Source organism: Calothrix sp. NIES-2098 (assembly GCF_963875125.1).
GTDB lineage: Bacteria > Cyanobacteriota > Cyanobacteriia > Cyanobacteriales > Nostocaceae > Aulosira.
In genome coordinates this window covers 6,942,544-7,057,886 of the sequence record NZ_CAWNKJ010000001.1, presented here as the reverse complement: position 1 = coordinate 7,057,886, position 115,343 = coordinate 6,942,544, and the positions used below count along the sequence as shown (strand labels likewise).

Here is a 115,343-nt window from a genome sequence, read left to right as displayed (position 1 = left end):
CGATGAGTAATCCTGTCGTGATAACTAATGTTTTATTAAATAAAGGTTTAAAAATGCGATGATTCCCATCAACTTTATGCTGACAAGGTTGGATGGAACGTAAATCTGGATAAAGTAAGCATAGCAATCCTATCTGAATTACTAAACCAATCAAGGCTACTGGGGCGAGTGCGTGCAGAAAATCTAGGTAGGGAATGTTTGAAAATGAGCCGATTAAAATATTTTGGGGATTACCGCTGAGAGTGCAAACAGAACCAATATTAGTTGCACCTGCGATCGCTAGTAAATAAGGTATGGGATTTAAACCTAATGCTTGAGTTAGGTTCAATGTAAACGGTGTAAAAATTAGCGCTATGGTGTCGTTGAGAAATACGGCAGAAAGGATACCGCTACTAAAGGTTAAAGCAATCACCAAACCTAGAGGGCTGCGAGTGATGCTCAACAGCATTGAGAGCGATCGCCCAAAAAACCCTGCATAGGCTAGGTTAGCGTTAACTACCATCATGCTCAGTAAAAATATGATGGTGTTGGCATCAATTGCTTGCCATGCTTCCGGTAAATTTACAGCACCTAAAGCAATTAAAAAGGCAGATCCCACTAAGGCAATAGTGGCACGGTTCATGCGTAAACCTGGAATGTAGCCTATTGCCAACCCCAGGTAAGTCAGCGCTAACACGCCATAGATTGCAAATTGAAGGACAGTCACTCGCGTTATACCAATTCACGAAAAATTTGATTCAAATAAAGCATCAAGAATAAAGTCCCAACCTGTAATAGAAGCAATGGTTGATGTGTTTAATTTCTCCAAACGCTTCCAGATAAATTGTCTTAATTCATCCAACGCTCCAAAACTTTCCCACGCCAAATATCTTTTAACTTCCTCCCACAATCGCTCAATTGGATTAACTTGCGGTGTATGTGGGGGTTGAAATAACAAAATTATATTTTCTGGTATCTGAAGATGTTGACTAAAATGAAAAGCACCATTGTCTAACTGAATAATATGTATATCTTGGGCATAATTAGCCGAGAATTTTTCTAGAAAAATCTGAAAACAAGCTGCATTTAAATGAGAGAATTCCCAAATAAAATTCTCACCAGTTAATGGTTCTACCAATCCATATAAATAAAAATTTTCTCGCTTCCATTGCATGATGCCAATAGGCTTAGTACCTTTTGTAGTAATTAATCTTCCTGCTTCTGTTTTCAGTCCTACGCGGCTTTCATCCTCACACCAATACCTAATTTTTCTTTGTCTATCTATTGGTGATATGACATATTTCTGAATTACGTCTAGGTATTGTGGGAGTTTTTTTTAAACTCTTCTTCCGCTTCTGGTTGGTGTTTAATGCCTACTGCACGCGGCACCTTTAGCTTCGCTTTCATTTGATAACGCACTGTATCATGTACTACTTTGTATGAAGCTTCTACACCCTCTACCGCTTTTAACCATGTTCGGATTTCTTCATAACTTTTAAATCCCTGGGGGTCTTCCAGTTCCTTTGAAAGCTGCTCTCGAACATCTGTGTTAATAATTGGTGGTCGTCCTGAACCTTTTTTTCTTGATACGAGACTAGTGATTCCTGACTCTGCATAAACTTTTAACCACCTTTGTACCGTCGCGCTTCCTCTGCCCAATACCACTGCTAAATCTTGTATTGTCTTTACCTGCTTTATCTTCAGTAAATACAACGCTTGAATCCGTTCTTTACCTAATGCTGTTTTTTGTTTTCTTAGCAGCTCATGTAATTCCTCGGCTGACTCCTTTATTTTTACTTTGGTGACTCCTGCCATAAACTTCTGCTCATATTTCTTCCTTAATTATCTTTATCATTTTTTTAGTGAAATGGTATTACCTAGTGATTGAGCGCTAATTCCTCATACCCATTATTGACATTACAGCTACAAGTCAAGGGTAACTAGGGAACAAATTCTTTCAACTGACTTGTCAGGCAAGAAGGAATAATTGAAGAAACTTCTTACTTTTTTATTGACATTAGCCAATATACATGGTAAAAACCTGCTGTCTATCTAATACAGGTATCTAAAATCTTGCTGTACATTATTTTGCGCATCTGCGAGTCCCTTCAATTGTTGGGATTTGAAACTGAAAGGATATCAGGCATCAGCCGCCCTATCTGTATAGAATTTAGCAGTTAGTATTTCTACCCAGTGTTATATTTTATAATTAAGTTTTGTAACAATTATCAAAAAACCCACCCAAAGGTAGATGTCTTCACTAAAATCTTAACTATGTCAAGTTATGAACAAGATCGGAAGACTATACTTCCGATTCCAGGGAAATTGCGTTTAACTTGACGTAGTTAGAAATGAGTTCTGACTAAAGCGGCTACGGATAACATCAGATTGCATCGAGTCAGGACAAGATTTTTCCGGGAATGGTCGTAGCCACTATGTATATGTTCATCGTTAAGGTGAATACCCTCAAGAAAATAGAGGAGTAACAATGAAGGTATTCGATAATACCACAAAAAGAATTTTTCTGACAAGCTGGGTATCGATAAATCAAGCAGAGGCGAATAATACCCATGTAACCCAGCTACAAAATTCTGCTGCTAAGTCTTACTGTGATATTCTCCAGCCCCTACGACAAAAAGTAGACAGAATTCAAGTCCGCGATCGCGAATTAGCTCACCGCTTGTGTAAACTAATTCCTTCTCAGTGTCCTTTTGAGCGCGATGTCAAATTATTTGGCAAAACCTTATTCCACATTCCGCCAATGTGTAAGCTTAATCCTTTATATGAAGAAGTAGTGGGCTTACGTTTCCGGGCGTTATGCTATCTAGCTGATGAATGTGGAGAGGATGTTTCCCAGTACTGTTAATACAGAGTGCTGAGTTGCAAGTTCTGAGTTATCATTTCTCAATTTTGAGTCATTAAATAAAGAGTCCAGAATTTACAGCAAACTGCCATTGATTCTGGACTCTGGAATTTGGACTAATTTTTAATTCGTCTTACCTGCCATTTTTGGATGGCTTCTTGCGCATCTTCATAAGCAGATGTCATCTCAGGTACTAAAGCCGCAGTTTCAACTGCTGTATTGAGTTCCCCTTGAACAGCGCGATTTTTCGCCAGATCCAGAATTTTTTCACTCCATTTATTAATTGATTTTTGTGCTGTATCGAAGCCTGGTTGACCGGGTGGGACTTTCTTGGCAACTTCGATCGCACGATTATATGTAGATGCCTGTCCTGGCTTAATTAAAGCATTAGCCGCATCTAAAACAGTTTTGTTACTGACATACTGCTTGGCCTCTAGCCGCCATTGATTAATCAGAGCCTGTGCTTTGGGATAAAGTGATTCGTCTTTGGTAATTAATTGTGCCGCTGCAACCGCACTACCATACTGTCTTTGCTGGGCACGACCTTCCGCCAAATCCAAAATCATCCGACTCCAGATTTTAATATCTTCTTGCGCTTGTTCGTACAACGGCTCACCTGGTTGAATTTTGCGAGCCGTGGCGATCGCCAAACTTAAATCGCTAGCCTGAGTTTCCCTCAGCGACATTTTCGCCAGATCCAACACTGCTTGATTCCGCTTTTGTGATGGGGAATTGACAGGTGCTGGCGAGTTTGATGGTTTGGTGGGTTGAGTTGGTGTAGTGGAATTAGAGACAGCGCGAGCATTTGGTAAATTCTTGAGGTCTCTTGCCTCATTAGTAGCAGTATTTGGTGATGCTTGAACTACTTCAGCCGTTCTCAACCGTGTCTGATTGCGGAGAAAAACTACTGCGACTAAACCTACTACTAATAAGCTGCCTCCCACCCACCATAAAAACTGTTTCCAAAATGGAGTTTTTGTGTGAGTTACAGGTGCTTGGGAAATAAAAGGTGGTGAAGAATTAGGAATCGACCGTTCCTCAACATTTACCTCTTGAGCAGATGGGAGCATCTGGGGTTGCTGTTTGAGATGCCGATCTGGGGTAAGAACTGCTGCGCTTTGGGCTGGTTGACGCTCGACTTTCTCACTCACTGCTGTTTGCCCAGTTCTAGGGCTAACAGTAGTTTCCACTCCTTGAAGTTCTCTGCGTGAAGCCGTTTTTGGCAAATTCTGTGAAGTTTTAGCGGAACTTGCGGCGAGGGAAGGTGCTGCACGTGCAACCGCAAAGGATTCTTCAGGAAAAATAACCGATTCTACTTCACTTTTAATAGGTGTGATATTACCTCTCAACTGCGGCAAGATATTTTGCTGCTGAGATGGGATAACTGCGATCGGGTTTTGTGTCGGTCGCCAATGATGTTGACATAATTCTGGTGTAACAATGCTTAGGTAGCGTTCCAAATCCCTCAAATTACTACCACGACCGGAACGTAAAGCTTCTAGCAAAGCTGCTGTGAAGAAACCATGACCTAGTTCGCGGCTTTCATGGGAGAATTGCTCTGGTTGGCAAGAAAGAATTGTTGCTAGTTGTAGTTCTTGAGCGAGTTCTAGCGTTTCTTGCCCAACTGGGGCATCTGCTTGAGTACCGAAAGCGCGGTTAATATCCAGCAGTAGCAATACATTTAGCCCAGTAAGTTGCAGACTTTGCATGAGCGATCGCAGTTCTATGCCAGTCTCCTGAACCAGATCGGGGTTCGCCTCCACTGGCATTAAGTAATCTTGTCCTTTGTAGTTGATGCCATAACCGCTAAAGAACAACCAGACATAATCTTGCGGTTGCCAATACGATGCTGCCAAATCCTCTAATAAAAGGAGGATATTTTCCCTTGTGGGATAGGTCGATTTATCTTGAATCGGCGGCGAAGTGTCTGTCATCAGCAGACAGTGTTGCGGTATAAAACCTGCCTCTGTAGCCAAAAAGTTTTTCAGCGCCTCGGCATCAGCTTGGGCGCAACTTAACGGTTGAAATAAATGATATTGATTGATGCCAATAGTAATTGCCCAGTAATTTGCCATCCCCTCTTTGTCGCTTATTTTTTACTTGCCTAAAATTGTGGTTGGCTTTGCTGAAAAAACAAAGTTAACCTATGTCTTATAGTCTAGGAGATTCCTATCGGAATGAAGATAGTATGTAAGTTTTATTACATCATTTAGCCGGAAAATACTTTCACTCAATTTAAATTAGAGATTGTTCAGTAAGGAGCTACAAGGTCATGAGTAGAAGAGTTGCTCATCAACCATCATCGATCATTCCCTTTTCAGTTATTAGCCAATTTGCCAGAAAAATCCGGATAGTTCCGATCGCATTTTTGTTGTTCTCTGCTTTTCCTGTCTGGTTTGCGTGGGAAGCGATCGCCCCGCAGATTGTAAGAGCTTACACAGCGAGAGTTGACCTGGCAATCGATCGCCTACCAGAGGAAAATTACGAAACCTTACTCAGAAGGGCAGAAGCGGCAGCTAGAGCAGCTGCTCAACGGAGCTTCGATCAAGATATTTTGGTGACAGATGTTTCAGTAATTGTATCCGTACAAAGCCTAGGAGCGATCGCACCAGTTTTGGCTTTAGACGTTACTCGTCCGCAATGGCGTACTCGTCCCGATCCTCAGCGTTGGGCGACTTATTTTAAAACAGCGCGAGCGTTACTGTTTTTTGAAAAAAATCCTGTAACCCCCAATTCAGCACAAAGTCCAGTACCTCCCAATCCAGCACAAAATCCTCCACCCCCCCCAGGACAACCAGCCCCTAGCAAGTAACCATTGAATGAAGATGCAGGAAAACGGGGACGTAGAAATGAAACCGTTGTTTGCATCTTCTTGGTTCACAATTTCTTGTTATCTCCTTATCGCAATTCCTAACTGAGTTCTTGTCGCCAGTGTCAATGGATGGCTTAGAATAAAAAGGTTGTCAAGAATTGCGATATCCGCTATCATGGCTGTTCCTAAGAAGAAAACATCTAAGTCTAAACGAGATAAACGCCGAGCTACCTGGAGACATAAAGCTGCTGTTGAAGCTCAAAAAGCTCTTTCCCTAGGCAAGTCGATTTTGACTGGACGCTCTACATTTGTCTACCCATCTGCTGAAGAAGAGGAAGAAGAATAATCATAATTCCCTAGTCAGGAAAAGCACGAACAGCGCTGTTATGTAAGCGCTTTCTCGTTGCTTTTCTGATGGCATTATGGTCGATCGGTAGTCAATAAAAGCTCTTTCTGTTGGTAAAAAATTGGTAATAGGTAATTGAGAAAACTCAAATAACTATTACCCGTGACCGATGCCCTCATAACTAATAAACAGTAAAGTAACCGTAGTTATTCTTTGCTATTGATTATTCGGCAAATTATTGTTTGTTTCCTCTTGAGAGTAGCGCTGATGCTCAAATTCTCAGACAATCTTCTCAAGAGAACCAATTAACTTGAAAAAAGTAATTTTTCTACGAGTTATGTTAGGAAAATTTTTTCAGAAACCAGAGAAGTCAGAAAGCGATCGCGTTCCTCCCGGACAACACCTAGCAAAAGGCTTCCCAGTGTTGACTTATGGTGCAACTCCGCAAATTAGCACAGAAGAATGGGAATTTCGGGTTTGGGGTTTAGCAAAACCTGCCACTTTTACGTGGTCAGATTTTATGGCATTACCTCAGTCTGAATTCACAGCGGATTTTCACTGTGTAACGCGCTGGTCTAAGCTTGATGTTAAGTGGACTGGCATTAAAGTGACAGACTTTATGAGTTCGATTGAGGTAGAGCCAGCAGCAGTTCATATTATGGAACACTGCTATGGTGGCTACACTACCAATATCTCAATGGAAGACTTTCTGCGTGAAGAAAATTTCTTTGCTTTTCAACTATTTGGTGAACCTTTACCAGCAGAACATGGCGGGCCGATGCGGTTAGTAGTTCCCCATCTCTACGCTTGGAAAAGTGCCAAATGGATTAATGGTTTAGAGTTTCTCACTCGTGAAGAACTTGGTTTTTGGGAGCGTAATGGCTACCATCGCCGTGGTGAACCTTGGGCAGAGGAACGTTATAGCTACTAAGAATTAATTACTAATTCGTAATTAAGGTTATTGCCCTAGGCTAGAAGCCCAAGGCCAAGTATACAAAGCTGACGAAAATTATTAACCAAGAAGTCGCTTGAGAAAAGCTAGTTTGCCCTCATAGGGAGCATAACGCCATTTTAAGTCTAATAAAAAGGAGTTTTGCAAGACACTTTTGCTATGGGAAAAGGTGTCAAAACTAGCTTTTCCGTGATAACTGCCAATACCACTATCACCAACACCACCAAATGGCAAAGATGGCAAACCACAATGCATCACTGTGTCGTTGATACAAACTCCACCAGATGAAGTTTCCTGCAAAACTCGCGTTTGCAGGTTTTTATTTTGAGTGAATAAGTATAAAGCTAGAGGTTTTGGTCGAGAGTTAATGAAGGCGATCGCTTCTGTAATGTCAGAATATTCAATGATGGGCAAAATGGGGCCAAAAATCTCCTCCTGCATAATCGGAGCATCTAAGGAAACGTTATCAATTAATGTTGGTGCAATGTAACGCTCTTCAGGGATAGTTTCGCCACCAATAATAACTTCACCATATTTGAGTAGATTCGCTAATCTATCAAAGTGTTTTTGCGAGATAATTCTGGCATAATCAGGACTAGTAGCAGGGTTATTGCCATAAAATTCTTTAATAGTTTTTTTGAGACCATCTACTAGATTTATTTTGATTTTTTTATCGACTAAAATATAGTCAGGAGCAATACAAGTTTGTCCAGCATTGAGAAATTTGCCCCAAATAATTCGCTTTAATGTATGTTCTAAATTAATTTCAGTATCGACAATACAAGGGCTTTTACCGCCCAATTCCAAAGTTACTGGAGTGAGGTGTTTTGCTGCCGCTTCCATGACAATTTTCCCGACACTTGTACCACCAGTAAAAAAGATATAGTCAAACTTTTCTGCTAGTAGCTGTTGGCTGATTTCTACACCACCTTCTACTAGGGCAATATATGCTGGATCAAAATATTTAGCAATGACTTCAGCCAGCAAACTAGAGGTGTGAGGTGCAAGTTCTGAAGGTTTAATAATTGTACAGTTGCCTGCGGCGATCGCACCGATTAATGGTGAAATAACTAAGTTAAATGGATAATTCCAAGCCCCAATAATTAAAGCAACTCCTAGGGGTTCAGGATAAATTTTTGCTGAGTATTGAAAAAAGTCAATTGTAACGGGAGCTTTTTTTGGCTTAGTCCAAGTTTTGATATTTTTGATGGCGTAATCAATTTCCTTGATGACGAAAATCTCTGTAGCGTAAGTTTCAAATTCTGGTTTATTTAAATCGGCTTTTAATGCTTGAACAATTGCTTGTTCATTATCTAGAATTGCTTGTTTAAGTTTTTTTAGTTGTGCAATCCGAAAATTAACATCTTTAGTCTTACCAGTTTGAAAAAAGTCACGCTGTTTACGAATAATATCAGCAGCAGAAATTGGTAATTCAGTAATCATATTTTTGTAAACAATCTTATTTTATAGCAAAGATTTATTGATGATATTCTTACTAAAACTTTTTGACTTGAGACAAACTTTAATTTAAATCATTTTAAGATTGCCATCAATTTCAGCAGCGTGGCTCATCATTTTGTTAGGATTTTACAGGTAGCATAACAATGAAAACGCTACCTTTACCAAACTCAGATTTTACTTGAATAGTACCTTCATGAGCTTCAACAATTCGACGAGAAAGATACAACCCTAAGCCACTACCAGAACTCTTGTGGCTTCCTTGGCGAAATCGCTCAAACAAAGTGGCTTGTTCTTCAGGGGGAATACCCGGACCTGTGTCTTCTACCTCAATGATAATGTAGTCGCTGGCGGTGGAATTTTCTGAAGTATGAGATTCATCACTTTTGCCACTTGCAAACGCAGAAGAAAGACGGACATTTACTGAGCCAGAGTCAGTAAATTTGATCGCATTACCTATAAGGTTAGTGAATAAACGATGTAATTCTAAGCGATCGCCCATGATTTCGCTAATAGTTGTATTCTCTGCGATAACTAAATTCATCGACAGTGATTTTGCTTCAACTAAAGGTGTTAATTCTCCTACTACTTCCTCTAATAATTGAGGGAGATTCACTGGTTGAAACGCCAAGGTTTTGCGACCGGCTTCAAAGCGGTACACTTCCAATAAGGTATTAACCATCGAAAGCAAATTGGTATTGCTACGCGCCATGATGGTAATTACTTCCTGCATTTGCGGAGATAAGGCTCCCAAAGCACCTTGCTGAAACAGCATCAGTACGCGATCGGCTGCTACGAGAGGGGTGCGTAAGTCGTGGGTGAGGCGAGAGACAAAATCTTCGCGCTGGCGTGCAATTTCATCACGTTCATCGATACTATGTTTTAGGCGTAAGAGCGATCGCACTCTTGCTAACAATTCATCCACTGTTACAGGCTTGCGGATAAAGTCATCAGCACCTAAATCTAATCCCTTAGCGACATTCGGCGCATCGTGAGCAGTAATCAGCAGTATGGGGATATATTGCTGCATAGCAGCATTTCCTCGAATCCGCCGAGTAACTTCGTAACCATCCATTCCTGGCATCATCAGATCCAACAATACCAAGTCACAGGGAGATGCTTCTAGTTGTGCTAAAGCCGAAGCACCATTTTCTGCTGTGCTAACGGTGTAGCCTTCTTCCTCCAAAATTGTTTTGATTAAAAACACATTATCTGGAGAATCATCTACAACCAAGATTTTGTCAGAGCGAGAATTCTGTGAGTTCATGTAGCGACCAGGTATAGGTAAATTTAATTTTTGTAATCTTATTTATATTTATATGAATTATATTTAAACTCCTCTTGAATAAATATTATTTACCTAAAAGCTTAAATCGATTTTTTAATTTTATATAACTTTAAATTATCTAATTTTTTATCAGCAAAGAATTACTCACTAATTGAATCATGTTTGGTTAAGTTTTAAAACTAAATTAGTAGCAAGTTGATATATTGTAAGCAACTGGCATTAATTTTATTAAGCAAATACACCAAGGCTGTAGCCCTCCTAGCCTAGAGAGTAGACCATAGACACAGATTTAACGTATCCACTAAAGTTAAGACTTTATCCTGTGTCATGTCCTCTCTATTTGATACTAACTACTAATTTCTCAATTATTTTCTGGTGCGGACTCAGGTAGATATTTTATAGGCGTTTTGAGCAAAACCCAATCAAGATAGAGTGTGAGAATCTGGATTTTCAAAAATTGGTTCAGGCGTTGGTAGTTATTATCCTTCAAAACCCAAGCCCAGAATTTTTCCAGTAGTAGCCCCAGAATAATTTCTACAGACTTGTTGATAACTAGGGGAATTAGTGTTTCGAGCATTGCGATGACTTCAGTTAATTGACTGAGTTCAATGTCACAATTTTATTTTGTAGTTATTTATTTGACTTACAGTGACTTAGATTGACTTACCTTGACATATCATGATTTGCCATAAATCGTTGGAAATGCAAGCTAAACTGAAATTTAAAGCGATTTAATCTTAGGTATATGTCGTTACCAAAAAGCTTTCTGACACAACTAGAGCAATACAGCGAATTGTCAAATAGAGAAAAGACAGTTTTTGTGGAAATATTTGGTAATGGCAAGAGTCGAGTGCAAGTTACGCAAGCGCTCAATATCTCCGATAGCAATCTCAGTAGTTGCTTGACGGGTATTTACAAGAAGTTCAGCATCAATGGTAGCGGGCCTGTGAAGGAAACCCGTTTGCGGGAGTATCTCGAAAAGCGATATTCGCATCAGAAACTTTCTGGTAGCTCAACTGCTGAAGTTGCAGAGGACGATATTGATGCTTTAGTTCAAGAAATCCGCGAACAGGTGAAACCCAGCATTAAAGAAAAGTGTGGAACCATGCGGGTGCTAGATATGCCCCAGCCAATAGAGTTAACGGGTGAACGGGGTATCTATACCAACGTCAACATTCTGGAGAAAATCACCGGACGTAGGCGATTAGATATTTCTGAACTGTTGCATAACTCTGACCCAGATGACTTTGAACGGTTCGGTCTTAACAGGATCAAAGAGGAACGAGTGTCCGGACTAGAAGCAGTGCAACGCCATCACAAACTGATGGTGTTAGGGAAACCAGGCGCAGGGAAGAGTACATTTTTGAAGTATTTGGCGATGCAATATATTGAGGGGGAGTATTTGACAAATCGAGTTCCCTTATTTATCGCGCTTAAGGATTTTGCAGAAGCGCCCAAACAGCCAGATTTATTGGAGTATATTGCCCAAAAATTGACGGTTTGTGGAGTACAGAATGCCAGCGTTAAAGCAGACAAGCTTTTGAGACAGGGTAAGCTATTGGTTTTATTGGATGGCTTGGATGAAGTCCGTGAAGAAGATACTAAGCATGTCTTACTGCAAATAAGAGATATTTCCGATCAGTTTCATACTAATCAGTTTGTCATCACCTGTCGTATAGCTGCCAAAGAATATACCTTTGAAAAGTTCACCGAAGTGGAAGTAGCAGATTTTAACAAAGACCAAATCGCAATCTTTGCCCAAAATTGGTTTAGGTTAACAGATCCAGTTAAAGGTGAAAGCTTCATTCAAAAACTAAATGAGAATATACCGATTCAAGAACTAGCAACTAACCCATTGTTGTTGACACTACTTTGCTTAGTATTTGGGGAAAATGGAAGTTTTCCAGCAAATCGTTCCGAACTCTACAAAGAAGGTTTAGATGTATTGCTTAAAAAATGGGATGCCAAACGTAATATTGAGCGCGATCAAGTGTATAAAAGTCTTTCATTGTACCGCAAAGAAGATTTACTGAGTCAAATTGCATTAACTACTTTTGAGCAGAAGGATTATTTCTTTAAGCAAAAAACAGTTGAGGCATATATTGCGGACTTCATTCGGAATTTACGTGATGCTCGTACTGATCCAAAAGAATTAGAACTAGACAGTGAAGTAGTTTTGAAATCGATTGAAGCACAGCATGGCCTACTGGTAGAACGTGCAAAGGGTATATATTCTTTTTCACATCTGACGTTTCACGAGTATTTTGCAGCTAGAGAGATTGTTGCTAATTCTATCTGGGAAAAATTGCTCGAATATATTACGGATAAACGCTGGCGTGAAGTATTTTTGCTCACAGTAGGCATGATGCGAAAAGCTGATGAATTGGTACTCTCAATGAAAAGAAAAATTGACGATATCGTAGCTAATGATAAAAAAATACAAGAATTTTTAGTTTATATTAATGAGAAAGCTACATTGGCTAATTCTTTAGCTAATACAACAATAATTCGTAATTTTTACTTTGATGTTTTAATCCGTTTAAACTTATATGGTATAACCATAGATTATCCTTCTTGTATTGAAACTTTTTTTACTGTTAAAAACCTAAGTAGCTTCCAGCTAAAAAAACTTTTAGGAGATATAGGAAATAATTGTTTATTAGACTTTTACTTAATTCGCATTTTTAATTTAAGTAATATAACAATTAGTAGTAATGAATCTATTGATAAATTACTGCTTCAAAAAAAACTTAAACGATTTAATCCTTATTTTGTAAAATTATTTGACGGATTAATAAATTTTACATCGGATAATGACCTAATTTTTGAAATCAATAAATTACATAATGAATTACCTTACCCAGGCGAAGAAATAAAATTTCAGTTATGGGCTAATTCTAACATTAATGATTGGAGAGAAACTTTAATATCAACTATGGTTAAATATCGAAATATAAAATGTAATTGGGAATTTAGTACCATACAAAGCTACTTATTAATTATTTATAATGATGCTAATGAGTTACTTGTAGACTGTATGCGTAATGCTTATGTAAGCCTAGAAGTCAGAGAGCAAATAGAGAAGAGCTTGCTTTTGCCAGTAACAAAAATTTAGATAGATAGAGAAAAATATCAAATTTTATGCATATAAATTTTAATTAATAAATACAAATTGCCACCTTTTACTAAATAATTGATAATAGCTAAAAAATAATTATTATCTGAGATAATAGTAGTTGAAATTATGCTGTGGAATAAATTGTGATCGCACTCTCACCACAAAACAGGCGATCGCTCATTCTCCAGTAGTAAGATTATCTAAGAGTTGCTGAAATTCGGATATCGAAGGAATTGCGATCGCTCTCTTCAAAAGCATCTTTAATACCGATGGTTCTTCTATAGCATTGATAGCTTCCACAATAGCACTTGGCACTTCTCCAAAGCGAGTTTCTAGGACATCAATGACGCTTTCTCTAGCAGTCTCAATAATCCCTTCTTCTTTTGCTAACCTTTCAATACTAGTTACGTACCGCATTCTATTTGTCTCCTCGTAATTTCTCACTACTGTTTTGAAACTACTTGCCAATTCTTTTGGCAAAACCATCACCCAGTCGATAAACCGAAATAATTCCTGTATATCTTCTCGGCTATATCCCCTTTCAAAAAGACTTCTGACTAGGCTTAGTTTCCACTGTAGCCGACTTTCGGGGTTTCGTTGCGTCGCTTTGGTTTTGAGATGCGCCATCACAATTATCCCAAAGGGATTGGTGGTTTGCTCTAGGGTTTCCCAAGTTTCTTCATAGTCCAATAACTTCGCTATGGGAAACTCTAAGCTGACACGACATCCCGCCAGCCGTAGCTGGAGGGTCGCCAATTTGCTTGTTCATCGGCTAATACCGCCAAGCTGATGACTCGCTTTTTATGGCGGTCAAACAAGCGGTAATTGTAGGTGTACATCCGTTCGGCAAATTGGCTGTCATATTGTCCTTGGACTTCTACATGAACCAATACCCAAGCTTCCTCACCATCCAGTAGCCAAACTTTGGCGACTTTATCAACGAAACGCCGCCCAATTTCCGCATCGGGTTCTAGCTGTTGCAGTTCGGTGTCTAAAAATTCATAAGGTCGTGTCCAGTCGATCGCGTCGTAAGCTAGGGTAAAAAAGAATTCCAGAAACCGGGGAAAATATAGCTCTATGATTTCTTTCCAAGGACTATCGTAATCGGTAGATTGCTCGGTCATGGATTAAAACAAAAAGTATCTTTGCGCCATTGGTAAAATTGTCGCAGGTTCACAAATCAACAATTCGCCATTGGCCCTGACTTCATAGGTTTCGGGATCTACTTCTATATGGGGTAGCGCATCATTTAGCTTTAAATCCCGCTTAGTTATTTGGCGTGTCCCGGAAACTGCTACGGCTGATTTTCTTAAACTCAACTGACTAGGAATCTCCCTTTCTAACGCCGCTTGCGAAACAAAAGTTAATGATGTGGCGTGACGCGCCCCTGCAAAGCTACCAAACATCGGCCGCATGTGTACTGGTTGCGGTGTGGGAATGCTGGCGTTAGCGTCGCCCATTTGCGACCATGCGATTATCCCGCCTTTAATCACTATCTCTGGCTTCACGCCAAAAAACGCGGGTCGCCACAAACATAAATCTGCAAGTTTCCCTTCTTCTACTGACCCGACATACTGGGCGATTCCGTGGGTAATGGCTGGGTTGATGGTGTACTTGGCGACATATCTTTTCGCTCGAAAATTGTCTGCCCTTTGCTCATCTCCTTGCAGGTTAAGGATTCCTCTTTGCACCTTCATTTTATGAGATGTCTGCCAGGTGCGAATTATTACTTCTCCTACCCGCCCCATCGCTTGGGAGTCGGAGGAAATCATGCTAAACGCGCCTAAGTCATGCAAAATATCTTCGGCGGCGATGGTTTCTCGACGGATACGAGATTCAGCAAAGGCGACATCTTCCGCGATCGCAGGATCGAGATGGTGACATACCATCAACATATCCAGGTGTTCGTCTAAAGTGTTGAGGGTGTAAGGGCGTGTGGGGTTGGTGGAAGATGGGAGAACATTCGCCTCGCCACAAACTTTGATAATATCTGGTGCATGTCCTCCCCCTGCGCCTTCAGTGTGGTAAGTGTGGATGGCACGATTTTTAAAAGCTGCGATCGTATCTTCGACAAATCCGGCTTCGTTGAGGGTGTCAGTGTGAATTGCCACCTGTACATCATACTCATCGGCGACGCTGAGGCAAGTGTCAATAGTTGCGGGTGTGGTTCCCCAGTCTTCATGCAGCTTTAACCCGATTGCACCAGCTTGTACTTGTTCTACAAGTCCTTGGGGTTGGCTGGCGTTACCTTTACCCAAAAATCCTAAGTTGACAGGAAATGCATCAGCGGCTTGCAACATCCGGTACATATTCCAAGGGCCTGGGGTGCAGGTAGTGGCGTTCGTACCTGTAGCCGGGCCAGTACCTCCACCAATCATCGTAGTAACTCCAGAGGCGATCGCAACTTCTATCTGCTGCGGACAAATAAAATGAATATGGCTATCAATACCGCCAGCCGTGAGAATCATCCCTTCCCCAGCTAAGGCTTCAGTTCCCGGGCCAATAATAATATCGACATTATTTTGAATATAAGGATTTCCCGCTTTCCCAATTTTAAATATCTTCCCGTCTTTAATCCCAATATCGGCTTTAACTACGCCCCACCAATCAAGAATTAAAGCATTTGTAATTACTAAATCTACAGCACCATCGGCGTTAGAAATGGGGGATTGTCCCATCCCATCGCGGATAACTTTACCGCCACCAAATTTCACTTCATCGCCGTAGGTGGTAAAGTCTTGTTCTACTTCAATAAATAATTCTGTATCAGCAAGTCGGACGCGATCGCCTACTGTGGGGCCATAGGTTTCTGCATACGCACGGCGATCCATACGATAACTCATAATTACTCCTCACAAACTATAAATTGGGAATTGTGGCAGCTTCAATCAACTGAATATTGGTTCAATTCCTAATTCATTTCTCCATTGATCTAATGGTTTATCCCAATGTTCTTCCCATTTTTGGGCAAATAATGGTTTTACTTTTGAACCCATCCTATATCCCAAAATTATCTGCTCTAATAAATTAGGAAGACCTTCTGGTGCTTTTACAAGTGTTAATAATAATGCAACTCCTACCAGTGCAACTGCTAAATTTCGCCGTGTCTGCGCTATTTCAAAAGCCTTCAGTCCTATTTCCCCTGGCCCATCAGTATTAAACCCTGTAATTACATGCCAAATATCATGAGTTTGCCGCGTGCGTAAAATCACATAACTAATATCATCCTCAACTTTTATTTGGCGATAAAAACCTGGATCAAAACCTGATTTTTTGATGTATGAAGCATAGGCATATCCTAAAGTCTCTTCTGGATATTGCAGCAATTTTTCTATATCAGGAATTGGTGCTATATAACGTTCTTCAATTAGCTGGGCTAGCTCAGGCTGAGTTTTTAACCAATCTAATACTAATGAATTCGCCTTAGTTTTGAGTAACCCATCTTCAAGATCGTAAACAGAGTCAAGATTAGCAGGTTCTCTAAACAGACAAACCAGTGATTTCAATATAGCTTGTAAATCATGGCTAATTCGTCGCTGTTTTGCTAGCAACATAGTCAATCCTGGATGAAGGTTTTAATCTATTTTATGCCTGAGGCAGTTGTCCGTTAATTTTGGCGTTGAAACCGTAAACTTGGCGACTACCAACTAAAGGAACTAAAGTTACTTCTTTTTCATCGCCTGGTTCAAAGCGGACTGCGGTTCCGGCGGGAATATTGAGGCGCATTCCTCGCGTTTGTTCTCGGTCAAAATTTAAGGCAGAGTTAACTTCAAAGAAGTGAAAATGCGAACCAACTTGTATCGGGCGATCGCCTGTATTTGCTACTAGTAATTTAATAGTTTTACGACCAGCATTAAGCTCAATTTCTCCCTCTGGCGTAATAATTTCCCCAGGAATCATACTTTCCTCTTTTAAAAATTAACGAATGGGATTATGCACAGTTACCAACTTTGTCCCATCAGGAAAAGTTGCTTCTACTTGGACTTCATGCACCATTTCTGATACACCTTCCATCACATCATCTCGCGTTAATAAAGTTGTGCCATAACTCATTAATTCCGCAACAGTTTGCCCATCTCTTGCACCTTCTAAAATTGCCGCAGAAATATAAGCAACTGCTTCTGGATAATTTAATTTCAAACCTCTATTCTTACGTCTTTCTGCCAATAAAGCAGCAGTAAAAATTAACAACTTATCTTTTTCCTGCGGCGTAAGTTGCATTACTTCCTCCTCTGTGCTTCGTTCAAACCTGCCAAACTCTGGGTATACAGCTACCACGACTCAAAAAAGTAACCCTTAGCATCTGCCAAACAGACGTAAACCAGTTTCGCACCTCAGATGAAGAAGCACCGCGATATCTACATAAAAGTCCATGTTGTAGTCGCGACACTCCCACTTCTCCTGTACTGTGCCATAAATTACGTGCTTTTTCGACTATTTCTGAGTCAACTGGATTACCAACCCAAACTAGACTACCGACAATTGGTTGTCCAGCCAAGCCGTGGGGACTGTGGAAAACTTCCTCGCTACCAGGTAAATATTGCCGATCGATCCACAAGGGTACACCTTGCTGCCAAATTTCGGTATGCGATCGCCATTCTCCTTGCAAGAACTTCTCTCCTCTAGCACTGCGTCCTAATCGCGTAATTTCCCAGCCTACCCAAGTGGCTTCGGTTGCTAATTCTACCCGTAAATCTTGCCGATAAATCGCACCGTTAAACAATATTGTTTCTTGTGGCAACCACTCTAAAGAAGCGCCAGCATCTACTTTGATGTCGATGGTTTGTCTCGCTTGCTGTCCGTTGCTGCGATAGATTTTACTAGCGGCAGCTGTAGTGATTAATGCTTGGGTGCGGGGTTGAAGGTGGAAATTGAGCGAAAGGCGATCGCCTCCCACAACTCCCCCAGCCGTATGTAAAATGACGCTATGGCAAACCTTTTCACCTTCTGGATAAAACGGACGCTGTACCTTCAGTGGTGCTTGCTGGTGGTTGTAAATTAGCTGGGTGGTATTTAGGCGATCGGCGTAGACTAAATCAAGTTTGCCATGCCAGATATTGAGAGAGTCTTTTTCTAGCTGAAGGCTCATCCTTACTTAACGGTAAAATTTCCACTGGATTGCAACTGTTTAAGTAGTCTAGAATTTCCCGAACCAAAAATATATAGATATCTTGGGCGCGAGTCAAGGCTAGATACGGACATAGTAGTTTCACTTGCTACTCGTTGTGAAGAGCTTCCCTCACTTACACCTAATATTTGCAAAGGTGAGATGCTCCCCGCAACTATCGCAGCTTATTGGCGATCGCACTATTGTTTAGCTCTACTCTAGATTTCAAAAATTTAATAATTTGTTGCATATAAAAATCAATTTATCGAAAACAGCAAATAGGTATTATTGGCAGTTAGTGAAAAAATGGCACTTTAGCTGCTATCGATCGTTTTTTTGGTATTTGTACCGTAGGGCTGGGAATCTCTAGCTTCACCTCTGACGTAGAGGTTTATGGCCTCTCATCTGCTGCTATTAGCATTATCTAAGTTAATCAAAAGCATTGAAAAAACTGGGCTTAAGACTTTTTGTTTTTTGTAACTAATTTTATAAAAATAATTTTTAAAAAATTAAATTTAACATATTTTAAATTTATAAAAGCTTTTGAATTGATTTTTGCTATCAAAATAAATTTATAAGCCTAAATAAGCTGTATATAGCCTTTTTTCATATTTAAGACCCCTTTATTTTCCTTGTGATTTGGACAATAATGACACCACAAGACCTCACGCATTGCCATATCAGGCTAGGTGAAGGCAAATGTTTCAGCCATAAGTTTGACAAGAAACTATAAGAGGCAAACAACAGTGAAACTAGCAGTGTATGGAAAAGGTGGAATCGGCAAATCCACAACTAGCTGTAACATCTCAGTCGCCCTAGCAAAACGCGGCAAGAAAGTGCTGCAAATTGGCTGCGACCCCAAGCATGACAGTACCTTTACCCTCACAGGATTTTTAATTCCCACAATTATCGATACCCTGCAAGAAAAGGACTACCACTACGAAGACGTTTGGCCGGAAGATGTAATTTACAAAGGCTACGGTGGTGTCGATTGCGTTGAGGCAGGTGGCCCGCCAGCAGGTGCTGGATGTGGCGGTTACGTTGTTGGCGAAACCGTGAAATTACTGAAAGAACTCAACGCCTTTGATGAGTACGACGTAATTCTGTTTGACGTACTAGGGGACGTTGTTTGTGGTGGTTTTGCAGCACCACTCAACTATGCAGATTATTGCATGATTGTCACCGACAACGGCTTTGATGCTTTATTTGCTGCCAATCGGATTGCAGCTTCAGTAAGAGAAAAAGCACGCACTCACCCATTACGTCTAGCAGGTTTAATTGGTAATCGCACCTCAAAACGCGATTTAATCGAGAAATATGTAGAAGCAGTACCAATGCCAGTATTGGAAGTACTGCCATTAATTGAAGATATCCGCGTTTCTCGTGTCAAGGGTAAGACTTTATTTGAAATGGCGGAATCCGATCCATCTTTGAACTACGTTTGCGACTACTATCTCAACATTGCCGATCAAATTCTGGCACGTCCAGAAGGTGTTGTCCCGAACGATGCTCAAGACAGAGAATTGTTCTCTTTGTTATCTGATTTTTATTTAAATCCGAGTAAACCACAGGTACGTAATCCGGAAGAGGAATTAGACTTGATGATTGTATAAATCAACTAAATTCTCAGGATGGGGAATTACTATGGCTTTCTTTCATAGCTTTACAGATTCAATAAAGCAAAAGTGGTTAATGTTCTTCCAGACAAATCGTGACTGGATTACTCTCCACATGGAGGTGGAATCAGTGTACACCCCTGATGGCGGGAAGCGACCACCTTCTTACCTCATCCTGGGAGTTGTCAACGCGCTGGAACCAAAACTAGCGCAGTTAATGCTACCTTTTTCCAGACTGAATCCTGACGCCGATACCCTAATTGAAGTACTGGATTTGCATTTCGACCCAGACATTGCGCTTGGTAATCGCTATATTCCCAAAGGTGATTCAGACAATTACCGAAATGATGTAGTAGCTAATATCGATGAAAATATCCAAGATGAGACATCAAGAAATGCTCATCTCAACAGCTTTGCGGATGCAGCGGTTGCACAAGAATTTACCATTGTAGATTCTGTCCAAACCGCAAATGGAATCAACGGACACAACTCTAATCATGAGTCTCCCAATGCATCCAGTGGCGATTTAGATGAGTTTGGTGAGATTTCCTTCGATACAACCACTACATCAGAAATCAAGCTGGATGACCAGGTACTTGAAGATTTGAACTCAACAGACGAGAACGCTTTTAGCGATGTGTTATCGGATGTCTGGGGTGATGAAACAGCACTGCAAAAGGGTGATGGCAATAATGAATTTTTAGGGGAAGAACTGCCAGCTGGCGTTTTTGATGAATCGGAAATTGCCCGTCTCTTCCCCAACGCTTAAATTATTAGCGTTCCTGATGAATTTAGGGATTGCTGGCTGGTGCTATGTGCCACATCACAGGAATTTGGGGAGAGAATGATTCTTTCCCCACCTACCTGCCCTATATTCACCTGCCTTGTTCGCTTTAAAAATCAAGGGGAGAAACAACCAAAATGACTGTCGCTCAACAACCAGAAGCTTTAAACTTTGAGTGTGAAACTGGGAATTACCACACCTTTTGCCCAATTAGCTGCGTGGCGTGGTTATATCAAAAAATTGAAGATAGTTTCTTTTTGGTGATTGGAACCAAGACTTGTGGGTACTTCCTACAAAACGCGATGGGGGTGATGATTTTTGCTGAACCCCGTTATGCAATGGCAGAGTTGGAAGAGGGAGATATTTCGGCACAGCTGAACGATTATGAAGAGTTAAAGCGATTGTGCTTGCAAATAAAACGCGATCGCAACCCTAGTGTAATTGTCTGGATTGGCACTTGCACCACTGAAATTATCAAAATGGACTTGGAAGGCTTGGCTCCCAAGCTGGAAGGAGAAATTGGGATTCCCATCGTCGTTGCGCGTGCCAATGGTCTAGATTACGCCTTTACTCAAGGAGAAGACACTGTATTAGCTGCTATGGCTAATCGTTGCCCCGATAAAGCTCCTGTGGCGGAAACAGACAAAAACGAACGCAATGCTATTGCCAAACTACTCAACTTTGGCAAGAAGAAAGAAGAAGTAGTCCAAGAAGAATCGGAATATGTAGATCATCCCCCCTTGGTTCTCTTCGGTTCCCTTCCTGACCCCGTTGTCACTCAGTTAACTTTAGAATTGAAGAAGCAAGGCATCAAAGTCTCCGGCTGGCTACCTGCAAAGCGCTTCACGGAATTGCCAGTGCTGGAAGAAGGCTATTACGTTGCTGGCGTCAACCCCTTCCTCAGTCGGACTGCTACCACTTTAATGAGGCGTCGTAAATGCAAACTCATCGGCGCACCCTTCCCCATCGGCCCTGACGGTACTCGTGCTTGGGTTGAGAAAATTTGCTCAGTTTTCGGCATTACACCCAAAGGTTTAGACGAAAGAGAAGCACAAATTTGGGCAAGCTTGGAAGAATACGTCAAACTAATTCGCGGCAAATCTGTATTCTTCATGGGCGACAACTTATTGGAAGTCTCCTTAGCGCGGTTCCTGGTGCGCTGTGGAATGTCAGTTTCCGAGATTGGTATTCCTTACATGGATAAGCGCTATCAAGCTGCTGAATTGGCGCTACTAGAGCAAACTTGTAAAGAAATGGGTGTACCCCTGCCGAAGATTGTTGAGAAGCCAGATAATTACAACCAAGTTCAGCGTATTTATGAATTGAAGCCAGACTTAGTAATTACTGGTATGGCTCACGCTAACCCACTCGAAGCCAGAGGTATTAACACCAAGTGGTCTGTAGAGTTCACCTTTGCGCAAATTCATGGCTTTGGCAACGCCCGCGACATTCTAGAATTGGTGACTCGTCCCCTACGTCGAAATAACAGCTTAAAAGATTTGGGTTGGGATAAGTTAGTTAAAGAAGAAGCAAAAATTTAGAATTTGGATTGATCTGGCAACACCATAACACCATAAGAGTTGAGGCGAACAAAACGTTCGCCTTTTTTTGACTTTCAAGAATAATGCTTAACCTTAAAGTAATCAAAAGTAGTATCTGCCATTGCGACCGGGATTGCCTATTAACTTGTGGGAACGCTTGAGAGCAAACGCACACAACAAGCTCCGTGTTGGAAAGCAATCTGATTAATCCCAAACTACTACAACAGATAGCAATTTAGTATTAGTCATCTTGACATGATTTGAGAAGGAAGAGATGAGGGAATTATTTAACAGATGTATTTATGTCTTACACCAATTCTCTTACTTGCTCCCTTACTTCCTTCTCCAGGTAACGCTTCTTTCTAGCGCTACAAAGTCGCCAATTACATGAGTCAAACTAATGCTATCAAGAGCGCTTTCTCACCTTGTCGTTACGTACCAAATACCTATGAATATTGAACCAATAGAAATTGCAAAAATGGAAATTTTATATTACAACTTCATCGCGTTGATAATCAACAATAATCTCGAAAGTAGTGTTAGGTATCACCTGGCGTAAGTGTCGCAAATATCCGTCTGCATCAGAACGAGTGCGGAAACGAGCCACAATCACTGGTTCCATATTGGGAACAATACGAGTGATGGCCCAAGCATTCAAGCGTTTTCTGTAAGCCTTAGCTTGATTTTCTGTTGTGGAAGCTTCGTAATCGGTATTTTGTGGCATGATCTAGATATCCATAGGATTAAGTCAAGGGCGTTAGCAAGTCTCTTGGCGGGGATGTACTAACGCCTCTTTGATATTGATGCACCCTTAGTAATACATTATTTTAAGCTTGTCAACACTGAGTGTTAAATGTTAGTTGAAGGTAATATTTAGAGCCTAGTATTTATTAGGATATTAATGGCAAATAGAGGGTAATACCCCTCACGTCATCAATGGTAAAAAAAATGACTTTACCTTCTGTGAAGGGAAGAAGCTAGAAGCTACACCACTATCGAAAATTATTATTACATTTTTAATAAAATAATGGGTCTCACCCCCTAAGAGCTAGATATATGGTTTTTAGAGCATTGAAAAGGTCTAAATTACTGTGCTAAATCACCTAATGAAGAGTTTTGCGACCAATTGCAGGATTGACAATTGAGTACATAGCACTTGAATATATATTGTGCCTATTGTTCACTTCGCAATTAAAATAATCACAGCTTAATATCAAAAGCAGAAGGGGAAATATCACCAGAATTATACCTGTGTGATTTTTTCAATGCTCAAATATATAGCTAATGTTAGGTTTAAAACTAGACTTTATAAAAATGAAAATACCATTTATAATATCAATACTGCAAAAATTAGTCGATCAAATAGAAGCAGTATTATTAGTAGATCCAGAATGTAAATTTGTCGGACACATTACTTTCAAAAACGGTAAAAGAACTGTTTTTCGCTCTAATCAATTTAATATTAATGGTTTTGGTGCAGCAGAAATAGCTAAAGATAAAGGTTGTTCTAATTTTTTACTGAGACATTTTGGATATAAGGTTCCGGAAGGGAAAACATTTTTTAATGATTACTTGTGTAAAAAGATAAGTAATTTAAGAAATATAGATGAGGGTTTTGATTATGCTAAGTCTTTAGGATTTCCGGTAATTGTCAAGCCTCTTAATCTTAGCCAAGGTATATTAGTCACCAAGGTGCATAATAAACAAGAATACTATCAAGTAGCCAAAAAAATATTACAAATAACTTCAGGTTTTATCGTTGAGCGATTTCATCTAGGTAATGATTACAGAGTTGTGGTACTAGATGAAGAAGTAATTATTACTTATCAAAGAATTCCCTTATTTGTAGTGGGAGATGGTAAATCTACTGTTTGGGAGCTTTTGCAGAAAAAACAGGTAATACTAAATAAAACTGGTAGAAGAAATATTGATTTTGAGGATTTTAGAATCAAAAAAAAGTTACAAAGACAAAAGTTAACTTTTGATAGTGCGCTCCCAAAGGGAAATATTGTCTATCTTTTGGATAATGCAAATTTATCAAGTGGAGGTGAAGCAGTTGATTTAACTGAAACTATCCACCCGGACTTTCAAAAATTGGCGATTAATATTACAAAAGATATGGGGTTAAGATTAGCTGGTGTAGATATTATTACCAGTGATATAACTCAGCCAATGGTGGATTATATTATTATTGAAGTTAATGGCTCTCCTGGCTTACTGAACTATGCCTCGTTTGGCGAACTTCAAACTCAGAGGGTAGAAAATTTATATCTCAAAGTTCTTCAAGCAATGGAGAACTAGTTGTTTTACACCATAAATTATATTGTCAGGTAACTAACCACTAGCTTATAGAAAGCAATAGAGCGATCGCAACAATTTCAGCATAGTTAATTTCTAATTAATGCTTTAAAACTAAACTTGCTAAAAATCAGTTTGCTCGGTCAGCTAAAATTAAATTTTATAGTGGTATAGAACTTACTTAAGCGCAAGTTGTTCTAGAAATCTGCTTTCTTCAAAAAAGTCGGAAGATAAATCCTGGTTACTGAATTATTGGCAAAAAATTTAATATTAAATATTCCTCAAGCAAGAAGTTTTTATAAAAACTGAGAATCAATATATAACCTAAGACATCTGTCTATTTATTGAAAATTTCAAACTCTCTCTAGAGAAAGAATTCTTTAAGCATTTTATTTTCTAAATTAAGGTTAGTAAATGCAAAGTTTAAATCTCCACAATAGCTATGACTAACGAACCTAAAGAGCAAATTAATCAACCAGTAAGCGAAGATTGGCATTCTCAAGACGAGCCAAACGTAAAAGAAAGAAACTTAACTGCCAATCCTGGAGATAGAATTGCTGACGAACCCCAGTCAGTAGAAGAGAAAGCTCAACAAGTGGCTGTAGATTCGCCAGACATTACAGGAGACCATATTACAGTTCCCACTTACTTCGTTGTTGATGAACCGAATGGTGAAAAGAAAGCACTCCACCATGTGAAAGACGCCGAAGAGATTTCTGATGTAATTAGACAAGCACGAGTTGACGAAAACGGCAATCGCATTTGGTGGTAATTTAACTTCGTAGGGTGGGCAATGCCAGCCCTTTCAACACGAACAAATGAACTACTCAATCAAAGGCTGAAACCCGCTCCCAGACTGGGGCAACAAATGATGCTTCTAAGCTATCGAACTTGATTATGCGATCGCACATCCAAAAACGGTCAATTTATTGCCTCTTGAATCGAGCATTTTTGTGCAGAATTGAGCGTGAGTTTGATTGTGTAAGGGTTGAGGGGGCGTGTATTGTTTGCAGAAAATCTAGTACAAATGAACGCGTTGAAAGGGCTGGGTGGGCAATGCCCACCTTTTAAATTATTAATTTTTTACCAATTGTTTGAAATCGTAAAATACTTGTAATAATCCAGAGTCATAGGTTCTGACATCTTTTAATTGAAGTGATATTTCCAAGCTGGGATCTTTCCAAATAAGGGGAATACCATCTCCCAGAATAATCGGGTGGATCGAGAGAATTAGTTCATCAATCAGGCTGTGAATTAGAAAATAATAAATTATCTGTCCTCCCCCAACTAACCAAATATTACCGCCGCTAGCTTGACGCAACGTGTTGATAAAGCTTTTGACATCACCCCTAAAAAATTCCACGTTGTTGTCTGTCTTACCTTGGAGAGTATTGGAAAATACAAATCCTTTCTTACCTTTGTATGGGTATTCTCCAAATCCCAGTAATTGTTGATATGTCTTATTACCCATAATTACTGTGTCAATTTGGTCAAAAAACTCAGTGTAACCGTAATCTTGGTCTGTAAATAACCAATCTACTTCTCCTGATGTTCTCGCAATATATCCGTCCAAGCTAGAAGCGATGAACAATTGTATTTTGCGCATAATCTCCTCTGCGTATTTGTGATTGATTTTTCAGTTAATAGTGCGTGAGTTCTCAATCATATCTATTGTGTTTTTAGCGATCGCCTTTACCGAGGTCGTTTATATTACTCAACCGAGTAATAACGTAGCTAACAAGAAATTATCCAACTCTCCATGCGATCGCAGAATTGAAAATTTAACCAGAGTTGCCTATACATAGCAAAACCGCCCTAAACTAACTAGAGGGCGGCTTTGAGAGATTAGTTTTATAGGGGGCTTGATAATATTATTGCCCCGGTTTAGTATAAGTGGTTCTGTATGTAATGGTATACAAGATGCTTTTCAGCCATTCCGGAAGAAACTGAAAACTTATGTAAATCTGCTGGACATTGGCAAATTGCTGGGTACTAAGGCAGATTTTGGCAGTCAAAGACTTGCCGCTGAATAAGGTAAAGTAACGATTGGCGACTGGAATAAGTCACGAATCAGAGAGGATGGCTATCAATGGTTTCTACATTACAGACAAATCACAAAAAAATTGGCGTGGCGGTGATTGGTACTGGTTTTGGTCAGAAAGTCCACATTCCGGGATTGCAAGCACATCCGCACACTGAGGTAGTAGCTGTTTATCATCGAGATATCAATAAAGCCAAAGCGATCGCAGCTTCTCACCAGATTCCCCATGCTGGCGATACAATTGCAGACATTGTCAATTTACCAGCAGTGCAAGCAGTCACCATCGCTACACCACCATTTTTGCACTACGAAATGGCAAAAACCGTACTGCAAGCAGGGAAACACTTATTACTGGAAAAACCCACAGCCTTAAACGCAGCTGAAGCTAAAGAACTTTATCAATTAGCTCAAAAACAAAATCTAATTGCTACTCTAGATTTTGAATTTCGCTTTGTGCCTGGATGGCAAAGGTTTTCACAACTATTATCAGCAGGCTATGTAGGTAACAAGCGTCTGATTAGAATTGATTGGTTAGGTTCTTCGCGTGCAGATGCTTCCCGCCCGTGGAACTGGTATTCTTCCCAAGATAAGGGAGGTGGTGCATTGGGGTCTTTAGGTTCCCACGCCTTCGATTATATTTACTGGCTATTTGGCCCGGTACGCAAATTAAGTGCCTATTTGAGTACCGCTATTCCCACACGCATTGACCCTGCTAGCGGCGAAACCAAACCAGTGAATACAGATGATACCTGCGTACTGGCTTTGGAATTAGCCGATGGGACACCTTGCCAACTTACCATCAGTGCGGTTGTTCACGCACCAAGAACGCATTGGATAGAAGTGTATGGCGATCGCGGTACTTTAGTATTAGGCAGTGAAAATCAAAAAGATTACATCCACGGTTTTCGGGTTTGGGGTTCGCAAGCTGGTAAAGCCTTAACTGAAATCGAAATTCCCTCAGAGTTGATGTTTAGCGAAAATCACGCCGATGGACGTATTTCTGCATTTATCCGCGTTGTAGACCAATGGATACAAGGAATTCACAGCCAACAACAAATAGTTCCATCCTTGCGAGAAGGAGTTTACTCTCAGTTATTGATGGATTTATCCCATCAATCCCATAAAACAGCAAGCTGGGTGGATGTGCCCAGCTTGGAAAGTTATCTTGGTAATTAAAAATATGAGTATTTGTGTTACGAAAACGCTTTTCTATAAAAATTTAATAACGCCAACTAAATCTCAAGCAACTAGCAATTTATCTCCAGGTGGAACGCTAGCTGTAACCGTGAGTTTGTTAGCCTCTTGATAAGCTGTCACAGCCTTTTTAGTGCCAGGGCCAAAGATTCCATCTGGTACTCCCGGATCGAAACCAAGTTTTTTGAGATTTTGTTGTAACTTCTTCACCTTCGGGCCGATACGGCCTTCCACCAACGCAACTGCTTTAACAGTTTCGGCTTGCAGGCGATCTAAAGTACCGTTGAATCGGTTGCGGTCTACATCACCTGGGATACCCGGAAAACCAGTTTGATCGCCTATGTATTGATGGAAAGTATGAATCTCCCAGCCGCCGGGAATACTGGGAGTATTGGTTTCATAATGTGCAATCCACAGATCGTAGTCAGCAAAGCGTTTGGTGTTTCCCATCGTATCCCGCCAAAAACTCGGCCCGGTGTAGATGATTGGTTTGTAGCCTGTAGCCAGTTCTACAGCTTTTAAAACCTCAGCTACACGATCGAGTCTTTGGGTTAGGCTCAAATCATACCAACTGTTAGCCGTTTCAATATCTACAACTGGGGGAAGATCGCCTGCTTCCATGTCTAGATTTTGAGCGAAAATTTTTACCTGGGTGTCAATATCCTGGGTGGGACGAAAAAAGAAATATGCGCCCCGAATAATACCTGCTTTCTTCATCGCAGGCCAATAAGTAGGAAACAGAGTATCAGTACGGATAGTACCATCGTTGACTCTAGCAAACGCAAAGCGAATGCCTTGGCTTCTTACTTTCTCCCAATTGATATTTCCACTGAATTCTGCAATATCAATACCTTCGACTGCCATAGGTAGTTGTCCTTGAATTTAATCAGACTGCACTAACTACCAATAAATAGCAGACGCTTACGGAAATTGTTTTAGCAGGTGAGTAAAATATTTACAAACAGTAATTTTACTTAGCGCTGACGAAATTCTACTTCTTTTTCGAGAATCTTAATATCGTAGTTATCAAAAAAATCGTGACCCAATAGACCGATCGATGCTTTGGGTGCGATCGCAACTTCAAGATTATTAGCTACAGCGGAACCAACACTCATGTATTGTATCTGACTCGTCAAAAATTGCACTTCTGTACCGTCTGCAATTTGGGCGTTGATCTTACCTGTAGGCTGTAGTTTGAGAGTATTTGCCATTTTGAGAGTGATCAGGGTGCTGCTAGCACCAGTATCTAAAATCATCTCAAAAGTTTGTTGTTGATTGAAAGTAACATCTATAACAGGAGTTTTGCCCATACGACGTTTAATGGGAACCCGAAAAACTTTGCTGTCTATAGGAGTTACACCGCAAAGTTTACCTAAACTGACGGTTCTTCCTGAGGAAGTGACCATAAAACAGCTTCCAGGATCGTCAGCTGTGGCTCGATGCAAGAATGCTAAAAATGTTAGCGTTGGCATTGTTGCCATTACAGCTAAGTTAATAGTCAGCATCCAACGCTTGTTAGCATCTTTCATGTGCTTTTGCGCTCCATATTTGGTATTGCCCCTTATTATTTAGATTACCCAGGTTAGGGCAAAAGTTTTAACTCGTTCAGCACTTTTCAATTAACTTTTGATTTTTGATTTTAGATTGGATAATTTAGCCTAAAATATCTATTTATTCACTTAGTATATAGTGCTGCGATCGCCTTTTGATTTCTGCTATTAAGGGTTTGATTAATATCAAGCATTAAAATGGTCTTTGGTTCGCATTTATGATGAACAATAGCAATGCGACTAACCAAAGTTGGCAGCCCAATATTATGGAAAGATTGTGGTACGGTTTGCATACTTGTTTCACCTATGAAAACTATACTATGAGGTGCATCTACCTGAATACTATATAATTATCTGTAATGCACTTTCGCTATTATTGGCAACCACAACACCAAACCCAGCTCGTTGTAAAATTGCTAGTAAAGCAGTTGCATTATTAGGATTATCATCAACTATTCAAATCCGCGTTTATTGTGTTTCTATCATTTATTAATTTTTTTACCCAATTTTAAAATCTCAGTAAAATAGAATATTAATTAAATTGAAAAAACAATAGTAATTATTTTTGTAGTTTTTATCTAAAAAGACATCCATTAATACTAATGCTATATCGTTAAGTGTTGTATTCAATTACATCTTAACTAAATTATATAGGCTCTACTACAGAATAATTACAGAATATATTTATATTTTGGGCAGAAAAGTATCAGTATAATTTCTAATTGAGAATATACTTACTATAATTAAATATCGAATATTCCTAGTGAATTTATTTATATAAATAAAAAACCAATATTTTTGTTGCTTAAGAGATATGTAATTATATAATAAAAAATCCTTTTAAATAATCATTTCCCCGCTTTTACTTAATCATATGGACACCGATTTTCCCGATCAAAAAAGCTTTACCTATGTTGGTAAAGCCTTCAAAAAACTCTAGTGAAATCTCCTCATTTCTGCAAAAATCCGATCTAAACTACACTCAACAGCTCGTTGTTAATTTAAAATCCAGACTAGATTTTCCTTAATTTAAGGATAGACACCAGGCTTACTCAAAATTTGTTTCTGAGATGCAGTCAAATCAGGGTAATCATTGATATTATATGAATTTCTTGACCATGCCGAGGGATGAGGAGAATACTTATAAAAAAGTGTACGACGTTCATTTTTTCCCCGCCAAGGAAGAGTACCGTGAGTTAAAGCCTCAGTAAAAATAATGGCGCTACCAGCCTTAAGAGTAATAGCTTGTATGCAAGCACTAGGAGATTGCAGATTTCGCCATTCCTCTGGTAAAGGTAGATTACTTTTATGACTTCCAGGGATGCAAGCAAATCCACCTTCGCCAGGATGCACATCATTCAACTCGTAAACAACAGCAGTCAACCCGTTGTAGATTCTACCATTATTGAAAAGATAGTACTGGCAGGGATCGTAGGGAGTTCCACCTCCATGTAAGTGACAACCGATCGGGCCAAGACCTTGACGAATGATATGAACATAGTCGTGATCCAAGCGAAACTGCTTTCCTAACAACTCAGATAGATACGGAGCGATCGCCGGATTATCGATTAGTTCGCGGAAAGGCTGACCCCAAGGTAACAAACCATCAAAGCGTAGAAATGGTGCTTCTGGGTTATCTTGGCTGGCAATTTGGCGATCTAACAATGCTTGAACGGCTGCAATCTGCTCGCTGTTGAGCGCATTCTCAATAATCAAGAACCCTTGTAAGTCAAAAAGATAGCGTTCCAAGTCGGTCATAGAAATGGTTACTGGCTAAGAAGTTACACATTAAAACATTTTATTGATTAAACTTCAAAGCAGAGACTAGATTGACAGATAGTATAGTAGCCTTTATTACATCTATCTAATCTTTCAACAATTCAATTATTTCTAGTAGTTGTTTGGCGTAAATTGTGTAAAGATGTACTGACTTTTGATTAGACATCGCCCGCTTCTAAATCTTTGTTTTTCTAACGAAATCAATAATAATTTTTCTTAACATTTTATACTTATCTCCAACGATAGAAGGCAATCTTGCCGATAATAAATACAATAATTGTTAAGTTTTTAACAGAATATTATGAATCTTCTTGCGTGGATAGTTTTAGGCATTATTGCTGGAGCTATAGCTAAAGCTATTTACCCTGGTCGTCAGGGTGGCGGAATTATTGCCACAATGGTTTTAGGTATAATTGGTGCTTTAATCGGAGGCAGTTTAGTTTCTCTTTTAGGTAGAAGTGGAGCAACATTTGCTGCTGGAACACTCAGTATTCCTAGCTTAATTATTGCTGTAATTGGTGCTATCATTGCTATTTTCTTATGGGGCTTACTGACTGGGCGTAGCAACTATTAATTGAATAAAATTAAAATCATGGTTAGCTTTTAATCTAACCTGTTATTAATAAATAAAAATAACTCCACTTCTTAGCAGAGGTGGAGTTATGAATTTGATAAATATTACTCAAATATTTTATTTACAGAACTAGGTAAGTAGGTGAGAAAAAACCAAACTATGCAAAAAAAGTAAAATCTCTGTATTTGGTTCGTAGTCGCGCTTTAGCGCTATAGACGCAAAGCGGTGAAGCAGTGCGTTGGGCGGGTTTCCCGACTTGAAGCAACTGCTGAACCCGTTCGACGTTCGCCGGAGGCGTTCTCGCAGAGTAGCGCGACTACAAAAATGTGATGATTATTTGCACCGACTTACTTAATCTAAAGCTTTTTTGAGTTCATCTTTAATGTTTTCGGTAGTGTGGATAACTTGGGCTTCAACTTGTTTGGCTTTACCTTCGGCTTTATCTGCTGGATTGCCAGTTATTTCACCTAGAACTTGTTGAACTTTACCTTCAATATTTTTTGCAGTGGCTTCTACTCTTTTTTCAATACTCATAATCTTTCCATCTCACTTTTAATTAGTTAGAGTTTTTATTGTAAAAAACAATCTACTCGATTATTGAATATTTGTTATCTATCATTAGATAGCTTATTGGCTTTATATTTATCTCCTTAAGATAGATGTTAAATTGAGTTTGAAATAATAGATAATATGGAAATTCTGTAGAGCCAAAAAATTAGAAATTAACTAGTTATTTTAACATCACAGTAATAGTCAATGTTAAGTGTAAGGAAATATGGGAGCGATCGCAAAACGCCAAAAAAATCAATGGGAAAGTGAAATTAATGACATCATTCGAGGTGCGTGTGGAGGATTTTTGTTTGGGATTCCGTTGTTATACACAATGGAGGTATGGTGGATTGGGTCGCTGGCAAAACCACAACTCATAATGTTAGCGATCGCCTTAATGTTTGTGGGCGTATTTTTACTCAATAAAACAGAAGGCTTTCGCAAACGCAGACGTAAAAAGCGACCTTATGAAGCTGCAATAGATACTGTAGAGGCGATCGCAATTGGGCTAGCTTGCTCTAGCTTTGTGCTGTTCTTATTACAAGAACTAACACTTGACACTGCTCTCAAAGAAGCCTTAGGCAAAATCATCTTTGAAAGTGTACCCTTCACACTCGGTGTAGCATTAGCCAATCAATTTCTCGGAGATGCTGACAGCAACAATCAACAAGCAAATAAGAACCGACGCACTGAGTTAGACGCCACCTTTGCCGATTTAGGTGCAACTGTTATTGGTGCGACTGTAATAGCATTTAATATTGCCCCTACAGATGAAATCCCGATGCTAGCAGCCACGGTATCACCTGCTTGGCAATTAGGAATTATTGGCACATCCTTAATAATTTCCTATGGGATAGTATTTCAAGCAGGCTTTTCAGATCAGCAAAAGCGCAGACAGCAAAAAGGGATTTTTCAACGACCATCAAGCGAAACCATTATGTCCTATTTAGTGTCACTGCTAGCAGCTGCGATGATGCTGTGGTTCTTCCAAAAGTTGACTTTGAGCGACCCTTGGACTATGTGGTTGGATCATACCTTGATGCTGGGATTACCTGCAACCATTGGCGGTGCGGCTGGTAGGTTAGCGATATGAATCATACAGAAAACCAAAATCAAGAGCGATCGCTTGCTGAGTGGGTGACATTCAGCGCAGCTTCTTTCATCCTTGCAGCGATCGTTGGCTTAGTCGGATACACTTGGCTAACCGACAAAAATCAACCTCCTATCGTATCTGTCACCAACAAACAAACTATTCACGAAATTAACGGACAATTTTATGTTCCTTTTGAAGTTGTTAATACTGGTGGGGAAACAGCTGAATCAGTTCAAATAATGGCTGAATTGGAGATTGACGGTAAAGTTGCGCAAACAGGAGAACAACAAATTGACTTTTTATCGCGTGGTGAAAAGGAAGAAGGCGCATTTGTATTTAGCCAGAATCCCCAGCAAGGTCAGTTGACGATTCGTGTTGCTAGTTATAAAGTGCCCTAGTGCGCAATCGCATTAATTCTGAAAAGGAAATACAGCAGTTTGTATATCTGGTAAATTCGTAGTCATACTAATTTTAAAAAAGAACGCGACAGATGGTAGGGGTATGGCATTGCCATGCCCTCTAGAATATATTGATACATCGCAATCACTATTTAAATTGGTATCAGTACTTGAGGCTGGAATGCTAAACCATTTTAGTACTTACTACGAACTTTGAAAATTTTTGTGATAGCTCGCTAGTTTAGGCTATTAACAACTCAAAAAGCCCTGTCACGAGTTATTATCATCAAATAGTTTTTAGCACTATCTGATGACTCAAAAAATTACTTTCAGTTTGTTATTATTATTTCTTGGTAGCCACATTAGTCTTACCCAGCAAACAGCTAAAGCACAAGTATCAACACCAGTAGCACCAACCACTACCACAAAAGCCATTTGTCCAGCCCAACTGGGAACATCTATAGATACTATTATTAATCGTCCTTCATTTAGTCGAGTGCGCTGGGGAATATTAGTACAACCCCTATCATCTGGCTCAACTCTTTACAGTCGAGATGCTAATAAATATTTTACTCCAGCTTCTAATACAAAACTGTTAACCACAGCTGCTGCATTGCAGCAATTAGGAGAAAATTTTCGCATTCGCACTTCCATTTATCAAAACCCCAATGGAGTGTTGCGTGTTGTTGGTAGAGGAGATCCCAGCTTAAGCGATCGTCAATTACAAGCATTAGCACAACAATTGCAACAAAAAGGCATTACTCAAATTAAACAATTGATTGCTGATGATAGTTACATTCAAGGCGATATCGTCAACTCTACTTGGGAATGGGAAGATGTGCAGTCAGATTATGGCGCACCCGTTAGCAGTTTTATTTTGAATCAAAATGTTTTTGATTTCCAGCTACTACCACAAACTATAGGTAAACAGTTACAAATTTCCTGGAATGATGCCAATGAGTCCAGAAGGTGGCGGATAATTAATCAAACAACAACAGTTAGCAAAAATCAACCAAGCTACATTAATATTACTCGTGATTTAACAGGAACAGTTTTGCAAATTCAAGGGCAATTAGCAGAGAAATCTGAACCTTATTTAGCAACATTACCTGTAGTTGACCCTAGTTATTACTTTTTGCGTCACTTCCGTACTGTTTTAGTCAATCAGAAAATCACTTTAGGGCAAACATTGGTAGTACATGGTGGGACTAATCAACAAGAAATAGCTGCTATAGATTCGCCTCCTTTATCTGAATTATTAGCAGAAACTAATACTAATAGTAATAATTTATATGCTGAAGCATTGCTGAGAGCATTAGCGATTAAACAACCGAAAGTACAAAATAAAAATACTGCTGATATTGGTTTAGAAGTTTTGAAGACGAGTTTAACTAAATTAGGAGTCGATCCCACAACTTACTTTTTAGTAGATGGTTCTGGGTTATCACGTCGTAATTTAGTATCTCCAGAAGGGTTAGTACAAACTTTGCGCTTAATGGCAAAAACACCAGCCGCAGCTATTTATCGCGCATCTTTACCAATCGCGGGTAAAAGCGGTTCTTTGAAAAATCGTTTTCGCAACACTTCAGCTGAGGGTATTGTGCAAGCAAAAACAGGTACATTAACTGGTGCAGTTTCCCTCACTGGATATGTAAACGGAACTAACTATGAACCTTTGGTTTTTAGTATTATGGTGAATCAAAGCGAACAGTCTGCAAGTAATTTACGGCAAGCAATTGATGAGATTGTAGTGTTATTAACACAATTGCAGCGTTGTTAAACGATCAATACACAAACATAGTGAGTTAAAAAATCAGTAGGGCGATAAAACCCCGCCTTACTGATTTGTCAATTATTCAAATTTTTGCCATCAGCCCATCAAAGTTAATCACCTCTTGGTTTAATATTCAAGCTATCTGCATAAACGATTTGCTTGGAGATAAAACCTGTTTTTCCTCCTGGTACAAAGGAATTTCAATCCAAAACTCTGTACCTTTTCCTAATTCTGACTCACACCTGAGAACTCCACAATGTTTCTCTACAACAATTTGATAGCTAATCGATAAACCCAATCCCGTCCCTTTACCTACAGGCTTAGTCGTAAAAAATGGATCGAATAGCTTCTGTTTTGTTTCTGATGTTAAGCCCGGGCCATTATCGGCAATTCTAACTATTACGCGATTCTGATTGGCAAGTTCGGTACTAATCCTAATCTGGCTAGGAATTCTGAAATTATCTTTTTGGGAAGGTTGATTATCATAATTATCAAGAGCATCAATGGCATTATTAATAATATTCATAAACACCTGATTTATCTGCCCTGGATAACATTCTACTAACGGTAAATTACCATACTCTTTGATAATTTCAATTCCTGTATACTCTGGCTTCGCTTTGAATCGATTCTGTAGAATTAGGAGTGTACTGTCAATACCTTCATGAATATCGACTGCTTTCATATCTGCTTCATCTAAGCGTGAGAAGTTCCGTAAACTCAGAACAATCTCACGGATACGATTAGTGCCAATTTTCATGGAAGAAAGAAGTTTTGTCAGGTCTTCAACAATAAATTCTAAGTCTATAGCTTCACAGAAATTCAGAATTTCTAGATCGGGATGCGGATAATGCTCTTGATAAAGTCTTAGTAGGTCTAGCAACTCTTGAACATATTCGTCAGCAGGAGATAGATTACCATGAATAAAATTAATTGGATTATTAATTTCATGCGCAACCCCAGCCACTAACTGTCCTAAACTAGACATTTTTTCTTGTTGAATTAGTTGAGCTTGGGTCTCCTGTAATTTATGCAATGCTTCAGTGAGTTTTTCTGCATGAGTTTGAGCTGCTAAGGTAGCAGCTCGACTTTGAGTATAAAGTTGTGCGTGGTCGATAGCAATTGCCAGTTGATCTGTAACAGCTTGTAGCAATCCAATTTCACTATTACTCCAAATACGTTCGCCACTACAATGGCTACAAACAATTGCTCCTAACTCTCCAGAATTACTTTTAACGGGTAGCAGCAGTTGAGACGTAATCCCAAACTCAGCTAAGAATTCTTGCATATTTTTGTCGATATCGCTATGAATATCGTGGATACAAAATATTTCTTGATTCAGCAATATTTGAGCTAAAAATTTAGATTTTTTCAGGCGTATATCTCCTAACATACTGGGTAAATTATAGTGACGCGCCTCATGGGTAATAGTTAAACTTGGTTGAGAAGAATATGGTAGGTAGCGAAGAAAGTAGCAACGGTCAATTTGCAATAAGCTACGGATTTCATTGACAGCAGTTTCTAAAATAGTATCAAGTTCAAGAGAACTACGGATTTGGCTAGCTAAACTGAGCAGTAAGGCTTCCCTACGGCTTAGTAGTTGTTCTCTGACCCAAATTCTGTCAATAGCCACAGCAATATTATTAGCAATCCAATTTAGTAAATTATGAGTTGGTTCGTTCAAAACTTGGTTGCAAAATAAAGCTATTATCCCTATCAGTTCTTGTTCTACTATCAAAGGATAAGCAGAAAAATTCAATATTGAAAATTTACTGTTAAGAATTTTTTCTTGATAATTAATTATAATTTCTTGGTTGACAATAGCTTGATGGTTGTTAGTTATTACATCAATAACGCGATTAACTACAACCATGTGATGAGGAAAATCCTGAATAGCGCTTAAGGTACTACAGCTACTATCTATACAATTAACACCTGCTTGAAATTCAAGATTAGTGTTCTGTTTATCGCAAGTCCAGATACCTACAAAAGCAACATCAAGATATTGAGATATAGTGTGCGTACACTGTTGAATAATTTCCGCAAGTGTACTGCTTTGAGATAAAGCTAAACTAACTTCTGCACTTAAAAGAGATAAGCGCGATCGCTCTAAAATAGCTAACTCTGACAGCTTGCGCTGGGTAATATCTGTACGAATTGCTACATATTGTTCTGGTTTACCTTCAGGTGACAATTTTGGTACTATCAAAGTGTCTACCCAATAAAAAGAGCCATCCTTAGCTTTATTTTTAAGTTCTCCTCGCCAAATTTTTCCTTGAGTAATAGTTCTCCAAAGTTGCTCAAAAACTTCTTTAGGATGATAACCAGAATTAATAATCCGGTGATCTTGACCTAACAGTTCCTCTTTAGAATATTTAGAAACTTCGCAAAATTTATCATTAGCATAAGTTATTAGCCCTTTTTTATCGGTAATTGCGACTAGTGAATGAGCATTTAATGCAAATTTGAGCGTTTCTAATTCTTGAATAGAACTTTGTAATTTTATTTCATTTTCTTTATCGATTGTAATATCACGAGCAACTGCATAAATCAGATTATCTTCAGTAAAAGAAGTTGCATTCCATGAAAACCATTTATAAGTTCCATCTGCACAGATATAGCGATTCTCCCAGCAAATTGCATCTACAGAATTGGCTATTCTTTGGGCTTCTAAAATAGTATTTTCTCGGTCTTCTGGATGAACAAATTTAATAAATGGCTGACTTAATAACTCTTGATAAGACCATCCTAGAGTTTTTATCCAAGCTGGATTTAACTGCTTAAAATAACCATCAAATCCAGCAATACATAGCAAATCTAAAGAAAGTGAAAAAAACCGAGAGTATTGTTCTTCTGATTGTGCGATCATTTTTTAATTCTCTGTCATTGAGATTGTCAAATTCCCAAGTATTTATGCGTGAAGATTTAATAATTTATGCAATCTTCACTAACTGTACTTATTACTAATTGGCGAATTACCTGTAAACAATTGCTTATATCGCCTGCAATAAGTTTTGATATTAGAATTCTAAGAAATTAGCTTAAGTCCTACCCAATGAACTAGCTTGCTGTTCAACCAATGTTCTATTACATATAGATTTCCCTAAAAAGCTTGAAAGCGAACGTAAAACGTGGGAATTTAAAATAAGAAGTATGAAGTAATATAGATTGGGCTTAGATTTTGAGGAGTTCCAAGCTTGAACAACATAAAGTAATTACTCAATAAATGTAACTTTAAATAAAGCAAATAATAGCAAAATTTGCCCATTCGCACGACTAAATGTATGAATCGCAAACAGATAAAAGTTATTACTAGCTAAATTTTTCTGCTGTTATTTAATTTAATCAGCAACCCTGTAGAAAATGCGGAAAATTTCTCGTAATCAATATTGTTTTGTCAGTAATTATGCGATACTTCCTCTTTTTCTAGCTTCTTTGTAGGAAGTTCCGACATTTTTCAAACCTGCTCTAATCATTTGCTTTTCTAAGAGAGCAAAAAAGCGTGCTTTATCACCGCCACGTACCACAGCCTGATTGTGTGCTTCTGCGATCGCAACTGGATAACCATATCCTTTTTGCACTTGTGCCAGCATCAGTCCTAGGGCTTGATCAAACATAAAAGTATTTTCCGCTACCCATTGCGGAACTTCTACCCGTGCAATTTCTGTACCTACATGGATATAGCAAAAGTAAATAGTTTGTCCTTCATACAAATCTAAAATTCGGGCATTGCTGCGCCATAAGGGGCCGCGCTGTCCTGGTTTGAGTTGAGTTGCCCAAAGCGAAGTATCGCGCAAAGGTTCAAAGACTTTGCAGGGGACTTTTTCTAATTGATTGGGGCAATAACTTATACAGTCTGGTACTTGGTGAGGACAAGCTAATAAGCGTAAAAAGTTCATGCCTTCGACGTTACGAGAGGCGCTAAGATAACCCATTAGCGGAATTTGCGCATCGCGCATCAGCTGCCAAGCTTCCAAAATCGGTGGTAAGATGCGATCGCGCGCATCAATAGGCAACTGTTCCAGAAACCAGTAAATTAAGGAACCATCTACCATTGCTAGGGTTGGCGCTTCTGTTTTCACAGCGCAAGCCAGTTCTGCTAACACCGTTGCTTCGCTAGCAGTACGGCGATAACCCATCCATTCCTCGGTTCTAATTCCCCACTGCCGAGACATATATAAATCTTCTGGGCGGTAAAATACCTCTGGCAAACTATCTAGTAATGGGTGGAGGTTTTGTCCGTAGTGTATGACGACTCTGCCAATATTTAGCAGATAGCAGTAAGCAATTTCGTGATGGTTAGGCGCAATTTGCGAACCATCCGTTGCAATGACAGTATGAATTTTTGGGGGAACCGGAATATCAATGCAAGTTTCTAGGGGTTCAATAGGTGTAGCATTAGCAAAGAGAATGCGATCGCGCCATTTTTCCTGACGGTCGATTAAATCTTTTTGAGATGCGTAAGCATTGTGAAGATACTGTTGCGCTAATTCTAAACGCTGGCGACTCGCCGCAGCTTCTAAGGTAAGATGCTGGCTTAAACCTTGCATTTGCCGCGCTAGTTTTGTGAGGTCAAGCATAGGATTTTAGATTTTAATTGTAAAGGAAAAATTGAAAATTTAAGAAATACAAGCTTATCAAACATCAGCCAAATCACTACTTGAAACCGTCGCCAAACTTATTTCACAATCTCTGTCGCAAAACCCAGATTGATTTTTAGTAGTACAACAGTTTAGTTTTATCAAAAAGCTCATTGCATCGGCTGGAAAAATTATCTTTGAATTCTTTAAACAGATTCAAGTTTTATCAAGGAATGTTAATTTATGCAATATTCTAGATTGTTGAGCATTTTGCACTATATATGGGGCGGATTTTGGAGCTTTAATATTTTATCGTTCTTATCAGCTTTTATATTTTCATCAGATCGTTTCTGGGATACTTTTCGCTCTTCCCTATGTACTCAAGAACCATTTATAGGAGACTCATGTGATAGATGGATTATCATCGTGTCTATAGGTACATTAATCATGTTTGCTACATTGGCAATTACTAATAAATATAATATCTGCGATAAACTACTGGCAATCACAGGCTAAAACTGTCAATTGGGTAGCAGCATCTCTCAATCTCATTGGTTTTCCTGTATGTACTGTATTAGGGTTATTTAGTCTTTGGATTTTGAGAGATTATCTGAAAAACTTAACAGAGTAAACCTCAGAATATCATTCCCAAAGATGAACCAGTTTTGCAAACTAATTTTTTGTAACTATTATTGAGAAAATTAGCACCTTTTACATTGGAATTATACTAATAATAGTATACAAAAACCCTTGCTATACAAGGGTTATATCTTAGCATATATTCATTTTTAAGTTGAGGCAAGCTCACCCCTGTTGATTATTTAAAATAGCTTTTTAACACCAAGCAGAGAAATTTTGAGCAAACTGAGAAAGTGATAATAGCTGAATTTGCGAGTCATTTTTGGCAGTTTCCCGATCGCGTTCGGTATTATAGCCCCAGTCTCCTAAGAAAAGTTTTACTTCTGTAAGGTCTGGTTGCTGTTGAACCAACTGCAATGTTTTAAGTCTATCTTCGACAAACCAGAGACTCACGGGTTTTTGCTCTGCTGTTTGGATTAATTCTCGCAGAATTTCATATTTAGGACGCTTTTCCTCTTTGCCAAAAATTGCTTTTGGTGGTAAATTAACACCTTCTTGTTGCAATAGTTGCTGAACAAAACGCCCTTCTTTTGTAGTGACAATGTATAAATTAACAGTACTAGCAACAATTACTTTAATTTTGTCTATTACACCTGGATAAAATCTATGCAAACTTAACCATCCATCTAAATCTGTAGCAATCCATCGATCTCGCAAATTATCAAGTTTTGCTGCAATTTCTCGTGCTTGTAGCTTTTGGTCTAACAGAATTTGTGGGGCAATAGTTACCCAATCGTGAAGAATCTTTTCGTCAGAAATCCCGTCTACTAAAGCTTTGATTAAAACAGGCATTTCCCAACCGGTCTCAATAACAGGTCGCAGCCGATAAAATCTCGAAGCTAAATTATCGGCTGCTGTATTGTTAGCAGGCGACCAAAGTTGACAATAGGTGCGCCATGCTACCTCAAAATATTCAATTAATCCATCACAAATTACTCCATCAAAGTCTAGGGCTAAAATCGTGGGACTACTTGCGGTCATGGTTTTGAGGATGAAAACTGCTTTGGCTAGCTTATCCGATCCTACAAAGATTTTTCTGTATCAGCGCTAGTTTTCAGATTTATCTGAGAAATCTAAACCTTCTTGCCCAACATCCTTGGAAAGGAGAATGTCTAGCGCATCTTGGTCTGCCATTTCAATAATTGCTGCTACATATTGCCTTACTTGTTCAGCAACATCAGGCTGCCACTGACGCAATTTTGTGTCTAAGATTTCCACTAAAGCGTCCATCGATACCTCTACCATTAACGATTGTGGTGTCTAGTACCATGTTAGATTATCTGTGCTAGAGGTTGCTGCAAAAGTATTCTACCTAACATCTAGTTCTTCAAAATTTAACCTCCTAAACCCTTACGAGGTAAGGAAAAAGAGATATTTACAGTTTGTTCTCATCAAAAAAAATAGAGGGTTTGAAACAAGTAGAGTTGTATATTTTATAACTATAAAAACTGTTTTTTATTAATATTGAGTGTTGTTTATTTTACTTTACTAATATCAGTTTTTTCAGAAGGATGGCAAATATAAAGTGTCTAATCAGAGAGAATTATTGCTATAAAAATTATCCGGAAAATATTAAAATAATTTCACAAAATAAACATGAGTTATAAAAATTACAAAATTATCTAGGTAAAATGCTGTAAATTACACGGATGAAGATTTGAGTGTACAACTGACTCTCTTTATCCCATCAGTAGTGTATTACAGTATTCCTAATCATTAATTGCCATATCTATTTGCAGAGGTTATAAATCGGGGATGCAGATTTTAGTTTAAAAATGAGAATATGCGATCGCAACACGAACCACAGGTTTACTCTGCTGTCATTCAAAATTCTGTGACAGACGGAGAATATCTAATCGAAAGCTCTAGTAAGATTTTTTCTCCAACTGGTATGGGAGAGGTAATTTCCTGGGATGAGATAAGTGCAAAAATCTCAGCCTATAGAGAATTTTATGCTGATTGCAGCAATCTCCAAAAAGAGACTTACGAAGATTGGATATTAATTAACGATCGCTCCTACTTATTAACACCAGCGATCGCAAATCCTCAATTTACGCTGATTTCCTCACAACAGTGTAACCAACTTTGCAATCATCATGATTATCGCTGGTCGATTTTTCATTGGTTAACTCGCCCAGGATTTTCTCAGGATTTTTCCCAAGCAATGATTCAGATAACTGTTCATTGTCCAGCAGGCCCACCTCAGTATGGCAGTATACTCTATCTCGAAAGAACAACTGAGAAATGGGAAGTCAAGTCATCTTATGGTCTGTACAATCAATAGACTAGTCCTAAATACTGTTTTATGGGCAATAGCATTCTGTGTTACACACCACTCTCTTAGATATTCTTTAAGCAAACTGTATATTTTATTTTATTAAACAGAGAAATTACATAACCAGTTATTTATAAGGCTAATCCAGAATACCTGTAAAATACCGAAAGTATGGTTTTCTAGCTCTAACTCAGGTATTAATACTGAAATGTAATTTTAGTAATAAATTACTCCCATCGCATGAAGAAATAAATGCAGAATATGGGACAATGAAATTGTAGCAAGTTAAGTATGCTACCAACCAAGCCTTACATTTGCGTAGACTAACTATAGTCTTTTACCAAAAGCTTAAAAAGTAGTTAACTAGGTCTACCACTGTTCCAATGTATTGATTAGCTTCTGGATAATCATGGGAGAAAAAATTATGAGACAGGTATTGTTGACCGGCCTAGCTTTGATCGGTACCCTATCTCTAGCTGCTCCAATTCCCACTCAAGCATCTGACAACCAAGCCCAAGTAAAACGTCTTCTAGAAACCGGAGTATGTTCTGGATGTGATTTAAGAGGTGTAAATCTTAGCGGTGCGCACTTAATTGGTGCAGATTTGAGAAATGCCAATTTAAAAGGCGCTAATTTAAGGGGTGCTAATTTAGAAGGTGCTGATTTAGAAGGTGCTAATCTGGAGGCTGCTAATTTAACACAAGCCTTCGCCAGTGGTACTACATTCAATAACGCGAACCTCACTAATGCCAATTTAACCGATGCTCATCTACATAACGCGCAAGTAGATGGTGCAGTGATGATTGGGACTAATATTACAGGTGCTGATGGATTTGATATCAATCTTGGTATCGGTGGTGGCGAATGATAGCCAAACAATTTTAGATTTGATTTATTTATAGCGCAAAATTTCTCACTCTGCTAGCTGAGAAATTTTGCGTTTATTGTTGTATTTGAGAATTTTTTAAGTGTCAATCTCCGGTAATCGATAGTTCATTAACCCAGATGCGAGGACAAACTCCCCCTGGTGTTAACTCAACCTCTTTTTCTACACAAATAATCGACTTCAATAGTTCGAGAAAATCGCCAGCAACGGTGGCTGACTCAATACTAGTTTTCACACCTTTGTTGATTAGCCAACCATCAAAAGGTAGAGAGAACGAGCCTTGTAAAGCTTTCACTCCCGCATGAAGAGCTTGTAAATCATCAATCAAAATCACATTTTCCGCAGTTTCTAAGCTTAATTCTTGTTCAGGATCTGCGGCTCTAAATACATGAAAAAAGTTAGGGCTTACGCTAACTTTTGCGCCAATACTAGCATTACCTGTAGGTTGGGCATTCATTCTTTTAGCAGTACCTGCACTGTGCAGAAAGCTTTTTAAAACACCCTTTTCTATTAGAGAAACCTGACGTGTAGGAGTACCTTCACCATCAAAAGTTTCTGCACCTACGTTAGCTGGATGTAGTGCATCATCAACTACCGAAAGTAAAGGAGAAGCAATTTGCTTACCTAAATCATCAGGGGTAGATAAACTTTGATGATCTAGAATACTTTGAGCATTGAATAAATTAGAAAAAGCACCCAACAAACTTAAAAAAGCTTCTGGTGAAAACACAACTAAATACTTACCAGACTTGACTTTTTCATAGTTCAAGTGACTGATCGTTTTTTCGGCAGTTTCTTGAATACAACCATTAATGTCTAGATTATTTAAATTGCGGTTGATTCTAAAAGCACCAGCACTGCGGGGTTTTTTTCCTTCTTCTTCAGTTTTGCTGTAAAGATATACCGATGTTAAAGAGTGAGATTCAGTTCTGGCCGCACCCTCACTATTAAGATAGAAGCGGTCAATATCTCTTTGCGCCAAGCCGTTATATGGTACACCTTTAATTGCTGGATGTGCTGACAGTAATTCTTGTTCAGCTACCAGTAACTTGTCTATGAGTTCAGAAACAGGTGCTTGGGGTGCTTTATCGTGAGGGATATTTTCGATAGGAACAGTAGCTTCAGGGCTGAAATCAGGAACATTTTCTTTGACGCCAAAGAAACTAGCTTCGTAAGCAGTTTTTAAAGCTAACTCCAATCCCTTTGGATCTACATCTGTAGTGCTAGTGACACCCATTGTATTGTCTTCATTCCAGACACGAACGGTAACGCCAGAACGATTAGAGGCTTTAACTTGTTTTGGCTCACCTCGATCTACTTGTACGCTAGTTTCATCTACAGTAGAGCCATAAATGTCAAATTTTTTGATGCCAAGTTTCTCAGCATTTTCCTTGGCATAATTTACAATCTCGTTGATAGTTGGCATACTCAATTTTGAATTTTGGATTTGATATTTTTAACCGCCGATAAACGCAGATGAACGCAGATAGATAATATCTTCATCTGTGTTTATCTGTGGTTCTAATAAATGGGAATTATTGCTATCTCATGCAAGACTACCTAAAGCTTCTTTAACGAACCGCATAGACCCAGAGCGGTGAGGGGGTCGCAGTCTTGGCGGTTCCCATCACGATTGCGAACCCCCGAACCCGGAGGGCTTCCCGCAGGGTAGGACGCAAAGGGCACGAATAAAGAAATAAAAAGGTAATCTTGTAGCGAGAAGTAATTATTAGCGTCCGCCTACAGTAATAGAATCAACCTTGATGTGAGGTTGTCCTACTGTGGTGTAGATACTGCCACTAACAGAACCACAAAAACCAGGTGCGAGTTCTAAATCTTGGGAGCACATGGAAATTTTATTCATAATTTCCTTAGCTTCACCAATCAGAATTGCTCCTTTTAAAGGTTTGGTAATTTTGCCATTTTCAATCAAATAAGCTTCATCTACACCAAAGTTAAATTGACCTGTAGCACCTACACTACCACCACCCATTTTTTTACAGTAAATGCCTTTATCAATGGAGGCAAATAAATCATCAATACTATATTCACCAGGAGCAATATAAGTATTACGCATCCGGCTAGCAGCGGCAAAAGTATAATTTTGGCGGCGTCCGCTTCCAGTTCTAGGGTGTCCGGTACGCCAAGAACCTGTTCTGTCTGCTAAGAAGTTCTTTAGAACGCCTTTTTCAATTAATAGAGTTCTTTGAGCAGGCATACCTTCGTCATCCATGTCAATTGTTCCGAAGGCATTTTCGGCTCGCCCTTCATCCCAAGCTGTCAGGCTTTCGTGGGCAATTTTCTCGCCTTTTTGATCGGCAAAGGGAGAGGTATTACGTTCAATTTGAGTAGTTTCTAATAAATGGCCGCAAGCTTCGTGGAAGATGACCCCGCCAAAGTGATTGGCCATGATAATTGGGTAAGTGCCTGATTCTACATAATCAGCGTAGAGCATCTTACCAGCAGATTCAGATATTTGCTCGGCAGCTTGTTGATAATCCCAAGTTCTCAAAAAGTTAGCATCGCTAGTATTACCAGCACGTTCACCAATGGAGGCGCGATTGGCTCCATCGGCACACAGAAGGTTAAATCCTACTGATTGGGTGAGGCGAATGTCACGGGCAAAAGTACCATCACTAGCGGCAACTAATACTTCTTGCCAATCGCGGAAATAGGTAGCCCGACGAGATTGCACGTGACTGGCTTTTCTCTTCAGTTGGGCAGTACCATCAAGTAGAACTTCTCCCATTTCGCGAATCGAGCTACACAACGGTAGCCATCCGTCTTTACCTCTTTTTGTAGCGTAGTCTCGGAGTAATTCTAAGTTGATTTCTGGGATAAAAGCGTTGGGTGCGGGTAATTGCAATCCTAGAATAGAAAGACCTTTTTCTAAGGCTGCTTTTAAACCGGAAAACGAAAGATTATTGGTGCTGACGTAGCAATCAGCTTTGCCACGAAATACTCTCACTCCCGCACCTGTAGCGAGACTTGGTGAAATACTGGTAATAGAGTCATCTTCAGCAAGGCAACTAATGTAGTTGCGACGCTCTAGATAAAATTCGATGAAGTCAGCACCAGCGGCGCGTCCTAGCCCCAAAAGGGTAGCTAAGGGGGCTTCCCAAGTGTCATCGAATCGTTCCGATGTGGAAGAGTATTGGAGATTGGGGAGTTGGTTCGAGAGAAGTAGCGTACTTGTAAGCATGGATAGCCTCGTCTGCTGGCGTATTCAGAGATTTGACCGAAAATTCCTAGTGTGTTCAGTCTAACAAATCAGTGAAAGCCGCAGTCGGCAGTTAAGCTGTAGAGGTTTCCTCACCTGGAAAATTTAGATGCTAGTTTTAAATGCGATCGCCTAGATAATTTCACAGTAGGTATCTTTCAAGACAAATTCGCGATCGCTCGATTCAATAATTGGGAAAATAATTCTCTTTCAGTATAAGAAATCCCAGACATGGCTTCATCGCGCAACTCTGCGGCTAAGGGCGGTAAAACGGTTTCTAGTTCTTTACCCGCATCTGTTAGCCAAATTCGCCAGATGCGGCGATCGTGCGCATCCCGTTCTCGACGCACTAAACCGCGTTCTTCCATGCGATCTAATACGCCAGTTAACGTCCCTCCCACCTGTTTGAGCTTGTCGCCAATGCTGGAAGTAGGTAAACCGTCTTCTTCCCACAAACAGCACAATACTAACCAATGAAAGGGTGTCAATCCGAAAGGTTCTAGCTTTTCAGTAAACTTGCGAGTCAGCAGTTGTGAGAGTAGCTTGATTCTATAGCCAATGTTATACGGTGCCAGAACCTGCTGCCACGACTCCAAAACCTCAGAATCCTTAGATGTAGACACCATATCAACTAATTATTTAGTGTGCGTAGTATTATCATAGCTAAACAAATTTTTCTTGGCAACAGTTGATTGCCATCTCTCTTAGGGAAGGACTTGAATCAGCTGGTACTCTTGTAGTGTAGCAATAACACGGTAAGACTTGGATAATTGCGGGTTTTTTGGTGCAGATATCCAAGCATAGCTCAAGGCTGGTAATTGGGAAATTGCCTCTACCCTAGGGCCAGGAATCGGAGTGTAGAAATTGAGCAGCACAGAGTTTTTATCTTCGACTTGGGCAAAAGCGACAGGATGAGCCTGTAGAATAGAGGCGATCGCTGGCTGTTGGAAAAATGCTTTAAAAGCTGGGTTATAGTCGCTTAATAAGCCTAAGCTACCAGCCAGCACTAAAGTTAGCCAGCAAGGAAGTAACCAACAAGCTATCCAATAATTATCAGTCAAAAACTTTTTGCCAAAGTGGTAACGACTAATCCACACAAAAGGTAAAGTTAGCCACCCTAATCCTAAAATCAAGCCCAAAATTACACGCTGGTGAATATAAAAATCATTGGTGAAAGTCAGAGTAAATATACTTACCAGCAACAGGATTGTACCTAATACACCAAAGGTATAACTGAGGTTCCGAGGAAGATTTGCCCTAGTTTGGCTAATTAATGAAACGAAAAGATTTCTTTTATTCTCTTGCGGGGAAACTTTTTGTTGTGTAAATCCTCCTGAATAAATTTTGCCCAACCAGTCTAAACCAACAGCAGCCAGCAAAGCGATGAAAGGATAAAGACCGAGAGCATAGTGAGAAAGACGAGTAGAGAAAATACTCAGTTCCGTAAACCAAACTAAAGGAAACCCGACTAAAATCAACTGGTAGCGAGGAATGGGATTTCGCAGCAACACAGCCAATCCTAAAAGACTTAACAAAGCCCAAGGAAAGGATTTTAAAGGAATATTCCAGAAATAGTACAATATTCCATTATGGTTGCGGTCTTCAGAACCTAGCTCTACGACAAATCCTAACAAGCGATCGAAACTCTCATGGCCATAGCGCAACCAACTTAACCAAAGCCAAGCTAATGTAGGGATGAAACCAACTGCCAATCCTAAATACAACATAGGATTAGCAAGATGATGATGGCGGCGATGTTCTGCAATTAAATAAGGTAGTAAAGCCATCATTGGCAAAAAAATCATAAAGCTTCTGATAAAGAAGCCCACACCAAAACTTAATCCAGCAATAAAAAGCCAAAAAGAGCTTTGTTGAGGATATATTTCAGCTTTTAATAAAGATAAAATAGCTAAAAGTACCAAGAAAATCATCGGAATATCTGGCGCAGCTAATCGAGAAAATTGTAGCCAGAGAAATTCCACACTCAAAATAATAGCTGCTAGCCATGCTATTCTTTTATCTAAGATAATCTTGCCAATTTCATAGATAATAAATAAGCAAAAAATTCCGGCGATCGCACTCGGAATTCTCGCACTAATTTCACTAACACCAAATAATGCGTAGCAACTAGCAATTAACCAATAAATACCTGGAGTTTTATGATGGGCATTACCCCAAGGTGCTATCCAGTCACCAGATTCAAACATCTGACGAGCGCGCCCAGCATAGTAGCCTTCATCATGTGCTATCAAGCTATTCTGACCAGAATTGCAGAACAGTAAAGGGAGTAGCCAAATTAACAAAAGAACATAGGGCGATCTCGCTAAAAGGTAGATTTGCCGCCCTAAAGTCGGAAATGCTCGGTTTTTGTACAACATTAATTAGTACGAATTGAATGTTGCCGGATAAATTTTATATATTTGTAACTCTGCTTTTAAAATATGTAAAGCTGCATACAAATTACTCGATTAAAATCCTAGCTAAAAATAACACAATTGAGTAAAAAATCCTCCTAAATAGACATTTAAAGCTATGATACTCAGACCAAATCAACGCCTTAAGTTAGATGACACAAATGACAAGCTGTTTTACGCTTATCCTCGCTTTGTTACCCATGTTGATGAAGCATTTATTAAACAGCTAACAGATGTATATCGCCAACGACTCAAACCTAACACACGCATCTTAGATATGATGAGTAGTTGGGTATCTCATCTACCTGAAGAAATGCAGTTTAACCATATTGAGGGACACGGACTTAATGCTGAAGAATTAGCCCGTAATCCTCGGTTAAATCATTACTTTGTACAAGATATTAATGAGAATCCGCAGTTACCTTTAAAAGATCGAGATTTTGATGCCGTTCTTAACTGCGTCTCAGTACAGTACGTGCAATATCCAGAGGCAGTATTTACTGAAATTCACCGCATCCTGAAACCTGGTGGCGTAGCTATTATTAGTTTTTCTAACCGAATGTTTTTTCAAAAAGCAATTCAAGCTTGGCGGGATGCATCTGAAGAAAGTAGAGTGGAACTAGTTAAAAGCTATTTTGCCTCCGTCCCCGGATTTTCTGCACCAGAAGTCATCGTCAGTAAGCCCACCATCCCAGCTGTACTTCAATGGTTGGGCGCACCTGGAGGAGATCCTTTCTATGCTGTCATCGCTTCTCGCATTAAAGAATAGGGCATAGGGCACAAAGACGAGAGATGGTAGAGAGGAAGAAAACTTCCCACACTCCCCTGCTTTGTCTCCCCGATCCCACTCTTGTTGTAATTCTAAATACCCAGCAATAGTTATCAAAAAGTAAATTTTGTGGCGAAAGAGCAAACAAGCGCTGATAATTGCCTCAATGCTCAAGCATAAGGAGACACTAAACATGACTTTCCATCGTGGGCGTAGGATTTTAGCGGCTGTGTTAATTTCAGTATTATTACTGACTTCAGCTTGTACGCCAAAGACACCTGGACGTTTTGACCAGGCACAACAAGAAAGCACTCGCCAAAAAAGTGGTCAGGCTGTTGCTAAAGATGCGACTCAAGGTAGCAAATTAAACAAATTCTTCCCTGCGGGGGGAGATGGCTACCAGCGTGTCTATACTCAAGAGAAAAAAGGCTTTTCGCAAGCGAACTTGAAAAAAGGTGGCAAAGTTTTAGCACAACTGTCGATTTCAGACACCTCTAGTACTCCTGGTGCATCTGCCAAATTCTCCAACAGTGCTAAAAAAGTCGGCGGTTATCCAGCAGTTACGCTTGGTAACACTCAAACTTCAGTTTTGGTAGGGAAGTACCAAGTAAAAGTTATTTCCAAAGATCCAACATTTACAGCAACAGACAGAGAAGCTTGGATAGAGAAATTCAATCTTGCTGGTCTGGCTAAACTCAAATAATCTGCACTACAGAAATCAAAATTACAACAGCTAAATAGGAGATTGTTGTGAGCAAATCAATTTTTGAGTTGGTGGATCAACTTCCAACCAGTGGTTTGACTGTTTCTATGTTAAATGCCCTTGATTTTGTGGCTCCAGGCCAGTGGCACAATACTGTAGGTTTTGTCAATACTATTAAAACCGTAACGGGCGAAACAGATGAAAGCTTAATTCAACAAATTGGCGAACGGGCAATTTATCTTTTCAACGACAGATCCCAAGGCTACCAAACAGCTTTGTGGCTTTACCAAACTGTCGATAACACAGATAAAGCCCTTGGTGCAGCTGCTTTAGCAAATAAGGTGGGAGAAAAGGTTCCCTTATTAGGTTTTTTAAATAGTGTCACTCCCAAACCTGACAAAGCCCAAACTATTGATTTAACTTTAAAATTAGTAGCTGAGTTAGTAGCTTTCTGCCAAATCAATGGTATTCCTGGAGACAGCATCGGCGATTTTGTCGCTTCTTTAGCTGAGTATAGCGGTGAGTCTTTAATTCGGATGGTGGCTTTAGTCTGCGTTGATGGTTTAATACCTTTGGGGCCTGACTTCATTAGTAAAGCCATATCTGGGATTAGCCAAACAAATCCCCAAGAGTTAGAACAAAACTCGACTTTTCAAAATATCAAAGATGTCATCCCTGGCAACAATGCTGGTAGTAAACTAAACTTTATTGGTGAAAGCTTTGATTCTGTGAAAGGTTGGATGGGTGGTCTTGTTGCCTCCAATAATTTAACCCCCCAGAAAGTTGTCAGCCATTTGCAAAATTTCGTCGAATTTTCTGATAGCAAATTAGATTACTTAGCGGCGTTTTTAGATGTGGCAACCAATTACTACGAACACACTGGCACGCAAACTCTAGCTCGTCGTTTGATTGAACGAGCTGTAGCTGAAATTTAAGCTTCTCCGTAGTTGGTAATGAGTAATGGGTAATACTTACAATTATCAATTACTCATACCAATTATGGAATATATAGCGATTCGATTTGTCTGCACTAAAGTAGTACTAACTCATCAAAATTAATGCCAACTGAGTAAATATTGCTAATAGCTATACATTAATAAAATGCAGAATAGGCTTTTTCTCTCTTGGTTCAAAACAGTATGGCCTGCTTTCATAGCTTTATACTGCATCATGTTTGCTCCCAAGGCGATCGCGGATACTTTTGACAAAGACGTGTCTGAGTTTGTCTCTGGAGGCGGTACTGCACTTTATTTAGGTGCTGGTGTCGCCCTACCGCTGTTGCTCGATGGTAAACAAGGCGGACAACGTTCTCTGCGGGCGCTAGACTCTCTCGGTACGAGTACTCTACTGTGTATTGCTTTAAAAGAAGTAACTGATGTGAAGCGCCCGGATTCCGACGCGCGCGATAGTTTCCCCAGCTGTCATGCGACAGCAGCATTTGCGATCGCAACTGTCCAAAGTCACTACCATCCCGGTTCTGCTATCCTCTGGTATTCTGGTGCGTCTTTGATCGCCTATTCACGGGTAAACCTCAATCGCCATCGAGTTACGGAAGTGCTGGCTGGGGCTGCACTGGGATATCTCACAGCGAAATTGGAGTTGAGCCAAAAGCACGGGCTGATATTATTTCCGATTATTAGCAGTGATGATTCTGGCGGCTCGCTTGTCGGATTACAGGTAGTTGGATCTTTTTGAGCAAATACCAATCAAATATTTATTTGGGTAAACGCAGATCGGTGGCGATCGCATAGAAGTAAGGTTGAAATATAGCCCAATCTTCTAACTTGTCAAATTTGCCTGTTGCGGAAGCTGGATCGAAGGCACTACTAATAACGTAAAGAGCAGTACCATCAAAAGTGACATAATCGATGTGTTGCTCCTGTACTCCACCTTGCTGCTTGAGTCCAGTAAACCCATAGCGGATTCCGGGTAGTTTACCAATAGTTACTGCTTGTGGGGGGTGGGCTGAAAAAATAATCTGGTTTTTATAAGTAACCTGACGGTCTTGGGCGATCGTATTATAGTGGTCTGCGACCCAAGCCTTTAGTGCTGTCAATAGCTGGGGTTGGTACTGAGGATTTTGGTAATCTACTTTACTACCTGCTGGAATCCCTGCTGCTTCTAGTTGCTTTTGGAAAGCCGGATTTTTTTCCAACGAGTAAACCCCAATCTCAACTGTACCTAAAATTTTTCCTTTGCTGGAGACGCATAAAAGCGGTGCATTACCCTTACAAGGCGCAACTTGCCAATCACCTGGTGCTGAGGTATTACCGAGGAGATTCTGCCAAATATTCCCTTCCTCAGTCGGAATAGGAGTAGGGTTAGGTTTTGTTGAAGTTTGTATTACTAGCGGTTTCTGCTCGGGATTTTTTTGAGAAATCAGCTCAGAACCATATTTTACCCCCACTGGGATTAATGCTACCAAGGCAGCACCAATTAATAGATGATAAAGGCGCAACATTTTTCTGAAAATCTAGAGTCAGAGGTTGTGGGATGAAAATCTAAAAAAAAGATATATCTAAATTGTTATAAGTTCCACAAAAGCAAATTTTATACTTAGTTGCATTGACCTCATAAATTTGTAGTAGCACTGAAATCAAAGACAGTGCTACTACTAAAATTTTTAATTATTGATGTGTGACTACTTATTTACGCTTTTCCAGGTCAAGTCACCAAGCTAGTCGAAGAGAAAATTTCTAGGAAATTTTATCTGTAGCGAGAACGTTGTCTACGACTTTGCTTGTGTCTAGCAACTGCTTTGCGCTTCTCTTTTTCTAGAGGTGTCTCAAAGTGACGCTTTTTGCGCATATCTTGGAAAATTCCTGCTTTAGAAACTTCCCGCTTAAATCTTCGTAAAGCTGATTCAATACCTTCGTTCTCTCCTAATACTACTTGTGTCATTCTCATTCCTCCTCAATTATGGATGAATAGACAAAATAAAATATTCCAGCAGAATTGAGCCTTTGGCTTTATCTGCTGGAGACTCTAGATTTTTAAGTTTTCAGCACCAGGCTTAGTAACGGCGATTATTACGGTTGTTATTGCCCCAGCCACCACGAGAAGAACTTCTTTCTTCACGAGGCTTCGCCTTATTAACTTTTAAATCGCGCCCCATCCACTCTGCACCATCTAGTGCATCAATGGCAGCTATTTCTTGAGCATCGGTTTCCATTTCTACAAATGCAAAACCACGTGGCCGACCTGTCTCTCTATCAGTAGGTAATTGAACGCGATTAACGGTTCCATATTCTGCGAAAGCCCTTTTCAGGTCTTCCTCAGTCACCTGATAAGACAAGTTTCCAACGTAAATTGACATGTTTTGTCTCCGAATTCAGAAAAGTGTAGAGAGTTAGATTCGGAGAGGCGCTTTTGAGAAATCAAAACGAATAACTCAACCGAAAATAATCTTTATATCCACTAGTGTAGCACAGCATTTGAAAATTAACTCCTACGGAGTTAGATTTCTAAGGTATAAATTGTCAGCCGAGCAACGAAAGCTGCTATTTCTGACTATATTTTTGCGCGTATTCAATTATTGCACAGTAATTGCATTTTTTAACACAAAATTTTTGCCAAATACTAATTGCCTACAATAGAAATTGAAGAGTTCCTAAATTAGGACATAGTCATGCACTGATTCTTTAAATATTTTAGCTATTAGGGAATTGAGCTAAAATATTTTCTGCTTCTTTGCACAAAATTTCGTGATACTGACCGTTACTAGCAAGCAATCCCCCCCATTGATTGATATCATCGGTGTTGTAATACAAAGGTGAGCCATCAAAGTGTGTGAAATTACCACCAGCTTCTGTCAAAATTAGTTCTGGTGCTGCTATGTCCCAATCTTTAGGAGCAGATTTACCAGAAAGAGAAATATATACATCTGCTTGTTGCTCAACAATAGCTGCGACTTTGCAACCTACACTCCCAACCGCTTTTTGATTTTTACAAGGTAAATTTTGCAGCAGGTAATTTAATCTTTGATTGCGATGAGAGCGACTAACTACTAAAGTTAAATCTTCAAGGCGCTTTTTATCTAAACCTAATGACATTTTTAAGGCAACAGAAGCATTACGGGTTTCGACAAATGTACCCCCGCCTTTAGTAGCATAATACAACTTTTCTGCCTCTGGTATTGCTACAACAGCAAGTACTGGGCGTGTTTCTTTGATTAAAGCAATATGAATTGCATAATCTCCGGTTTTATCGATAAAATCTCGCGTGCCATCTAAAGGGTCGATAATCCATACCCAGCTAGAATTATGGCGATTTAATTGTGATTGATAGGTTTCTTCACTGATATAAGTAAAATCTTCATTACCTAAAGCTGCTTGTAGCCGATCTAAAATGTATTGACTGGTAGCTATATCTGCAACGGTGACAGGCTCATTTTGTTTATATTGCACTTCGAGATTAGAGTCTTTAACAGTGCCGCGATAATAAGACCGGAGTATATCTGCTGCTCCCCATCCTACCTGACGAGCGATCGCTAAAATTTCTTGTAAATCTTTCATTGATTCAGCTTTCTGTAAGTTTATCTCATCACTGCTGTGCATCCATCCAACGGCGAGTGCCGAAATATTGGCAAGCTTTAGCAGCTACTTTAGCTGCTTGAGCCAAGGTATCAGTGAAGCTTTCTTGTAAAATGTAATGGCAAAAGGCACCGTGAAAAATATCTCCAGCCCCCAGTGTATCAACTGCGGAAATGGTCGGCACATCTACAATACCAGTATTACCACAACTTAAGTATGCAATTGGCTGTTCTCCGTGAGTAATGGCGATGTGGGGAATTGCTAGAGAACTCAGATAGGCAAACACTTCTGCTGCTGTGTGACAGTTGGGGGGATAAAAATTACTAGAACAAATAGCGTAATCTACAAAAGGTAAGAGTTTCTCAAAACCAGGCTTCCAACTACCACCATCGATGACAATTGAGATATTTTTAGCTTTAGCCATTTGCGCGATCGCTATCCCAACTTCCATTTGATGACCATCAATCAGCACTATATCAATATTTTGCAAAATATCTGAGGGCACAGATGCACTACTAGCTTGAGTTTTGACTGCATTAATCGAAACTACAGCCCTTTCGCCTGTAGATTGGGTAACAATAATCGAAGAGACTGGTACAGATGTTGTAGTGTGAGGGTCAAGATCTGCGATCGCTACTGTGTAATTTTCTAAATCTGTACGAATTAGTTGCGTTATTGGGTGAGAACCAACTACACCCAAAACTGTGCTTTGGTTTCCTAAATAACTAAAGGTGACAGCCGCATTCGTCGCCGGGCCACCTGCGGCTACAGTATAGTCAGTTGCTACTAGCTTCTGATTATTTTGTGGGGCAGACTCAGCTAGATAAATAAAATCTAAAGTTACTAAACCTACAAATAAACCTCGATAGAATTTTTTATTGGTCATTAGTCATTTGTGTTTGTTTTGTGTAGTCTCGATTAACCTCTAAGAACTATTGATAGTCAAGAAAGTTTTGATTTGATTAAGGCCTTAAATCTGTAATTAGACGTAGAAACCTATATGTTACGTCTGTACCAGGATAGGTTATAAAAACAGATAAATTTGATAGGTTGGTGATAGGGTGGATGAACAAGATCTGCCTTGATTTCCAAGGAATTGCTTATGAATTATCAGAAGCTAGACGCAGCGCTGGCGACAGCACTCAATGAAGTACAAGATCCAGAAACAGCGAGTTTGACAGTTTTTATTCATACTGAACCTGTTTTAGACTCGACTGCAACTGCTGTGCTAGAAAATTTAGGTGTCAGTGGCGTCACTGAGGGAAAGGATATTTTCACCGCAACTCTTTCGCCAAATGCCATTGCCCAATTATCTGAGCAACCTTGGGTGCAATATCTCAAGTTATCGCAGAAATTGCATTTAGTTAATACAAAGTTAAATTTTCGGAAATTGAGCGTTTAATATTTTGGCGATCGCATCTTGGTGGTAACACCCATCTCAAATTGTCTTAGCCCAAAACTGCGAGCCAGCGGTAAAAACTTGTAAGTAGAATTTGACAATAATTCTTAATTTTATAAGTAAGCACTTTGTTATGTGTAAAACCTTGGTTACAGTATTTGGTACTGTCCACAAAATTCGCTTTGATGCAAACAAGTCGCGATTTGGCATTTCATAGATTGCTTTATTGTCAAACCTATGGAGCGATCGCTGTAATTTATTAAGTGCTGAATAATACACAATTCTTAAGGCTGTAGTTATTGGCAGCGACATTGATTACCGAGAGCATTCTGTAAAATTCACTAAGCAGAATCTGCGATCCCCCCTTATCAGCTGCCACATACAGTCATAAACTGAAGGTGAGAGTTGAAAGGCAGTCGGGAGACATTTTGTGAAAAAAGTTTTAGCAATCATTCTCGGTGGTGGTGCAGGTACTCGCCTTTACCCGTTAACTAAACTACGGGCAAAACCAGCCGTACCAGTTGCAGGGAAGTACCGCTTAATCGATATCCCTGTCAGCAACTGCATAAATTCGGAAATATTTAAAATCTACGTCCTGACACAATTCAACTCAGCGTCCCTGAATCGCCACATTGCGCGTGCCTACAACTTTAGTGGCTTCAGCGAAGGCTTTGTTGAAGTCTTAGCGGCACAGCAAACCCCAGAAAACCCCAATTGGTTCCAAGGTACAGCTGATGCTGTGCGTCAGTATATCTGGCTGTTGGAAGAATGGGATGCAGAGGAATACTTGATCCTCTCAGGAGATCACCTTTATCGGATGGATTACCGCGAGTTTATCCAACGCCATAGAGAAACAGGTGCGGATATTACTCTTTCAGTTATTCCCATTGACGATCGCCGCGCCTCAGATTTTGGCTTGATGAAAATTGATGAATCCGGTAGGGTGGTCGACTTTAGCGAAAAACCCAAAGGTGAAGCTTTAGCGCAAATGCGCGTCGATACTACAATCCTCGGATTGAATCCAGAACAAGCTCAACTCCAACCCTACATCGCTTCGATGGGGATTTATGTCTTTAAGAAAGATGTTTTGATCAAGTTATTGCGAGAATCCATAGAAAGTACGGATTTTGGTAAAGAGATCATTCCCGATGCTGCTAAAGATTACAACGTTCAAGCTTACTTATTTGATGGTTATTGGGAAGATATTGGAACCATCGAAGCGTTTTATAATGCCAACTTGGCGCTGACTCAGCAACCCCAACCGCCCTTTAGTTTCTATGATGAAAAAGCGCCAATTTATACCCGCGCTCGTTACTTGCCTCCCACGAAGTTGTTAGACTGTAATATCACACAATCAATCATCGGTGAAGGTTGTATTCTGAAAAATTGTCGCATTGAACACTCAGTGTTGGGAGTGCGATCGCGCATTGAATCTGGTAGCATCATCGAAGAATCCCTAATTATGGGTGCCGACTATTACCAACCTTCTGTGGAACGTCAATGTAACTTGTTCAAAGATGAGGTTTCCGTCGGTATCTGTGCAGATACCATTGTTCGCCGTGCGATTATTGATAAAAACGCCCGCATCGGTCGAGATGTCAAAATTATCAATAAAGACAACGTACAAGAAGCCGATCGCGAAAGTCAGGGCTTTTACATCCGCAGTGGTATTGTAGTCGTGTTAAAAAATGCTGTCATTCCCGATGGGACAATTATTTAGTCATTAGTCAAGAGTCATGAGTCAAAAGTCATTGGTCAAAATATTTACTTTGGACTTTGGACTCTGAACAAATGACTAAGCTTTTTTTACTAATCGGTCTTCCTGGTAGTGGTAAGTCAACCTGGGCCAAAAAGTTGCTGACAGAATGCCCCCAAATGCTGCTAATTTCTACAGATGCGATTCGGGGGCGTCTGTTTGGCGATGAAGGCATTCAAGGGTCATGGCTGCTAATTTGGCAGGAAATTCAGCAGCAACTACAACGGGCTATTATCCTAGATCGAACAACGATTTACGACGCTACTAACACCCAGCGTCGCCATCGCCGTGAGATTATTACCCTAGCCCGCAACTTGGGTTTTAGGGAAATTATGGGGATTTGGGCAGATACTCCATTGTGGCTGTGTTTGGCACGAAATCAAAAACGCGATCGCCAGGTTCCCGAAGAAATCATCTTGAGAATGCATTACCAACTCCGGGATGCCCCGCCAAACTTAGAAGAAGGGCTAGATTGCCTAATTCGTCTTTCGCAATTGCGGGAGTACGGAAATTTCCCTCATCCTGCGAGCAAGAACCCCACTTGATTTTCTACGATCTTTGTTAATTTAAAATCAGAATCTATATTGCCCGGTATTATACCTGGCAGAATCATAAATCTCATATCTTAGAAAAATAACATAACAGAAATTTCTAGAGGAGGCTGGTAGATGGCTGCAACCGACTTCAAAGACTATTATTCAATTTTGGGAGTTAGTAAGACTGCCACTCCAGAGGAAATTAAACAAGCTTTTCGTAAATTAGCCCGTAAGTTTCATCCTGATGTCAATCCAGGCAATAAACAGGCAGAGGCGCGTTTCAAAGAAGTAAACGAAGCCTATGAAGTTTTGTCAGATCCAGACAAGCGCAAAAAGTATGACCAATTTGGTCAATATTGGAAACACGCTGGTGAAGGTTTCCCGGCGGGTGGGGCTGGGGTTGATATGGGTGGCTTTGACTTCAGCCAATACGGCAGCTTTAATGATTTCCTCAATGAGTTGTTTGGTGGTGCTGGCCCTCGCAGCAGTCGCCAAAGCTATTCTTATCGTACTTCCACAGGTAGACCTGGCGGTTTTGGCGGGTTCAATGATTTTGGTTTTCAGGATGTAGGTGCGGGTGCAGGTGCTAGCCAAGATAGCGAAGCTACGATTACTCTTAGTTTTGGCGAAGCATTTTCTGGCGTGCAAAAGCGCTTCAGCTTAGGCAATGAAACAATTGATGTGCGTATCCCCGCTGGTGCGAAACCTGGTACTCGTCTGCGCGTGCGAGGCAAAGGTCAAATCAACCCTATGACCCAACAACGGGGTGACTTGTACTTAAAGGTAGAATTTCAGCCCCACTCATTCTTCCAAATGGAAGGTGATAATCTGGTTTGCGAAGTACCGATTACACCCGATGAAGCTACATTAGGAGCTTCAATTGATGTTCCCACGCCTGATGGTTCGGTGAACGTCAAGTTACCTGCGGGAGTACGTTCTGGTCAATCCTTGCGTTTGCGTGGCAAAGGTTGGCCTCTAGCTAAGGGTGGACGTGGCGATCAGTTGGTGAAGGTGGCGATTGTTCCACCAAAAGACCTTAGCCAACAAGAACGGGAATATTATGAAAAAATCCGAGCTATACGCACCTATAATCCCCGCAGTCATTTGCAACAGGTCAAGCTGTAACATCATGCTTCATCGCGCCCAGAATTTCCATCTGTGGCGCGAAGCCATTTTAATTATTTCATTTCCAGAATTTTTCTCCCTGCTCCCTGCTCCCCTGCCTAATTATTGGGGTTGATTTTTCGCCATTAAAACTTTTATTCGAGACTTAAACGCTTCAATTGTCTCTGGGGTAGGTTGGGTAGTTTGCCAGGATGGACGTTGCATAATGCGATCGCACCAAGCACTGAGTTTAGGATTTAAAGTTACTCCCATTTGCGGTAGCCAGGGAATGCTACTACCAGCAACAATATCAGCAAGAGTTAATTGTTCGCTACCAAAAAAAGGGCGATCGCTTAGTAGTTCTTCAAAAAAAGCCAGTACAGTGGCTGTTTTCTGCTTTGCTTCCTCTATCTTCTGCAGATCGTCGTCCAAGCCAATCATTTGCCGAAACAGTGGATTCATGCCAGGTAATAACTCATTTATCGTCACCATTTCTACCATCCGCACCGTGGCTAAAGCCTTCGCTTCTTTAGGCAGCAAAGCAGGTGTGGAGTACTTGGCTTCTAGATAATCCAGAATTGCTAAGGATTCCACTACCCTAAAGCCATCATCAACTAACACGGGAATATGATGGAAAGGATTGAGGGCTATAAACTCTGGTTGAAACTGATCGCCATCCAGTTTCATTTCTATCAATTCAAAATCCAGTTCTTTTTCCAGCAAAGCAATCCAAGGGCGGCGAGAGTTCACCGAAATGGGCTGGTGGTAAAGTTTTAGCATCAGAAATTCCCTCTGCTGTCATCAGTATGAGTTTAATTCTTCAACTTGCTTTTTGCTGTGCCATTCTGGCGGCCATGCGAGCCTTGAGCATTTCTAGAGGCACTTCCGTAGCTTGCCATGATGGTCGTGCGAGTAAGCGATGACACCAAGCACTGAGTTTTGGATAATCTTTTAAGGAGACACCTCCTTTTGGCAACCAGGGTATTAAGGTTCCAGCAACAGGTTCAGCTAAAGTGATGCGATCGCTACCAAAGTAAGGGCGATCGTCTAGTAAACTCTCAAAAAAGTTCAGCACTGTTAATGCTTTCTGCTGTGCTTGCTCAATCTTTTCTGGATCGCCGCCAGGAAAGCCTAGCATTTGCGGAGTCAAAGGCATAATGGCCGATAACAACTCATTGATCGTGACCATTTGTACCATTCGCGCGATCGCTAAATCCTTGGCATCTTTAGGCAGCATTGCAGGCGTAGGATACTTTGCTTCTAGATAGTCCAAAATAGCTATCGATTCTACTATATGAAAACCTTCATCTTCTAAAACTGGAATGTGATGAAAAGGATTCATTGCCAAAAACTCAGGTTTAAACTGTTCTCCATCCAGTTTTACTTCTACTAGTTCAAATTCCAATCCTTTTTCTAGCAGTGTAATCCAGACTCGGCGGGAGTTAGGAGACATTGGAGAATGATAAAGTTTCAGCATAAGCTAATCTCAAGCCTTGTAAGTATGCAAAGCAATGTCAATTTTATAGCTTATAAGTAATTCCGCCAATCCAAATAAATTATGTAATTTTTTGTGATAAAAAATGAAAAAATAAAAATGGAAAAAGATAAAAGGTCATATTTTTCCTGTTCTCTTTTCCAATTTATGTTTATCAAAGAGTAAGTTTTCTTAACTTATTTCTACTTCGCTAATAAATCAAATTTTTCTAATAAAATCTCAACACTGGCATTATGATCCAAAAAAGAAAATAAATGAAAGTAGCGAAGTTTGCCGTCTTTATCTAATACAAACTGTGCTGGTAAAGGCGCTCCTAAAGCTTGGCCTACTCGATATTTACGAAATAATCGACAGCTAGGGTCACTTAATAAAGGCATTTTTAAGCCTAAATCTCTCACAACTATTTGGGTTTGCTTTTCGTCAGTGCTAGTAATCATCAAAACTTCTATACCACGCTCTTTAAATTGCTCGTAGTTCTCATTCAAAGATTTGATGTGAGGATAGCAAAATGGACAATATTGCTTTTCTGTAAATATCCGTGTAAAAGCAAGTAAAACTGGTTGCTTACCTCTATAATTTGATAACTTCACCAAACTGCCATTGGTAATATCTGGTAATTGAAAATCTGGTGTTCCCACATCCAGCCTTAACTGAGTTATAGCTGGAATTGGCAAGAAATTGCGGAAGAAACGCTCGTTTAATAAGCCGCTAAAATCTGTTGAAGTTAGCATAATTTTATCCCTGTTTGTTTAAAGTCTATCGTCAAGAGTCAAGGGAAGAAGAAACACAAATGTCCCTAATTCAATCCTAAGACATGAAAAAACCACAGATAGGCACTGAAGTTGACACGGATTCATTATGTATCTGTGTTCATCGTGGTTATCTGTGGTGATAAATGATACTGCTCTTCGATCCAGTATACTGCGTTGTAGTTTTCTGGCAAGAGAAAGCTAGACAGCAGAGAAGTAAACTTTAGATTTCACCGGATCGGGATTCATGGTTTTATCCCCAGGTTGCCAACCAGCTGGGCAAACTTCGTCGGGGTGAGACTGAACGTACTGAATAGCTTGTAATGTCCGTAGGGTTTCATCAACGCTACGACCAAAAGCTAGGTTGTTAATGGTAGAGTGCTGGATGACACCATCTTTATCGATGATGAACAAGCCGCGCAGGGCAATACCTGCTGCTGGGTCAAGAACGTTGTAAGCTGCACTCACTTCTTTCTTAATGTCAGCAACTAGAGGATAATTTAGGTCGCCAACACCACCAGATTTGCGGTCAGTTTGAATCCAAGCTAGGTGAGAGAACTCGCTATCAACGGAAACACCAAGAATTTCGGTGTTAATTTTCTTGAATTCTTCGTAGCGATCGCTAAATGCTGTGATCTCAGTGGGACAAACAAAGGTAAAGTCTAGGGGATAAAAGAATAGAACAACATACTTACCGCGATAGTCGGAAAGTTTGATGGTCTTAAATTCCTGATCCACGACAGCTGTTGCTGTAAAGTCTGGAGCCTGTTGACCAACGCGGAGGCATCCTTCTGTTCCGTAAGTGAGGGACATTATCCTAATTCTCCTTCAACTTATATCCATTTACTAGCGTTGGATTTCGGGTCAGTAAAAACTTTCCCATCCACGCTGTCACAGTTTAATTACGATCTGTTACGACTATATCATAGTCATAACGATTTTGAGTAGCAAATGGCAGATTTAGATCAAAGAGAGTGGTTGCTCACCAATGGCTTAGGTAGTTTTGCCAGTGGTACAGTTTCGGATATCCGTACACGTACTTATCATGGTTGGTTATTTGCCGCTACAAACCCCCCTTCTGGGCGTACCCTGCTGCTTTCGCACTTAGAAGCTAGCCTAGAAGTGCAAGGGAAAGTTGTGGCACTAGGGACGAATTACTGGGGTAGCGATCGAATTGAACCCACTGGCTACGAACTTTTACGCTGTTTTGATATTAACCCAGTTCCCAAATGGATTTGGGGCGAGGAGAACTGGCAACTAAGTAGACAATTAATCATGCCCTATGGTTTGGTAGAGCCAAAGACCAGTAAAGATTCTTCCTCATATTCCACACCCCACCCCACTTTGTGCGATCGCCTTTTGATTCAGTATCGCTACGAAGGTAGGGAAGCAGCAATTTTGCGGCTACGATTGCTGATTGGCGATCGCGACTTTCACCACCAACAAACAGCCTCTCCAGAATTACACTTTTCGCAAGTGCTGTTGCCCCAGCAACTTTGCTTGCAAGCAATAAGAGGGGACAGCTTTGGCACTCCTTGGCATTTACGTTGGACAGATGGAGACTATCGACCTGATGAAGTATGGTACTGGGATTACCGATTACCAGAAGAAACGCGACGGGGATTAGGCGATCGCGAAGACCTCTATAGCCCTGGTTATTTAATAGTTACTCTCAAACCAGGAGATGTCGTAACTTTAGAAGCCAGAGTCGGCTTTCCCAATCCACAGCCAGATACCCTCAGTTGTGAAACTTTTACAGAAGCTATAGAGGCGGAGGAAGAAAGACTTGCCCAGATTTTTGGATGGGATCGGGGGGGGACGGGGGATAAGGAGAGCCACTGCGTTGCGCGGGTTCCCCGCGTTGTAGCAAGTGGCGTAGACAAGGAAGAAAATGCTTCTTGGTCTCAATCTCCAATTTGGCAGCAATTACTGAAAGCTAGCGATCGCTTTGTTGTGTATCGAGCTTCGATTGCCGGGCCGACTGTGATTGCTGGTTATCATTGGTTTAATGATTGGGGGCGCGATACTTTAATTGCCTTACCAGGGTTAGCATTAGTTCCAAAACGCTTTGAACTGGCAAAAGGTCTTTTGCGAACTTTTGGGCATTACTGTCGCCAAGGTCTTATTCCCAATGCATTTCCTGATGTTGGTGGTGAGCCTTTTTACAACAGTATTGATGCAGCACTATTGTGGATAGAAACCCTAGGGCTGTACTTGGAAGCTACCCAAGACTGGCAGTTTTTGTCAGAGCAATTCCCTGTAGTGCAGCAAATTCATAAAGCATTTGTCGGTGGCACTCGCTACAATATTCACGTTGATGCTACCGATTGGCTGGTGAGTTGGAATGCTCGGAACGTAGCTTTAACCTGGATGGATGCGGTAGTTGGACGGGAACCCGTGACTCCTCGCCTCGGTAAGCCAGTGGAAATTAATGCCCTGTGGTATTCTGCCTTGTGTTGGCTGAGTCAGTGGGCAGAAAAATTAAGCCAAATTCAAGATAGTAATTCCTCAGAACGTCTAGCAAAGCAAGCACAGCGTTATGCCCAGCAAGCACAACAGGTAAAAGACTCGCTCCAAAAATTTTGGAATCCCAAACTCTGCTACTTATACGACACCATCGAATTAGACGATCGCCGTAATTCCCAAATTCGCCCCAACGCAGTTTTCGCTCTATCCTTGCATCATTGTGGGTTTTCCCAAGCACAAGGGCGTCAGGTACTTGCAGTAGCAACTTCCAGTTTACTTACCCCCTATGGACTGCGCAGCCTCGATCCAGGCGATCCCCAATATATCGGGAAATACCAAGGTACTCCAGAGGAGCGCGATCGCGCCTACCACCAAGGTACAGTTTGGAGTTGGCTAATTGGCCCCTTTATACGCGCTTGGCAGCGTTTTCATCCAGAAACACCACAGCCTTTTGATTGGCAACCCCTGCTACAACACTTCTTGCATGATGCTTGTATTGGCTCAATTTCTGAGATTTTTGATGGCGATGCACCTCACAAACCCAAAGGCGCGATCGCTCAAGCTTGGTCGGTTGCAGAAGTTATTCGTTATTTACCTAAATCTCAGCTTTAGCAGCACAATAAAATTTCCCCACAAATGGTTGATAACTTGACATAGAACTTGCCAGAGCCACAACCAGTTGTGGGGAGAGTTAAGATCAAATTAGAAATGTTATCGATTTTGAGTGCTGAGATTTAGCACTCACTGTAGCGAACAAAAAGTCCACTACTCAAAAAAACACCACTTTGTATCAAGACATTGCTTGAATAATGTAATCAAAGTATGGTGCTGCTTCAGCAGCGTCTTCTCCACTCAGTAAGTCAAGGGAGGCTTTTTTCAAGGAATTGATAGCTTCTACCATTCCAGGTACGGGAACGCCCAGTGAATTGTACATTTCCCGCACACCAATCAAACCAATTTTTTCAATTGGCTCTTTGTCGCCAGCAAGTACGCCGTAGGTAATCAGGCGCAAATACCAGCCAAAGTCACGAATACATAGAGAACGCTGACGTTCGCCGTAAGCGTTACCACCAGGAGAGATGAAGTCAGGACGCTTCTGCCACAATTGTTTGGTTGCTTCCTGAACAATCTTTTTTTCATTCTCAGCTAGGGTGGCAGCAATCCGTGTCCGCTTTGCGCCGGTTTGCATAAAAGCTTGGATACTTTTCAGTTCACCACTGCTGGGATAACGCAGTTCATCGTCGGCTTGGAGAATAACTTGGCTAATTACAGTCATGATTATTGCAATCACGCGAAATATTATTTGCTAGTTTAACGAGTCTGAGGTACACAAGTGAAGGGCTAAAAGTTGGGATGTATTGAAATGAAACGATTGATGAGTGGAGATGAAGAAGCAGAGGGGCAGGGAGCAGGGAGCAGAGGGGAGAAGAAATATATAACCTTTGACTCTGGACTCTTGACTCTGGACTAATGACTAATGACCAATGACAAATGACCAATGACAAATACAATTTGGCAACAGGGTGAACTAATTGAAATAGCGATCGCGGATTTGAGCGATACAGGCGATGGTGTAGGACGGTATAACGATCGCGTCGTTTTTGTACCGGATACTGTACCAGGCGATCGCGTTGAAGTTCGCTTGGTACACGTGAAACCGAAATACGCTCACGGCAAACTTCAGCAACTATTGCAACCATCGCCCCATCGCCAACGGCCAAGTTGCATTGTGGCTGATAAGTGTGGTGGTTGCCAATGGCAGCATATTAACTATGAATTCCAACTACAAGCCAAGCACAATCAAGTTATCCAAGCTTTAGAACGTATTGGCGGTTTTATCCAACCACCAGTAGACCCCGTACTAGCTCCTACTTCACCTTTGGGCTATCGGAACAAAGCTACATATCCCCTTCACAAATCTTCAACAGGGCAGGTACAAGCTGGTTACTACCAAAAAGCCAGCCATCAATTAATTAACTTGAATCAATGCCCAGTGCAAGACTCCAGATTAAATCCTCTACTTGCAGAGGTGAAACAGGATATTCAAAAGCGGGGTTGGCAAATTTATAACGAACAGCGTCACCAAGGGCAAATTCGTCATCTGGGTTTACGCATCGGACGCCGCACAGGAGAAATATTGTTGACTCTAGTTGTTAAGGACTGGAATTTACCAGAAATTGAAACCCAAGCCCAAGAGTGGTTACAACGCTATCCCCAATTGGTCGGAGTATCATTAAATCGCAACCCTGCTCGTACAAATGCAATCTTTGGCAGCGAAACTCGTTGTATTGCTGGTATGCCATACTTGCGAGAAAAATTTGCGGGATTGGAATTTCAGGTACTTCCGGATACGTTTTTTCAGGTTTATACTGAAACAGCGGAGGCACTTTTAGAAGTGATTCAGTCAGAACTGAATCTTCAAGGGTATGAGGTGTTGGTTGATGCCTACTGCGGTATAGGAACTTTAACGTTGCCTTTGGCAAAAAAAGTACGACAAGCTACTGGGCTCGAAGTACAACCAGAGGCAGTAAAACAAGCAATTTTAAATGCTCAACGTAATGGAATTAATAATGTTACTTTCCAAACTGGGGCAGTAGAAAAATTGTTGCCACAGATGGAAAATGTACCAGATGTGGTATTACTCGATCCGCCACGCAAAGGGTGCGATCGCTCTGTTATGGAAACTTTACGGCAAGTGAAACCATCTCAGATTGTTTACGTCAGCTGTAAAGTTGCCACCCTCGCTCGTGACTTGAAATTGCTTTGCCAAGATAAGCTCTATACGCTCAAACGCATACAACCAGCCGATTTTTTCCCCCAAACTGCTCACGTAGAAGCAGCCGCATTTCTTGTGTTGTCACACCTAGACGGGGGGAGTGCCACCTTGACAAAAACTCAAATTTGAAATTTGTAGTCTAGTGCATACTAAAAATGCTAAAATTGAATTAAGCTAAAAATAGGTTTGATTTTGTTTAAAAAATTAAAGTTGCATAGACTCTAAAAATTATGAATTAGATTGTTTAAATGGCAAATCGGCAACCAGACATAGCATAAAAATGCTATTTTTAAATCCCAGCATTTTTTGAGTTAATGACTGCCTTTGGAGCTTACTCCCAGCCGTTTTAAATATTAAGCAATCTCAAATCATTAACAGAGTCAATGCTCCCTAGCATTTTCAATATTTAGTTTTAAAGACGCAAGTTTGAAGGCAACATGACCACCTCAATATTTATCAGGGTGCCTGTAATAGCAAACTGATGTCTAGCTAACTGAAGGCTACGGGGTTTCTCTTGTGATTACCATCTCGCTCCGTCCAGTTGGACGTTATTGGGGCACTATTAGTTTTGCCTCAACTCTCTATCTATGTCCAATCTTAGATTTACTGTTGGCAGAGATTCCACCACAATTACAAGCCGAGCTGCGCCTAGGGCTTCAAGAAGCTTTAGTAAATGCAGCCAAACATGGCAATAATCTCGATCCTAGTAAAACGGTAGTAGTTCGTTTTTCGTTAATAGATAATCAATATTGGTGGATCATATCAGATCAAGGTAGCGGCTTTGCTCCTACATCTGACTCCGACGCTGATTGCGATCCCGATCCAACAGATTATCTTCCACCAGATGAAGCAGAAAGTGGTCGAGGTCTTTGTCTCCTCCATCAAATTTTCGATCAGGTAGAGTGGAATCGCAAAGGCACAGAATTAAGGCTTTGCAAACAGCTAGAACATCGCCCTCGGCTAGCTTTGCGGCGATGAACAAGAGGCAAGGGAGCAGGGAGCAGGGAATATTTTTTCCCGATCCCTCTTAATACCTGCGATCTTCCTTACTTTTTCTCACCATGACTAGGACAAGGGGGAGCAGAAATAGAACGATCTAACCAACCAGTAGCCTGTTCTAATCTTGCGAGAGCTTCTTGTGGCTGATCTTTGAGGAGAAACACCAGCGCTGCGGCGGCTTGTTCACGAGCGCGGAAATTGCGGTTAGACTTGAGGCGATGCCAATCGTTAGGAGTAATACTTAGCCTTTCCATGAGGGCTTGGGCTAGTTCCAAATTGCTAAATTCATTCAGTTGACTGGTTTTAGGCAGCTGGGTTTGAGACATGACTCTAAGTGCTGAGTATTAGGTGCTGAGTGATTCCATAGTCTCAATTTTTGCTATTTGACTATTGGCAGACTCACATTTAATCATAGTTTACTACTGCAAAATGAAGCCGCCTAAACAGTTTTCTAATTCGTCGCCAGATAAAAATCCAGAACCAGAATTTGCCCAAGAACTTGAAGAACTAGAGCGATCGCTTCTATCCTTAAAAGAACGCTACACCCAAGTAGAAAGCGATCGCGAACAAAAAGCGCAATTGCAACAGCGTCGTCAAGACTTACAGCAAAATAAAAAGCCCACCCCAGAAATCAAAGCAGAGTTAAAGCACATTCAACAGCAGTTGGAAGTACTAGAAATAAACTTAGAAAGTCAGTTATTCTCTTGGCGTAGCTTTAAGAAACCTTTCTGGCAAGCCGTCCGCTTTGGGGGAATGGGCGTTATCATAGGCTGGATATTAAAGTCCTGTGCTGGGTAAATTATGGTAAATCGACGGATTGCAGAAATATTGCGAAGTGGTCAACCTGATGAGTCCCTCTTGGTTCAAGGCTGGGTGCGGACAAAACGCGAGTCTAAAGGGTTTGCTTTTATTGAAGTCAATGACGGCTCATCACTAGCTAATTTGCAAATCGTGATTAATCAGGATTTGCCAGATTACGAAGCTATTTTAAAAAGTTTTAATACAGGTGCAGCGGTAGAAGTTAGTGGAGTTTTGGTAGCATCCCTAGGTAAAGGACAGCGGATTGAACTGAAAGCAGAAACCGTGAAAGTATACGGGGAAGCCGATCCCGAAACATACCCACTACAAAAGAAACGCCATTCCTTTGAATTTTTGCGCACCATTGGACATTTGCGATCGCGGACAAATTCCTTTGGTGCAGTTTTCCGCGTCAGAAATGCTTGTTCTACCGCAATTCATCAATTTTTCCAAGAAAGAGGCTTTTTGTGGGTACACACACCCATCATCACTGCTAGCGATTGCGAAGGCGCAGGGGAACTATTTAGCGTCACCAGCTTCGATCTGAAAAATATTCCCCGTACAGAGAACCAAGCAGTAGATTACAGCCAAGACTTTTTTGGTAAACCGACATATTTAACTGTTAGCGGACAGTTAGAAGCGGAAGTTATGGCGATGGCGTTTAGTAATGTCTACACCTTTGGCCCTACCTTCCGGGCGGAAAACTCCAACACCTCTCGCCACCTAGCAGAATTTTGGATGGTTGAGCCAGAAATGGCTTTTTGCGACCTAGAAGGTGATATGGATTTAGCTGAGGCGTTTCTCAAATACATTTTTCAATATGTGTTGGAAAAATGCCCAGAAGATATGGAATTTTTTAATCAGCGTATTGATAACACTGTATTAGCAACAGCCGAAAATATTATTAATAATCAATTTGAACGCTTAACTTATACAGATGCGATCGCACTTTTAGAAAAAGCTGATGTCAAGTTTGATTATCCTGTGAGTTGGGGCTTAGATTTACAATCCGAACACGAGCGCTATTTGGCAGAGCAACTGTTTAAGAAACCCGTTATCGTGACTGATTATCCAGCGCAAATCAAAGCTTTTTATATGCGGTTAAACGATGATGAAAAGACTGTGCGCGCAATGGATATTCTTGCACCAAAAATCGGTGAAATTATTGGCGGTTCTCAACGGGAAGAACGTTTAGACGTGCTAGAACGCCGCGTAGTAGCGCAAGGAATGAAGCCAGAGGATTTGTGGTGGTATCTCGATTTGCGCCGCTTTGGTACTGTACCTCACGCTGGTTTTGGCTTGGGTTTTGAACGACTTGTGCAATTTATGACGGGGATGGGAAATATTAGGGATGTAATACCCTTCCCACGCACCCCACTAAATGCTGAGTTTTAACCCAGCCAGATATTAGCAAGGGATTGTGAGGAAGGGCTGGCATTTTGGGTGAGCTTCTACATCGAAAATGAACGTTATGCCTTAACAAGCGAACCGACAGTGGAAGTAGTACAGGTTGTCAACGTCAAAACCCTTCCTCATAAACCTGATTATTTTGCTGGTGTATTTAACTATCGAGAGCAATCGTTAACGATATACTCATGGCAGTAGAAGTGTTGCGACGAATTCTTAGCAAAATACCAGAGTACAATTTGGCATAGGTTGCTTACTATGGTTAGGAAGCTGTGCGTAAATGTGCAGTCGATACTCCCAATTTAATTGTGATGGATGTGCTGATGCCAATGATGGATGGTGTCGAAGCGACGCGACGCATCATAGTCAATCGCCCTTTGCAATTGTCATGGTGACAGCATTAATCGCTATGCTACGAAAGTTTTTGCAGCGATGGGCTATGGTGCTTTAGATGCGATTAATACACCAACTGAGAGTAGTGCAATTTTACTCAAGAAAATTGCCGCGATCGCCAGTTTAATTGGTAAATCTTCCCGTCAACGATTACGATCGGGCTTACCACCAAAATTCACACCTTGGCACAAACTACTACCACCTCTAATTGCCATTGGCACTTCCACAGGCTTCCCCAAAACTTTGGCAGAGATTTTCTCGCAATTTCCCCAAGATTTGGCGGCGGTGATTGTGGTTCAGCATTTGGACGCTCAGTTTGCGCCTAGTTTTGCTAGTTGGTTGCAAGAACAAACTCCGATGTCTGTGCAAATTGCGATCGCTGGTTCTGCATCACAGCCATCAAAGATTTTAATTGTTGGTACAAATCATCATATAAAAAATCAAATATTCGATCCTTTTTTCACAACCAAACCCGTAAACAAAGGTACAGGACTAGGACTAGCGATTAGCTATCAAATTATCGACAGACATAAAGGTACTATCTAAGTCCAATCTGAACCTGCCTATGGAACAGAGTTTGCGGTTGAAATTCCTATAGTGCTTGTTTAGTAGATAAACACTCGCTTGCTGAATTTTATAACGCAACATAATGAGGAGATGCGTACCTTGGTAAAGTATGAGCAAGCGAGTGGTACTGATGATGGTGATGCCTCTCAATGCTAATCTTAGGTCGGGATGCTGAAGTAAAGACTAACTACTAAAGGCGAATTAACATCATCAAAGAAGCAGAGTATGAAGCTAATGCTAATGCCTTAAGTAGAAAGCACTATATGCTTGCATAACATCCAGAAGCTTTTTACAGGAGAGACAATCACCTACTTGTTAGCAATAGAATACCTGTCATAGTCCAAGAGCAATCTCACCAAGTTGACCCAGAAAGTGAAGGGTGCGCGTGCTGATTACGCAAAATGGCAGAGTTACCAGAATCAGGGAGCAACGATTCTGCTGTTAGTTATGAACTATGAACTACAAATTACGAAATTTAACTCGGAGTTTTAATTTTGGATGCGAGAACGATCTGAATTGGATTGAGCAACTTTGCGCCAATTCATCTTCATAACACACGCATACCAATTAAACTATCAGCTATCAGCAGCCAATTAAACAGTTTAAAGCTGACGGCTGAATGCTGATAGCTATTTAAGCCATTTGATTTTCAATCGCCCACCGCGCTAGTTCAGTACGGTTGTGGAGATTGGTTTTGCCCAACATATTGGACACGTGGCTTTCAACGGTACGCTGACTAACATTTAATTCTTCAGCAATTTCCCGGTTAGCTAAACCCCTGGCTACAAACTGTACTACTTTCAGTTCGGTAGGAGTTAACTGTACATCGAAGGGAACCTGGATACGGGAACCATTTTCTCCTCCTTTTGCTTGGTGTTCTTTCCAACGGATAGTTTGCTTCAGCGAAGATTCTACTTGCGCTACGAGTTCTTCTGGTTCAAAGGGCTTGACCATATAAACGTCAGCACCTTTATTCAGACCCTTAACTCGGTCTGCACTTTGTCCCTTAGCTGAAAGGAATAGAACGGGAATCCAGCTAGTACGTTCATTTTGCCGGACTTGTTCTACAAAAGTGTATCCGTCCATTTCCGGCATCATCACGTCGCAGATAATCATATCTGGAACATCATGCTCTAAAATTTCCAGAGCTTCTCGTCCGTTCTCGGCGGTGATGACTTCATATCCCCGGAATTCTAAGTAATCCTTCACCAGCAAGATGAGGTTAGGGTCATCATCAATCAGTAGAAGTCGTTTGTGATCTTTCATGCTGGGCTCTTTCATAGCAGTGGCACTTGTCGCGCTTCGGTCCATCAAGGTCTTGTATATTTATCCTCTATGGTGGATTATTTGAGATGTTGTCTTTTTTCCCACTTAACTTGCCTTTGCTTATGGGAAGCCTCGTCAGTGATATCCACTGTTTGGGAGACTACTAGCTTATGGGCAATAGTCCAGTAAGGATACGTAGAGCAGTAGTAATTATAATGCGTTATTATATATCGCTTTGAAAGTGGCGGGTGAAAAAATGCTGATTAAATAATAATCCTTCCGATTCACAGGTTCAGTATTGGGTGAAGATGACCCTAGCTCAAAACCAACCACCGCTTCAGAGCGCTTACTACTTAAATACGATATCCTCCGGATGTTAAGCCTCTATTCAGATGTTCATAAGCAAACAGAGAAGTTGCTGGCAAAGGATGGGTTAAAAATGCATATTTTTCCACCACCTTATTGCCTTCAAGTGTTCTTGGACGATCCGCTCAATCACTTCCGGGTTCGCTTGACGATACCAGACAACATCCGGGTAAACCACCATTATCTGTCTAGAACAACAAACTCGCAAGCAATTAGCTGTAGTTCTCAAGATGCAGATGGGATTACTGTTTAGCGTTTGGTCGAGCTTGAGCTTCTGCAATCGCCTTTTTAAGTATTCCCAGGATTCCAGACTAGCTTGTTTTGAGCAGCAGTTGGCAACTGTCTGACTGACACAAAGAAAAATTTGTCTTTGAATCTGTGCAAGTCCTAATGTTTCTACACAATTACGCACGGGTTTATTGTCTAGAAATTTAGTGGTTTTGGGGATTTTACGGCTGCACTGGATCACTGTATTGTTACTCATCGAGCTGCTCCCTGATTACAGTTCTATAACAATTTCCCAGCTTTGCAAATAAATTTGTTCATATAAAAATATTCGTAACTTAAACAACATAACCTGAAAGTTTAAAATAAATAAGTATTTATGCTTAAGTATATGCTTGAACTAGCTGCATGAATAATCGATAAAAAGGGTCATTTGTTAATGTTAATTGGGCATTGGGCATTGGCAAAGAAGGCAATAATCATTAGTTATTTCTCCCCACACTCCCCACACTCCCTCGTCCCCCTCATCCCCAGTTCGGGAACCCGTACACCCAAAATTGTTGCCATTGTACGCTGGTCTTCGGTAAATTAGCACTCAGGAGTTGAGAGTGCTAACTCTGGAGAAATTCATATGGCAGCAATATCTTTAAGCGTTTCTACAGTTAAACCATTAGGCGATCGCGTTTTCGTGAAAGTGAGCGCCTCCGAAGAAAAGACCGCAGGTGGGCTGTATTTGCCCGACACCGCTAAGGAAAAGCCCCAGGTAGGGGAAGTAGTCGCCCTTGGCCCTGGTAAGCGGAATGATGACGGTTCTCGTCAAGAACCAGAAATTAAGGTCGGAGACAAAGTGCTCTACTCCAAGTACGCTGGCACTGATGTCAAGCTCGGTACAGAAGAATACGTCCTGCTTTCTGAAAAAGATATTTTAGCAGTTGTGAGCTAATGGATCTTGGTACCTGTGGCATGGCGATCGTGCCGCATACGAGAGCGATCTATTACCAAAATTTAAAGACAAACTTGACTTACTCCCTCAATTAGACACTTATGGCAAAGCGCATTATCTACAACGAAAACGCCCGTCGCGCCCTTGAGCGAGGCATGGACATTCTAGCTGAAGCTGTGGCAGTTACCCTTGGCCCCAAAGGTCGTAACGTCGTGCTAGAGAAAAAATTTGGCGCACCGCAAATCGTCAATGATGGTGTCACCATTGCCAAAGAAATCGAACTAGAAGACCACATCGAAAATACTGGTGTGTCTTTGATTCGCCAAGCTGCTTCTAAAACCAACGATGCTGCGGGTGATGGCACCACCACAGCTACCGTTTTGGCACACGCGATCGTTAAAGAAGGCTTACGTAACGTTGCTGCTGGAGCAAATGCCATTTCATTGAAGCGTGGTATTGACAAAGCTACTAACTTCTTAGTAGATAAAATTGCCGAACATGCCCGTCCCGTAGAAGATTCCAAAGCTATTGCGCAAGTTGGTGCAATCTCTGCCGGTAACGACGAAGAAGTTGGTCAGATGATTGCTCAAGCAATGGACAAGGTGGGTAAAGAAGGCGTAATTTCCCTAGAAGAAGGGAAATCCATGACCACCGAACTGGAAATCACTGAAGGGATGCGCTTTGACAAAGGTTACATCTCTCCTTACTTTGCTACCGACGCCGAACGGATGGAAGCTGTCTTCGATGAGCCTTTCCTCCTGTTAACTGATAAGAAAATCGCTTTGGTACAAGACCTCGTACCCGTACTTGAGCAAGTAGCGCGTGCTGGTCGTCCTTTAGTAATCATTGCTGAAGATATTGAAAAAGAAGCTTTAGCAACTCTGGTAGTTAACCGCCTGCGTGGCGTGCTGAACGTAGCCGCTGTTAAGGCTCCTGGATTTGGCGATCGCCGCAAAGCTATGCTGGAAGATATCGCCATCCTCACTGGCGGTCAGCTAATCACCGAAGATGCTGGTCTGAAGCTCGATAACACCAAGTTAGATAGCTTAGGTAAAGCCCGTCGCATCAACATTACCAAAGACAACACCACAATTGTTGCTGAAGGTAACGAAGCTGCTGTTAAGGCTCGGATTGAACAAATCCGTCGTCAAATTGAAGAAACCGAATCTTCCTACGACAAAGAAAAACTCCAAGAACGCCTAGCTAAGTTAGCGGGTGGTGTCGCAGTTGTTAAGGTGGGTGCAGCAACCGAAACCGAAATGAAGGATAAGAAGCTGCGCTTAGAGGACGCTATCAACGCGACCAAAGCTGCTGTAGAAGAAGGTATTGTTCCTGGCGGTGGTACAACTCTGGCTCACTTAACTCCTCAATTGGAAGAGTGGGCAAGCAGCAACCTATCTGGTGAAGAGTTAACTGGTGCGTTGATTGTTGCTCGTGCGTTACCTGCACCTCTGAAGAGAATTGCTGAAAACGCAGGTCAGAACGGTGCTGTCATTGCTGAACGTGTGAAAGAAAAAGAATTCAACGTTGGCTACAATGCTGCAACCAACGAATTCGTTGACTTGTTTGACGCTGGTATTGTTGACCCTGCCAAAGTAACTCGTTCTGCTCTGCAAAACGCTGCTTCCATTGCTGGTATGGTGTTGACAACCGAATGTATCGTTGTTGACAAGCCTGAGCCTAAAGATGCTGCTCCTGCTGCTGGCGCTGGTATGGGTGGGGGCGACTTCGATTACTAATATTTTCTAGCCCCTATTTGTCAAAACAGCTGCTTCCCTTGTGGAGGCGGCTGTTTTTTTGTGTTATAAAATCTCAGAATTACAGTAATACCAATTTATACTAATTTAAAAAGAGAATGCGACAGATACACAGCCCTAACCCTTGTCCTGTCTACATTCTTAATTTTGAATTTTGAATTGGTATAAATTTTAGGCTGTCACAGTGGGAAAATCAGGAAACTTCGTCTTTAAGTTGTGCTATTTCCGTTAATGGTTGCCAACCAGGTTGCCACTGGGAGTTATCTTGTAATAATTTGGCATTGAGCCAGAAACGAACTTTTGGATCGCAAGCTGCAACCATTTCAGCGTAAACCCAATTACCTTGATTTTTCCGGTTAACGACTTGGAAATGTCGCCAACCATCTACCTTGTATTGCGCTGTCCATTTAGAACCTAGAAGATAAGGAAATTTCTGTTTTTTTGTCATTTGTCAAAAGTCAAAAGTCTTTGATCCTTCTTGTCCCTTACAGTCCTTAAAGGACTCGCGTTTGCTAGGGTTAAGGATGAATCCATATCTATTCTAGGTATATATTTGACAATGCGATTGCATGAGAATGTTTGTAGAGACGCGAAATTACGCGTCTCTGTAAACCTAGGCGATCGCTGCCACTTTGTCTAATAATCCTTGAAACAGTCTCAAACCATCATTACCACCTAAGATGGGGTCAGAAGCTCTTTCAGGATGGGGCATCATGCCTAAAACATTGCCCTGGCGATTACAAATCCCAGCAATGTCGTTCAATGAACCGTTGGGATTCTCGCCTGCATAACGGAACACTACTTGAGCGTTATCTTCCAGTTCTGCCAGAGTAGCTTTATCCGCATAAAATCGTCCCTCCCCGTGGGCAACGGGTACAGTGATAATTTCACCAGGTGTGTAAGCCTGCGTCCAAGGAAGATTAGTACGCTCAACTTTGAGAGGAAGGCGATCGCATATAAAATGCAAATCCTGATTTCTGGTTAATATTCCTGGTAATAGTCCAGCTTCCGTTAAAACTTGAAAGCCATTGCAAATACCTAAGACAAACTTACCTTTTTGAGCGTGTTCTACAACCTGTTGCATCACTGGCGAAAACCGCGCGATCGCACCGCAACGTAAATAATCCCCATAGCTAAAGCCACCAGGTATGACAATCACATCCAAATCAGCAATATCAGTCTCTTGATGCCAAATCATGCGAGTTGGTTGCCCAAGTACGTCTCTAGTGACATAAGCAACATCGCGATCGCAATTAGAACCCGGAAAAACTACAACGCCGAATTTTGTCATTTGTCAGTTGTCATTGGTCATTGGTCATTTGTCATTAGGGAATAGGGTATGGGGAATAGGGCATTGGTAAAGAGTCAACGGTCATTTCTTTCTTGTCTCCCCACACTCCCCACACTCCCTTGTTCCCCCATCCCCCTGCTCCCAACCTTTAAAACACTCCTGTCTGTGTTTCGACTTCGATCAATTCAAAGCGATAATTTTCAATTACCGGATTTGAGAGCATTTGGTCGCAGATGCGATCTAGGTCTTGACGGGCTTTAGCTTCTTGCGTTGAGGTGATGGTCAATTCAATGTATTTACCAATCCGTACCTGTTCAACGTTGTCGTATCCCATTTGCTTGAGGCCAGATTGTACAGCCACACCAGCTGGGTCTAAAACAGAAGGACGAAGTGTCACAAAAATTTTGGCTAGATACTTCCTTTGCACGAGTTTTCGCTGAATGCTGCGATCGCTATACTATAACTTTCTGTTCCAACTGAGTAAAAATAAGATTATGAAGCGATTATAGTTAATTTATTTAGTTAGCCAGCATGAGAGCTTCAATCACAGTGGCAAATTTAAACAACTGTCTATGAGAGCCATACGCACCCGCAGTCAGGAGAGGATCTTAAATCTGTTGAAAACTATCAAACAAGGAATTTCGGCACAGGATATATACGTAGAATTACGTAATCGAAATCAAAGTATGGGGTTAGCAACAGTCTACCGATCCTTGGAAGCCTTAAAACTGGAAGGAATGGTACAAATGCGGGCTTTAGCCAATGGTGAAGCCCTCTATAGTCTGGCGCAGCAAGACAAGCACCACCTCACTTGCTTGCAATGTGGCATCTCAATTCCGATTAATCAATGCCCGGTACATGACCTAGAAGACAAGTTGGAAGCCAGCCATAAGTTTAAAATTTTTTACCACACGCTAGAATTTTTTGGTTTGTGCAACCAATGCCAGAATGAACAACCTGCGGAAATTGGTCAATAGTCATTGTGGGTGGGCATGGGGCATTGAGGAAAGAGATGGAGGAGAAGAGGAAGATGGGGAAGAAAACTCTCCACACTCCCTCATCTCCCTTATTTTCCAATGCTTCCTGGCCTCTCATCTCAATTAGACGTGCTTATTATTAAAGCCGGGAATTTCTTGACCATCTGAGACAATTGAGCGTATACCCTCTAAAGTCGCAGGAATACTACGGGGGTCAATAAACATGACTTTGCTGCTATCGCTTTTACCAATTGTCGTGCCCATATCTAGATAACCCAAGGCCATTAAAACTTCTAGCGCTTGGTGTGCGTCAGGGTTAGATTTGATTTTTTGCGCAATAATTTCTGCTGATTCAGCAATCGCCTGTGCTTTGAGAACTTGCTGCTGACGTTCAGCTTGTGCTTTGAGAACAATTGCTTTTTGTTCGGCTTCAGCCTGCAATATTACGGATTTTTGGCGGGCTTCTGCATCGAGAATTTGGGCTTCAGCTTTACCTCTAGCACTATTAACAGCTGATTCGCGATCGCCTTCTGAGGTTAAAATAGCTGCACGTTTTTTACGTTCTGCTGACATTTGTAATTCCATCGATTCCTGCACCGCTTTTGAAGGAATAATATCTCGCAGTTCTACCCGCGTGACTTTCACACCCCAAGGATCGGTAGCAATGTCCAAATCTCTTAAAAGAATTTCATTAATTTGAGAACGGGCAGTAAAGGTTTCATCTAACTCCAGTTGTCCCATTTCTGCACGGATTTGAGTTAGCACCAAATTCACCATTGCTGACTGTAGATTTTCTACTTTGTAATAAGCTTTCTCCATATCAATAATCCGCCAATAAACTACTGCGTCAACTGTGATCGAAACGTTGTCACGGGTAATGCATTGTTGTGGCGGAATATCTAAAACTTTTTCTCGGATAGTTTGTTTATAGACAATTTTATCGAGGAAAGGAGTAACTAGATTTAGCCCTGGTTCTAGTTTTTTATTGTAGCTACTCAATCTTTCTACCAAGGCCTCATCACCCTGATTAATAACTTTAACTGAACCTACTAAAGCAGAACCTCCAAGTGTCAACATTATTAGCAAAATTAACTGTCCCATTGTAATTCTCCTAATTATTGAGTATTTAAATTGCAGAGTTGAAAGTTGAGTAAAACAAGAATAAACATTAACTTTGGACTAGTTACTAAGAATGCAACAGATTTTCTGGCATTACAATCAAGGTGGTTCCTTCTCTGCGAACGATATACACTCTTTGATGGGGTGCAACGCTGAGTTTGTCATCATCACATCTTGCTAGCCAAGAATTTCCTTCGTATAGCACCCGTCCTGATTTTCCAGCCGGAATTTCTGTTAAGGTTTCACCTGTAATTGCATCTTGAATTTTCGACTTGCGTCGTCGCGGTTGGAAAAACCTCCGAGAACCCACAACTAGTAATGTGGAAAACAACAGCCAGGCTAAAACTTGCAGCCATAAACTCCGCAGCACAAATTGAGACAGTAGCGCCACTATAAAAGCGCTAATTCCCATCATGAAAGCAACAAAAGCAGACGGCAAGAACAGTTCCATTAAACATAAAACTGCTCCTGCCAAGAGCCAGATTAAGGTATAACTTGGCATAGCGCCATCCTAGACACTACATTTATGTAAATCTATTTCTCCTAACTAGATCCACCCAGAGGCTAGCTGTTTACGGAAAGCAAAATATGGTAGTTTAACCATCAATTTTGATTAATTTCAGTAACAAGTTGTAGCCAGGGGTACACGAATCCAGTCTATTCTAGCCTTCAAGTATTTGACAGCTATATTTAATTGAAATTCACGAGTTTATGATTTCCACTCAACAGATAATTTATTGCATTAATCCAGACTGTACAAACCCGATTAATTCCTTGGGGAGTCGTGTTTGTGCTAATTGTCAAACTGCCTTAGTTCATCGCTATCTCTGGGCAACTGGCCCATCAGCAGCTAAAATTCCACCAGGAACAACGGTGGCAGATAGGTATGAGGTAATTACGCATCAAATTTGGTTGGATACACAACCAGGGCTATTACCCGACATACCTGAAGAAATGCGCAGTGAAGTAATTCCTTACCTCAAGTTGTATTATGAGCGATTGCATCTGCCTCAAGCTTATGGCTATGTTCGCTCTGTTGAGGATAATGGCGATGATATTCTCTTGCTGGAAAACGTGCCGATCGCAGAAAACGGAAATCTCTATCCGGCGATCGCTAATGTATGGGAACAAGCAACGGCGGTAAGACAGGTTTACTGGTTATGGCAAATTCTGCAACTTTGGCAACCTTTATTAGAACAGGGTGTTGCTAGCAGTTTACTCATGTTAAACAACCTGCGGGTGCAAGGTTGGTGTGTGCGGCTGTTGGAACTTCACCAAACAACAGAATTACCTAGCCTGCAAGATTTGGGAGAATCTTGGCAGCCTTTGGTAGCTTCTGCCAAAGCATCGATAGCCCAAAGTTTACAGAACATAGTCAAGCAAATGTGTACTAGTGAAGTTGAGTTTGACACAATTTCAACTCAACTCAATGCCTTATTACTCGCATCTGCGGCAGATTTGCCATTAAACCTAGAAATAGCAGGTGCAACCGATACTGGGACAGTCATGACCCGCAATGAAGATACTTGCTTCCCTGCTAACTTACAAGACTTAAAAGACTCACTATTCCCACACTTATCTATTGTTTGCGATGGTATTGGCGGACATCAAGGCGGTGAAGTAGCTAGTCAATTAGCAATCAAGTCCGTCAAATTGCAGATTCGGGCTTTATTTGCAGAATTAGCAGCACAAACTGAACTAATAACGCCAGATTTGTGGCAAGAACAACTAGAGGCTTGCTTACGGGTAGTTAATAACATGATTTGTGCTGCGAATGACGCAGAAAATCGCCAAGGTCGAGAACGTATGGCTACAACTCTGGTAATGGCATTACAAGTGCCACAACGAGTACAGGCCAATTCTGCTAAGGGTTTAGCAACTACTCATGAAGTTTACCTAGCTAGCGTCGGTGATAGCCGTGCTTACTGGATTACTCGTAATTATTGCCAGCTACTCACAGTAGACGATGATGTAGTAGCGCGGGAAGTCCGTTATGCGCGAAATCTTTATCGTCAAGCTTTGATGCGTCCAGATGCAACGGCATTAACTCAAGCATTAGGAACCAGAGATGCCGATTCCCTACGGATTAAAATCAAGCGGTTCATTTTGGAAGAAGATGGCATATTGTTGCTGTGTTCTGATGGGTTAAGTGACAATAATTGGGTGGAACAATCTTGGCAGAATTACGCACTTGCTGTGTTAAATAGGCAATTTGATATCGAAGATGGCGTAAATCGTTGGATTAAATTTGCCAATCAAAAAAATGGTCATGATAATATATCGCTGGTTATGACCCTTTGCAACGTTTCACGCGAATACTTCGTTTCCTTAACTTACGCACAACCACAAGCAGAAATCATCGCAGCAGAAAAAACAGAAGACTTCTCTGTGCCCGAAAGTTCGCCAATTATCCTAGATGTGGATGTAATCGAAGAAGCTACCCCAACTGAGGTTAAACAACCAAAGCGAGGTAAAGCTTTAGTACTACTGGGAGGATTGTTATTACTTTTGGGCGGTACAACTTTGGGATTATTAGTTTGGTGGCAACTTCAGCCGCAAACCTTCCAGCAAATATGTCGCGAACTTCCCCCAGGATTGCAGCAGCTATGTTCGCAGAATAGGGAGTAAGAGGAAGCAAGGGGAAAGAAAGTAACTAGGGACTTTGGACTCTTGACAAATGGCAAATGACAAATGACCCTTGACCTTGACTTCTGAAATAGAATATCTATCTTGTTGTAGAATTAGACTTGGCGTTAAAGCGCCCCGTAAGAGCTAAAGCGGGTTTTCCTAGCCCGTGAGGTCGCTCATCCTCAAAAAAAGCGCCTCTGAGACACCCATAGGAGTGGACAAGTGCACTGAGGAGTCCATGATGGTGTGGATTTTCCGAACCATCAGATACCCATATAGGTAACTCCTGTGTTTGGCAAACTTATTATGAGAGTTTGTTGAACTGTGGGAGGATAAAAAGTCAATTGAAAATCAAAGGATTAGACCTGTTGCTTAAGCACTAGGTAAATTTGATGTTGTTAATCGATCAGCTACAAAGCCTGCATGGGCAGGCTTTGTTCGTATAGCAGTTACGGGTGCATTCAACAGCCAGTCTGTAAATATGAGATGCAAAGCGTGACTGTTGCGAGCAGTCTATTTTTCAAAAAAAAAGCAAGTTCAGCGAGGGATGGCTGTGGAGATAGTTGTGGACAAGGAAAAGCTAGGTGTAAATGTTGTTATGAAAGTTGGCGATCGCGTTCGTATTAAAGAGTCGGTAGTAGTTTACCATCATCCCGAACATCGCGGTCAGGCTTTTGACCTGAAAGGCTCGGAAGGCGAGGTTGTGGCTATTGTCACTCAATGGGAAGGTAGACCTGTAAGTGCTAATTTGCCTTTCTTAGTCCAGTTTAGTAAAAAATTTAAAGCCCATCTGCGTGAAAGTGAATTAGAAATCGTCTAAATTCTTCAAAAGCGGCGAAACCAGCGCATAATATTCAGTTCGCCGCGCATTTTTTCTAGCTCTTGACGGTGGTGGATTGCGGTTTTGTAATACCATTCACAATGCTGGCGAAATTCTGAGCGCTCCCTAACTTCATGGTAAAACTGGTGAGTTGTTTGGTAAGTGGCAAAGGTTTCATCAACTTCACTGGGAGTTGCTGGGATAATATAAGGTAAATTTTTAGACATAATTTCAGGGAGTGCTGAGTCCTGAGAAATTTAAAAATCCAAACCCTGTGGCTACTGAAATTATAGCGATTGACTATAAGTGTCATGTTGCTGATTTTGAATACGCAGCACTTTTTTATAGCCAACCGCGCAAGCTATAAATCAAAAGACCAACGTACTCTTTTAAAGCTCTGGTAAATTTGTCTAAATTGTCGCTATCAGGTAAAAGATTCAATATAGCGGCTTTCGGACTGCTGCCAATTTCTTGCATTTCAGCTTGGCTGACGAGAAAATCAGTCGGGGCAGGAATCGCTTCAATTCCTTGACGCTGGAAAATTTTAAGCGATCGCGGCATATGCATTGCCGATGTCACCAACAATATGCGGCGAATGTTGCGAGATTGTAAAATATTCTTGACATTGACAGCATTTTGATAGGTATTAAGCGAATCAGGTTCTTGGACAATCGCCTCAGTAGGTATACCAATAGACGTCAGAATATTGGCCATATCTGCCGATTCTGGGGCACCACCACCACGCCAATCGATTCTACCGCCACTGAGGATGATTAGAGGCGCTTTTTGTTGGCGATAAAGTTGAGCGCTATAAATCACGCGATCGCCTTGTTCGCTCAAATCGGCACTAGGTCGCGGCCAAAAAGCTGATTTAGTAGCACCACCTAAAACTACAATGGCTTCTGCATTAGGTATTTGGCTAGTTGCTGTATTTTGCCATTCTAGCGATCGCACCAGCCATTGAGAAACCCAAGCATTACTGCAAAATAACAATAAAATTAAAGCTAAAGCTATGGCAAATGCTGCCGTGCGCGGTCGTTTCCATAACGTTATCAATGCCACTACCAAACTGATACAAGCCAATCCCAACGGGTAAAAAAACAGTGGTAGTAACTTAGAAAGATATAAAAACATAGTGAAAGCTAGAAACTAGAGATGAGGGTCGCCAGGGAGAAATAACCAATGGCAAATGACAAAGCGCAAAGTCGAGCCAGTCGTGTAGGCGGGTCTCCCGACTTGAACGAACTGGCGTCGAGCGGAGGTTGCCTCCGATGGCTTCGCCAACGTCTGTGACGAACAGAACTTTGTAAGAATGACTATTGACCCTTGACCAATTACCTAATTTCACCGTTCCCAAAATCTAAAATTGATACCTCCAGATGTCCGGCGGAAACGCCGTGTAGCTTTTCTTCTCCGCTTGACAGTGCCTCTAGCACTAGATTGGTCTTCTTCTGCCTCTTCTGTGGGTTCTAGTGGTAGCTGAGCTCTCGTTTCTTCTTTACTTCCCCACCAAGCGATCGTCCAGCCTGCACCTAAAGCACCCAGTGCCCCCAATAAAATACTCATAGGTGCTGGATAACCTAACCAACGAAAACCGATCAAGAACAATAACCAATATTTCAATGCTGCATCGATACCATCAGAGGAAGCTACAGTCTGGGGTTGGGCACTACTCTTGCCTGCTGCTGCGATCCAACCTAAAGTGAAGCCACCCATGATACCGAAAAAGATGCTCAGGGTTAGAGATGTCCCTGTCATTGACAATACAAGGGTTAAAATTAAGCCAAATATCAGTTGCGATAGGAAGTTTGGCGAAAAATTAAACAAGTCGTTTTTCTGTGCCATGAGATAAATAAAGCTATTAGGGAATTATTGCTTTCAATTGTGCCTGTTGTGGCTGAGTTGTATCCCAAATCTTAACGTAGGGTTTTTCTGTGTCGGCAAATTCTTCAAATTGTTTCAGTTGAGATGTCAATAGATCGGCAGTAGCATCAGCGATATCCCCAGTACGTTTATGAAGACGCTCTTGCACAACTTCTAAGGGCGCTGTGCATTGAACAATGTGAAGAGGTATTTGATGTTTTTCGGCTTGGGTAATTGCCTCTTGACGTAAATGTTGTCGGTCATACTTAGCATCCAAAATGACAGAAAAACCTTGATTAGCCAGTATAATTCCTAATTCCAGCAACCGTGCATAAGTTTTTTGCGTCATCTCTGGTGTATATATTTCATCACCACCCCGTTCTAATAAGGGAATTCCTGCTAAGTGTTTGCGAACTGCATCTGAGCGAATGTGAATTGCTCCTAGTTGACGGGCTAAATATCGCGCTGTAGTACTTTTACCAGAGCCAGATAAACCCGACATGAGTATTAGTTGCCCTTGTTTGGGTTTAGTATACTCCCAGGCTAGCGTGTAATATTTTGCTGCCGTTTTTGTCGCTTCTTCCTTGACTGCTACTGGTACACCAGGATCGTCTAACAAAAATGATGTCACCTTTGCGCGTACATATGACTGACGAATTAAATATATGGGTAAAATCTGTAACCCTTCCCAGTCCCCGGTCTGTTCTACATAAGTATTCAAATAAGCATTACTGAGGTCTTTTCGCTGCTGTGCTTCTAAATCCATAACCGCATAGGCGATATCGAACATGACATCAACAAAGCGAAACGGCTCATTAAATTCAATGCAATCGAACAGCATGATTTTGTCATGCCATAGAGCAATATTTCTTAAATGTAAATCTCCATGACATTCGCGGATGTAGTTATTTTGAATTCTGCTAGCAAATAATTCTGAGCGTTCTGCAAAAAAACGCTCGGTATAGGCTTTAGTTTCGTCAAACTGTACTTGAGTTTGAGGGCCACGTATATATTTCTCGGTTTGCTCGTAATTTTCGTCAAAGGCAGCGCGAACTTGCGGTATTTCACCAAAACTCTTAATATAATCGTTTGTCTCAGTTTTGGCATGGTATTGAGCTACTACTCTTCCCAATTCCTCTAGTTGTGTCTCATTTAACTTACCTTGTTCAAATAGAGCGCTCAACAAAACTTCTTGAGGAAACTGGCGCATCTTCAGCACATATTCTACAGGTTCATCGGTTCCTCCCAGATGGTATTGCTCCCCGTTCAGAGTGATAGGTAACACTTCTAAATACAGTTCTCCAGCACCCCGCTGATTTAACCGCAATTCTTCGTGGCAAAAATGTTCCCGTTTCTCTAAAGTTGAGTAGTCTAAAAAACCAAAATTTACGGGCTTTTTTACTTTATAGACATAATCACCTGTCAGCAGTACATAAGAAACGTGAGTTTGAATCAATTGAATGGGTTCGAGAACAGCATGGGGATAAAATCCAGGCTGCAACATTTGCTGAATTAACGCTGGAATAGTCGCTTCTGTCATAATTTCTAATTTAAATTTTTAACCGCCAATCAACACAGATAATTATTTCAAATTCTCGGTATTTGTAATTTTGGCTCTCGCTATTTACGCTGCTAGCTTAACAAAAAACCAGGGTTTTACCCCTGGCATCATCAGTAATTATGACAAACTTTAGGTAGCAAGAAAGATTAAATATCTTCCGCAATTAGCTTTTGGCAGCAAAAAAGCTGACGTGGTAGGTTGTACCTTTAGCCGGATGGGACTGAACTTCTCGGACTATGGTTTTACCACTCCACTGAATTTCCGGAATGTTGAGTTCAACTTCTGTTTTGTTGACAACAGCGTGTTTAAGCAGGCGCTCAACTGTTTTAGCATCAACTACGAGGGAAATTGATTCGGCACCGCTGTGACCGTATAAATTGGCAGGGATTAATCCAGAACGGCGCAAAGCCTTAGGCTTGCTACCTTCTGGTCGCTTTTTAGATTCGACTGTCAGAGCCATACAAGTTGTTTGTGGTAAATTGTCATTGGAGAACCAGTGTGGTCTTGGGGGTTTCCCCCATGAACAACTGGTGAACCCGAAGGGTCATTGGTCATTTGTCATTTGTCATTTGTTAATGACTGATGACTAATGACTGGCTTTAAGCACTGAGTAAGGAGACGGGAGTACCGTCAGGGTGCAATAAAGCACGTTTAGGCCCGTGAATTGGGTCTTCTACAATTATGGTTTGATCGCGGCTAGCTCCTAAGGAGACGATCGCGATCGGGACTTCCATCAATTCTGCTAAGAATTTTAGATAGTCTAGGGCTTGCTGTGGCAAGTCTTCTAAGGCGCGGCAGTTACTTGTAGATACTTGCCAGCCTGGTAAGGTTTTGTAGATGGGACGACACCGGGCAAATTGACGCGCACTGGTGGGGAAGTGTTCGCAGCGTTCGCCATCTATTTCATAGGCGATACAAACTTTGATTTCCTCAAGTTCATCGAGGACATCTAGTTTGGTGATTGCTAGACAGTCCATGCCGTTAATCCGAACGGCATAGCGACCGATCACAGCATCAAACCAGCCGCAGCGACGCTTCCTACCAGTAGTTGTACCAAATTCGGCACCGCGATCGCACAACAATTCTCCCAATTCACCTTGTAGTTCGGTTGGAAAAGGCCCTTCACCAACTCGTGTTGTGTAAGCTTTCGACACCCCAATTACCCGGTCAATCATTGTCGGCCCTAATCCGGTGCCAACGCAAGCCCCCCCTGCTACTGGATTCGAGGAGGTGACGTAGGGATAAGTGCCATGATCTAGGTCGAGGAGCGTCCCTTGTGCGCCTTCAAACAAAATATTCCGTCGCCGTTGAATCGCATCGTAAATCTTGAGCGAACTATCAACAACGTAAGGGCGTAAGCGATCTGCATACCCCAGATATTCTTCAATTACCTCTTCTGGGTCGAGAGGAGGTAAGTTGTAAAGCTTTTCTAAAATTGCGTTTTTATAATTAATCGTCCACTCTAACTGGTCGCGTAAACCCTGAGGGTCCATCAAGTCTAAAACTCTGATGCCTGTACGCTCAGATTTATCAGCATAGGTAGGCCCTATGCCTCGGCCAGTAGTGCCAATTTTGTGGCTTCCCCGTCGCTCTTCCGATGCCCGATCGATCAATCGATGATAAGGCATGGTGACATGGGCTGTCTCAGAAATTAGCAGATTATTCGTGGAAATATTTAGTTTTTCTAGTTGATCTAGTTCTGCTATCAGGACTTTCGGATCGATAACTGTACCACAGCCGATAATGCATTCGGTATCTGGGTACAAAATACCAGAGGGAATCAAATGTAGCTTAAAGGTTTGACCTTTAACTACAATTGTGTGTCCAGCGTTGACACCCCCTTGGTAACGTACAACAACATCTGCGGAGCGGCTGAGTAAGTCTGTTATTTTACCTTTTCCTTCATCGCCCCACTGGGCACCTATGACAATGACGTTAGCCAAGCTTTTATTTTATAGGTAAAGTTTCCACAAACAATAATTATCAACATATTCTGTTATCTATGTCAAGCACAGTACAGAATACTTATTGAGATAAATTCACCAGCAACTAAAGACCAACTAAGTCAAGTCCTAGCCCCGAACACTGCATACTTACGTACAAGGTTAGTCCAGAGTCAAGACTAAAAATTCAAGAATCGTTTTGGATTCATGAGTCTGTTTGGCTTCAGAAATAAATTGCTATATCTAGAGGCATTTTATGGAATTTCTGAGTCATGAATTTACTCAGCGAGAATCTGTAATTTAGTTATCAGTACACATGTATTTTGCATCAAGTGTGTTATTAACTTGCAAATTATTTGGCATATTTTTTGATTATATGCTTTTATACAGTTGAAATTTAGTATAAAAAATATATTTCAACCATCATATTAATTGAAATGCAATACTTATGTATAAAATGCAATTGATTTTAACTTAGAAAATCAATTTTTTGAATCAGATTTAGTGGAAATATATATTTAAATAAATAATATCAGTTAGAATAGATTGACTTTGACAGTTTTGAGATTGACCAACAGCATCTAGATAGTTATGAGTAAATAGTGTAGCGATAATAACATTGATTGAAACCCAAAGCTTTTATGTAAATTATTCTTAGGCAATAAAAGGAACTTTTTCAGTGCCTTTTGTGTCTCAGGATTACCCGATAATTGGTGAAAGTGAAGTATTTCTGTGGTTGTTAACAATGTTAGTGTATGGCTGAACACATATCACAGAGCGTGCTGTATTGCTAGTGCTGTCCAGATTCTTGACTTCTGTTAGGGATTTGATTTTTAATCTTTAATTTTAACGAATAGGGATATCTGCCGCATAAAGGGCGATCGCATGATGAAATGGTCTGTCATCCAAAAGCTGAGAGTAGTATTTATTCTGGTCTTGGCAGTTTTATTCACTAATGCTGTAGTTTCCTACAGTACAACTACAAAGCTGATTCACAAACAGCAATGGGTGACACAGTCCCAGGAAATTATTACTCAATTAGAAACTCTATATGCAAAACTGCAAAATGCTGAAATTGCACAACGTAGCTATCTCCTAACTGCAAATGCAGAAAATTTAACAGCTTATCTTGAAGCGCGAAAACAGACTGATAACAATATCCAGATTCTGAAAAAGTTAACTCAGGCTTCTCAAAATCAGCAACTAATTTCTGTACTTGAGGAGAAAATTACTTACAAACTCAAAATATTGGAACTGGAAATTTCTATTTCTCAGCAGCAAGGATTGAATGCTGTTCAGAAATTAGTTATTTCTGATAACTATCAAATGTTGAGCAATGATATTCAAAAGTTAATTTACGACAAACTAGAAGCAGAACAAAAAATATTACAACAGCAGAGTCAGCAGTCGCAAGCAAATGCTTACAATTCGATTACCACATTTTTATTGGCTGCTTTCATAGATTTATTATTAGTTGCATTGTTATATGATTTGTTGTGGCGTTATGTAAACCGACTTCAGCAGACAGAATTGAATTTACGCCAAAGTGAGAATCGTCTGCGAGCGATTATAGATGCAGAACCAGAATGTATTAAGTTAATTGCAAGGGATGGTACTCTCTTAGAAATTAATGCTTCTGGACTGGCAATGATTGAGTTAGAAAGTGCTGAAGGCTTGATTGGTAAGCCAATTGATGCTGCGATCGCACCAGAATATAAAGAAGCTTTTTTGGCTTTGCACGAACGTGTTTGTCAAGGAGAAAAGGGTACTTTAGAGTTTGAAATCGTTGGATTTAGAGGTACTCGTCGCTGGATGGAAACTCATGCTGTACCGCTGCGTAACGAATCCGATGGTACATTTCTGCATTTAGCAGTGACGCGAGATATTACTAAACGCCAACAAGCAGAACAGAAAATCCGCGAACAAGCCGCACTTTTAGATGTCGCAACCGATGCGATTTTAGTCAGAAATATTCACAATCAAATATTATTTTGGAATAAAGGTGCTGAACGTATCTACGGCTGGAAGCTTGAGGAAACTGTGGGTAAAAATGTTGTAGAGCTTTTGTATAAAAAAACTTCACCACAGCTACAAGATGCATTTTTTCAAGTCATCCACACAGGTGAATGGCGAGGCGAATTGCAGCACCTAACAAAAGATGGTAGAGAAATTATCGTTGAAAGCCGCTGGACACTGATGCGGGATGAAAAAAATCAACCAAAATCAATTCTCAGTGTTAGTACAGAAATTACTCAGCAAAAACAATTAGAAGCACAACTTTTGCGATCGCAACGCTTAGAGAGTATTGGAACTCTTGCTGGCGGAATCGCTCACGACCTTAACAATGTACTAGCTCCAGTGTTAATGTCAGTTGAGTTATTGCAGATGAAATTGCACGACCAACAAAGTCAACGCATACTACAAACCCTAGAAAATAACGTCAAACGCGGCGCTAGTTTACTCAAGCAAGTTTTGTCTTTTGCACGGGGTATTGAAGGCAAACGGACAATCGTACAAGTTAGGCAATTAATACAAGAAATTGAGCAGATCGTCAACCAAACTTTTCCCAAATCCATTACCTGTGATGTAGATGTATCCGAAAATCTCTGGTATGTGTTTGGAAATCCCACCCAACTGCATCAAGTACTCATGAACCTGGTAGTTAATGCTCGCGATGCCATGCCAGAGGGCGGCATTTTAAAAATTGTAGGGGAGAATTTGGTTATTGATGAGAAGTATGTGCAGTTAAATATGAATGCTCAAGCAGGTTCCTATGTGGCGATTTCTGTCATCGATACAGGTATGGGGATATCGCCAGAAATTCAAGAACGTATTTTTGAGCCATTTTTTACCACCAAAGACCTAGGCAAAGGTACAGGTTTAGGATTGTCTACAGCTTTAGGTATTATTAAAAACCACAATGGTTTTGTAAATATTGATAGTGAAATTGGCAAAGGTACTCAATTTACAGTTTACTTACCCGCAATAGTCAATCGTACTCAAATAGCTAATGCTCCTGAACTTGAAGCCACAACAGGAAATAGAGAATTAATTTTGGTAGTCGATGATGAAGCAGGAATTCGAGAAATTACCAAATCATCTTTGGAAACATATAATTATCGGGTTTTAACAGCTAGTAATGGTATAGAAGCAGTAGCATTGTATGCTCAGTACCAACAACAAATTAGTGCAGTGTTGCTCGATCTGATGATGCCAGAGATGGATGGTGCGATCGCTATTCACCAGCTAAAAAAAATTAATCCCTATGTCAAAATTATTGTCATGAGTGGGCTGTTATCAACTCAAACCAAGAGAGAAGCCGCTAACATGGGTGTAAGAGCATTTTTATCCAAACCCTGCACTACTAAAGAGTTATTGCAAACAATTAGCGCAGTCAAACTTATGAGTGCTGAGTTGTAAATCACGCGACCCCACTGAAGATTTTTCATTACCATATGTTAATCAAGGATAAGAGGGATAAAGAAAGGGGAGATCTGGGTTAAATCACAAATGACCAATGACAAATGACTCAGTGCTGAAATTGGTCAAAGTCATAAATTAACAATAGTTTTACGAATATTCCTGCGGATAGAGATTTTTTTTCGCTATCTTATTGTTAAGATTATTAAAATTTTTCCCGAAAAAACCACTATGGCTTTATACGCTGAATTGCATCGGCATTTGGGCGGTTCGGTTGTACCTCGTGTGTTATGGCGTTATTTCGAGAGACATGCATCACAATTGATTTCCCGATTTGCGGACTATCCTGAATTTGAAGACTTTTATACAAGACCGCGCAACACCCTAGATGAGTATCTAGAATTGCATACCTTAGTAGAAAGCGTGCAGACTGTAGAAACTTTGCCTTACTTTATCTATCGCTTGCTACGGGGTGCTTATATATTTGAGAATTTGGCTTATTTGGAACTGCGTTACACTCCCTATCTGCGAACACCTGAACATTTAAGTCAATCCGAAAGAATTGACAAGATGGCAGAAATTATAGAAGTTGTGGGAAAAGCCAGTCAGTTGGAAGAATATCCAATTGTGACTAGCCAAATTCTCTGTATGCACTCGCGTTTACCTTATGAGGTGAATAAAGCAATTATTGATTTGGCGGTGCAAAACAAACAGTATGTCTGTGCAGTAGACATCGCTGGGGGTGATAGTTACTACGCTGAACGTTTGGAAGAATGGATGAACCTGTATGATTATGCCTGCTCTTTAGGTATTAAGACTACCGGACATCTTTACGAAACTACCGCAGGTTGTTACACCCAACTTTTACCTTATTTGAAGCGAATTGGTCACGGAATTCAAATTCCGCTATTGTATCCTGAGCTACTCCCAGATATAGCTAAAAGAAAGCAATGTTTAGAGGTTTGCCCGACAACTTATCTAAAAACAGGTACTTTACAAGATATACGTCAACTCAAGTTAGTTTTTGACCGCTGTTTTGAAACTGGCGTAGACATTGCTATTTGTACGGATAATGCTGGTTTGCACAATGTACGTCTGCCATTTGAGTATGAAAATCTTTTGACATACGACATTATTAACTTTAAACAGTTGCAAGCTTGTCAGGATGCAGCTTTCCGTCATGCATTTGCTTGGCCTCACGGCGAACGTCCTGCATCTCTATTGAATGGATTGCTAAAACCTGAACCCCCGAAAGTTTTAGCAATGAGGGATTAATCAATTACTTCTGAAAAATATTTTTGAGTTAAGGGTCAACACCCTTCCCAAAATTCTAAACTATTAAGCTCTCTAGATTTATCTAGAGAGCTTGAATATTGTTATTATTTAAGACATTCAATATCAACTATAGGCATACAATCAAGGAAATTCTGCCAATATTCTTGACCAAATTCTTTTATTCCTTTCAGTTGCAAGATAGGAAATAGGAAATTGGGATTCATTATTATTGATGGTGACGAAACAACTGCCTGGTTTTAGGTTGGCCAATATATAACAAGCCTAAATCAAATTTAGCGATCCCTACTATCCTGATTTTCACGTACAATTTTGATTCTTTAATCAAACATCAACATTTATCTGTTCTATCTGTCTTGCAGCTTTCTCCCACAGCTTTGCTGAAGTCTCATCTTGCCAATGAGTTCTCATATTTTCTGCTTTTTTGTGGCATATTCGTTCTAACATTTCCAATATTGCGGATAATGTTAATTTGTCAATTAATCCTTCTAAAATCTCCATATATTCTTTATGCATAATAGTTATATCCTTCAGTTGCGTTTATATGTTTTGGCAAAAACCATGTAAATAGCTTGTATGTTCTCAAATATTTGATTAAGATTTGTTACCGATATCTACCAATATTTTATCTGCTCCTACACACAGTTTAACTCATTTTAAAGACTCAATTTTGAGAATTTATTTTTAATAGATGAACAAGCAAAAATGACACTTATAGCTATCAAAATATGTTAATGTACTTATTGTGAGAAACATCCCACGCCAAATAAGACACTCGCGTGGTTTTAGCTGAAAGGCTTTGACGACTTGAGGATCGAGAGCATTAGAAGCAATTTTAGCCCCAGCCCTTGCCATTACCTAAACTTTCAAAGATCGTGCTTTGGAATCAATTCCCAAACTAATAGCTAAATTCTGCTGAAGTAGTCTAAGCAAGACAGTCCAAAAAATTGGAATTAAAGTATGAGCCTTTAAACTTCAGTCATGGGCAGGATGTCGGTAAGCGCGATACTGGGACTGTCCAAAAATTTGGATACTGACAAGGTTTATTCGCTGTGGGTGCTTCACAAGATGGAATCTGACAACATTGTTTAGGCAATTGTTAAGTAATCTTTCACAATTTTCAAGATGCGCTCGGCAGCTTTACCATCTCCAAAAGGATTAATTGCGTTGGCCATAGTTTCATAAGCTATTGGGTTACTTAGCAACTCAGCCGCAGCCGCAACAATATTTTCACTTTGTGTTCCTACCAGTTTAGCTGTACCCGCAGCCACAGCTTCTGGTCTTTCTGTAGTTTCTCGAAGAACTAGTACAGGCTTACCAAGGCTGGGTGCTTCTTCTTGCAATCCACCAGAGTCAGTTAGTAAAAAATGCGATCGCGCGATCGCACCTACCAATTCAGCATAGTCTAAAGGTTCTGTCAAAAAAATGCGGGGATGTTCTCCCAAAAGTGCTTGTAATGGTTCTCTTACCGTAGGATTGCGGTGTAGCGGTAACAGCAAGGCTGTATCTGGAAACTTATCTAATATTTGTAAAAACCCTTCAGCAATTCCTTGTAATGGTTCTCCCCAATTCTCTCGGCGATGAACTGTTGCTAGCAACGTGCGATATGATGACCAGTCTAAGCCTGGTACATTACAAGCTGGTTGAGTTGCAGCCACATTTAACAGTGCGTCAATCACAGTGTTACCCGTCAAATGAATTTCACCCAAAACACCAGAATGCTTTAAGTTTTCTACCGCCAGCGGAGTTGGTGCAAAATGCAGTTGGGTAAGTTGCGAAATCAGCCGTCGGTTAGCTTCTTCAGGATAAGGATTAAATAAATCATCAGTTCTTAATCCAGCTTCCACATGACCTACAGGAATTTTTTGATAAAATGCCGCCAAAGCAGCAGCAAAAGCTGTAGTCGTATCTCCCTGAACTATGACTAAATCTGGCTTGCTTTGATGAAATAAAGCTTCTAAACCTCGCAGACTGCGACAGGTAATGTCACTTAAAGATTGCTGAGGCTGCATAATCTCCAAGTCATTATCTGCTTTCAGATTGAACAGCTGCATTACTTGTTCAACCATTTCACGATGCTGTCCAGTCAGAATTACTTGTGACTCAAAATCTGGAGACCTTTGAAAGACTTGAATTACCGGAGCTAGTTTAATCGCCTCGGGACGAGTACCTAAAATTATATAAACTCGTTTTTGATTAGTCATTAGTCATTGGTCATTGGTCATTGGTCAATAGTCAATCATGGTTATTCAATAGTGATAAGTCAACAGTGATGAGTTAATCACTTAACTACAAAGGATAACTACAAAGTCCAAATGACTCTTGACTTCTGACAAATAAACATGAAAAAACCCGGCTTAACCGGGCAGATGTACTGTTTGTCGAATTCAGCAATTACATTTTGAGATCGCAAGTTAAGGGGCAAGCGGCGTAGACAGTAGTCTGCATTTCTTCTGCTTCACCATGCAACCAACTCAACCATTTGATTTGTTTTGGATGTACTCCCTTAGCAGTTAGTACTCCAGCGGCAAACAGAACTGCCATCACATTAAACATAATCAAACCGCCTGCTACAAGCAAAACAGCACTAACAGGCATCACAGATTGCAACACAATCGACAACAGACACCCGACCGTAGCCATCAAAACAACTAACGGGAACCCGACAACCAACAAACAAACTGCCAATGTGAAAGTCCAGATCAAAAAACTCTTGATCATTAACAAGGAGTAGGTCTTTCCGAGATTAGAGCTTTCAGCCGAAACCATGACTTTTCCTCCCAAATACACAGCAAAAATTTGATTCCAGATATCTCGCTCTCACGAGTAAACTGAACTATTTAATTAGAAGTTCAGTATATAAAAACCTACTCCTAAGATGAGCATTTATTTACTAAAGTTTACAGTTTATTTTTTATAATTATGAATGTAAATGTCCAGTTCACATATAGGTAAAAAGCTGGGGATCATCATCTATCTAGAGGTATATAAGCTAAAACTTGTTTGCTATAGAAGTATGTTGTAGAGGTCTGACTTCTACTTTGCTTAACATTTCTTATAATAAGATACTTTTGTTCTCATAATTCCGAAACGGGGCTGAATAAAATATCAGTTAATGTTTTTGGGTTAATTACTAACAAGTTTTGTCTATCTCTAAATGAAATTTCTCATCTAAACATAGAAAAGTATTTACTATTAAGTTTAATGTCACTTTAAATACTTAATATAAGCAGAATATTTACTGATGCTTACAAAGGGTTTGAGTATGTTAAACAGGTTTATATTGAGTTATAAAAAAACATTGAAATAATAAGCGACATTAAGCTAGTCAAAAAAAATACTAATAGTAGTCATAAATCGAAACTGACTGTTGCTTGACGTACTGAGTCAACAGACGCCGACTGCTATACCTTTAAGCCCTCTCAAGGCATCTATAGCTCATTTGTTTCTAATTTATTTTTGTTCGCCTCATTGTAAACATTTATGACAGACTTACAGCGTCCACCAAGTTCCAACTCAGCTGCTACACGTCCTGCACCACCGCCACCGCCAGCACCACCAGTACCACCGCCAGCGCCACCACCACCAACGTTAAGTACACAACGTCAAGCTACACAAACGTTGGATATGTCAAACTACCCCGGAGTTCCCCCAGCACCACCTTCACCACCGCCGCCATCTACTTCTGCTACTACACCTGTTGCGGCTCATCGTCCTGGTGCTCCACCGCCAATTCCTAGCGTTGCAGCAAAGCAAAGCAGTAGTCCGGGACTAAAATTAGAACACCTGATTCAAGAAGCTTACGATAAAGGTTTTTCTGACGTTCACCTGGGTGTAGGTGAAGTACCCCGCTTTCGTAACCGCGGCGAAATTGAAACAACAAATTATCCAGAAACTGATAAAGAAACTTTTATCGGTTGGATGCGGGAGGTTTTAACAGAGGGAGAAATTCAACGCTTTGAAGAACATTTAGAATTTGATGGTGCAACCCAGTACGATTTTGCTCGCGTACGGATTAATATCTTCGACTCTTTGAAGGGCTATGCAATGGTACTGCGGTTAATTCCGCTAAAAATCTTAACAATAGATCAATTGCGATTACCCCCAGTGTTTCGAGATATCTGTCACGTTCATAAAGGTTTAATTTTGGTTACTGGGCCTACTGGTTCGGGTAAATCCACAACGATGGCGGCAATGATTGACTATATCAATAAAGAAATGCCGAAGCACATCATTACCATCGAAGACCCAATTGAATTTGTCCATAGAAGTCAAAAATCGTTGATTAAACAACGGGAAGTGGGAATGCACACCCGCAAATTTGATAACGCTTTAAAAGCAGCTTTGCGGGAAGACCCAGATTTGATTCTAGTGGGTGAAATGCGGGATAAAGAAACAGTTAACACAGCCTTAAAAGCTGCTCAGACTGGTCACTTAGTAATGGGAACCCTACACACAAATAGTGCGGTGAAAACCATTGAACGGATACTCAATCTCTACTCTGGCGAAGAACAAGATGCCATGCGGGTGGCAATTTCTGAGTCTCTAGTGGCGGTGATTGCCCAAGGTTTGTGTCGCACAACTGATGGCAAGCGAGCTGCATTCCACGATATCCTAATTAACACCGAGGCAATTAAGGAATGGATCAAAGACGGTAAATATGACGAAATTACCGAACTGATGAAACAAGCCAGCTTTGATGGCATGGTTACAATGAATCAGTCATTGTATAACCTCTACCAAGACGGGCGCATCACTGAAGAAACAGCCTTGGAAATGTCACCAACTCCTAACGAAATGGCGCAGTTTCTCCGAGGAAGAGTTTAAAGAAGAAAGCAGAGGGCGGAGGATATGAGGGGGATGAGGGAGTGTGGGAAGTGTGGGGAGTGTGGGGAGAAATGAACAACACTTTCTTTTGAGCGTTCTCCCCCATCCTCCCACACTCCTTGTTTGCCCGATGCCCTATGCCCATAAATGTTAAATTCATTACTTCCCCGAACTGACTTGAATACAGGCAAACTATCTCAAACCCAGCTATTTAAAGGTATTGCCCTATTTACACCGGGAGGAGATTTGATTTATAGCATCGACCCCAGTAAACAAGGTCGATGGCATTTGCATTTGTGTGCAGCTTTACAAGAAATATTAGACTTACCAGAACCGCCACATTTTTTAGTTCCTTGTTACACTGCGACTGTCGATCATTGGTTAGATCCGCGTACGCAACAAGTACGAACTTTTGCTGAAGCTTATCCAGCGGTTTTGAGACATCAGGCTTTACTAAATGCTATTTTTGGCACAGGAAATTTAGTATGGCAAGCAGCACCTTGGCAGGATGGATTGTGCGATCGCATGGTCTTAGCAACTTATCGCTCTTCATTTCCCCAACTTTGGGAAGACCATGACTTAATTGTGCAATTAGATGTTGCTGAACCCACTTTTCCAGACGATCGCGTTCCTAAAAAGCCGCAGAATTTACCATTAAAAACCCAAGCCTATGTGCTGCGCTTGTTTGTGGCGGGACATAGTGCAGCTACCGAACGTATATTGCATAATTTACACGAATTATTAGAGCGATCGCTCGCCCAACCTTACACTCTCAAAGTTGTTGATGTTTTGACTAATCCCGAACAAGCAGAAATCGATCAGGTTACGGCTACGCCTACCCTAGTCAAAGTTTGGCCGCAACCAATTCGCCGCTTAGTTGGAGATTTGGATCGTGTAGAAAAAATTTTACAAATGTTAGGTACTCAAGAAAAATTTTAAAGATAGTATAGTTTTCCAGCGTTCTCGCCAACTACTGAGAGTCTGAGCAAGATTACGTAAAAATGCTACCTATAGTTTAGATTCTCTGAGCGTTGAAAAAATAACCGAACACGCAAAAAACACGATGTTTTGGATAATAGTTGGTTAAAAGATGATTTATTTAACTCTATAAAAGAAATAAATATTATTGATAATTATGAAATCCCTTTAGGTGAAACTAGGGGCAGTGACAGAAAAAGTAAAAATACTGAGGATTAGTAAAAATGAAAACTGAACGTGAAAAAGAAGTTAAAACTAATAACGAAAACCTCAGAGCTATCGCTTATAGTATGGACTTACTGATACCAGGATTCTATTTTTGGTGTCCATATTTCACTATTAGAATTGGCGGTACAATCCCCGATGATAACCCCTACAAATATCCTGGTAAAATTCACAGTTCTATAGGTATCGGAATAGTACTACCTGGATACAAAATATTTACAAGTTATCAGGGTAGCTATGACGCTTGATAAACATACAATACAGGGTATAGCAGCATTTACCAGTACAACGTTACCGTCAAGCGAGTTTGAAAAACTGATGATTAACGCTGGATATTTTGAAGTAGGAACTGCTCCAGCGCAAGGTGGGAGAATAAAAGTATGGTGGTCGCACGATCATTATCCAAGGGTTGAATCTATTTATAGTCCTGATAAAAATACTGTGTTGACTGCATATCATGTTTAGAAATTTTTTTTAATTACAACTAAAAGTTGCTGAATTATGCCTGGAGAAAATAACAGAAAAGAGTCAAATACCGTGTTGAAAAGTACACTGAACCGATAAGCTGCTCTATCTATTTTTCATAGTAATTTCTTGTGGTGGATACTGCTGCAACACCTGACGCAAATATTCACCAGTGTAAGACCTGGGATTTTCTGCCACTTTCTCTGGTGTTCCCGCAGCAATTACGTCTCCCCCTTTATCGCCACCGTCTGGGCCTAAATCTATTACCCAATCTGCACAGCGAATTACATCTAAATTGTGTTCAATTACTAAAATTGAATTCCCTTTATCCACTAAACGTTGCACTACATCCAGCAATTTATGGACATCATAAAAAGATAACCCTGTTGTTGGTTCATCTATTAAATAAAGTGTCTTACCTGTAGCGCGGCGAGATAGTTCTGTTGCTAATTTTACGCGCTGTGCTTCACCACCAGATAAGGTGGTTGCTGGTTGACCGAGTTGGATATAACCTAATCCAACATCAACTAAAGTTTGTAGGCGATTAACAGCTTTGGGAATATTTTGAAAGAAATCTAAACTTTCTTCAACTGTCATGTTGAGAACGTCAGAAATGTTTTTGTCTTTGTATTTCACTTGCAAAGTTTCGCGGTTGTATCTCGCACCTTTACAGATTTCACATTGCACATAAACGTCGGGTAAAAAGTTCATTTCAATTACATTTACACCTTGTCCGCTACAGGCTTCGCAACGTCCACCTTTAACGTTAAAAGAAAATTGTCCGGGTTTATAACCTCTGGCTTTGGCTTCTACTGTTTGGGAAAATACATCGCGAATGACATCAAAAACGCCTGTGTAAGTTGCAGGGTTAGAACGTGGTGTTCTTCCAATAGGAGATTGATCGATAACTATTGCTTTATCAATCGCATTTAAACCTTTAATTTCCTGCAACTCTTTTGGTAAAGGAACTCGCTTAGTTAGATGGTGTTGCAATGCTGGGTAGAGTAATTCATTAATTAAGGTAGATTTTCCAGAACCAGAAACACCAGTGACGGCAACAAGTTTACCTAAAGGAATTTCTACATCAATATTTTTGAGATTATTGCGATGAGCATTGTGAATTACTAAACTTCTTCCATTTCCTTCCCGGCGTTCTCCTGGTGTGGTAATTACTCTTCTTCCTGATAAATAAGCGCCTGTTAAAGAGTCTTCTGCTGTTAACAAAGCTTGCAAATCACCTTGGGCGACAATATTTCCGCCATGAATTCCCGCACCAGGGCCAATATCAACAATATGGTTTGCTGCACGAATTGTTTCTTCATCATGCTCAACCACAATTAAGGTATTACCTAAGTCGCGTAATTTAGTTAAAGTTTTGAGTAATCTGCCATTATCTCGCTGATGTAAACCAATACTTGGTTCGTCTAAAACGTAGAGAACACCTGTTAAGCCAGAACCAATTTGTGTGGCGAGGCGAATTCGTTGGGCTTCGCCACCAGAAAGAGTCATTGCCGGACGATCTAAGGTAAGGTAATCTAATCCTACATCTAACAAAAATTGCAATCTGGCTTTAATTTCTCTTAGGACTAAATCAGCTATTTGAAATTGGCGATCGCTCAATTTTAACTCATCAATTTTCTGGCGAGAATCTCGAATTGAAACACCAGTTAAATCTAAGATTTTGTACTGTCCCAATCTCACAGCCAAAGCTTCTGGCTTTAACCTTTTTCCATTACAAACTTCACAAGGCTGATCGATTAAATAATCTTCTAATTTCTGTTTAATTAGCTCCGAACCGCCCTCATATTGCCTTTGCAGTATGGGAATTACACCTTTAAAACTCTGCTTTCTCTCGGCTGCTGTAGTAGCTTTTTCTCCATGCAATATAATTTCTTGCTGTTCTGGTGTCAGTTTACTCCACTGTATTTGTAACTCAAACCCGTAAGCTTGCCCTAAACTATAGAGTAATTCTAAATAGTAAGAATTATCTTTTTCTGACCAAGGTGCAATTGCTGCATAAACTGGTGCTTCACTATCAGGTACTATTAAATCTGGTGAAAATCGCTTTAAACTTCCTAGACCATGACAGTTAGGACAAGCACCATAGGGAGAATTAAAAGAGAATAATCGCGGCGACAATTCTTCCATTACTGCCCCATGTTCTGGGCAAGCAAAGTTTTCTGAAAATACTAATTCTTCTTCTGTTGGTTCTTGGTCACGACTAATGACAATAGTGGCAATTCCATCTGATAGTTTGAGACAAGTAGATAGGGAATCAACTAAACGTTCTTGAATGCCATCTTTTTTGATTAAGCGGTCAATTACTACTTCAATGGTGTGAGTAAAATTCTTATCTAACTCTATCGAATCGGACAGTTCTCTAACTTCGCCATCAACGCGCACCCGGACAAAACCTTGGGAAGCGAGACTAGATAATAGTTTGCGGTGTGTGCCTTTTTTACCCCGAACTACGGGGGCGAGGATTTGGAAGCGAGTGCGATCGCTTAATTCCATAATCCGATCTACCATTTCATCAATGGTTTGCGGTGAAATACAGCGATCGCATATCGGACAATGGGGTTCGCCCGCCCTACCAAATAACAGCCGTAAATAGTCGTAAATTTCTGTTACTGTGCCGACAGTAGAACGAGGGTTATGAGAAGTAGACTTTTGATCGATGGAAATTGCTGGACTTAAGCCTTCAATCGCTTCTACATCTGGCTTATCCAGCTGGCCGAGAAATTGCCGTGCATAGGCGCTGAGAGATTCTACATAGCGGCGTTGTCCTTCAGCGAAGATAGTATCAAACGCCAAAGACGATTTACCCGAACCCGAAACGCCAGTGAAGACAATTAGGCGATCGCGTGGTAATTCCAAATCAATATTTTTCAGATTATGCTGCCTAGCACCCCGAATACGAATCGTATTCTGGCTGTTGTGGCTGGAGTGCGGAAGATGCCCATTTAAGGATACGGCTAGCTTTTGATCTGACATATCGGCAAGCTGATTGTGAGAAGCGGCATGAAACAGTCCTTAATAATACTATCTTTACCGCGCTTATAGTAGAACGTCCGTACTGTTTTATTTTGGTAGTGATTATACGACCTAGAAGGAGTTAAAGCAGTAAAAATCCTCAGGGTACTCGCCAACGCTAAGGGCGATCGCTAACCAAAGACTGTCAGCACTTCAGTACTTACTGTTGTGATGTCAACTGAAATTCATCAAACTTAATTACCTCAGAATCCGGCTTGCGAGTATCAAAACGGTAGCTACTGACTGTACCTGTTCTCGTATCAAAAATACTAAAAACTGTAATATCGTTACTGGCAATATATGGTATTTGTTGACCATCTTCCCCTAACAAGGGTGCAATTGATGGCATCACAGGTTCTAAACCATTTGGATCGCCCAATACAACATATTCTTCTTGATATCCAATAGGCACTTCTCGCTTTTTATCGCCCCAAGCTGCACCATAAGAATTCCCAACATTGGATGTTTCTAAAAAGTGCATTCCACGAGAATTAACGAAGCGATTCCACAAGTGAGAATGACCGTATAAAACGAATTGCACTTTAGCCTTCTCTAATAAGGGTATGACATCACGGATAATATAATCAGCATTTTTAGGATATTCGTAACGCACTGCTTTGATGTTACCAATATCATCTCGTTCAATTATCTGTACTGGATCTGTGTAAGCTGGGACGATATTATCACCTAAAGTATGAGGCGGATGGTGAAACATCACAACTTTGTATTTTGCTTGTTTAAACTCATCACTATTAAGTTCTTTTTCTAGCCAATTGTACTGCTGACTACCTTTAGCAATTGGTTCATAAATTAACTGTCCATAACCCCAATTTTCTGGATTATCTAAATCTTGTGCTACTTCCTGATATCTGCCTTTATATGGCGCATCTAATTTAGGAGTTCGCCACATATTTGTAATGTACAACACTACCAAACGTAGATCGCCAAAGGTGACAGCATAATATCGCTTTCCACCTTCTTTACTTTTTGGTAAAGTAAAAATTTCCTCATAAGTATCAGTATTAAAAGAATTATCCTTTAGAGATTTACCGCTATACATTCTTTGGGCAACGGCACGGGGAATCGTATCATTAAATTCATCATCTAAGCTTGCAGTTCTAGCGAACCTTCCCATCACCTCATGATTGCCAATACAGGAAAACAATGGTGCATGTTGAATAATTTGTCCGCCAGTATAGGAAGTTTTAACACCGTTGTGGTTCATTTCATAGTTAGCGCGACCTTGCAAACCGGGAAAAAACGCACCACCGCGATTATCATCAAACCATTCTGAGGCGCGATCGCTCACATTAACTAAATCGCCAGCAAACCATACTGCATCAACTCGTCCCACTGTCTCTACCACTTTTTGCAGATTTGCTGCTGTCATGGGTTTTAGTTGATGGTCTGAGGTGAGTAAAATTTTCAATGGAGTCCCCGGTTTGGGGTTGGGTGCGAGGGTAAAAACTTCACTGCTGACACTTTCCCCATCTTCTCGCACACTTGTCACACGATAATTCACCCGCACGCTAGGAGTTAACCCAGTTACCTCAGCTTCATGTCGCCAAATGTCACGCCAAACTCTTTGTTGATAAACTTGGCCATTTTCAATTTGCTTTCCAACACGCGATTGCTCATCTTCTCGTGTGCGGCTGAGTTTAATTGTACTTGCCCAAGCAGTTTGAGTTAGATTTTCCCCATAATTAACTATATGTTTAGTACCTGCAAATTCTGTAAACCAAACTACTCGCACTGAGGTTTCCGTTGGCAGTTGTAAAAATGGATCGGTCAGTAATTGTGGTGCTGAAGTCATAATTGTTTGACCAAATGAACGCACGCTTACCAGCGTAAGCCATATAGTCAGCAGAAACGCAAGGATTAAGAGTAGTATTTTTTTACTATCATGGTGGCTTAAGCCTTTAACCATCAGCAATCTACCAAAATGTTCAAATTTGCTAAGTAATTGTAATCGATATTGTTTGACAGCTTGCAAATTTCGTATTCAGTCTCAAGTTGATCGTCAAAGCAACTGTGAAATAAAGCTTGCCTAAGATTTGAAATCTTTTCCAGCAAGCCAAGTGAGCTAAAAAAATGATGTTCAAAATTACACAGTAGCTTAACATTATCTCATCCTTTTTATATAAAAAAATCTCAAATAAAGTTAGTCCTAAAGAACGATGTCTTTATAGGAAAATATTTGGAACTATGACAGCAGATTTACTCAAAAATTCATGGTAAAAATTTATGAAATCCCAAGATAATCCAGCAAAAACAGAGAATAAACCTGACCATATGAATACTGAAAATCCTAGTAAATCTGAGCCTATGACTCAGGTTCAAAAGGATAATGTCATTAATAGTAAAGATTTACCCGATCGCCAATTTAGTTTCGGCTTTCCCTTATTAATATTGGCAATTTTCTTATTTGTTGCTGCCATTTACTACGGAATTATCAATCCATAATTTTGGCAACTCAAGACAGAATATTAACATCTAGAGTTTGGTTTTGTATTTATAGAATCTCTGCTCAATTTAATATTGTATTTGTATTTAAATATTCGTAACAGTTGGATTACCAACTCTATGGTAATACCTTCTTTGTTTGAACAAATATTTTCTTAGCAAGTGCAAAAAATTAGTTGTATTCATGACTACAAACCAATTTAATCTTAATCTCCTCCTTAAGTAAGATGGAAATAATTGCCAATAATTTTTTGATTACTCCTATAGCAATCCTAACTGATTCATGAGAAAACACATATTCATGGAGCTTAGGAAAGTCAAAAATTTGACAATTAAGCGACAACTCAAATAAAGCCTTGGCAACAGCGAAGGAATGACAGAAAAAATGAAACTCTCGAATCAGTCTTTTGCCTTGCAACCAAATATCTTCTACAGGGTTCTGTTCAGGTGCATTTGGGGCAGATCTTTCACAAGTTATCAACCATTGTTCTTTTTCTAAATCCGCATTCAAAGAATCTAAATACTCTTTGATTTGTTGAGAGCGATGATAACTAGCACCAGCCCAAATGATTAAAAGTTTTACATCTGGACGTTGTGAGCGGAGATATTCTAAAAAATTAATTGTGTTTTCTGAGTTACCTTTCTTAGCAGAATAGGTGAGAAATTCCTTTGTTTTATAGTCTAATGCACCAAAGTATGTTTGTTTATCACGAGCATTGACCACTAGAATTGAAATGCGCTCACTCCGAGTCCCCCAGATATATCCTATTATGTCTCCCCAGAGTAAATGAATCAGCATTCGGCTTCTAAGTAGAAATAGAGCCGAACAAGTGGCGTACTACCGCTTTTTGGAAAATGAAAATGTGAGAATCGGGGAATTAGTGCATAGCCTATCAGACCACTGTGTAACACAAGTAGAAGGCAAGCATATATTAGCCATCAGTGATAGTAGTGAAATTAACTTGCAGGCGCATATAGGCAGATTGAAAGCGGAGGGTCTAGGAGTAGTAGGGAACAACACAGATGTAGGATTTGACATCCATCCAACTTTAGTATTGGATGCAGACAATGGATTTCCCTTGGGATTAAGTTGGGTCTACTTGTGTGTACACCGTAGAAGCTGAATAGAGGGGGAATTTTTTTATAGGTATTAGCTCTGAATTAACTTATATGATAACGGCTCTTACCAAACGCCTTTGCCTGATACATTGCAGTATCTGCTTTGCGTAAAACTTCTTCGGGTGATTTATCATCTGCTGCGATTATTGATATGCCAATGCTCACCGAACAAGAGATGTGCTGACCGTTTAAGACAAAAGGTTGTTTAAGTGCAGCAATAACTTGATTGGCTATACGAGCCGCACAACGAAAATCTTTGATATCGTCTAATAAAATTACAAATTCGTCTCCACCCAGCCGTGCAATAAAATCTCCCCAGCGTAGGATATATTTAAGCCTTTGGCTAACTTCAATTAAAAATTTATCTCCAGCCTCATGCCCAAAATTGTCATTTATTGCCTTAAATCCATCTAAATCTAGAAATAGAATTGAAGAAAAATAATTGACATAATACTGCTTACATTCCAGCACATAATTCAACTGCTGCATAAAGTAAGCTCTATTTGGTAAACCTGTGAGAGGATCGTGCATTGCAATCCGGCGTAATTCCTCTTCCACTTGTTTACGGTCTGTGATGTCACGAATAATATTTAGCAAATAAGTTTTTCTTTGCCATTGTAAAAGCTTGGCAGATAATAAGCCAGTACGTTTTTCTCCCGTTTTTACACAAAACTCCAGTTCCAAATTTTGAATGTGTTCTTGAGTTTCTAAATTTTTCTGGATTTGTAAATACCCTTCTAGGGTAAATCCCATATCTAATACTGTAATCGGATAACCAATCACATTTTCTCTACTGTATCCAGTTACCTTTAAGAAGGTCTGATTAATCTCGACACAATAGCCACTACCTAAAGTACTGATTAAGATTAAATCGGGAAAATAATCGATGACTTTGATAAGATTATCTGGAGTATATTCAGTATTAATTTTAGATTTATGCAAATTAAATATATCAGTTTGATAACTAGTATTTCTAGTTTTCATAATTTAAATATATGCTATGCAGCTAATATTCATAATATTTTGAATACATTTTTACTAAACGAATTACGCTAGTATACTCCTAAAGTAAATTACTAGAGAAACATTGGCAGCGGATTCAGCTGCTCTTCTGTTAATGCTGCTTTCAACCAACCCATTTTGACAGGAACATCATAAAGCCGACCTGGAGCAAACTGCGCCCAAAAGTGGCGCAGACCTGGAACCACAACTTTAACAACAGGCATACCAATATCTGGACGAGTTTGATCGAGAACAAACATTTCTAGTCCATTGTTAGCAGCTAAATCAACACAAGCTAGAATATCATCTCGCAAGTCATGACTGTGGCGATCGGGAGAGTCTGCCAAAACTTTAGGAACAATATTGGCATCAGGAGCGAGATAAGCTTGGTTGGCTAATGTCGCAGTTTTGCACCATTTTTGCATATCTGGACGAGTAAATTTAGCTGGTGAATCCGGATTTCCGCCATTAGAAAGAAATATCATCTGATTCATTTCTGTAACAGCACGCGATATCGCAACTTTGGGATTGAAATGAGTGCCAAACCCAAAGAGAATATCTTCTGGCTGTTGATTTAAACGACGGGAAATTGCGGCAAAGGTGGGAATATTTAAATCGCTAGTGAGGTCTAATATCCAAAAATCACGACCAATCAATGTATAGTATGTTTTTAAGTTATGCAGATAAGGCTCATTAAAGCTGTTCAGATCTACAGCAGGTTTATGTAGGCGGTTGTACCACCAGATTGCTACTGCATCTCTTTCTACCAATTCCATAAATCCTTGAAGAATAGCTTCTTCTTTAGTAGTTCCCGCCGCAGCCCCATTGGTGTCTGCATAACAAAAGCAGCGACCTTCAGGCAAAGGATAGCCATAATAACAATAGGCCGTTGGCAGATACTTGAATTGTTGCTGGGTAAGCGACCAAATGGGAGTCCATTCAATTTCTTGGCTTTCATCAAAAGGATCGGGTATCCATTGAATTATCTGGTGTTGCTGATTCCAAGTTTGGCGATCGCGGTATTGATTTGCGCTATAGTGCATGAATTCATAGGGATGAATTGCCAATTCTCTGAGATTGGCATAACTAGCTTTTATCCTTGGTTCTTCTCCCGTAAAGGCTCCCGAATAGCGCTCAATTGCTTCTCCTAAGGCGCTCATTTTGGCTTGAGCTGCTGTTTTCCCTTTACCAAAACTTTTATTGTGTAAATCCTCTAATTGTCTACCTTTCCCAGGAAAATTGTGATTAACAACATAAGCGTGAATCAGCTCGTTCTGCGCAAAGGGTTGAAATAAACTTTTGATGACTCCTGTAATCGGGCTAATATGATGTTCGTAATTTTGAAAAGTTTTTTCTGGTAAGTAACTGCAAAAACCGCCATCACTACTCAATTGCTTTGGCTGGCTATTTAATACTAGTGGTTGCGGTTCCTGTTGACTTGTGGTGCATTCGCCACAACAATGACATTGCGGGCGACGAACTAAAGTATGGCGTTGTAGGTTGAGATTGATTGAATCAAAAGTTAGTAAAGTTCCTTCTAAAGGATGCTGTTCTGGGTTACTTAACCATTTAGCAATTTCCGTCGCTGCTAAATTTAACCCAGTTTGTGTAGTTGAAACTAAAGCAGCACGAGAAACAGGAAACGGATTTAAAGTTTGCTTTTGCTCTTGTAAAAAAGACTCAACCTCACGATTCATTCTTAAACGTTGTGCTAAACATTCCCAACAGCCTGTAGAACCAGGCCGAAAGATGGGGCCAATCCAGATCGCACCTCCTACTGGTTTAACTAGCAGCCAAGAACGCTTCTCTTGCAAAGCTTCTCGGTTAAATGTTGCCAAACCAGGTTGGAGATAATCATCTGTAAGCACAACAGCAAACTTGCCAGAATCACCAATAGGAATATTGAGGGATTCTAAAATGGCAGTTAATGGCTCAGATTTAACGCTACCAAAAGTCGCGATCGCAACTTTAGTTTCTTGAAGAGTTTGATTTACCAGCTTTGCATCTCTATTGAGCAGTCCCCAAAAAGCCGATTCCGCCGATGGAGTCCGATCGGCGTTGGTGATGTATCCCTTACGTTCCAACTGCTCTAAAGCATAGATAGTTTCATCAGCCGAAGCTTTTTCTAGCAGTTGTTGAGTAATTTCCTTTACAGTGTAAAGCCCATTGAGTAAAGGTGCTAGTAGGCAGTATAGACGCCCACGCAAGACAAAATGCCCCTTTTCACTCAATAGGAATACTGTTCTTGGAGGCAATACTTCAACATGAAAGTGCTCTTTAAACTTCGGCTGAACGAGCATAATTTTGGTAGTTAAATATAGATGCAGTGAATACTCTGCTGCAACGAATACTATTTATTGAGTATTGAGCAGAAGTTGTTTTATCTCACTAATTTGGTGATTCAGATTATTGATTTGGGTATCTTGTGCTTGCAACTTTTGATAAAGTGCTTGAATTGCGGCTAAAGCTACACCATTAGCATCTACAACTTCGATAAAGCGATCGCTCTCACCAACGTTAAAAGTTGCAGCAAAGTCTTGTGCCATTGGGCCAATATGACGAATTGTTTCATCCTGGTTTTTATACTTCCAGGTAGCGATCGGTAAATTCGCAATTCCCTTAAGAATGGCGTGGACATCGACCTCAGCGACTTCCTCTTTAACATTGCGATCGCTCCAAAAGCGAATTGAGCCGTTAGGGTCATAGTACAGATTTTTGTTTTCTTGTAGTCCAGGAGCCTTTAGCGTTCCCTTGTTACCGTAAATTTCCTGTTCTCCTGGATTGATATAGCCGCAGCCTCCTACACAACTTGCTAACTCATCATCAGATAATTCTTCAATTAGGCTGTTCGCGATCGTAGGTTTTTGATCGTTATCTTTCATAGAGTTTTCTCAGAATTTAATTAAATTGATTTGTAAAATAACTGCGCCAATTTATTTTTTTGGATAAAAGTACTTTTCTATCTAACTGTCAAAAATTGGCACAGACTTAAAATTGAGCGATGGTGATTAACTGAGAATTCAAATTTAGTTTTTATCGAAAATCAGATAGATACTGGGATGAGAACTAAAACTTGAGTTTATTTCTCAATTAATTGTTGTTTTAGCTGAATTAACTGTGTTTGCAGTTCATTGATTTGGGTATCTTGTGCTTGCAACTTTTGATAAAGTGCTTGAATTGCGGCTAAAGCTATACCATTAGCATCTACAACTTCGATAAAGCGATCGCTTTCACCAACGTTAAAAGTTGCGGCAAAGTCTTGTGCCATTGGGCCAATATGACGAATTGTTTCATCCTGGTTTTTATACTTCCAGGTAGCGATCGGTAAATTCGCAATTCCCTTAAGAATGGCGTGGACATCGACCTCGGCGACTTCTTCTTTAACATTGCGATCGCTTCTAAAGCGACCTGAGCCATTAGGATCGTACCTGATTCCTATAGCAGTGATATCAGTAATGACATGGGCAGATACATCGCCCAAAAATGGCAATTCAACTAGCGGGACTTCTGCAACCTCTTGTTCGCTAACAGTTAGCTGAATATCGCAACCACCAACACAAGCGGCTAATTCTTCATCGCTCAGATCCTCAAGCAGGTTTTCGCTAGAGGTCAAGTTGTGAGAACTCAAGTGCATATATTGAACCTTTAATATGTAAAGTAACTGTCAGCAAAAAGTAAACAGATTTATTTCTCAATTAGAAATGATTGCCTAATAAGCTATGAACTTGCAATGTTAATTTTTTATTTTGTCTACATTCTCTCCTTATCAATAGGCTGCTATTTATATTGTTGGCGGAAATGGCTTCAATGTAAATTCCCTATTATAAAATCAACTTTACAAAAGACATAGTAATAAGACAGATAAAGCAATTTACTTGCTTTATCTAGCCTTGAAAAAAGATTACGTAATTTTGCTAAATTTTCAAATGCAAACTAATCGATTTTGAAGCTATAGGCAGTAATTGACTAAACTATATTGATATATTCATAGATTCAAATATTTGCTTATTCTTTAAAAGAAATTTATTTTTTAAACTTTGTTTAAATTTTACCTCAGTAAGAATACGGTTTGATTGATTAGATGACTTTATGGAATCTCTAACAATTTTTTTACAATCTATATCCTAGGTTAAGTTTTTTCTGATTATCTAATGCGTATGGCAACTTGCTAGGTCTAATCCAGAAATATGAGGTGTGATGACTGGTGTTTGCGCTGTTAAAACTACCTCTCCTTGAGGATTAACTACAAGTCCCTGAGCTTCTACAATCTCATCAGAAGTAGGCGATTGTAAGGTTGCAGAAGTAACGCTGATTTTAGAGCGATCGCTACTTGTAGAAATTGGAACTGTTTGGATATCTTCTAAGATTGTGTCGCTACCCAGTGCTACCTCTGGATTTTGTGGTAATCCACCTCGTCCAGCTACAACAAAACGGCTGTATTCTTCTGGATTATACTGTCCACAACCTTGAGTAATTAATGTTGACGCGTTATCTGGTTGGACTGGTAAAACAGCAAGTCCTTTACTTGGATCGACAGCCAAAGTTTTAATCTCGACAACACCATTTAATCCAAACTGAGAGCTAGCTGTAATATCACTTTCAGGTGTAAGCTCAGGACGAAATTCAATGCCAAATATTCCTTGCGTCGTAACTTGTACATTGCCACCTCGACCTTGAATTGCATTAGCTGTAATATCACTATTTTCAGCACCTGCTAACAAATTTGTATTAATATTTATATCGCCACCATTACCATTACCACCTGTAGAATCAGTAGTAATTTTACTGCCGTTGCGCATTAATAGAATATCTTTAATATGTAATGTTATATTCCCACCTTCACCAGATTTAGTTGTAGCTTGAATGCCTCCTGCATCCTGTTGAAAATTGCCAGCATTATCAAGCCGTATTGAATTAGCTTGAATATTAATATTTCCCCCTTTACCCAAGCCTTCATTATCAACACTTAACCTAGCGCCTTCCTGTACTAATAATTCCCCAGTAAAAATTTCCAAGTTGCCAGCATTATTAATAGTGTTATTGTTTAAAACACTTGCAGATAAACTGCTAAAGGTAGGAATTAAGCGAGTTGAATCTAATGGGTCTTCTCTAAGAGAGCCTTGACCTAATAAATGAACAGAATCAGTTGCATTTATAGTTAGTATTCCACCCTTACCGAAACCGAGAGTTTCAACAGCAATATTACCTCCATCTTGAACTGTTAATTGATTTGTATTAATTGTGATATTGCCTGCATCACCTGTACTATAAGGATTTGTGCCGCTGAAAATACCACCAGGAAATCGATAAATAGGGGAAACGCCTGTGACATTGACAGAATCGGTAGCGTTAATAATCAGGTTCCCACTATTTCCCCCTGCTGAACTCCCAGCGAAAATTTGTGCGCCATCATTGATAATTAGCTCTCTTGTATTAACTATTAAATCTCCAGCTTGTCCATTACCTTGTTGAACTGCTGTAAACAAACCACTCACCAAGAAATCAGATGGCGAAACTCCGGTTAAGTTCACACTATTAGCAGCATTAACTGTCAAGGTTCCACCTTTTGCATCTGCGAAAGTTGCAGCTGATATTTGCGCTCCGTTGTGGATCAACAACTGCCCTGTATTGACAGTTAAGTTTCCTCCTGCACCACTACCGTATGTATCTGTTAATAATCCAGTAAATAAAGAAATATTATCTGAATCAACTCCGCTTAGTTCAATAGTATCCGCAGCATTGATAGTTAAATCGCCTCCTTTTCCTGAAGAACCATGTAAAGTGGCGGTAGATATGCGAGCTTCGCCTTCAACTTGAAGTTGGTTAGTATTTATTGTGATTCCTAAGCTGGTTCCACTACCAATATTTTGAGCAAATAAACCATTGTCAAAAGTTCCAGTCATGCTGTTGCTGGATACGATGACAGCATCTGAAGCATTTAATCTGAGATTAGCCCCGGAGATAGGGCCTAACGTTCCTGCTGATACACGAGAGTTCTCAATTGTTAACTGTTTTCCTGTGAGTTGGATACTACCACCTCCATTACCACTAGTTGTAACCAGAGCATGATTGCTAAGTAATACATTGGCTCTCGCTAAATCGCTAGGAAAATTTAATTGGAACTGGCTTCCTATTGATGATAGTCCAACCACACCTGAACCAGCTACTCCACCTATTTCAATACGGCCGCTATCTGCAATCAACTTACCGCCATTCATCGTTACTTCACCACCGATGAGCGCCAGGGTTTGGTTTGTTGGTACTGCAAGATTGGCTTTCTCTAATTTGATAGTTGCTGAGTTACCAGAATACTGCAATCCGATAGGAACATTTATGTTCAGTAAAGGCGGAGTTTGATCTGGAGATGTATTAAACTCTTTACCATCAGCAAACTTTAAGCTATTAGCTGTAGAGGCTAGAAATGAGCCACCAATATCTAATTTGGCATTAGGCCCAAAGATAATTCCATTAGGATTAATTAAGAATAAATTGGCATTACCAATGGTATGAATTTTGCCATCAATATAGGAAGGTAAACTCCCCGTGACTCGATTAATAATATTTTGGATAAATGTAGGATTATTAAATTGGGCAGAACCACCAGTGGGTACAGAAAATTCCCTATAACTATGAAAAAGATTGTCTCCAACTTGGCTACCACCTGTAATCGAAAAATTGAGATTATCGGGAGAAGCAACGTTTGTAGGGAGAGTACCATCAGCCGCGATCGCCTGAGCATTACAGGGGTTAGCAAATGCTATATTGCAAATAGTAAATAATCCAGCAATACTGAAAATATGCTGCCAATTCATACAGTTACAATTACCTAAAGTTGGCTATTTGCCTCTTTCTCAGTATTCCCTGAATGGCTGCTAGTATTACTAATTCAAGTTGCTAATTATCAATTTAATCAAAACAGAGTGTTTCCAGTTTGAGTTTGCACATTCTCAAAACATTTAACTGAAGTGTGACAACGATTTATCAAGCCTTGCAGCATGGCGAGCGCTCTTTTTAGATGTCGCAAGCATAATTTTTTATGCTTTTTCGTCAAACGTTTCTTACCAGCCATCGTTGCGGCCCTTATTATGCTTGCATTCCAGCTTGTGAAATATCTTGGCATAATTAAGAAATGTAGAAATGGGCGAAAGAGCGATCGCTATTTGTTGCAAGCTTAGTAAAAGATGTAGATTCTGGTTGGTACGGAATGGCTACAGTTCTGGTTTAGGCTCCCATGAAAAAATCCGCTAATCTGATTTCTAGAATAGCGGATTAGGGATTTTATCAATCGGAGCGGCGGGATTTGAACCCACGACCTCCACTACCCCAAAGTGGCGCGCTACCAAGCTGCGCTACGCCCCGGTCAGAATTACTATAATAGCAATAAGCTTGAGGGAAATCAAGAGGTAAATTTAAAAAACCTTGAGCATTCCAGTAGCTTGCAATAGACCAGGAACAGCAGAATCATCCCACCGACCTTCTGCACATCGCCCTGTATTTAGGATGAAACGCAGACTGTAGGCATGGGGATAGCCTTCAACTTCCATCCATAATAAATCGCTTTCGGCTTCGCAAGCAATTTTCTCTTCATCCATCAATTCAGTTGCTAGTTGTTTCATTGTGTCTGCTAGCTTTGCTAAGAGGCGGCAAAAATCGTTTAATTCGGCTTCTGTTAACTCGATCGCCCAATCATCTGTACCCAATAGTCCTTTAAATTCAGGTGCATTGGGATTCCAGCCAATACGCCAACCAGCGCCGCTTTTTACTAAACGTTCCATAAACTAATTATGGTTGGGGTGGTGCTGGAGAACTAGAATTAAAGATGTTTGTCAATACTTGCACTAAGGCGTTACGTTGACTGCGGGTAAGCTTGGCAATAGCTGCGCGATCGCCTTCTATAGGATTTTCTCGCAATGTATTATTCCCTGGATAAGTAATGTCATACATAGTTTCGTTGGCATTTAGGTAATCAGCCAGAGTCAGCTTCCAATCTAGACGATAGATTGGGGAACGCTCTTTGACGTAAATGTGATATTGGATCAAGCGACTGACTAAGGTACTATTTTCGGCGACTTTCCCAGTTTCCTTGCTTATATACTTATTTTCTTTAGGTAAATTGGGTAACTCTTGATACACCTGTTTCCATAGATCGCTAGGACTGATTCTTTGAGCGAGCGCAGGTTGA

The 115,343-nt window shown here is 40.4% G+C and carries 112 protein-coding genes, 1 tRNA gene and 2 pseudogenes (2 of these 115 only partly in view); 48 read left to right on the top strand and 67 right to left on the bottom strand.

The features are described 5' to 3' along the window. The 3 genes in view from AACU33_RS29580 to AACU33_RS29570 are tightly spaced (at most 47 nt apart) and all read right to left on the bottom strand, a layout consistent with a single transcriptional unit that may run on beyond the window. A protein-coding gene (locus AACU33_RS29580; protein WP_096593682.1) for an anion transporter crosses the window boundary here: on the bottom strand, positions 1 to 706 show its 5' portion. Its footprint begins 491 nt before the window's first position; only the first 706 of its 1,197 coding nucleotides appear in the window; the start codon lies at positions 704 to 706; the stop codon falls past the left edge of the window. A 15-nt stretch (positions 707 to 721) separates the two neighbouring features. Next, positions 722 to 1,246, bottom strand: a complete 525-nt coding sequence (locus tag AACU33_RS29575) for an IS630 family transposase (RefSeq protein ID WP_339376496.1) — start codon at positions 1,244 to 1,246, stop codon at positions 722 to 724. Positions 1,247 to 1,293: 47 nt separating this feature from the next. After that, on the bottom strand, positions 1,294 to 1,794 hold the full coding sequence (locus tag AACU33_RS29570) for a helix-turn-helix domain-containing protein (RefSeq protein ID WP_096588144.1): 501 nt from the start codon (positions 1,792 to 1,794) through the stop codon (positions 1,294 to 1,296). 673 nt (positions 1,795 to 2,467) lie between these two features. Between AACU33_RS29570 and AACU33_RS29565 the strand changes: the two genes are divergently transcribed. Beyond that, positions 2,468 to 2,845: a Mo-dependent nitrogenase C-terminal domain-containing protein gene (locus tag AACU33_RS29565; protein WP_096593679.1), complete on the top strand. Its 378-nt coding sequence runs from the start codon at positions 2,468 to 2,470 to the stop codon at positions 2,843 to 2,845. 113 nt (positions 2,846 to 2,958) lie between these two features. Here the strand turns inward: AACU33_RS29565 and AACU33_RS29560 are convergent, their stop codons facing one another. Beyond that, the gene (locus AACU33_RS29560) at positions 2,959 to 4,917 is read right to left on the bottom strand and encodes a caspase family protein (protein ID WP_096593677.1); all 1,959 of its coding nucleotides are present in this window, start codon (positions 4,915 to 4,917) and stop codon (positions 2,959 to 2,961) included. A gap of 197 nt (positions 4,918 to 5,114) precedes the next feature. On the opposite strand from AACU33_RS29560, the gene AACU33_RS29555 reads away from it, so the two are divergent. The 3 genes from AACU33_RS29555 (at position 5,115) to AACU33_RS29545 (ending at position 6,931) form a co-directional block, all read left to right on the top strand. Continuing rightward, on the top strand, positions 5,115 to 5,654 hold the full coding sequence (locus tag AACU33_RS29555) for a hypothetical protein (protein ID WP_096593674.1): 540 nt from the start codon (positions 5,115 to 5,117) through the stop codon (positions 5,652 to 5,654). Between the two features lie 175 nt (positions 5,655 to 5,829). Beyond that, positions 5,830 to 6,000, top strand: coding sequence for a 50S ribosomal protein L32 (gene rpmF / locus AACU33_RS29550; protein ID WP_096593670.1), 171 nt, complete (start codon positions 5,830 to 5,832; stop codon positions 5,998 to 6,000). Positions 6,001 to 6,337: 337 nt separating this feature from the next. After that, a complete protein-coding gene (locus AACU33_RS29545; RefSeq protein ID WP_096593668.1) occupies positions 6,338 to 6,931 on the top strand; it encodes a sulfite oxidase-like oxidoreductase in 594 nt (197 codons plus the stop codon). Positions 6,932 to 7,012: 81 nt separating this feature from the next. Here AACU33_RS29545 and AACU33_RS29540 read toward each other — a convergent pair whose 3' ends face one another. The 3 genes from AACU33_RS29540 to AACU33_RS29530 all read right to left on the bottom strand — a co-directional run bounded on the left by AACU33_RS29540 (position 7,013) and on the right by AACU33_RS29530 (position 10,275). Beyond that, a complete protein-coding gene (locus AACU33_RS29540) occupies positions 7,013 to 8,395 on the bottom strand; it encodes an aldehyde dehydrogenase (RefSeq protein WP_096593665.1) in 1,383 nt (460 codons plus the stop codon). A 136-nt stretch (positions 8,396 to 8,531) separates the two neighbouring features. Then, entirely contained in the window at positions 8,532 to 9,677 is a 1,146-nt protein-coding gene (locus tag AACU33_RS29535; protein WP_096593663.1) for a hybrid sensor histidine kinase/response regulator, read from the bottom strand. Positions 9,678 to 10,059: 382 nt separating this feature from the next. Next, positions 10,060 to 10,275 (bottom strand): hypothetical protein, encoded by a 216-nt coding sequence (locus AACU33_RS29530; RefSeq protein ID WP_096593661.1) that lies wholly within the window; start codon positions 10,273 to 10,275, stop codon positions 10,060 to 10,062. Between the two features lie 243 nt (positions 10,276 to 10,518). Here AACU33_RS29530 and AACU33_RS29525 point away from each other — a divergent pair, with 243 nt between their 5' ends. Further along, positions 10,519 to 12,813, top strand: a complete 2,295-nt coding sequence (locus AACU33_RS29525; RefSeq protein WP_339376366.1) for an NACHT domain-containing protein — start codon at positions 10,519 to 10,521, stop codon at positions 12,811 to 12,813. 180 nt (positions 12,814 to 12,993) lie between these two features. Here AACU33_RS29525 and AACU33_RS29520 read toward each other — a convergent pair whose 3' ends face one another. From AACU33_RS29520 to AACU33_RS29490, 7 genes are read right to left on the bottom strand one after another with little or no spacing between them, the layout of a single operon-like run. Beyond that, positions 12,994 to 13,572 (bottom strand): hypothetical protein, encoded by a 579-nt coding sequence (locus AACU33_RS29520; protein ID WP_339376365.1) that lies wholly within the window; start codon positions 13,570 to 13,572, stop codon positions 12,994 to 12,996. After that, entirely contained in the window at positions 13,527 to 13,940 is a 414-nt protein-coding gene (locus AACU33_RS29515) for a hypothetical protein (protein WP_339376364.1), read from the bottom strand. Before AACU33_RS29515 ends, AACU33_RS29520 begins: the two co-directional genes overlap by 46 nt. A 3-nt stretch (positions 13,941 to 13,943) precedes the next feature. After that, a complete protein-coding gene (gene ureC / locus AACU33_RS29510; protein ID WP_096593655.1) occupies positions 13,944 to 15,659 on the bottom strand; it encodes an urease subunit alpha in 1,716 nt (571 codons plus the stop codon). Positions 15,660 to 15,704: 45 nt separating this feature from the next. Next, positions 15,705 to 16,370: a Coq4 family protein gene (locus AACU33_RS29505; protein ID WP_096593653.1), complete on the bottom strand. Its 666-nt coding sequence runs from the start codon at positions 16,368 to 16,370 to the stop codon at positions 15,705 to 15,707. A 31-nt stretch (positions 16,371 to 16,401) separates the two neighbouring features. Next, a complete protein-coding gene (locus AACU33_RS29500) occupies positions 16,402 to 16,716 on the bottom strand; it encodes an urease subunit beta (RefSeq protein ID WP_096593650.1) in 315 nt (104 codons plus the stop codon). Positions 16,717 to 16,734: 18 nt separating this feature from the next. Then, positions 16,735 to 17,037 (bottom strand): urease subunit gamma, encoded by a 303-nt coding sequence (gene ureA / locus AACU33_RS29495; protein ID WP_096593648.1) that lies wholly within the window; start codon positions 17,035 to 17,037, stop codon positions 16,735 to 16,737. A gap of 22 nt (positions 17,038 to 17,059) precedes the next feature. Next, positions 17,060 to 17,905 (bottom strand): urease accessory protein UreD, encoded by an 846-nt coding sequence (locus AACU33_RS29490; RefSeq protein ID WP_096593645.1) that lies wholly within the window; start codon positions 17,903 to 17,905, stop codon positions 17,060 to 17,062. Between the two features lie 764 nt (positions 17,906 to 18,669). Here AACU33_RS29490 and bchL point away from each other — a divergent pair. From bchL to AACU33_RS29475, 3 genes are all read left to right on the top strand, one after another. Then, positions 18,670 to 19,536: a ferredoxin:protochlorophyllide reductase (ATP-dependent) iron-sulfur ATP-binding protein gene (gene bchL / locus AACU33_RS29485; RefSeq protein ID WP_096642900.1), complete on the top strand. Its 867-nt coding sequence runs from the start codon at positions 18,670 to 18,672 to the stop codon at positions 19,534 to 19,536. Positions 19,537 to 19,567: 31 nt separating this feature from the next. Next, a complete protein-coding gene (locus tag AACU33_RS29480; protein ID WP_096593643.1) occupies positions 19,568 to 20,308 on the top strand; it encodes a DUF5331 domain-containing protein in 741 nt (246 codons plus the stop codon). A gap of 152 nt (positions 20,309 to 20,460) precedes the next feature. Then, on the top strand, positions 20,461 to 21,864 hold the full coding sequence (locus AACU33_RS29475) for a ferredoxin:protochlorophyllide reductase (ATP-dependent) subunit N (RefSeq protein WP_096593641.1): 1,404 nt from the start codon (positions 20,461 to 20,463) through the stop codon (positions 21,862 to 21,864). 487 nt (positions 21,865 to 22,351) lie between these two features. Here AACU33_RS29475 and AACU33_RS29470 read toward each other — a convergent pair whose 3' ends face one another. Then, the gene (locus tag AACU33_RS29470; protein ID WP_096593639.1) at positions 22,352 to 22,588 is read right to left on the bottom strand and encodes a hypothetical protein; all 237 of its coding nucleotides are present in this window, start codon (positions 22,586 to 22,588) and stop codon (positions 22,352 to 22,354) included. On the opposite strand from AACU33_RS29470, the gene AACU33_RS37660 reads away from it, so the two are divergent. From AACU33_RS37660 to AACU33_RS29460, 3 genes are all read left to right on the top strand, one after another. Beyond that, positions 22,544 to 22,651 (top strand): hypothetical protein, encoded by a 108-nt coding sequence (locus AACU33_RS37660; RefSeq protein ID WP_445291772.1) that lies wholly within the window; start codon positions 22,544 to 22,546, stop codon positions 22,649 to 22,651. The two genes, AACU33_RS29470 and AACU33_RS37660, sit on opposite strands and share 45 nt — an antisense overlap. Before the next feature lie 527 nt (positions 22,652 to 23,178). Further along, positions 23,179 to 24,165, top strand: coding sequence for a cyanophycin synthetase (locus AACU33_RS29465; RefSeq protein ID WP_445291771.1), 987 nt, complete (start codon positions 23,179 to 23,181; stop codon positions 24,163 to 24,165). 439 nt (positions 24,166 to 24,604) lie between these two features. Beyond that, the gene (locus AACU33_RS29460; RefSeq protein ID WP_096593636.1) at positions 24,605 to 24,934 is read left to right on the top strand and encodes a hypothetical protein; all 330 of its coding nucleotides are present in this window, start codon (positions 24,605 to 24,607) and stop codon (positions 24,932 to 24,934) included. A 303-nt stretch (positions 24,935 to 25,237) separates the two neighbouring features. Here the strand turns inward: AACU33_RS29460 and AACU33_RS29455 are convergent, their stop codons facing one another. Beyond that, entirely contained in the window at positions 25,238 to 25,768 is a 531-nt protein-coding gene (locus AACU33_RS29455) for a dihydrofolate reductase family protein (RefSeq protein ID WP_096593634.1), read from the bottom strand. 40 nt (positions 25,769 to 25,808) lie between these two features. Between AACU33_RS29455 and AACU33_RS29450 the strand changes: the two genes are divergently transcribed. After that, on the top strand, positions 25,809 to 25,967 hold the full coding sequence (locus AACU33_RS29450) for a hypothetical protein (protein WP_339376362.1): 159 nt from the start codon (positions 25,809 to 25,811) through the stop codon (positions 25,965 to 25,967). 284 nt (positions 25,968 to 26,251) lie between these two features. Beyond that, positions 26,252 to 27,379 carry a Gfo/Idh/MocA family protein gene (locus AACU33_RS29445; protein ID WP_096593631.1) on the top strand — a complete coding sequence of 376 codons (1,128 nt, stop codon included), beginning with the start codon at positions 26,252 to 26,254 and terminating at the stop codon, positions 27,377 to 27,379. Positions 27,380 to 27,442: 63 nt separating this feature from the next. Here AACU33_RS29445 and AACU33_RS29440 read toward each other — a convergent pair whose 3' ends face one another. The 4 genes from AACU33_RS29440 to AACU33_RS29425 all read right to left on the bottom strand — a co-directional run bounded on the left by AACU33_RS29440 (position 27,443) and on the right by AACU33_RS29425 (position 30,705). Further along, positions 27,443 to 28,261 (bottom strand): GH25 family lysozyme, encoded by an 819-nt coding sequence (locus AACU33_RS29440; RefSeq protein WP_096593629.1) that lies wholly within the window; start codon positions 28,259 to 28,261, stop codon positions 27,443 to 27,445. 110 nt (positions 28,262 to 28,371) lie between these two features. Beyond that, the gene (locus AACU33_RS29435) at positions 28,372 to 28,926 is read right to left on the bottom strand and encodes a retropepsin-like aspartic protease family protein (protein ID WP_096593626.1); all 555 of its coding nucleotides are present in this window, start codon (positions 28,924 to 28,926) and stop codon (positions 28,372 to 28,374) included. Positions 28,927 to 29,072: 146 nt separating this feature from the next. Next, positions 29,073 to 29,240, bottom strand: a complete 168-nt coding sequence (locus tag AACU33_RS29430; RefSeq protein WP_339376361.1) for a hypothetical protein — start codon at positions 29,238 to 29,240, stop codon at positions 29,073 to 29,075. Between the two features lie 736 nt (positions 29,241 to 29,976). Beyond that, entirely contained in the window at positions 29,977 to 30,705 is a 729-nt protein-coding gene (locus AACU33_RS29425; protein WP_096593624.1) for a phytanoyl-CoA dioxygenase family protein, read from the bottom strand. 322 nt (positions 30,706 to 31,027) lie between these two features. Here AACU33_RS29425 and AACU33_RS29420 point away from each other — a divergent pair, with 322 nt between their 5' ends. Then, entirely contained in the window at positions 31,028 to 31,300 is a 273-nt protein-coding gene (locus AACU33_RS29420) for a GlsB/YeaQ/YmgE family stress response membrane protein (RefSeq protein WP_096593621.1), read from the top strand. A 351-nt stretch (positions 31,301 to 31,651) separates the two neighbouring features. Here AACU33_RS29420 and AACU33_RS29415 read toward each other — a convergent pair whose 3' ends face one another. Further along, positions 31,652 to 31,834, bottom strand: a complete 183-nt coding sequence (locus AACU33_RS29415; RefSeq protein ID WP_096593619.1) for a CsbD family protein — start codon at positions 31,832 to 31,834, stop codon at positions 31,652 to 31,654. A 241-nt stretch (positions 31,835 to 32,075) separates the two neighbouring features. Between AACU33_RS29415 and AACU33_RS29410 the strand changes: the two genes are divergently transcribed. From AACU33_RS29410 to dacB, 3 genes are all read left to right on the top strand, one after another. Continuing rightward, positions 32,076 to 32,942 (top strand): TIGR02587 family membrane protein, encoded by an 867-nt coding sequence (locus AACU33_RS29410; RefSeq protein WP_096593616.1) that lies wholly within the window; start codon positions 32,076 to 32,078, stop codon positions 32,940 to 32,942. After that, positions 32,939 to 33,340, top strand: a complete 402-nt coding sequence (locus tag AACU33_RS29405; RefSeq protein ID WP_096593613.1) for a TIGR02588 family protein — start codon at positions 32,939 to 32,941, stop codon at positions 33,338 to 33,340. Before AACU33_RS29410 ends, AACU33_RS29405 begins: the two co-directional genes overlap by 4 nt. A 310-nt stretch (positions 33,341 to 33,650) precedes the next feature. Beyond that, positions 33,651 to 35,120 (top strand): D-alanyl-D-alanine carboxypeptidase/D-alanyl-D-alanine endopeptidase, encoded by a 1,470-nt coding sequence (gene dacB, locus AACU33_RS29400; protein WP_096593611.1) that lies wholly within the window; start codon positions 33,651 to 33,653, stop codon positions 35,118 to 35,120. 127 nt (positions 35,121 to 35,247) lie between these two features. Here dacB and AACU33_RS29395 read toward each other — a convergent pair whose 3' ends face one another. The 4 genes from AACU33_RS29395 to AACU33_RS29380 all read right to left on the bottom strand — a co-directional run bounded on the left by AACU33_RS29395 (position 35,248) and on the right by AACU33_RS29380 (position 41,563). Further along, positions 35,248 to 37,983 (bottom strand): PAS domain S-box protein, encoded by a 2,736-nt coding sequence (locus AACU33_RS29395; protein WP_096593608.1) that lies wholly within the window; start codon positions 37,981 to 37,983, stop codon positions 35,248 to 35,250. Positions 37,984 to 38,518: 535 nt separating this feature from the next. Further along, positions 38,519 to 39,694, bottom strand: a complete 1,176-nt coding sequence (locus AACU33_RS29390; RefSeq protein ID WP_096593606.1) for a DNA double-strand break repair nuclease NurA — start codon at positions 39,692 to 39,694, stop codon at positions 38,519 to 38,521. Positions 39,695 to 40,528: 834 nt separating this feature from the next. Further along, positions 40,529 to 41,314 carry an HAD family hydrolase gene (locus AACU33_RS29385; RefSeq protein ID WP_096593604.1) on the bottom strand — a complete coding sequence of 262 codons (786 nt, stop codon included), beginning with the start codon at positions 41,312 to 41,314 and terminating at the stop codon, positions 40,529 to 40,531. 66 nt (positions 41,315 to 41,380) lie between these two features. Beyond that, positions 41,381 to 41,563, bottom strand: a complete 183-nt coding sequence (locus tag AACU33_RS29380; RefSeq protein ID WP_096593601.1) for a hypothetical protein — start codon at positions 41,561 to 41,563, stop codon at positions 41,381 to 41,383. 553 nt (positions 41,564 to 42,116) lie between these two features. On the opposite strand from AACU33_RS29380, the gene AACU33_RS29375 reads away from it, so the two are divergent. Continuing rightward, complete coding sequence (locus AACU33_RS29375; protein ID WP_096593599.1) at positions 42,117 to 42,617, top strand: hypothetical protein; 501 nt, start codon at positions 42,117 to 42,119, stop codon at positions 42,615 to 42,617. A 415-nt stretch (positions 42,618 to 43,032) separates the two neighbouring features. Further along, positions 43,033 to 43,476 (top strand): pentapeptide repeat-containing protein, encoded by a 444-nt coding sequence (locus AACU33_RS29370; protein ID WP_096593596.1) that lies wholly within the window; start codon positions 43,033 to 43,035, stop codon positions 43,474 to 43,476. 103 nt (positions 43,477 to 43,579) lie between these two features. Here AACU33_RS29370 and AACU33_RS29365 read toward each other — a convergent pair whose 3' ends face one another. From AACU33_RS29365 to AACU33_RS29350, 4 genes are all read right to left on the bottom strand, one after another. After that, a complete protein-coding gene (locus tag AACU33_RS29365) occupies positions 43,580 to 44,920 on the bottom strand; it encodes a TldD/PmbA family protein (protein ID WP_096593594.1) in 1,341 nt (446 codons plus the stop codon). Between the two features lie 303 nt (positions 44,921 to 45,223). Next, the gene (locus AACU33_RS29360; RefSeq protein ID WP_096593591.1) at positions 45,224 to 46,696 is read right to left on the bottom strand and encodes a TldD/PmbA family protein; all 1,473 of its coding nucleotides are present in this window, start codon (positions 46,694 to 46,696) and stop codon (positions 45,224 to 45,226) included. Between the two features lie 176 nt (positions 46,697 to 46,872). Further along, positions 46,873 to 47,340: a MarR family winged helix-turn-helix transcriptional regulator gene (locus AACU33_RS29355; protein WP_096593589.1), complete on the bottom strand. Its 468-nt coding sequence runs from the start codon at positions 47,338 to 47,340 to the stop codon at positions 46,873 to 46,875. 78 nt (positions 47,341 to 47,418) lie between these two features. Then, positions 47,419 to 49,092 (bottom strand): ArnT family glycosyltransferase, encoded by a 1,674-nt coding sequence (locus AACU33_RS29350; protein ID WP_096593584.1) that lies wholly within the window; start codon positions 49,090 to 49,092, stop codon positions 47,419 to 47,421. Between the two features lie 154 nt (positions 49,093 to 49,246). Here AACU33_RS29350 and AACU33_RS29345 point away from each other — a divergent pair, with 154 nt between their 5' ends. From AACU33_RS29345 to AACU33_RS29330, 4 genes are all read left to right on the top strand, one after another. Continuing rightward, complete coding sequence (locus AACU33_RS29345; protein WP_096593582.1) at positions 49,247 to 49,897, top strand: class I SAM-dependent methyltransferase; 651 nt, start codon at positions 49,247 to 49,249, stop codon at positions 49,895 to 49,897. 193 nt (positions 49,898 to 50,090) lie between these two features. Then, complete coding sequence (locus AACU33_RS29340; RefSeq protein WP_096593579.1) at positions 50,091 to 50,600, top strand: hypothetical protein; 510 nt, start codon at positions 50,091 to 50,093, stop codon at positions 50,598 to 50,600. A gap of 47 nt (positions 50,601 to 50,647) precedes the next feature. Then, on the top strand, positions 50,648 to 51,535 hold the full coding sequence (locus AACU33_RS29335; RefSeq protein ID WP_096593577.1) for a hypothetical protein: 888 nt from the start codon (positions 50,648 to 50,650) through the stop codon (positions 51,533 to 51,535). Between the two features lie 235 nt (positions 51,536 to 51,770). Then, positions 51,771 to 52,295, top strand: coding sequence for a phosphatase PAP2 family protein (locus tag AACU33_RS29330; RefSeq protein WP_096595430.1), 525 nt, complete (start codon positions 51,771 to 51,773; stop codon positions 52,293 to 52,295). Positions 52,296 to 52,314: 19 nt separating this feature from the next. Here the strand turns inward: AACU33_RS29330 and AACU33_RS29325 are convergent, their stop codons facing one another. From AACU33_RS29325 to AACU33_RS29305, 5 genes are all read right to left on the bottom strand, one after another. Further along, a complete protein-coding gene (locus tag AACU33_RS29325; RefSeq protein WP_096593574.1) occupies positions 52,315 to 53,061 on the bottom strand; it encodes a hypothetical protein in 747 nt (248 codons plus the stop codon). A gap of 245 nt (positions 53,062 to 53,306) precedes the next feature. After that, positions 53,307 to 53,501 carry a 30S ribosomal protein S21 gene (gene rpsU / locus AACU33_RS29320; RefSeq protein ID WP_086682360.1) on the bottom strand — a complete coding sequence of 65 codons (195 nt, stop codon included), beginning with the start codon at positions 53,499 to 53,501 and terminating at the stop codon, positions 53,307 to 53,309. A gap of 112 nt (positions 53,502 to 53,613) precedes the next feature. After that, the gene (locus tag AACU33_RS29315; protein WP_096593572.1) at positions 53,614 to 53,916 is read right to left on the bottom strand and encodes an RNA recognition motif domain-containing protein; all 303 of its coding nucleotides are present in this window, start codon (positions 53,914 to 53,916) and stop codon (positions 53,614 to 53,616) included. A 334-nt stretch (positions 53,917 to 54,250) separates the two neighbouring features. Continuing rightward, the gene (locus tag AACU33_RS29310; RefSeq protein WP_096593569.1) at positions 54,251 to 55,114 is read right to left on the bottom strand and encodes an inositol monophosphatase family protein; all 864 of its coding nucleotides are present in this window, start codon (positions 55,112 to 55,114) and stop codon (positions 54,251 to 54,253) included. Between the two features lie 28 nt (positions 55,115 to 55,142). Beyond that, positions 55,143 to 56,018 (bottom strand): sugar kinase, encoded by an 876-nt coding sequence (locus tag AACU33_RS29305; protein ID WP_096593566.1) that lies wholly within the window; start codon positions 56,016 to 56,018, stop codon positions 55,143 to 55,145. Positions 56,019 to 56,234: 216 nt separating this feature from the next. On the opposite strand from AACU33_RS29305, the gene AACU33_RS29300 reads away from it, so the two are divergent. The 4 genes from AACU33_RS29300 (at position 56,235) to AACU33_RS29285 (ending at position 59,948) form a co-directional block, all read left to right on the top strand. Next, complete coding sequence (locus tag AACU33_RS29300) at positions 56,235 to 56,534, top strand: hypothetical protein (protein ID WP_096593564.1); 300 nt, start codon at positions 56,235 to 56,237, stop codon at positions 56,532 to 56,534. Between the two features lie 427 nt (positions 56,535 to 56,961). Further along, positions 56,962 to 58,251, top strand: a complete 1,290-nt coding sequence (locus AACU33_RS29295) for a glucose-1-phosphate adenylyltransferase (protein ID WP_096593561.1) — start codon at positions 56,962 to 56,964, stop codon at positions 58,249 to 58,251. Between the two features lie 71 nt (positions 58,252 to 58,322). Next, the gene (locus tag AACU33_RS29290) at positions 58,323 to 58,832 is read left to right on the top strand and encodes an AAA family ATPase (RefSeq protein WP_096593559.1); all 510 of its coding nucleotides are present in this window, start codon (positions 58,323 to 58,325) and stop codon (positions 58,830 to 58,832) included. A 123-nt stretch (positions 58,833 to 58,955) separates the two neighbouring features. Continuing rightward, the gene (locus AACU33_RS29285) at positions 58,956 to 59,948 is read left to right on the top strand and encodes a DnaJ C-terminal domain-containing protein (RefSeq protein WP_096593556.1); all 993 of its coding nucleotides are present in this window, start codon (positions 58,956 to 58,958) and stop codon (positions 59,946 to 59,948) included. Between the two features lie 102 nt (positions 59,949 to 60,050). Here the strand turns inward: AACU33_RS29285 and AACU33_RS29280 are convergent, their stop codons facing one another. From AACU33_RS29280 to AACU33_RS29265, 4 genes are all read right to left on the bottom strand, one after another. Further along, the gene (locus AACU33_RS29280; RefSeq protein ID WP_096593554.1) at positions 60,051 to 60,707 is read right to left on the bottom strand and encodes a glutathione S-transferase family protein; all 657 of its coding nucleotides are present in this window, start codon (positions 60,705 to 60,707) and stop codon (positions 60,051 to 60,053) included. Between the two features lie 40 nt (positions 60,708 to 60,747). Continuing rightward, positions 60,748 to 61,404, bottom strand: a complete 657-nt coding sequence (locus AACU33_RS29275) for a glutathione S-transferase family protein (RefSeq protein WP_096593551.1) — start codon at positions 61,402 to 61,404, stop codon at positions 60,748 to 60,750. A gap of 200 nt (positions 61,405 to 61,604) precedes the next feature. Further along, positions 61,605 to 62,153 (bottom strand): peroxiredoxin family protein, encoded by a 549-nt coding sequence (locus tag AACU33_RS29270; RefSeq protein WP_096593549.1) that lies wholly within the window; start codon positions 62,151 to 62,153, stop codon positions 61,605 to 61,607. 219 nt (positions 62,154 to 62,372) lie between these two features. Continuing rightward, complete coding sequence (locus AACU33_RS29265) at positions 62,373 to 62,984, bottom strand: peroxiredoxin (protein WP_096593546.1); 612 nt, start codon at positions 62,982 to 62,984, stop codon at positions 62,373 to 62,375. Positions 62,985 to 63,122: 138 nt separating this feature from the next. On the opposite strand from AACU33_RS29265, the gene AACU33_RS29260 reads away from it, so the two are divergent. Beyond that, a complete protein-coding gene (locus tag AACU33_RS29260) occupies positions 63,123 to 65,249 on the top strand; it encodes an amylo-alpha-1,6-glucosidase (protein WP_096593544.1) in 2,127 nt (708 codons plus the stop codon). A gap of 178 nt (positions 65,250 to 65,427) precedes the next feature. Here the strand turns inward: AACU33_RS29260 and AACU33_RS29255 are convergent, their stop codons facing one another. Continuing rightward, positions 65,428 to 65,913: an allophycocyanin subunit alpha-B gene (locus tag AACU33_RS29255; protein WP_096593541.1), complete on the bottom strand. Its 486-nt coding sequence runs from the start codon at positions 65,911 to 65,913 to the stop codon at positions 65,428 to 65,430. Positions 65,914 to 66,135: 222 nt separating this feature from the next. Here AACU33_RS29255 and rlmD point away from each other — a divergent pair, with 222 nt between their 5' ends. Together rlmD and AACU33_RS29245 are read left to right on the top strand one after the other, a co-directional pair. Then, positions 66,136 to 67,542, top strand: a complete 1,407-nt coding sequence (gene rlmD / locus AACU33_RS29250) for a 23S rRNA (uracil(1939)-C(5))-methyltransferase RlmD (RefSeq protein ID WP_096593539.1) — start codon at positions 66,136 to 66,138, stop codon at positions 67,540 to 67,542. Between the two features lie 387 nt (positions 67,543 to 67,929). Next, a complete protein-coding gene (locus tag AACU33_RS29245) occupies positions 67,930 to 68,391 on the top strand; it encodes an ATP-binding protein (RefSeq protein WP_096593536.1) in 462 nt (153 codons plus the stop codon). Between the two features lie 68 nt (positions 68,392 to 68,459). Here the strand turns inward: AACU33_RS29245 and AACU33_RS29240 are convergent, their stop codons facing one another. Then, positions 68,460 to 68,738, bottom strand: coding sequence for a DUF6439 family protein (locus AACU33_RS29240; protein ID WP_096593533.1), 279 nt, complete (start codon positions 68,736 to 68,738; stop codon positions 68,460 to 68,462). Positions 68,739 to 68,841: 103 nt separating this feature from the next. Here AACU33_RS29240 and AACU33_RS29235 point away from each other — a divergent pair, with 103 nt between their 5' ends. The 5 genes from AACU33_RS29235 (at position 68,842) to AACU33_RS29215 (ending at position 71,556) form a co-directional block, all read left to right on the top strand. Then, on the top strand, positions 68,842 to 69,210 hold the full coding sequence (locus AACU33_RS29235; protein WP_096593531.1) for a hypothetical protein: 369 nt from the start codon (positions 68,842 to 68,844) through the stop codon (positions 69,208 to 69,210). 3 nt (positions 69,211 to 69,213) lie between these two features. Beyond that, positions 69,214 to 70,605: an asparagine--tRNA ligase gene (gene asnS, locus AACU33_RS29230; RefSeq protein WP_096593528.1), complete on the top strand. Its 1,392-nt coding sequence runs from the start codon at positions 69,214 to 69,216 to the stop codon at positions 70,603 to 70,605. 48 nt (positions 70,606 to 70,653) lie between these two features. After that, positions 70,654 to 70,815 (top strand): chemotaxis protein CheW, encoded by a 162-nt coding sequence (locus AACU33_RS29225; RefSeq protein ID WP_339376360.1) that lies wholly within the window; start codon positions 70,654 to 70,656, stop codon positions 70,813 to 70,815. Between the two features lie 74 nt (positions 70,816 to 70,889). Continuing rightward, complete coding sequence (locus AACU33_RS29220; RefSeq protein ID WP_339376359.1) at positions 70,890 to 71,012, top strand: hypothetical protein; 123 nt, start codon at positions 70,890 to 70,892, stop codon at positions 71,010 to 71,012. Positions 71,013 to 71,049: 37 nt separating this feature from the next. Continuing rightward, complete coding sequence (locus AACU33_RS29215; protein ID WP_339376358.1) at positions 71,050 to 71,556, top strand: chemotaxis protein CheB; 507 nt, start codon at positions 71,050 to 71,052, stop codon at positions 71,554 to 71,556. 654 nt (positions 71,557 to 72,210) lie between these two features. Here the strand turns inward: AACU33_RS29215 and AACU33_RS29210 are convergent. Both AACU33_RS29210 and AACU33_RS29205 read right to left on the bottom strand, forming a co-directional pair. Further along, positions 72,211 to 72,888 carry a response regulator transcription factor gene (locus AACU33_RS29210; protein ID WP_010997804.1) on the bottom strand — a complete coding sequence of 226 codons (678 nt, stop codon included), beginning with the start codon at positions 72,886 to 72,888 and terminating at the stop codon, positions 72,211 to 72,213. Positions 72,889 to 73,276: 388 nt separating this feature from the next. After that, on the bottom strand, positions 73,277 to 73,693 hold the full coding sequence (locus AACU33_RS29205) for a (2Fe-2S) ferredoxin domain-containing protein (protein ID WP_339376357.1): 417 nt from the start codon (positions 73,691 to 73,693) through the stop codon (positions 73,277 to 73,279). Positions 73,694 to 74,065: 372 nt separating this feature from the next. Here AACU33_RS29205 and groES point away from each other — a divergent pair, with 372 nt between their 5' ends. Next, a complete protein-coding gene (gene groES, locus AACU33_RS29200) occupies positions 74,066 to 74,377 on the top strand; it encodes a co-chaperone GroES (RefSeq protein WP_096593523.1) in 312 nt (103 codons plus the stop codon). A 101-nt stretch (positions 74,378 to 74,478) separates the two neighbouring features. Then, positions 74,479 to 76,116, top strand: a complete 1,638-nt coding sequence (groL, locus tag AACU33_RS29195; protein WP_096593521.1) for a chaperonin GroEL — start codon at positions 74,479 to 74,481, stop codon at positions 76,114 to 76,116. 211 nt (positions 76,117 to 76,327) lie between these two features. Here groL and AACU33_RS29190 read toward each other — a convergent pair whose 3' ends face one another. The 3 genes from AACU33_RS29190 to purS all read right to left on the bottom strand — a co-directional run bounded on the left by AACU33_RS29190 (position 76,328) and on the right by purS (position 77,852). Continuing rightward, complete coding sequence (locus AACU33_RS29190) at positions 76,328 to 76,582, bottom strand: TIGR02450 family Trp-rich protein (protein WP_096593519.1); 255 nt, start codon at positions 76,580 to 76,582, stop codon at positions 76,328 to 76,330. A 165-nt stretch (positions 76,583 to 76,747) separates the two neighbouring features. Beyond that, positions 76,748 to 77,425, bottom strand: a complete 678-nt coding sequence (purQ, locus tag AACU33_RS29185) for a phosphoribosylformylglycinamidine synthase subunit PurQ (protein ID WP_096593517.1) — start codon at positions 77,423 to 77,425, stop codon at positions 76,748 to 76,750. Between the two features lie 148 nt (positions 77,426 to 77,573). After that, a complete protein-coding gene (purS, locus tag AACU33_RS29180; RefSeq protein WP_096593514.1) occupies positions 77,574 to 77,852 on the bottom strand; it encodes a phosphoribosylformylglycinamidine synthase subunit PurS in 279 nt (92 codons plus the stop codon). 145 nt (positions 77,853 to 77,997) lie between these two features. Between purS and AACU33_RS29175 the strand changes: the two genes are divergently transcribed. Then, positions 77,998 to 78,402, top strand: a complete 405-nt coding sequence (locus AACU33_RS29175; RefSeq protein WP_096593512.1) for a Fur family transcriptional regulator — start codon at positions 77,998 to 78,000, stop codon at positions 78,400 to 78,402. A 123-nt stretch (positions 78,403 to 78,525) separates the two neighbouring features. Here the strand turns inward: AACU33_RS29175 and AACU33_RS29170 are convergent, their stop codons facing one another. Both AACU33_RS29170 and AACU33_RS29165 read right to left on the bottom strand, forming a co-directional pair. Next, entirely contained in the window at positions 78,526 to 79,503 is a 978-nt protein-coding gene (locus AACU33_RS29170) for an SPFH domain-containing protein (RefSeq protein ID WP_096593509.1), read from the bottom strand. A gap of 85 nt (positions 79,504 to 79,588) precedes the next feature. After that, positions 79,589 to 80,023 carry an NfeD family protein gene (locus tag AACU33_RS29165; RefSeq protein ID WP_096593507.1) on the bottom strand — a complete coding sequence of 145 codons (435 nt, stop codon included), beginning with the start codon at positions 80,021 to 80,023 and terminating at the stop codon, positions 79,589 to 79,591. 209 nt (positions 80,024 to 80,232) lie between these two features. Between AACU33_RS29165 and AACU33_RS29160 the strand changes: the two genes are divergently transcribed. Next, positions 80,233 to 82,149 (top strand): 4-Cys prefix domain-containing protein, encoded by a 1,917-nt coding sequence (locus tag AACU33_RS29160; RefSeq protein WP_096593504.1) that lies wholly within the window; start codon positions 80,233 to 80,235, stop codon positions 82,147 to 82,149. Between the two features lie 547 nt (positions 82,150 to 82,696). Further along, complete coding sequence (locus tag AACU33_RS29155) at positions 82,697 to 82,969, top strand: ferredoxin-thioredoxin reductase variable chain (protein ID WP_096593501.1); 273 nt, start codon at positions 82,697 to 82,699, stop codon at positions 82,967 to 82,969. 5 nt (positions 82,970 to 82,974) lie between these two features. On the opposite strand, the gene AACU33_RS29150 is transcribed toward AACU33_RS29155, so the two are convergent. From AACU33_RS29150 to AACU33_RS29125, 6 genes are all read right to left on the bottom strand, one after another. Further along, positions 82,975 to 83,196 carry a hypothetical protein gene (locus tag AACU33_RS29150; RefSeq protein WP_096593498.1) on the bottom strand — a complete coding sequence of 74 codons (222 nt, stop codon included), beginning with the start codon at positions 83,194 to 83,196 and terminating at the stop codon, positions 82,975 to 82,977. A gap of 115 nt (positions 83,197 to 83,311) precedes the next feature. Further along, a complete protein-coding gene (locus tag AACU33_RS29145; RefSeq protein ID WP_096593495.1) occupies positions 83,312 to 84,103 on the bottom strand; it encodes a YdcF family protein in 792 nt (263 codons plus the stop codon). 210 nt (positions 84,104 to 84,313) lie between these two features. Then, positions 84,314 to 84,814: a hypothetical protein gene (locus AACU33_RS29140; protein WP_096593491.1), complete on the bottom strand. Its 501-nt coding sequence runs from the start codon at positions 84,812 to 84,814 to the stop codon at positions 84,314 to 84,316. A gap of 16 nt (positions 84,815 to 84,830) precedes the next feature. Next, entirely contained in the window at positions 84,831 to 86,372 is a 1,542-nt protein-coding gene (locus AACU33_RS29135; protein WP_096593488.1) for a bifunctional aminoglycoside phosphotransferase/ATP-binding protein, read from the bottom strand. Between the two features lie 184 nt (positions 86,373 to 86,556). Next, positions 86,557 to 86,853 carry a 50S ribosomal protein L25 gene (rplY, locus tag AACU33_RS29130; protein ID WP_096593485.1) on the bottom strand — a complete coding sequence of 99 codons (297 nt, stop codon included), beginning with the start codon at positions 86,851 to 86,853 and terminating at the stop codon, positions 86,557 to 86,559. Positions 86,854 to 86,992: 139 nt separating this feature from the next. Next, positions 86,993 to 88,336: an adenylosuccinate synthase gene (locus tag AACU33_RS29125; RefSeq protein WP_096593482.1), complete on the bottom strand. Its 1,344-nt coding sequence runs from the start codon at positions 88,334 to 88,336 to the stop codon at positions 86,993 to 86,995. An 885-nt stretch (positions 88,337 to 89,221) separates the two neighbouring features. Between AACU33_RS29125 and AACU33_RS29120 the strand changes: the two genes are divergently transcribed. Both AACU33_RS29120 and AACU33_RS29115 read left to right on the top strand, forming a co-directional pair. Then, the gene (locus AACU33_RS29120) at positions 89,222 to 91,756 is read left to right on the top strand and encodes a PAS domain S-box protein (RefSeq protein WP_339376356.1); all 2,535 of its coding nucleotides are present in this window, start codon (positions 89,222 to 89,224) and stop codon (positions 91,754 to 91,756) included. Positions 91,757 to 91,987: 231 nt separating this feature from the next. Further along, positions 91,988 to 93,031, top strand: a complete 1,044-nt coding sequence (locus tag AACU33_RS29115; protein WP_096593477.1) for an adenosine deaminase — start codon at positions 91,988 to 91,990, stop codon at positions 93,029 to 93,031. Between the two features lie 342 nt (positions 93,032 to 93,373). On the opposite strand, the gene AACU33_RS29110 is transcribed toward AACU33_RS29115, so the two are convergent. From AACU33_RS29110 to AACU33_RS29100, 3 genes are all read right to left on the bottom strand, one after another. Beyond that, complete coding sequence (locus AACU33_RS29110) at positions 93,374 to 93,565, bottom strand: hypothetical protein (protein ID WP_096593474.1); 192 nt, start codon at positions 93,563 to 93,565, stop codon at positions 93,374 to 93,376. A gap of 572 nt (positions 93,566 to 94,137) precedes the next feature. After that, on the bottom strand, positions 94,138 to 95,253 hold the full coding sequence (gene wecB / locus AACU33_RS29105) for a non-hydrolyzing UDP-N-acetylglucosamine 2-epimerase (protein WP_096593472.1): 1,116 nt from the start codon (positions 95,251 to 95,253) through the stop codon (positions 94,138 to 94,140). Positions 95,254 to 95,443: 190 nt separating this feature from the next. Beyond that, entirely contained in the window at positions 95,444 to 95,818 is a 375-nt protein-coding gene (locus AACU33_RS29100) for a hypothetical protein (protein ID WP_096593469.1), read from the bottom strand. 714 nt (positions 95,819 to 96,532) lie between these two features. Between AACU33_RS29100 and AACU33_RS29095 the strand changes: the two genes are divergently transcribed. The 4 genes from AACU33_RS29095 to AACU33_RS29080 all read left to right on the top strand — a co-directional run bounded on the left by AACU33_RS29095 (position 96,533) and on the right by AACU33_RS29080 (position 99,544). Beyond that, a complete protein-coding gene (locus AACU33_RS29095; RefSeq protein ID WP_096593467.1) occupies positions 96,533 to 97,876 on the top strand; it encodes a type IV pilus twitching motility protein PilT in 1,344 nt (447 codons plus the stop codon). A gap of 147 nt (positions 97,877 to 98,023) precedes the next feature. Beyond that, positions 98,024 to 98,815 (top strand): circadian clock KaiB family protein, encoded by a 792-nt coding sequence (locus AACU33_RS29090; RefSeq protein WP_096593464.1) that lies wholly within the window; start codon positions 98,024 to 98,026, stop codon positions 98,813 to 98,815. A 263-nt stretch (positions 98,816 to 99,078) separates the two neighbouring features. Beyond that, complete coding sequence (locus AACU33_RS29085; protein ID WP_096593461.1) at positions 99,079 to 99,327, top strand: hypothetical protein; 249 nt, start codon at positions 99,079 to 99,081, stop codon at positions 99,325 to 99,327. After that, entirely contained in the window at positions 99,317 to 99,544 is a 228-nt protein-coding gene (locus AACU33_RS29080; RefSeq protein ID WP_096593458.1) for a hypothetical protein, read from the top strand. Before AACU33_RS29085 ends, AACU33_RS29080 begins: the two co-directional genes overlap by 11 nt. Positions 99,545 to 99,649: 105 nt before the next feature. On the opposite strand, the gene uvrA is transcribed toward AACU33_RS29080, so the two are convergent. Further along, positions 99,650 to 102,538 (bottom strand): excinuclease ABC subunit UvrA, encoded by a 2,889-nt coding sequence (gene uvrA / locus AACU33_RS29075; protein ID WP_096593455.1) that lies wholly within the window; start codon positions 102,536 to 102,538, stop codon positions 99,650 to 99,652. Positions 102,539 to 102,737: 199 nt separating this feature from the next. Further along, positions 102,738 to 104,390, bottom strand: coding sequence for a metallophosphoesterase (locus AACU33_RS29070; protein ID WP_096595429.1), 1,653 nt, complete (start codon positions 104,388 to 104,390; stop codon positions 102,738 to 102,740). A 431-nt stretch (positions 104,391 to 104,821) separates the two neighbouring features. Here AACU33_RS29070 and AACU33_RS29065 point away from each other — a divergent pair, with 431 nt between their 5' ends. Next, a complete protein-coding gene (locus tag AACU33_RS29065) occupies positions 104,822 to 105,040 on the top strand; it encodes a hypothetical protein (protein ID WP_096593452.1) in 219 nt (72 codons plus the stop codon). Between the two features lie 295 nt (positions 105,041 to 105,335). On the opposite strand, the pseudogene AACU33_RS29060 reads toward AACU33_RS29065, so the two are convergent. Further along, positions 105,336 to 105,830: pseudogene (locus tag AACU33_RS29060) on the bottom strand (transposase); the annotation flags it as partial. 1 nt (position 105,831) lies between these two features. Here AACU33_RS29060 and AACU33_RS29055 point away from each other — a divergent pair. Continuing rightward, positions 105,832 to 106,131 (top strand): annotated as a pseudogene (locus AACU33_RS29055) (IS4-like element ISSysp3 family transposase); the annotation flags it as partial. Positions 106,132 to 106,201: 70 nt separating this feature from the next. Here the strand turns inward: AACU33_RS29055 and AACU33_RS29050 are convergent. The 8 genes from AACU33_RS29050 to AACU33_RS29015 all read right to left on the bottom strand — a co-directional run. Then, positions 106,202 to 107,143, bottom strand: a complete 942-nt coding sequence (locus tag AACU33_RS29050; RefSeq protein WP_096593449.1) for a sensor domain-containing diguanylate cyclase — start codon at positions 107,141 to 107,143, stop codon at positions 106,202 to 106,204. Between the two features lie 92 nt (positions 107,144 to 107,235). Beyond that, a complete protein-coding gene (locus AACU33_RS29045; protein ID WP_096593446.1) occupies positions 107,236 to 109,461 on the bottom strand; it encodes a TOMM precursor leader peptide-binding protein in 2,226 nt (741 codons plus the stop codon). Positions 109,462 to 109,515: 54 nt separating this feature from the next. After that, positions 109,516 to 110,043, bottom strand: a complete 528-nt coding sequence (locus tag AACU33_RS29040; protein ID WP_096593443.1) for a tail fiber domain-containing protein — start codon at positions 110,041 to 110,043, stop codon at positions 109,516 to 109,518. Positions 110,044 to 110,240: 197 nt separating this feature from the next. After that, complete coding sequence (locus AACU33_RS29035) at positions 110,241 to 110,795, bottom strand: tail fiber domain-containing protein (RefSeq protein ID WP_096593440.1); 555 nt, start codon at positions 110,793 to 110,795, stop codon at positions 110,241 to 110,243. A 514-nt stretch (positions 110,796 to 111,309) separates the two neighbouring features. Next, positions 111,310 to 113,973 (bottom strand): two-partner secretion domain-containing protein, encoded by a 2,664-nt coding sequence (locus AACU33_RS29030; protein ID WP_096593437.1) that lies wholly within the window; start codon positions 113,971 to 113,973, stop codon positions 111,310 to 111,312. A gap of 473 nt (positions 113,974 to 114,446) precedes the next feature. Further along, positions 114,447 to 114,520: transfer RNA gene (locus AACU33_RS29025), tRNA-Pro, on the bottom strand. A gap of 50 nt (positions 114,521 to 114,570) precedes the next feature. Continuing rightward, complete coding sequence (locus AACU33_RS29020) at positions 114,571 to 114,936, bottom strand: DUF1818 family protein (protein WP_096593434.1); 366 nt, start codon at positions 114,934 to 114,936, stop codon at positions 114,571 to 114,573. A 7-nt stretch (positions 114,937 to 114,943) separates the two neighbouring features. Next, positions 114,944 to 115,343: the 3' portion of a hypothetical protein gene (locus AACU33_RS29015; RefSeq protein WP_339376355.1), read on the bottom strand. It continues 161 nt past the right edge of the window; only the last 400 of its 561 coding nucleotides appear in the window; its start codon lies off the right edge, out of view; the stop codon is at positions 114,944 to 114,946.

Excerpts from the sequence above, each read along its gene's own strand:
- AACU33_RS29570 (WP_096588144.1), bottom strand. The coding sequence starts at position 1,794 with ATGGCAGGAGTCACCAAAGTAAAAATAAAGGAGTCAGCCGAGGAATTA.
- AACU33_RS29565 (WP_096593679.1), top strand. The coding sequence starts at position 2,468 with ATGAAGGTATTCGATAATACCACAAAAAGAATTTTTCTGACAAGCTGG.
- AACU33_RS29560 (WP_096593677.1), bottom strand. The coding sequence starts at position 4,917 with ATGGCAAATTACTGGGCAATTACTATTGGCATCAATCAATATCATTTA.
- AACU33_RS29555 (WP_096593674.1), top strand. The coding sequence starts at position 5,115 with ATGAGTAGAAGAGTTGCTCATCAACCATCATCGATCATTCCCTTTTCA.
- rpmF (WP_096593670.1), top strand. The coding sequence starts at position 5,830 with ATGGCTGTTCCTAAGAAGAAAACATCTAAGTCTAAACGAGATAAACGC.
- AACU33_RS29545 (WP_096593668.1), top strand. The coding sequence starts at position 6,338 with ATGTTAGGAAAATTTTTTCAGAAACCAGAGAAGTCAGAAAGCGATCGC.
- AACU33_RS29540 (WP_096593665.1), bottom strand. The coding sequence starts at position 8,395 with ATGATTACTGAATTACCAATTTCTGCTGCTGATATTATTCGTAAACAG.
- AACU33_RS29535 (WP_096593663.1), bottom strand. The coding sequence starts at position 9,677 with ATGAACTCACAGAATTCTCGCTCTGACAAAATCTTGGTTGTAGATGAT.
- AACU33_RS29530 (WP_096593661.1), bottom strand. The coding sequence starts at position 10,275 with ATGCTCGAAACACTAATTCCCCTAGTTATCAACAAGTCTGTAGAAATT.
- AACU33_RS29515 (WP_339376364.1), bottom strand. The coding sequence starts at position 13,940 with ATGACCGAGCAATCTACCGATTACGATAGTCCTTGGAAAGAAATCATA.
- ureC (WP_096593655.1), bottom strand. The coding sequence starts at position 15,659 with ATGAGTTATCGTATGGATCGCCGTGCGTATGCAGAAACCTATGGCCCC.
- AACU33_RS29505 (WP_096593653.1), bottom strand. The coding sequence starts at position 16,370 with ATGTTGCTAGCAAAACAGCGACGAATTAGCCATGATTTACAAGCTATA.
- AACU33_RS29500 (WP_096593650.1), bottom strand. The coding sequence starts at position 16,716 with ATGATTCCTGGGGAAATTATTACGCCAGAGGGAGAAATTGAGCTTAAT.
- ureA (WP_096593648.1), bottom strand. The coding sequence starts at position 17,037 with ATGCAACTTACGCCGCAGGAAAAAGATAAGTTGTTAATTTTTACTGCT.
- AACU33_RS29490 (WP_096593645.1), bottom strand. The coding sequence starts at position 17,905 with ATGAGCCTTCAGCTAGAAAAAGACTCTCTCAATATCTGGCATGGCAAA.
- AACU33_RS29480 (WP_096593643.1), top strand. The coding sequence starts at position 19,568 with ATGGCTTTCTTTCATAGCTTTACAGATTCAATAAAGCAAAAGTGGTTA.
- AACU33_RS29475 (WP_096593641.1), top strand. The coding sequence starts at position 20,461 with ATGACTGTCGCTCAACAACCAGAAGCTTTAAACTTTGAGTGTGAAACT.
- AACU33_RS29470 (WP_096593639.1), bottom strand. The coding sequence starts at position 22,588 with ATGCCACAAAATACCGATTACGAAGCTTCCACAACAGAAAATCAAGCT.
- AACU33_RS29465 (WP_445291771.1), top strand. The coding sequence starts at position 23,179 with ATGAAAATACCATTTATAATATCAATACTGCAAAAATTAGTCGATCAA.
- AACU33_RS29460 (WP_096593636.1), top strand. The coding sequence starts at position 24,605 with ATGACTAACGAACCTAAAGAGCAAATTAATCAACCAGTAAGCGAAGAT.
- AACU33_RS29455 (WP_096593634.1), bottom strand. The coding sequence starts at position 25,768 with ATGCGCAAAATACAATTGTTCATCGCTTCTAGCTTGGACGGATATATT.
- AACU33_RS29445 (WP_096593631.1), top strand. The coding sequence starts at position 26,252 with ATGGTTTCTACATTACAGACAAATCACAAAAAAATTGGCGTGGCGGTG.
- AACU33_RS29440 (WP_096593629.1), bottom strand. The coding sequence starts at position 28,261 with ATGGCAGTCGAAGGTATTGATATTGCAGAATTCAGTGGAAATATCAAT.
- AACU33_RS29435 (WP_096593626.1), bottom strand. The coding sequence starts at position 28,926 with ATGAAAGATGCTAACAAGCGTTGGATGCTGACTATTAACTTAGCTGTA.
- AACU33_RS29430 (WP_339376361.1), bottom strand. The coding sequence starts at position 29,240 with ATGCAAACCGTACCACAATCTTTCCATAATATTGGGCTGCCAACTTTG.
- AACU33_RS29425 (WP_096593624.1), bottom strand. The coding sequence starts at position 30,705 with ATGACCGACTTGGAACGCTATCTTTTTGACTTACAAGGGTTCTTGATT.
- AACU33_RS29420 (WP_096593621.1), top strand. The coding sequence starts at position 31,028 with ATGAATCTTCTTGCGTGGATAGTTTTAGGCATTATTGCTGGAGCTATA.
- AACU33_RS29415 (WP_096593619.1), bottom strand. The coding sequence starts at position 31,834 with ATGAGTATTGAAAAAAGAGTAGAAGCCACTGCAAAAAATATTGAAGGT.
- AACU33_RS29410 (WP_096593616.1), top strand. The coding sequence starts at position 32,076 with ATGGGAGCGATCGCAAAACGCCAAAAAAATCAATGGGAAAGTGAAATT.
- AACU33_RS29405 (WP_096593613.1), top strand. The coding sequence starts at position 32,939 with ATGAATCATACAGAAAACCAAAATCAAGAGCGATCGCTTGCTGAGTGG.
- dacB (WP_096593611.1), top strand. The coding sequence starts at position 33,651 with ATGACTCAAAAAATTACTTTCAGTTTGTTATTATTATTTCTTGGTAGC.
- AACU33_RS29395 (WP_096593608.1), bottom strand. The coding sequence starts at position 37,983 with ATGATCGCACAATCAGAAGAACAATACTCTCGGTTTTTTTCACTTTCT.
- AACU33_RS29390 (WP_096593606.1), bottom strand. The coding sequence starts at position 39,694 with ATGCTTGACCTCACAAAACTAGCGCGGCAAATGCAAGGTTTAAGCCAG.
- AACU33_RS29385 (WP_096593604.1), bottom strand. The coding sequence starts at position 41,314 with ATGACCGCAAGTAGTCCCACGATTTTAGCCCTAGACTTTGATGGAGTA.
- AACU33_RS29380 (WP_096593601.1), bottom strand. The coding sequence starts at position 41,563 with ATGGACGCTTTAGTGGAAATCTTAGACACAAAATTGCGTCAGTGGCAG.
- AACU33_RS29375 (WP_096593599.1), top strand. The coding sequence starts at position 42,117 with ATGCGATCGCAACACGAACCACAGGTTTACTCTGCTGTCATTCAAAAT.
- AACU33_RS29370 (WP_096593596.1), top strand. The coding sequence starts at position 43,033 with ATGAGACAGGTATTGTTGACCGGCCTAGCTTTGATCGGTACCCTATCT.
- AACU33_RS29365 (WP_096593594.1), bottom strand. The coding sequence starts at position 44,920 with ATGCCAACTATCAACGAGATTGTAAATTATGCCAAGGAAAATGCTGAG.
- AACU33_RS29360 (WP_096593591.1), bottom strand. The coding sequence starts at position 46,696 with ATGCTTACAAGTACGCTACTTCTCTCGAACCAACTCCCCAATCTCCAA.
- AACU33_RS29355 (WP_096593589.1), bottom strand. The coding sequence starts at position 47,340 with ATGGTGTCTACATCTAAGGATTCTGAGGTTTTGGAGTCGTGGCAGCAG.
- AACU33_RS29350 (WP_096593584.1), bottom strand. The coding sequence starts at position 49,092 with ATGTTGTACAAAAACCGAGCATTTCCGACTTTAGGGCGGCAAATCTAC.
- AACU33_RS29345 (WP_096593582.1), top strand. The coding sequence starts at position 49,247 with ATGATACTCAGACCAAATCAACGCCTTAAGTTAGATGACACAAATGAC.
- AACU33_RS29340 (WP_096593579.1), top strand. The coding sequence starts at position 50,091 with ATGACTTTCCATCGTGGGCGTAGGATTTTAGCGGCTGTGTTAATTTCA.
- AACU33_RS29330 (WP_096595430.1), top strand. The coding sequence starts at position 51,771 with ATGTTTGCTCCCAAGGCGATCGCGGATACTTTTGACAAAGACGTGTCT.
- AACU33_RS29325 (WP_096593574.1), bottom strand. The coding sequence starts at position 53,061 with ATGTTGCGCCTTTATCATCTATTAATTGGTGCTGCCTTGGTAGCATTA.
- rpsU (WP_086682360.1), bottom strand. The coding sequence starts at position 53,501 with ATGACACAAGTAGTATTAGGAGAGAACGAAGGTATTGAATCAGCTTTA.
- AACU33_RS29315 (WP_096593572.1), bottom strand. The coding sequence starts at position 53,916 with ATGTCAATTTACGTTGGAAACTTGTCTTATCAGGTGACTGAGGAAGAC.
- AACU33_RS29310 (WP_096593569.1), bottom strand. The coding sequence starts at position 55,114 with ATGAAAGATTTACAAGAAATTTTAGCGATCGCTCGTCAGGTAGGATGG.
- AACU33_RS29305 (WP_096593566.1), bottom strand. The coding sequence starts at position 56,018 with ATGACCAATAAAAAATTCTATCGAGGTTTATTTGTAGGTTTAGTAACT.
- AACU33_RS29300 (WP_096593564.1), top strand. The coding sequence starts at position 56,235 with ATGAATTATCAGAAGCTAGACGCAGCGCTGGCGACAGCACTCAATGAA.
- AACU33_RS29290 (WP_096593559.1), top strand. The coding sequence starts at position 58,323 with ATGACTAAGCTTTTTTTACTAATCGGTCTTCCTGGTAGTGGTAAGTCA.
- AACU33_RS29285 (WP_096593556.1), top strand. The coding sequence starts at position 58,956 with ATGGCTGCAACCGACTTCAAAGACTATTATTCAATTTTGGGAGTTAGT.
- AACU33_RS29280 (WP_096593554.1), bottom strand. The coding sequence starts at position 60,707 with ATGCTAAAACTTTACCACCAGCCCATTTCGGTGAACTCTCGCCGCCCT.
- AACU33_RS29275 (WP_096593551.1), bottom strand. The coding sequence starts at position 61,404 with ATGCTGAAACTTTATCATTCTCCAATGTCTCCTAACTCCCGCCGAGTC.
- AACU33_RS29270 (WP_096593549.1), bottom strand. The coding sequence starts at position 62,153 with ATGCTAACTTCAACAGATTTTAGCGGCTTATTAAACGAGCGTTTCTTC.
- AACU33_RS29265 (WP_096593546.1), bottom strand. The coding sequence starts at position 62,984 with ATGTCCCTCACTTACGGAACAGAAGGATGCCTCCGCGTTGGTCAACAG.
- AACU33_RS29260 (WP_096593544.1), top strand. The coding sequence starts at position 63,123 with ATGGCAGATTTAGATCAAAGAGAGTGGTTGCTCACCAATGGCTTAGGT.
- AACU33_RS29255 (WP_096593541.1), bottom strand. The coding sequence starts at position 65,913 with ATGACTGTAATTAGCCAAGTTATTCTCCAAGCCGACGATGAACTGCGT.
- rlmD (WP_096593539.1), top strand. The coding sequence starts at position 66,136 with ATGACAAATACAATTTGGCAACAGGGTGAACTAATTGAAATAGCGATC.
- AACU33_RS29240 (WP_096593533.1), bottom strand. The coding sequence starts at position 68,738 with ATGTCTCAAACCCAGCTGCCTAAAACCAGTCAACTGAATGAATTTAGC.
- AACU33_RS29235 (WP_096593531.1), top strand. The coding sequence starts at position 68,842 with ATGAAGCCGCCTAAACAGTTTTCTAATTCGTCGCCAGATAAAAATCCA.
- asnS (WP_096593528.1), top strand. The coding sequence starts at position 69,214 with ATGGTAAATCGACGGATTGCAGAAATATTGCGAAGTGGTCAACCTGAT.
- AACU33_RS29215 (WP_339376358.1), top strand. The coding sequence starts at position 71,050 with ATGGGCTATGGTGCTTTAGATGCGATTAATACACCAACTGAGAGTAGT.
- AACU33_RS29210 (WP_010997804.1), bottom strand. The coding sequence starts at position 72,888 with ATGGACCGAAGCGCGACAAGTGCCACTGCTATGAAAGAGCCCAGCATG.
- AACU33_RS29205 (WP_339376357.1), bottom strand. The coding sequence starts at position 73,693 with ATGAGTAACAATACAGTGATCCAGTGCAGCCGTAAAATCCCCAAAACC.
- groES (WP_096593523.1), top strand. The coding sequence starts at position 74,066 with ATGGCAGCAATATCTTTAAGCGTTTCTACAGTTAAACCATTAGGCGAT.
- groL (WP_096593521.1), top strand. The coding sequence starts at position 74,479 with ATGGCAAAGCGCATTATCTACAACGAAAACGCCCGTCGCGCCCTTGAG.
- AACU33_RS29190 (WP_096593519.1), bottom strand. The coding sequence starts at position 76,582 with ATGACAAAAAAACAGAAATTTCCTTATCTTCTAGGTTCTAAATGGACA.
- purQ (WP_096593517.1), bottom strand. The coding sequence starts at position 77,425 with ATGACAAAATTCGGCGTTGTAGTTTTTCCGGGTTCTAATTGCGATCGC.
- AACU33_RS29175 (WP_096593512.1), top strand. The coding sequence starts at position 77,998 with ATGAGAGCCATACGCACCCGCAGTCAGGAGAGGATCTTAAATCTGTTG.
- AACU33_RS29170 (WP_096593509.1), bottom strand. The coding sequence starts at position 79,503 with ATGGGACAGTTAATTTTGCTAATAATGTTGACACTTGGAGGTTCTGCT.
- AACU33_RS29165 (WP_096593507.1), bottom strand. The coding sequence starts at position 80,023 with ATGCCAAGTTATACCTTAATCTGGCTCTTGGCAGGAGCAGTTTTATGT.
- AACU33_RS29160 (WP_096593504.1), top strand. The coding sequence starts at position 80,233 with ATGATTTCCACTCAACAGATAATTTATTGCATTAATCCAGACTGTACA.
- AACU33_RS29155 (WP_096593501.1), top strand. The coding sequence starts at position 82,697 with ATGGCTGTGGAGATAGTTGTGGACAAGGAAAAGCTAGGTGTAAATGTT.
- AACU33_RS29150 (WP_096593498.1), bottom strand. The coding sequence starts at position 83,196 with ATGTCTAAAAATTTACCTTATATTATCCCAGCAACTCCCAGTGAAGTT.
- AACU33_RS29145 (WP_096593495.1), bottom strand. The coding sequence starts at position 84,103 with ATGTTTTTATATCTTTCTAAGTTACTACCACTGTTTTTTTACCCGTTG.
- AACU33_RS29140 (WP_096593491.1), bottom strand. The coding sequence starts at position 84,814 with ATGGCACAGAAAAACGACTTGTTTAATTTTTCGCCAAACTTCCTATCG.
- AACU33_RS29135 (WP_096593488.1), bottom strand. The coding sequence starts at position 86,372 with ATGACAGAAGCGACTATTCCAGCGTTAATTCAGCAAATGTTGCAGCCT.
- rplY (WP_096593485.1), bottom strand. The coding sequence starts at position 86,853 with ATGGCTCTGACAGTCGAATCTAAAAAGCGACCAGAAGGTAGCAAGCCT.
- AACU33_RS29120 (WP_339376356.1), top strand. The coding sequence starts at position 89,222 with ATGATGAAATGGTCTGTCATCCAAAAGCTGAGAGTAGTATTTATTCTG.
- AACU33_RS29115 (WP_096593477.1), top strand. The coding sequence starts at position 91,988 with ATGGCTTTATACGCTGAATTGCATCGGCATTTGGGCGGTTCGGTTGTA.
- AACU33_RS29110 (WP_096593474.1), bottom strand. The coding sequence starts at position 93,565 with ATGCATAAAGAATATATGGAGATTTTAGAAGGATTAATTGACAAATTA.
- wecB (WP_096593472.1), bottom strand. The coding sequence starts at position 95,253 with ATGACTAATCAAAAACGAGTTTATATAATTTTAGGTACTCGTCCCGAG.
- AACU33_RS29100 (WP_096593469.1), bottom strand. The coding sequence starts at position 95,818 with ATGGTTTCGGCTGAAAGCTCTAATCTCGGAAAGACCTACTCCTTGTTA.
- AACU33_RS29095 (WP_096593467.1), top strand. The coding sequence starts at position 96,533 with ATGACAGACTTACAGCGTCCACCAAGTTCCAACTCAGCTGCTACACGT.
- AACU33_RS29090 (WP_096593464.1), top strand. The coding sequence starts at position 98,024 with ATGTTAAATTCATTACTTCCCCGAACTGACTTGAATACAGGCAAACTA.
- AACU33_RS29085 (WP_096593461.1), top strand. The coding sequence starts at position 99,079 with ATGAAAACTGAACGTGAAAAAGAAGTTAAAACTAATAACGAAAACCTC.
- AACU33_RS29080 (WP_096593458.1), top strand. The coding sequence starts at position 99,317 with ATGACGCTTGATAAACATACAATACAGGGTATAGCAGCATTTACCAGT.
- uvrA (WP_096593455.1), bottom strand. The coding sequence starts at position 102,538 with ATGTCAGATCAAAAGCTAGCCGTATCCTTAAATGGGCATCTTCCGCAC.
- AACU33_RS29070 (WP_096595429.1), bottom strand. The coding sequence starts at position 104,390 with ATGACTTCAGCACCACAATTACTGACCGATCCATTTTTACAACTGCCA.
- AACU33_RS29065 (WP_096593452.1), top strand. The coding sequence starts at position 104,822 with ATGAAATCCCAAGATAATCCAGCAAAAACAGAGAATAAACCTGACCAT.
- AACU33_RS29050 (WP_096593449.1), bottom strand. The coding sequence starts at position 107,143 with ATGAAAACTAGAAATACTAGTTATCAAACTGATATATTTAATTTGCAT.
- AACU33_RS29045 (WP_096593446.1), bottom strand. The coding sequence starts at position 109,461 with ATGCTCGTTCAGCCGAAGTTTAAAGAGCACTTTCATGTTGAAGTATTG.
- AACU33_RS29040 (WP_096593443.1), bottom strand. The coding sequence starts at position 110,043 with ATGAAAGATAACGATCAAAAACCTACGATCGCGAACAGCCTAATTGAA.
- AACU33_RS29035 (WP_096593440.1), bottom strand. The coding sequence starts at position 110,795 with ATGCACTTGAGTTCTCACAACTTGACCTCTAGCGAAAACCTGCTTGAG.
- AACU33_RS29030 (WP_096593437.1), bottom strand. The coding sequence starts at position 113,973 with ATGAATTGGCAGCATATTTTCAGTATTGCTGGATTATTTACTATTTGC.
- AACU33_RS29020 (WP_096593434.1), bottom strand. The coding sequence starts at position 114,936 with ATGGAACGTTTAGTAAAAAGCGGCGCTGGTTGGCGTATTGGCTGGAAT.